This window comes from Streptomyces sp. NPDC001068, from assembly GCF_042897315.1.
Lineage (GTDB): Bacteria > Actinomycetota > Actinomycetes > Streptomycetales > Streptomycetaceae > Streptomyces.
In genome coordinates, this window is the sequence record NZ_JBIAYD010000006.1 from 227,836 (window position 1) to 341,326 (window position 113,491).

General features: G+C 71.9%; 96 protein-coding genes, 4 tRNA genes and 2 pseudogenes (2 of these 102 running past the window's edge). 57 read left to right on the forward strand and 45 right to left on the reverse strand.

What is annotated here, in order from left to right:
- Both ACFY3I_RS18660 and ACFY3I_RS18665 read right to left on the reverse strand, forming a co-directional pair.
- Positions 1–532 carry the 5' end (the start) of a glycosyltransferase family 2 protein gene (locus ACFY3I_RS18660; RefSeq protein ID WP_390861522.1) on the reverse strand. 1,358 nt of this gene lie to the left of the window's left edge, so the window shows 532 of its 1,890 coding nt (coding positions 1–532); its start codon is at positions 530–532; the stop codon falls past the left edge of the window.
- A gap of 459 nt (positions 533–991) precedes the next feature.
- Positions 992–1,065 (reverse strand) — tRNA-Lys (locus ACFY3I_RS18665).
- Positions 1,066–1,251: 186 nt separating this feature from the next.
- Between ACFY3I_RS18665 and ACFY3I_RS18670 the strand changes: the two genes are divergently transcribed.
- The 5 genes from ACFY3I_RS18670 (at position 1,252) to ACFY3I_RS18690 (ending at position 6,818) form a co-directional block, all read left to right on the forward strand.
- On the forward strand, positions 1,252–2,553 hold the full coding sequence (locus tag ACFY3I_RS18670; RefSeq protein WP_390861523.1) for a peptidoglycan-binding protein: 1,302 nt from the start codon (positions 1,252–1,254) through the stop codon (positions 2,551–2,553).
- Positions 2,554–2,601: 48 nt separating this feature from the next.
- Positions 2,602–3,735 carry an SPFH domain-containing protein gene (locus tag ACFY3I_RS18675; protein WP_365293080.1) on the forward strand — a complete coding sequence of 378 codons (1,134 nt, stop codon included), beginning with the start codon at positions 2,602–2,604 and terminating at the stop codon, positions 3,733–3,735.
- A 114-nt stretch (positions 3,736–3,849) separates the two neighbouring features.
- Entirely contained in the window at positions 3,850–4,455 is a 606-nt protein-coding gene (locus ACFY3I_RS18680) for a lytic polysaccharide monooxygenase (RefSeq protein WP_390861524.1), read from the forward strand.
- 130 nt (positions 4,456–4,585) lie between these two features.
- Complete coding sequence (locus tag ACFY3I_RS18685) at positions 4,586–5,116, forward strand: DUF3592 domain-containing protein (RefSeq protein ID WP_390861525.1); 531 nt, start codon at positions 4,586–4,588, stop codon at positions 5,114–5,116.
- Between the two features lie 31 nt (positions 5,117–5,147).
- Entirely contained in the window at positions 5,148–6,818 is a 1,671-nt protein-coding gene (locus ACFY3I_RS18690; RefSeq protein WP_390861526.1) for an AMP-binding protein, read from the forward strand.
- A 56-nt stretch (positions 6,819–6,874) separates the two neighbouring features.
- On the opposite strand, the gene ACFY3I_RS18695 is transcribed toward ACFY3I_RS18690, so the two are convergent.
- The 6 genes from ACFY3I_RS18695 to ehuB all read right to left on the reverse strand — a co-directional run bounded on the left by ACFY3I_RS18695 (position 6,875) and on the right by ehuB (position 11,135).
- Positions 6,875–6,948, reverse strand: a tRNA-Lys gene (locus ACFY3I_RS18695).
- Positions 6,949–7,045: 97 nt separating this feature from the next.
- Positions 7,046–7,804 carry an IclR family transcriptional regulator gene (locus ACFY3I_RS18700; RefSeq protein ID WP_390861527.1) on the reverse strand — a complete coding sequence of 253 codons (759 nt, stop codon included), beginning with the start codon at positions 7,802–7,804 and terminating at the stop codon, positions 7,046–7,048.
- A 269-nt stretch (positions 7,805–8,073) separates the two neighbouring features.
- A complete protein-coding gene (ehuA, locus tag ACFY3I_RS18705) occupies positions 8,074–8,856 on the reverse strand; it encodes an ectoine/hydroxyectoine ABC transporter ATP-binding protein EhuA (RefSeq protein WP_390861528.1) in 783 nt (260 codons plus the stop codon).
- A complete protein-coding gene (gene ehuD / locus ACFY3I_RS18710; protein WP_390861529.1) occupies positions 8,846–9,496 on the reverse strand; it encodes an ectoine/hydroxyectoine ABC transporter permease subunit EhuD in 651 nt (216 codons plus the stop codon). The genes ehuA and ehuD overlap by 11 nt, the downstream gene beginning before the upstream one ends.
- On the reverse strand, positions 9,493–10,209 hold the full coding sequence (gene ehuC, locus ACFY3I_RS18715; protein WP_390861530.1) for an ectoine/hydroxyectoine ABC transporter permease subunit EhuC: 717 nt from the start codon (positions 10,207–10,209) through the stop codon (positions 9,493–9,495). The genes ehuD and ehuC overlap by 4 nt, the downstream gene beginning before the upstream one ends.
- On the reverse strand, positions 10,206–11,135 hold the full coding sequence (gene ehuB / locus ACFY3I_RS18720; RefSeq protein ID WP_390861531.1) for an ectoine/hydroxyectoine ABC transporter substrate-binding protein EhuB: 930 nt from the start codon (positions 11,133–11,135) through the stop codon (positions 10,206–10,208). The genes ehuC and ehuB overlap by 4 nt, the downstream gene beginning before the upstream one ends.
- A 47-nt stretch (positions 11,136–11,182) precedes the next feature.
- Between ehuB and ACFY3I_RS18725 the strand changes: the two genes are divergently transcribed.
- Entirely contained in the window at positions 11,183–11,677 is a 495-nt protein-coding gene (locus ACFY3I_RS18725) for a DUF3830 family protein (protein WP_390861532.1), read from the forward strand.
- Positions 11,678–11,689: 12 nt separating this feature from the next.
- On the opposite strand, the gene ACFY3I_RS18730 is transcribed toward ACFY3I_RS18725, so the two are convergent.
- Together ACFY3I_RS18730 and ACFY3I_RS18735 are read right to left on the reverse strand one after the other, a co-directional pair.
- The gene (locus ACFY3I_RS18730; RefSeq protein WP_390861533.1) at positions 11,690–13,096 is read right to left on the reverse strand and encodes an amidase; all 1,407 of its coding nucleotides are present in this window, start codon (positions 13,094–13,096) and stop codon (positions 11,690–11,692) included.
- A 21-nt stretch (positions 13,097–13,117) separates the two neighbouring features.
- Positions 13,118–14,071: a D-2-hydroxyacid dehydrogenase gene (locus tag ACFY3I_RS18735; protein WP_390861534.1), complete on the reverse strand. Its 954-nt coding sequence runs from the start codon at positions 14,069–14,071 to the stop codon at positions 13,118–13,120.
- Positions 14,072–14,229: 158 nt separating this feature from the next.
- On the opposite strand from ACFY3I_RS18735, the gene ACFY3I_RS18740 reads away from it, so the two are divergent.
- The 3 genes from ACFY3I_RS18740 (at position 14,230) to ACFY3I_RS18750 (ending at position 16,991) form a co-directional block, all read left to right on the forward strand.
- A complete protein-coding gene (locus ACFY3I_RS18740; RefSeq protein ID WP_365293060.1) occupies positions 14,230–15,027 on the forward strand; it encodes an aspartate/glutamate racemase family protein in 798 nt (265 codons plus the stop codon).
- On the forward strand, positions 15,024–15,755 hold the full coding sequence (locus ACFY3I_RS18745; protein WP_390861535.1) for an aspartate/glutamate racemase family protein: 732 nt from the start codon (positions 15,024–15,026) through the stop codon (positions 15,753–15,755). The genes ACFY3I_RS18740 and ACFY3I_RS18745 overlap by 4 nt, the downstream gene beginning before the upstream one ends.
- Before the next feature lie 138 nt (positions 15,756–15,893).
- Positions 15,894–16,991, forward strand: coding sequence for an LLM class flavin-dependent oxidoreductase (locus ACFY3I_RS18750; RefSeq protein WP_365293055.1), 1,098 nt, complete (start codon positions 15,894–15,896; stop codon positions 16,989–16,991).
- On the opposite strand, the gene ACFY3I_RS18755 is transcribed toward ACFY3I_RS18750, so the two are convergent.
- The gene (locus ACFY3I_RS18755; RefSeq protein WP_390861536.1) at positions 16,961–18,886 is read right to left on the reverse strand and encodes a putative bifunctional diguanylate cyclase/phosphodiesterase; all 1,926 of its coding nucleotides are present in this window, start codon (positions 18,884–18,886) and stop codon (positions 16,961–16,963) included. The genes ACFY3I_RS18750 and ACFY3I_RS18755 overlap by 31 nt on opposite strands.
- A gap of 350 nt (positions 18,887–19,236) precedes the next feature.
- Between ACFY3I_RS18755 and ACFY3I_RS18760 the strand changes: the two genes are divergently transcribed.
- Positions 19,237–20,451, forward strand: coding sequence for a M6 family metalloprotease domain-containing protein (locus tag ACFY3I_RS18760; RefSeq protein WP_390861774.1), 1,215 nt, complete (start codon positions 19,237–19,239; stop codon positions 20,449–20,451).
- 90 nt (positions 20,452–20,541) lie between these two features.
- On the opposite strand, the gene ACFY3I_RS18765 is transcribed toward ACFY3I_RS18760, so the two are convergent.
- The 3 genes from ACFY3I_RS18765 to ACFY3I_RS18775 all read right to left on the reverse strand — a co-directional run bounded on the left by ACFY3I_RS18765 (position 20,542) and on the right by ACFY3I_RS18775 (position 21,720).
- A tRNA-Lys gene (locus ACFY3I_RS18765) sits at positions 20,542–20,615 on the reverse strand.
- The gene (locus tag ACFY3I_RS18770; RefSeq protein WP_390861537.1) at positions 20,606–21,214 is read right to left on the reverse strand and encodes a bifunctional DNA primase/polymerase; all 609 of its coding nucleotides are present in this window, start codon (positions 21,212–21,214) and stop codon (positions 20,606–20,608) included. The genes ACFY3I_RS18765 and ACFY3I_RS18770 overlap by 10 nt, the downstream gene beginning before the upstream one ends.
- A gap of 140 nt (positions 21,215–21,354) precedes the next feature.
- Positions 21,355–21,720: a hypothetical protein gene (locus ACFY3I_RS18775; RefSeq protein WP_365293051.1), complete on the reverse strand. Its 366-nt coding sequence runs from the start codon at positions 21,718–21,720 to the stop codon at positions 21,355–21,357.
- A 255-nt stretch (positions 21,721–21,975) separates the two neighbouring features.
- Between ACFY3I_RS18775 and ACFY3I_RS18780 the strand changes: the two are divergent.
- The 3 genes and pseudogenes from ACFY3I_RS18780 to ACFY3I_RS18790 all read left to right on the forward strand — a co-directional run.
- Positions 21,976–22,404: pseudogene (locus ACFY3I_RS18780) on the forward strand (recombinase family protein); the annotation flags it as partial.
- Positions 22,405–22,915: 511 nt separating this feature from the next.
- Positions 22,916–23,002: pseudogene (locus ACFY3I_RS18785) on the forward strand (hypothetical protein); the annotation flags it as partial.
- 51 nt (positions 23,003–23,053) lie between these two features.
- Complete coding sequence (locus tag ACFY3I_RS18790) at positions 23,054–23,623, forward strand: hypothetical protein (protein WP_390861790.1); 570 nt, start codon at positions 23,054–23,056, stop codon at positions 23,621–23,623.
- A gap of 218 nt (positions 23,624–23,841) precedes the next feature.
- On the opposite strand, the gene ACFY3I_RS18795 is transcribed toward ACFY3I_RS18790, so the two are convergent.
- From ACFY3I_RS18795 to ACFY3I_RS18810, 4 genes are read right to left on the reverse strand one after another with little or no spacing between them, the layout of a single operon-like run.
- The gene (locus tag ACFY3I_RS18795) at positions 23,842–25,182 is read right to left on the reverse strand and encodes an AAA domain-containing protein (RefSeq protein ID WP_390861538.1); all 1,341 of its coding nucleotides are present in this window, start codon (positions 25,180–25,182) and stop codon (positions 23,842–23,844) included.
- A complete protein-coding gene (locus ACFY3I_RS18800) occupies positions 25,179–26,768 on the reverse strand; it encodes a hypothetical protein (protein WP_390861539.1) in 1,590 nt (529 codons plus the stop codon). The genes ACFY3I_RS18795 and ACFY3I_RS18800 overlap by 4 nt, the downstream gene beginning before the upstream one ends.
- Positions 26,759–27,973, reverse strand: coding sequence for a hypothetical protein (locus ACFY3I_RS18805; protein WP_390861540.1), 1,215 nt, complete (start codon positions 27,971–27,973; stop codon positions 26,759–26,761). The genes ACFY3I_RS18800 and ACFY3I_RS18805 overlap by 10 nt, the downstream gene beginning before the upstream one ends.
- Positions 27,870–28,823 (reverse strand): phosphatase PAP2 family protein, encoded by a 954-nt coding sequence (locus ACFY3I_RS18810; protein ID WP_390861541.1) that lies wholly within the window; start codon positions 28,821–28,823, stop codon positions 27,870–27,872. Before ACFY3I_RS18810 ends, ACFY3I_RS18805 begins: the two co-directional genes overlap by 104 nt.
- A 223-nt stretch (positions 28,824–29,046) precedes the next feature.
- Between ACFY3I_RS18810 and ACFY3I_RS18815 the strand changes: the two genes are divergently transcribed.
- Positions 29,047–29,643: a histidine phosphatase family protein gene (locus ACFY3I_RS18815; RefSeq protein WP_390861542.1), complete on the forward strand. Its 597-nt coding sequence runs from the start codon at positions 29,047–29,049 to the stop codon at positions 29,641–29,643.
- Positions 29,644–29,769: 126 nt separating this feature from the next.
- On the opposite strand, the gene ACFY3I_RS18820 is transcribed toward ACFY3I_RS18815, so the two are convergent.
- Positions 29,770–31,230, reverse strand: coding sequence for a hypothetical protein (locus tag ACFY3I_RS18820; protein WP_365293042.1), 1,461 nt, complete (start codon positions 31,228–31,230; stop codon positions 29,770–29,772).
- Between the two features lie 255 nt (positions 31,231–31,485).
- On the opposite strand from ACFY3I_RS18820, the gene ACFY3I_RS18825 reads away from it, so the two are divergent.
- Positions 31,486–31,890, forward strand: a complete 405-nt coding sequence (locus ACFY3I_RS18825; RefSeq protein WP_365293039.1) for a hypothetical protein — start codon at positions 31,486–31,488, stop codon at positions 31,888–31,890.
- Positions 31,891–31,926: 36 nt separating this feature from the next.
- On the forward strand, positions 31,927–32,796 hold the full coding sequence (locus ACFY3I_RS18830; RefSeq protein WP_390861543.1) for a spermidine synthase: 870 nt from the start codon (positions 31,927–31,929) through the stop codon (positions 32,794–32,796).
- A gap of 25 nt (positions 32,797–32,821) precedes the next feature.
- Here the strand turns inward: ACFY3I_RS18830 and ACFY3I_RS18835 are convergent, their stop codons facing one another.
- Positions 32,822–33,352, reverse strand: a complete 531-nt coding sequence (locus ACFY3I_RS18835) for a hypothetical protein (RefSeq protein ID WP_390861544.1) — start codon at positions 33,350–33,352, stop codon at positions 32,822–32,824.
- A gap of 98 nt (positions 33,353–33,450) precedes the next feature.
- On the opposite strand from ACFY3I_RS18835, the gene ACFY3I_RS18840 reads away from it, so the two are divergent.
- From ACFY3I_RS18840 to ACFY3I_RS18850, 3 genes are all read left to right on the forward strand, one after another.
- Positions 33,451–34,161, forward strand: a complete 711-nt coding sequence (locus tag ACFY3I_RS18840; protein WP_365293031.1) for a response regulator transcription factor — start codon at positions 33,451–33,453, stop codon at positions 34,159–34,161.
- Positions 34,158–35,609 (forward strand): sensor histidine kinase, encoded by a 1,452-nt coding sequence (locus ACFY3I_RS18845; RefSeq protein ID WP_390861545.1) that lies wholly within the window; start codon positions 34,158–34,160, stop codon positions 35,607–35,609. Before ACFY3I_RS18840 ends, ACFY3I_RS18845 begins: the two co-directional genes overlap by 4 nt.
- A gap of 108 nt (positions 35,610–35,717) precedes the next feature.
- Entirely contained in the window at positions 35,718–37,202 is a 1,485-nt protein-coding gene (locus tag ACFY3I_RS18850; protein WP_390861546.1) for a cellulose binding domain-containing protein, read from the forward strand.
- A 111-nt stretch (positions 37,203–37,313) separates the two neighbouring features.
- Here the strand turns inward: ACFY3I_RS18850 and ACFY3I_RS18855 are convergent, their stop codons facing one another.
- On the reverse strand, positions 37,314–38,756 hold the full coding sequence (locus ACFY3I_RS18855) for a GH1 family beta-glucosidase (protein ID WP_390861547.1): 1,443 nt from the start codon (positions 38,754–38,756) through the stop codon (positions 37,314–37,316).
- 669 nt (positions 38,757–39,425) lie between these two features.
- Here ACFY3I_RS18855 and ACFY3I_RS18860 point away from each other — a divergent pair.
- The 13 genes from ACFY3I_RS18860 (at position 39,426) to ACFY3I_RS18920 (ending at position 55,817) form a co-directional block, all read left to right on the forward strand.
- The gene (locus tag ACFY3I_RS18860) at positions 39,426–40,742 is read left to right on the forward strand and encodes an ABC transporter substrate-binding protein (RefSeq protein ID WP_390861548.1); all 1,317 of its coding nucleotides are present in this window, start codon (positions 39,426–39,428) and stop codon (positions 40,740–40,742) included.
- Positions 40,743–40,899: 157 nt separating this feature from the next.
- Complete coding sequence (locus tag ACFY3I_RS18865; protein WP_390861549.1) at positions 40,900–41,892, forward strand: carbohydrate ABC transporter permease; 993 nt, start codon at positions 40,900–40,902, stop codon at positions 41,890–41,892.
- A 14-nt stretch (positions 41,893–41,906) separates the two neighbouring features.
- Entirely contained in the window at positions 41,907–42,827 is a 921-nt protein-coding gene (locus ACFY3I_RS18870) for a carbohydrate ABC transporter permease (protein WP_351323060.1), read from the forward strand.
- A gap of 174 nt (positions 42,828–43,001) precedes the next feature.
- Complete coding sequence (locus ACFY3I_RS18875) at positions 43,002–44,459, forward strand: GH1 family beta-glucosidase (RefSeq protein ID WP_365292173.1); 1,458 nt, start codon at positions 43,002–43,004, stop codon at positions 44,457–44,459.
- 96 nt (positions 44,460–44,555) lie between these two features.
- A complete protein-coding gene (locus ACFY3I_RS18880; protein WP_365292171.1) occupies positions 44,556–45,611 on the forward strand; it encodes a LacI family DNA-binding transcriptional regulator in 1,056 nt (351 codons plus the stop codon).
- A 601-nt stretch (positions 45,612–46,212) separates the two neighbouring features.
- Positions 46,213–48,396, forward strand: coding sequence for a hypothetical protein (locus tag ACFY3I_RS18885; RefSeq protein ID WP_390861550.1), 2,184 nt, complete (start codon positions 46,213–46,215; stop codon positions 48,394–48,396).
- Between the two features lie 188 nt (positions 48,397–48,584).
- A complete protein-coding gene (gene pelF, locus ACFY3I_RS18890; protein ID WP_390861775.1) occupies positions 48,585–50,072 on the forward strand; it encodes a GT4 family glycosyltransferase PelF in 1,488 nt (495 codons plus the stop codon).
- Entirely contained in the window at positions 50,069–51,415 is a 1,347-nt protein-coding gene (locus tag ACFY3I_RS18895; RefSeq protein WP_390861551.1) for a hypothetical protein, read from the forward strand. The genes pelF and ACFY3I_RS18895 overlap by 4 nt, the downstream gene beginning before the upstream one ends.
- A 192-nt stretch (positions 51,416–51,607) precedes the next feature.
- Positions 51,608–52,615 carry an SDR family NAD(P)-dependent oxidoreductase gene (locus ACFY3I_RS18900; protein WP_390861552.1) on the forward strand — a complete coding sequence of 336 codons (1,008 nt, stop codon included), beginning with the start codon at positions 51,608–51,610 and terminating at the stop codon, positions 52,613–52,615.
- Positions 52,616–52,677: 62 nt separating this feature from the next.
- A complete protein-coding gene (locus ACFY3I_RS18905; RefSeq protein WP_390861553.1) occupies positions 52,678–53,391 on the forward strand; it encodes an NDP-sugar synthase in 714 nt (237 codons plus the stop codon).
- 4 nt (positions 53,392–53,395) lie between these two features.
- Complete coding sequence (locus tag ACFY3I_RS18910; protein WP_390861554.1) at positions 53,396–54,301, forward strand: NAD-dependent epimerase/dehydratase family protein; 906 nt, start codon at positions 53,396–53,398, stop codon at positions 54,299–54,301.
- Positions 54,298–54,966, forward strand: a complete 669-nt coding sequence (locus ACFY3I_RS18915) for a spherulation-specific family 4 protein (RefSeq protein WP_390861555.1) — start codon at positions 54,298–54,300, stop codon at positions 54,964–54,966. Before ACFY3I_RS18910 ends, ACFY3I_RS18915 begins: the two co-directional genes overlap by 4 nt.
- The gene (locus ACFY3I_RS18920) at positions 54,963–55,817 is read left to right on the forward strand and encodes an endo alpha-1,4 polygalactosaminidase (RefSeq protein WP_390861556.1); all 855 of its coding nucleotides are present in this window, start codon (positions 54,963–54,965) and stop codon (positions 55,815–55,817) included. Before ACFY3I_RS18915 ends, ACFY3I_RS18920 begins: the two co-directional genes overlap by 4 nt.
- Positions 55,818–55,904: 87 nt before the next feature.
- On the opposite strand, the gene ACFY3I_RS18925 is transcribed toward ACFY3I_RS18920, so the two are convergent.
- The 4 genes from ACFY3I_RS18925 to ACFY3I_RS18940 all read right to left on the reverse strand — a co-directional run bounded on the left by ACFY3I_RS18925 (position 55,905) and on the right by ACFY3I_RS18940 (position 58,733).
- Positions 55,905–55,980 (reverse strand) — tRNA-His (locus ACFY3I_RS18925).
- A 114-nt stretch (positions 55,981–56,094) separates the two neighbouring features.
- Positions 56,095–56,697, reverse strand: a complete 603-nt coding sequence (orn, locus tag ACFY3I_RS18930) for an oligoribonuclease (RefSeq protein ID WP_365292157.1) — start codon at positions 56,695–56,697, stop codon at positions 56,095–56,097.
- 129 nt (positions 56,698–56,826) lie between these two features.
- A complete protein-coding gene (locus ACFY3I_RS18935) occupies positions 56,827–57,999 on the reverse strand; it encodes a helix-turn-helix domain-containing protein (RefSeq protein ID WP_365292155.1) in 1,173 nt (390 codons plus the stop codon).
- Positions 58,000–58,376: 377 nt separating this feature from the next.
- The gene (locus ACFY3I_RS18940) at positions 58,377–58,733 is read right to left on the reverse strand and encodes a hypothetical protein (protein ID WP_365292153.1); all 357 of its coding nucleotides are present in this window, start codon (positions 58,731–58,733) and stop codon (positions 58,377–58,379) included.
- Between the two features lie 360 nt (positions 58,734–59,093).
- On the opposite strand from ACFY3I_RS18940, the gene ACFY3I_RS18945 reads away from it, so the two are divergent.
- The 7 genes from ACFY3I_RS18945 (at position 59,094) to ACFY3I_RS18975 (ending at position 67,765) form a co-directional block, all read left to right on the forward strand.
- Positions 59,094–59,621 carry a universal stress protein gene (locus tag ACFY3I_RS18945; protein WP_390861557.1) on the forward strand — a complete coding sequence of 176 codons (528 nt, stop codon included), beginning with the start codon at positions 59,094–59,096 and terminating at the stop codon, positions 59,619–59,621.
- Between the two features lie 154 nt (positions 59,622–59,775).
- A complete protein-coding gene (locus tag ACFY3I_RS18950; RefSeq protein WP_390861558.1) occupies positions 59,776–60,342 on the forward strand; it encodes a GPR1/FUN34/YaaH family transporter in 567 nt (188 codons plus the stop codon).
- 301 nt (positions 60,343–60,643) lie between these two features.
- Positions 60,644–62,683 (forward strand): Hsp70 family protein, encoded by a 2,040-nt coding sequence (locus ACFY3I_RS18955; protein WP_390861559.1) that lies wholly within the window; start codon positions 60,644–60,646, stop codon positions 62,681–62,683.
- Positions 62,680–64,029 carry a GTPase gene (locus ACFY3I_RS18960; protein ID WP_390861560.1) on the forward strand — a complete coding sequence of 450 codons (1,350 nt, stop codon included), beginning with the start codon at positions 62,680–62,682 and terminating at the stop codon, positions 64,027–64,029. Before ACFY3I_RS18955 ends, ACFY3I_RS18960 begins: the two co-directional genes overlap by 4 nt.
- A gap of 14 nt (positions 64,030–64,043) precedes the next feature.
- Positions 64,044–64,676, forward strand: coding sequence for a nucleotide exchange factor GrpE (grpE, locus tag ACFY3I_RS18965; protein WP_390861561.1), 633 nt, complete (start codon positions 64,044–64,046; stop codon positions 64,674–64,676).
- Entirely contained in the window at positions 64,673–66,580 is a 1,908-nt protein-coding gene (locus ACFY3I_RS18970) for a dynamin family protein (protein ID WP_390861562.1), read from the forward strand. Before grpE ends, ACFY3I_RS18970 begins: the two co-directional genes overlap by 4 nt.
- Positions 66,581–66,664: 84 nt before the next feature.
- Complete coding sequence (locus tag ACFY3I_RS18975) at positions 66,665–67,765, forward strand: hypothetical protein (RefSeq protein ID WP_390861563.1); 1,101 nt, start codon at positions 66,665–66,667, stop codon at positions 67,763–67,765.
- A gap of 51 nt (positions 67,766–67,816) precedes the next feature.
- Here the strand turns inward: ACFY3I_RS18975 and glmS are convergent, their stop codons facing one another.
- Together glmS and ACFY3I_RS18985 are read right to left on the reverse strand one after the other, a co-directional pair.
- Positions 67,817–69,634, reverse strand: coding sequence for a glutamine--fructose-6-phosphate transaminase (isomerizing) (gene glmS / locus ACFY3I_RS18980; protein WP_390861564.1), 1,818 nt, complete (start codon positions 69,632–69,634; stop codon positions 67,817–67,819).
- Positions 69,635–69,654: 20 nt separating this feature from the next.
- A complete protein-coding gene (locus ACFY3I_RS18985; RefSeq protein ID WP_351323076.1) occupies positions 69,655–69,912 on the reverse strand; it encodes a hypothetical protein in 258 nt (85 codons plus the stop codon).
- Positions 69,913–70,077: 165 nt separating this feature from the next.
- Between ACFY3I_RS18985 and ACFY3I_RS18990 the strand changes: the two genes are divergently transcribed.
- Complete coding sequence (locus ACFY3I_RS18990; protein WP_390861565.1) at positions 70,078–71,643, forward strand: purple acid phosphatase family protein; 1,566 nt, start codon at positions 70,078–70,080, stop codon at positions 71,641–71,643.
- Positions 71,644–71,705: 62 nt separating this feature from the next.
- Here ACFY3I_RS18990 and ACFY3I_RS18995 read toward each other — a convergent pair whose 3' ends face one another.
- Positions 71,706–72,563 (reverse strand): DUF4429 domain-containing protein, encoded by an 858-nt coding sequence (locus tag ACFY3I_RS18995; RefSeq protein WP_390861566.1) that lies wholly within the window; start codon positions 72,561–72,563, stop codon positions 71,706–71,708.
- A 108-nt stretch (positions 72,564–72,671) separates the two neighbouring features.
- Between ACFY3I_RS18995 and ACFY3I_RS19000 the strand changes: the two genes are divergently transcribed.
- Entirely contained in the window at positions 72,672–74,291 is a 1,620-nt protein-coding gene (locus ACFY3I_RS19000) for a family 20 glycosylhydrolase (RefSeq protein WP_390861567.1), read from the forward strand.
- Positions 74,292–74,354: 63 nt separating this feature from the next.
- Here the strand turns inward: ACFY3I_RS19000 and ACFY3I_RS19005 are convergent, their stop codons facing one another.
- The 6 genes from ACFY3I_RS19005 to ACFY3I_RS19030 form a co-directional block, all read right to left on the reverse strand.
- Positions 74,355–76,124 (reverse strand): IucA/IucC family protein, encoded by a 1,770-nt coding sequence (locus ACFY3I_RS19005; RefSeq protein ID WP_390861568.1) that lies wholly within the window; start codon positions 76,122–76,124, stop codon positions 74,355–74,357.
- Positions 76,121–76,666, reverse strand: coding sequence for a GNAT family N-acetyltransferase (locus tag ACFY3I_RS19010; protein ID WP_390861569.1), 546 nt, complete (start codon positions 76,664–76,666; stop codon positions 76,121–76,123). The genes ACFY3I_RS19005 and ACFY3I_RS19010 overlap by 4 nt, the downstream gene beginning before the upstream one ends.
- Entirely contained in the window at positions 76,663–77,940 is a 1,278-nt protein-coding gene (locus ACFY3I_RS19015) for a lysine N(6)-hydroxylase/L-ornithine N(5)-oxygenase family protein (RefSeq protein WP_390861570.1), read from the reverse strand. Before ACFY3I_RS19015 ends, ACFY3I_RS19010 begins: the two co-directional genes overlap by 4 nt.
- Complete coding sequence (gene desA / locus ACFY3I_RS19020) at positions 77,924–79,366, reverse strand: lysine decarboxylase DesA (protein WP_390861571.1); 1,443 nt, start codon at positions 79,364–79,366, stop codon at positions 77,924–77,926. Before desA ends, ACFY3I_RS19015 begins: the two co-directional genes overlap by 17 nt.
- Before the next feature lie 144 nt (positions 79,367–79,510).
- Complete coding sequence (locus ACFY3I_RS19025) at positions 79,511–80,344, reverse strand: siderophore-interacting protein (RefSeq protein ID WP_390861572.1); 834 nt, start codon at positions 80,342–80,344, stop codon at positions 79,511–79,513.
- A gap of 49 nt (positions 80,345–80,393) precedes the next feature.
- Positions 80,394–81,443 carry an ABC transporter substrate-binding protein gene (locus ACFY3I_RS19030; protein WP_390861573.1) on the reverse strand — a complete coding sequence of 350 codons (1,050 nt, stop codon included), beginning with the start codon at positions 81,441–81,443 and terminating at the stop codon, positions 80,394–80,396.
- Between the two features lie 249 nt (positions 81,444–81,692).
- Here ACFY3I_RS19030 and ACFY3I_RS19035 point away from each other — a divergent pair, with 249 nt between their 5' ends.
- From ACFY3I_RS19035 to ACFY3I_RS19055, 5 genes are all read left to right on the forward strand, one after another.
- Positions 81,693–82,190 carry a hypothetical protein gene (locus tag ACFY3I_RS19035; protein WP_390861574.1) on the forward strand — a complete coding sequence of 166 codons (498 nt, stop codon included), beginning with the start codon at positions 81,693–81,695 and terminating at the stop codon, positions 82,188–82,190.
- 138 nt (positions 82,191–82,328) lie between these two features.
- Positions 82,329–82,451 carry a lasso RiPP family leader peptide-containing protein gene (locus ACFY3I_RS19040; protein WP_308311036.1) on the forward strand — a complete coding sequence of 41 codons (123 nt, stop codon included), beginning with the start codon at positions 82,329–82,331 and terminating at the stop codon, positions 82,449–82,451.
- A 3-nt stretch (positions 82,452–82,454) separates the two neighbouring features.
- Positions 82,455–84,257: an asparagine synthase-related protein gene (locus tag ACFY3I_RS19045; RefSeq protein WP_390861575.1), complete on the forward strand. Its 1,803-nt coding sequence runs from the start codon at positions 82,455–82,457 to the stop codon at positions 84,255–84,257.
- Positions 84,258–84,265: 8 nt separating this feature from the next.
- Entirely contained in the window at positions 84,266–84,526 is a 261-nt protein-coding gene (locus ACFY3I_RS19050) for a lasso peptide biosynthesis PqqD family chaperone (protein ID WP_390861576.1), read from the forward strand.
- A complete protein-coding gene (locus ACFY3I_RS19055; RefSeq protein ID WP_390861577.1) occupies positions 84,523–84,957 on the forward strand; it encodes a lasso peptide biosynthesis B2 protein in 435 nt (144 codons plus the stop codon). Before ACFY3I_RS19050 ends, ACFY3I_RS19055 begins: the two co-directional genes overlap by 4 nt.
- A gap of 75 nt (positions 84,958–85,032) precedes the next feature.
- On the opposite strand, the gene ACFY3I_RS19060 is transcribed toward ACFY3I_RS19055, so the two are convergent.
- From ACFY3I_RS19060 to ACFY3I_RS19075, 4 genes are read right to left on the reverse strand one after another with little or no spacing between them, the layout of a single operon-like run.
- A complete protein-coding gene (locus tag ACFY3I_RS19060) occupies positions 85,033–86,193 on the reverse strand; it encodes an acyl-CoA dehydrogenase family protein (protein WP_390861578.1) in 1,161 nt (386 codons plus the stop codon).
- A gap of 5 nt (positions 86,194–86,198) precedes the next feature.
- Entirely contained in the window at positions 86,199–87,134 is a 936-nt protein-coding gene (locus ACFY3I_RS19065; protein WP_390861579.1) for a hydroxymethylglutaryl-CoA lyase, read from the reverse strand.
- Complete coding sequence (locus ACFY3I_RS19070; protein WP_390861580.1) at positions 87,131–89,047, reverse strand: acetyl/propionyl/methylcrotonyl-CoA carboxylase subunit alpha; 1,917 nt, start codon at positions 89,045–89,047, stop codon at positions 87,131–87,133. The genes ACFY3I_RS19065 and ACFY3I_RS19070 overlap by 4 nt, the downstream gene beginning before the upstream one ends.
- An 11-nt stretch (positions 89,048–89,058) precedes the next feature.
- Positions 89,059–90,675, reverse strand: coding sequence for a carboxyl transferase domain-containing protein (locus ACFY3I_RS19075; RefSeq protein WP_390861582.1), 1,617 nt, complete (start codon positions 90,673–90,675; stop codon positions 89,059–89,061).
- An 87-nt stretch (positions 90,676–90,762) separates the two neighbouring features.
- On the opposite strand from ACFY3I_RS19075, the gene ACFY3I_RS19080 reads away from it, so the two are divergent.
- The 6 genes from ACFY3I_RS19080 (at position 90,763) to ACFY3I_RS19105 (ending at position 95,633) form a co-directional block, all read left to right on the forward strand.
- Positions 90,763–91,365 (forward strand): TetR/AcrR family transcriptional regulator, encoded by a 603-nt coding sequence (locus ACFY3I_RS19080; protein WP_390861583.1) that lies wholly within the window; start codon positions 90,763–90,765, stop codon positions 91,363–91,365.
- Positions 91,366–91,416: 51 nt separating this feature from the next.
- Entirely contained in the window at positions 91,417–92,001 is a 585-nt protein-coding gene (locus ACFY3I_RS19085; RefSeq protein WP_390861776.1) for a Uma2 family endonuclease, read from the forward strand.
- A gap of 140 nt (positions 92,002–92,141) precedes the next feature.
- Positions 92,142–93,299, forward strand: a complete 1,158-nt coding sequence (locus tag ACFY3I_RS19090; protein WP_390861584.1) for an acyl-CoA dehydrogenase family protein — start codon at positions 92,142–92,144, stop codon at positions 93,297–93,299.
- 35 nt (positions 93,300–93,334) lie between these two features.
- A complete protein-coding gene (locus ACFY3I_RS19095; RefSeq protein WP_390861585.1) occupies positions 93,335–94,201 on the forward strand; it encodes an acyl-CoA thioesterase in 867 nt (288 codons plus the stop codon).
- Between the two features lie 10 nt (positions 94,202–94,211).
- Positions 94,212–95,189, forward strand: a complete 978-nt coding sequence (locus tag ACFY3I_RS19100) for a cation diffusion facilitator family transporter (RefSeq protein ID WP_390861587.1) — start codon at positions 94,212–94,214, stop codon at positions 95,187–95,189.
- A 123-nt stretch (positions 95,190–95,312) separates the two neighbouring features.
- Positions 95,313–95,633: a hypothetical protein gene (locus ACFY3I_RS19105; protein WP_390861588.1), complete on the forward strand. Its 321-nt coding sequence runs from the start codon at positions 95,313–95,315 to the stop codon at positions 95,631–95,633.
- Positions 95,634–95,733: 100 nt separating this feature from the next.
- Here ACFY3I_RS19105 and ACFY3I_RS19110 read toward each other — a convergent pair whose 3' ends face one another.
- A complete protein-coding gene (locus ACFY3I_RS19110) occupies positions 95,734–96,522 on the reverse strand; it encodes a phosphatase (protein WP_362574226.1) in 789 nt (262 codons plus the stop codon).
- 65 nt (positions 96,523–96,587) lie between these two features.
- Positions 96,588–98,135, reverse strand: a complete 1,548-nt coding sequence (locus ACFY3I_RS19115; protein WP_390861590.1) for a PucR family transcriptional regulator ligand-binding domain-containing protein — start codon at positions 98,133–98,135, stop codon at positions 96,588–96,590.
- Between the two features lie 124 nt (positions 98,136–98,259).
- Between ACFY3I_RS19115 and ACFY3I_RS19120 the strand changes: the two genes are divergently transcribed.
- From ACFY3I_RS19120 to ACFY3I_RS19130, 3 genes are read left to right on the forward strand one after another with little or no spacing between them, the layout of a single operon-like run.
- Positions 98,260–99,717 carry a sodium:solute symporter gene (locus tag ACFY3I_RS19120; RefSeq protein WP_390861591.1) on the forward strand — a complete coding sequence of 486 codons (1,458 nt, stop codon included), beginning with the start codon at positions 98,260–98,262 and terminating at the stop codon, positions 99,715–99,717.
- 57 nt (positions 99,718–99,774) lie between these two features.
- The gene (gene speB, locus ACFY3I_RS19125) at positions 99,775–100,743 is read left to right on the forward strand and encodes an agmatinase (protein ID WP_365292096.1); all 969 of its coding nucleotides are present in this window, start codon (positions 99,775–99,777) and stop codon (positions 100,741–100,743) included.
- Positions 100,740–102,425 carry a thiamine pyrophosphate-binding protein gene (locus tag ACFY3I_RS19130; protein WP_390861593.1) on the forward strand — a complete coding sequence of 562 codons (1,686 nt, stop codon included), beginning with the start codon at positions 100,740–100,742 and terminating at the stop codon, positions 102,423–102,425. The genes speB and ACFY3I_RS19130 overlap by 4 nt, the downstream gene beginning before the upstream one ends.
- Before the next feature lie 11 nt (positions 102,426–102,436).
- Here ACFY3I_RS19130 and ACFY3I_RS19135 read toward each other — a convergent pair whose 3' ends face one another.
- From ACFY3I_RS19135 to ACFY3I_RS19155, 5 genes are all read right to left on the reverse strand, one after another.
- Positions 102,437–102,793, reverse strand: a complete 357-nt coding sequence (locus ACFY3I_RS19135; protein WP_390861594.1) for a peptidase inhibitor family I36 protein — start codon at positions 102,791–102,793, stop codon at positions 102,437–102,439.
- 145 nt (positions 102,794–102,938) lie between these two features.
- Positions 102,939–105,125 carry an ArnT family glycosyltransferase gene (locus ACFY3I_RS19140; RefSeq protein WP_390861595.1) on the reverse strand — a complete coding sequence of 729 codons (2,187 nt, stop codon included), beginning with the start codon at positions 105,123–105,125 and terminating at the stop codon, positions 102,939–102,941.
- A 228-nt stretch (positions 105,126–105,353) separates the two neighbouring features.
- Positions 105,354–106,406 (reverse strand): esterase-like activity of phytase family protein, encoded by a 1,053-nt coding sequence (locus ACFY3I_RS19145; protein WP_390861597.1) that lies wholly within the window; start codon positions 106,404–106,406, stop codon positions 105,354–105,356.
- A 97-nt stretch (positions 106,407–106,503) separates the two neighbouring features.
- On the reverse strand, positions 106,504–107,349 hold the full coding sequence (locus tag ACFY3I_RS19150) for a serine hydrolase (protein ID WP_390861599.1): 846 nt from the start codon (positions 107,347–107,349) through the stop codon (positions 106,504–106,506).
- Between the two features lie 99 nt (positions 107,350–107,448).
- On the reverse strand, positions 107,449–109,188 hold the full coding sequence (locus ACFY3I_RS19155; protein WP_390861600.1) for an MOSC domain-containing protein: 1,740 nt from the start codon (positions 109,186–109,188) through the stop codon (positions 107,449–107,451).
- Between the two features lie 313 nt (positions 109,189–109,501).
- Between ACFY3I_RS19155 and ACFY3I_RS19160 the strand changes: the two genes are divergently transcribed.
- Both ACFY3I_RS19160 and ACFY3I_RS19165 read left to right on the forward strand, forming a co-directional pair.
- Complete coding sequence (locus ACFY3I_RS19160; protein WP_390861602.1) at positions 109,502–113,245, forward strand: ABC transporter ATP-binding protein; 3,744 nt, start codon at positions 109,502–109,504, stop codon at positions 113,243–113,245.
- A gap of 137 nt (positions 113,246–113,382) precedes the next feature.
- Positions 113,383–113,491, forward strand: partial view of a hypothetical protein gene (locus tag ACFY3I_RS19165; RefSeq protein WP_390861603.1) — the 5' portion only. It continues 284 nt past the right edge of the window; only the first 109 of its 393 coding nucleotides appear in the window; the start codon lies at positions 113,383–113,385; the stop codon falls past the right edge of the window.

The following is a 113,491-nucleotide window of genomic DNA, read 5'->3' on the forward strand; positions in this document are numbered from 1 at the left end:
TGCCGGGTACGAACGTGGTGATGAACGCGACCCGGGTGCCGGTCTCCGGGACCACCGGGACCGGGTCGCGGGCCACCAGGGTGGCGTGCGCGTTGGACAGCACGTTCAGGCAGCGGAAGAACTCGATCAGGCCGATCGAGACCAGCATCACGACGTCGAGGGCCGGCAGGAAGTCGTGGGCCGGGTGGTCGCGGTGGGTCCAGTGCCCGGGCTGCAGCAGCCAGGCCAGCAGCACCAGCGAGAGCAGCGGGGCCGCGCCCAGCATCAGGGCGGCGCGCAGGCGGTGCGGCTCCTGGGACAGCAGTGAGCGGTACCGCACGGTGTACGGCGTGCCGGGGTCGGGCTGGGTGAGGGGGCCCGCGAGCCTGCTGTAGTGCTCGTAGTCGTATCTCGGCAGTGTCCTCCTGATGGGGTGCGGGGCGGCGGCGCCCCGCTGCGCGGGTACGCGGAGCCGTGTGGTCCGTGACGGATCGGATGGGTGTGACGGATCGTGTTCCTGCTCCTGGCGGGCGCCCGTCGGCGTCGACGTCATGAGTCATTCCCCCCACACGCGCGGATCGGCGCGTGTCTGTCGGTTGCACAGCCCGGGCGGATCCCCCTCGATCAGGCCGGGCGTGTCGTTGGCGGGGCACGGCCGTTCCACGGACGAGGACACGGACCGTGACCGTCCGGTCGCCCGGTGCCCCCCTCGGCACCGATCCTTGGCCGGGGCCCCTCAACCCCGCAGATCCGGCGACCGGCTACCTACCCCCCAAGTGCCTTGAATCGTCAGCACTTTGGACATCCAGGGTTCTACGCCGCCGAGCATGATCGCAAGAGCGAAACGCGCTGTTTACCGGTCACAGGTGTTCATTGTGGAACCTGTGGTAATAGCGCGGATCAATCGTGTCGGTCGTTGACATATCGGTGCACTTGGTGTCGAGGTGCCCGTGTGGTCGGTGGGTGCACGCGAAAAAGGCCCCCCGCTTTCGCGGAGGGCCTTCCGTGTCTGTGCGCCGCCAGGGACTCGAACCCCGGACCCGCTGATTAAGAGTCAGCTGCTCTAACCAACTGAGCTAGCGGCGCCTGCTGACAGCGAGAACTCTACCCGACCGGAGAGGGTGCTCCCGACCGGCGGCCACCGGGGGGACGTCCGTCCGCCCTCCGCTGTACATCATTCGGACCGTCAGCATGCGCACCGGGACGACAGTTGGGAAAGTGGTTAATGTGCACAGTCTCGTACATATCCACCCGAAGTGTGAGGGGAATCGCATGACGGCCCCGGTATTCGAGGAATTCGACCCCGCGAACGACTGCGAATGCCCCGGCTGCGTCCACTGGCGGCGGGTGGGCCCCTACCCGCTGCCCGGACGCTTCGGCGGGCACCCGGCCGCCCGGGGTGTCCTGGTCGTGGCCGCCGCCGCGTCCGCCGCCCTCGCCGCGAGCGCCCCGACGGCCGCCGCCCACAGCGCCCCGCCCGCCCCGCACCGGTCCGCCGCCCCCGCGGACCCGGAGCCCGAGACCCCGCAGGGCACCAAGGCCCCCCTGCACGGCCATGGCGGCAAGCCCGCCAAGGGCCCCGTCACCACGCCCCCCATCACCCGCACGGAGATCATCAACCGGGCCAAGCTCTGGATCACCGCCCAGGTGCCGTACAGCATGTCCCTCTACTGGACGGACGGATACCGGCAGGACTGCTCCGGGTACGTCTCGATGGCCTGGAAGCTGACCGGGAACGAGTGGACGGGCAGCCTCGACCAGTTCGGCACGAAGATCACCAAGGACGAGCTGCAGCCCGGCGACATGCTGCTCTTCCACAACCCGGACAACCCCGAGAAGGGCTCCCACGTGGTGATCTTCGGCGGCTGGACGGACTACACGCACACCTACTACACGGCCTACGAGCAGACGCCCCCGCACGCCCGCAAGCAGTCCACGCCCTACGCCTACTGGAGCAACTCCGCCAAGTACGTCCCCTACCGCTACAAGGGTCTGATCGCGGACCCGGGCACGGCCGGAGCGGAGGCCGGGAAGACGGCGGTGGCGTACCCCGGCGCGGCCTACTTCGGGCCCGGCGCCGACAACAAGTACGTCACCCTGCTCGGCCGGCTGCTCGTCACCCGCGGGGCCGGCGCCCACTACGCCAAGGGCCCGGGACCCGTCTGGGGTGCCGCCGACCAGCGGGCCACCCGTGCCTTCCAGCTCGCCCAGGGGTGGACCGGCGCCGCCGCCGACGGCCTGCCGGGACCGCGCACCTGGGAACTCCTCGCCACCGGCAAGGGCAAGAACATCAAACCCGCCACCACGGCCACGCCCGCCCCCGCCTCGCACGGGGTCCCGGGCTACCCCGGCAAGAACTACTTCCGCCCCGGTGCCGCCAACGACCACGTCACCCGGCTCGGCAGGCGGCTGGTCGAGAAGGGCTTCGGCCGTTTCTACGCCGACGGCCCGGGACCCGAGTGGGGCGAGGCCGACCGCAGGGCCGTCGAGGCGTTCCAGCGCACCCAGGGCTGGCGCGGAGGCGCGGCCGACGGCTACCCGGGACCGGAGACCTGGCGCCGCCTGTTCCTGTAACGACCCGACGATCACGTGACGCATCTGGCGCGGAGGCTGGAGGCAGGCATGAGCACGACGACCGCACACACCCCTGAATCGGACGACCCCCTGGACGGCGGTCCACCGCCGTCCAGGCCCGTCCCCCGGCTGATCCAGAACGAGGCCACCACCGAGATCCCCGTCCATCTGCTGTTCCGCGACGACCCCGACCCGGTGTCGGTCCCGCTGCGGCCCGCCGTGGTCGGCCGCCGGCAGGGCACCGGCGAACAGCCCCGGCTGCGCCGGCCGACCCCGGCCAAGCCGCGGCCGGTCGCCGCCGTCGACCCCGAACTGGTGGAGCGCCCCGCCCGGGTGCTGCCCGGCGCGGCCGGGGTGGCGGCCGGGCTGGCCGGGACCGCCGGAGGGCTCGCCACCTCCTGGTGGGCCGGTGTGCTGCCCCCGCTCGCGGCGCACGCGCTGCGCCTTCCGGCCTACGCGGGCGCGGGACTCGGACCGGCGCAGTGGGCGGCGTACGCCGGCACCGGCGCGCTCGGTCTCTTCGGCTTCGCCGGGCTGGCCCGCGGGGCGACCGGACGGGCCTGGGTGCTCGGCCTGTTCGGCCGCTACCGGGGGACGGTCCGGCGCACCGGCCTGCTCTGGGTCAATCCGCTGCTGCTGCGCCGCCGCGTGGACGTCCGGCTGCGGCACTGGCGCAGCGAGGAGATGCCGGCTGCGGACGGCAGCGGGGTCGCGCTGCGGGTCGTCGTCCTGGTGGTGTGGCGGGTGCGGGACACCGCGCGGGCGGTGCTCGGTCTCGACGACCACGAGACCTACCTGCGGGAGTGCGTGGAGGCGGCGCTGGCCCGGGTGCCGGTGGAGGTGCCGGGCCGCACCCGGGGCTCGGTGGAGATGGCCGGGGACGCGCTGACCCGGCTGGTGGCGCGGGACGCGGGCGGGATCGGCCTGGAGGTGTTCTCCGTGCAGCCGGTACGGGTGGAGTACGCCCCTGAGGTCGCCGCGGCCATGCACCGGCGCCGGATCGCCGCGCTCGACGCCCAGCAGCGGGCCGGGATGCTCGCCTCGGTGGTGGACTCCGTCGAGGACACGGTGACCCGGCTGACCATGCGCGGTCTGGTCGAACTCGACGACTACGAACGCAAGGTGCTGGTGCGGGACCTGACGGTGGCCTTCTGCTCGGGACGTTCCGACTCCGCACACTGACCGGCAGGGATATGTCGTTGATATGGACACGGTCAACTGATGGCAATAATCTGGGACTTGGTCTAGACCTGCACGGCTCACAGAACCTCCCCCACGTTCTCCAGGAGCGGCAGCATGCGTAAACGGACCAAGATCTCGGCCGTCGTGCTCGGTGTGGCGACCGCCGGAGCCTTCGCGCTCTCCACCGGCGGTGCCAGCGGGCACGGCTACACCGACCTGCCCATCAGCAGGCAGAAGCTCTGCGCCAACGGCACCGTGGCCAACTGCGGCGACATCCAGTGGGAGCCGCAGAGCGTCGAGGGCCCGAAGGGCTTCCCGGCCTCCGGGCCCGCCGACGGTCAGCTCTGCAACGGCGGGCTGAGCAGGTTCGCCCAGCTCAGCTCGCCCAAGACCCCGGCGGGCGGGGCCTGGCCGACGACGAAGGTGACGGGCGGGCAGTCGTACACCTTCCGCTGGCAGTTCACCGCGATGCACGCCACGACCGACTTCAAGTACTACGTCACCAAGACGGGCTGGAACCAGAACCACGCCCTCGCCCGCTCCGACCTCAACACCACCCCGTTCCTCACCGTCCCCTACAACGGCCAGCGCCCGCCGGCCACCCTCAGCCACAGCGGCACGCTGCCGTCGGGGCTGAGCGGTCACCACGTGATCCTGGCGGTCTGGACGATCGCCGACACGGGCAACGCGTTCTACGCCTGCTCCGACGTCACGTTCTGACCGGCTTCGTTCGACGGCTGGGTAACATCCGGCTGATCTGAGCTTCGCTTGAGGCCCTGCAGCAGGTCACGGGGGTACGTTCCCGCCACGCCGGTCGGTCGGACCGGTGTTCGGAACCGGGGGGACAGCCATGGGCCTGCTGCAAGCGTTCTTCTACATCATTCCCGGCCTCTTCGTCGTTCTCGGGGTCCTCGGGTTGGTCAGGACCCTGAAGCGGTCGCGGCAGATCAGCCGGACGTGGCGGTACGGCCGTACGGCCGAGGCGCGCTGTCTGCGGATCTACGCGACGACCAGCGGCGGCGGGGAGACCGCCGTGACCACCACCCGGCACCACGTGCTCGAGTTCACCACGACCGAGGGGCGGGTGGTCCGCATCGACGAGACGGGCGGCGGACTGCGGACCGTCGTCGAGGGCGACTTCGTGACGGTGTACTACCTGCCGGAGGTCCCCGAGAGGGCCACGGCCCAGCCGCCCGCGCGGGGGAGGCTGGCCGTGGGGACCGGGTGCTCGGTGGTGTTCCTCACGGTGTTCATCGGGTTCGCGGTGGCCTTCATGATCGGGGTGTCCTGGGGCTTCTCGCAGATGGGGACGGGGACGGACGACACGCCGCCGTGCGTGTCGGGTCAGCCCGTGGAGCCGGGTCCGTTCACGGAGTGTTGATCTGACGCTCCGTCAGCTATGCTCCCGCCTCATGGCCTTCGAGGGGCGCACGATCGCCGAGGCCGTGGCCGCCCGCTGGGGTGATCACCGGCCCGGGCTCTGGTTCGAGGAGCAGGTGCTGACGCACCACGAGGTCGCCGGGGGAGCCGCCGCCCGCGCCGCCCTGCTGCGGGACCTGCTGCCGGCCGGCGCCGTGCCCCACGTGGGCGTACTGCTCGACAACACACCGGAGTTCCCGCTCTGGCTGGGGGCCGCCGCGCTCGCCGGGGCGGCCGTGGCCGGGATCAACCCGACCCGGCGCGGGCCGGAGCTGGCGCGGGACATCCGGCACACCGAGTGCCCGGTCCTGGTCACCGAGCGGGCCCGGCTGCCGCTCCTGGCCGGGCTCGACCTGCCCGGGGTACGGCTGCTCGTCACCGACGACCCGGCGTACGGCACGCTGCTGGCGCCCTACCTAGGCGCCTTCCCGGACGCCTCGCGGGCCGCCCCCGGCGACCGGATCCTGCTCTACTTCACCTCCGGTTCCACCGGCGCCCCCAAGGCCGCCCTCTGCTCCCAGGGCAGGCTCACCGCCGCCGGGAAGTCGCTCGCCGCGCAGTTCGGGGTCGGTCCCGAGGACGTGCACTACATCTGCATGCCGATGTTCCACGGCAACGCCGTGATCGCCGACTGGGCGCCGGCGCTGACCGCGGGGGCCGGGGTCGCGCTGCGGCGGCGGTTCTCCGCGTCGGGCTTCCTGGCCGACGTGCGGCGCTACCGGGCGACGTACTTCACCTACGTCGGCCGCGCGGTGCAGTACGTCCTCGCCACCGAGCCGCGCGCCGACGACCGGGACAACCCGCTGCGGCTCGGCTTCGGCACGGAGGCCGGGGCGGTGGACGCGGCCGCCTTCGAGGAGCGGTTCGGAGTGCGGCTGGTCGAGGGGTACGGGTCCTCGGAGGGCGGCGCGGCGGTCCAGTGGTCGCCGGGGACACCGGCGGGCGCGGTGGGACGGGCGGCACCCGGTCTCGTCGTCCTCGACCAGGGGACGGGCCGGGAGTGTCCGGCCGCCGCCTTCGACGCCGGAGGGCGGCTGCTCAACGGGGAGCAGGCGATAGGCGAGCTGGTGAACCGCGCGCCCAACCCCTTCGAGGGGTACTGGCGCAACCCCGAGGCGGAGGCCGAGCGGCGGCGGGGAGGCTGGTACTGGACCGGGGACCTGTTCTACCGGGACGACGACGGCTACCTGTACTTCGCGGGGCGCACCGACGACCGGATCCGGGTCGACGGGGAGAACCTGGCCGCCGCGGTGATCGAGAACATCCTGGCGCGGTACGGGGGCGCCGACGCCGTCGCCGTGTACGGGGTGCCGGACCCGGTGACCGGGGACCAGGTGATGGCGACCGTCGCCGGGCGGTTCGAGCCGCTGGACTTCGCCGAGTTCCTGCTGGCCCAGCCCGACCTGGGGACCAAGATGGCGCCCCGGTTCGTGCGGGTGGTGGAGCGGATGCCGGTGACCGCGACGAACAAGATCCAGCGGGCCGCGCTGCGGCGCGAAGGGGTGCGCTGCGCGGACCCCGTGTGGTGGCGGCCGCCGGGCGAGCAGGTCTACCGCAGACTGTCGGCCGAGGACGCCGAAGGGCCTCTCGTCTCGCCGAGGGGGCCTTCGGAGGGGGGTGCGGGTGGCGGAGCCCCCACCGCGCGCGGCCCAGCCGCGCAATGACAGAGAGGGCGAGCCGGGTCCGCGTTCTCCGCGGACGAGGCTCGCCCTCGTCATCGTGCGCCGCCAGGGACTCGAACCCCGGACCCGCTGATTAAGAGTCAGCTGCTCTAACCAACTGAGCTAGCGGCGCGTGACTCCCGCCGAACCGTTCGATCTGCGTCTCGCGGTCGGCGACGAAGAAAATAGTACCTGGTCCGCGGGGGTGCTTCCGACCAGCCGCGGCCGGCTCAGATGGCGAGGGAGAGCAGCACCGGGGCGGCGCCGCGGTTCAGGGTCTCGGCGGCCTGCCGGAGCCGGTGCGCGTGCTCGACCGGCAGCGACAGCGCCAGGCAGCCCACCGCCGAGCCGGCCGTGATCGGCACCGCCGCGCACACCGTGCCGATCGCGTACTCCTGGAGGTCCAGGACCGGCACGGTCGGCGGCTGCGCCGCCAGCCGGGAGAGCAGCAGCTTGTCGCTGGTGATGGTGCGCGAGGTGAGGCGGGCCATCTTGTGCCGGGAGAGATGGTCGCGGCGGCCGTCGTGGTCGAGCTGGGTGAGCAGGCTCTTGCCGATCGCGGTGGCGTGCGCGGAGGAGCGGAAGTCCACCCACTCGTTGACCGCGGGGGCGCCGGGGCCCGCCGCGTACGGACCGATCCGCACCTCGCCGTCGACGTACCGGCTGAGGTAGACCGCCGCGCCGACCGAGTCGCGCAGCCGGTCCAGGGTCAGCTGGAGCCGCTCGCCGAGGGCGTGCTCCCGGTCGTGCGCGGAACCGAGCCGGCGCAGGGTCTCACCGGTGACGTGGACGCCGTCGGCGACCTGCTCGACGTAGCCCTCACGGCGCAGCATGCGCAGCAGCCCGGTCAGCCGGTCGGGGTCCAGGCCCGTCGCGCGGGCCAGCTCGGTGTCGGTGGCGCCGTCGGCGTGCCCCGCCACCGTCTCCAGGACGCGCAGCGCGTCCTGCGCGGAGTGGTACGGGGCGGTCGGCTCGTGCTTCAGCGCCACGGTGAGTCCCCCTGCGCTCGCTCGGCGATGCTGTTGCGGCAGCACTGCTTGGGCCGTGATCCGGCCGGCGGATCCTCTCCACGATAACGGCCGACGGCCCGAAGCGGAGGGGGTGTTGGCGAGATTTCGGCCCTCCGAGCTGCGGCGACGACCTTGTGGCATATGCCAGCGGAATGAGCTGACCGCCCGACCTCGGGTGATCGAGCGTTCACCTCCTGTAATCACGGAGCCGCGCCACGAATCTTTTGGGTCGGTTCGTGGTGGGACGCTCACAGCACCGCGCTGAGGAACTCCCGGGTCCGCTCCTGCTCGGGCTCGCTGAAGATCCGCTCCGGCGGGCCCGCCTCGATGATCCGGCCCGCGTCGAACATCAGGACCTGGTCGGAGATGTCCCGGGCGAAGTTCATCTCGTGGGTCACGCAGAGCATGGTGATGTCGGTGGTGCGGGCGATGTCCCTGAGCAGGTCGAGGACGCCCGCGACCAGCTCCGGGTCGAGCGCCGAGGTCACCTCGTCCAGGAGCAGCACCTTCGGCCGCATGGCCAGGGCCCGGGCGATCGCCACCCGCTGCTGCTGGCCGCCGGAGAGCCGGGTCGGCCGCTCGTCGGCCTTGTCGGCGAGGCCCACCAGGTCGAGCAGCTCCCGGGCGCGCTCCTCCGCCTCGTCCTTCGACAGGCCGAGCACGGTCACCGGGGCTTCCGTGAGGTTGCGCAGCACGCTCATGTTCGGGAACAGGTTGAACTGCTGGAAGACCATCCCGATCTGCTTGCGGACCTCCCGCAGCTCCTTCTCCGACGCGGGGAAGAGCCGCTGACCGTCGACGGTGATGGTGCCCGAGTCCGGCTTGGTCAGGGTCATCAGCAGTCTGAGGATCGTGGTCTTGCCGGAGCCGGAGGGCCCGATCAGGGTGACGTGCCGGCCCGCCTGCACGCCGAGGTCCAGGCCGTCCAGGATGGTGTTGTCCCCGAACCGCTTGGTGACCCCCTCGATGCGGATCAGCTCGGTGGACGCCGTGTCGGAGGTGTTCGGCTGCTTGCTGGTCTCAACGGACAAGGCGACGCTCCAGGGTGCGCAGAAGAAGGGAGGCGAGGTAGGAGATGACGATGAAGGCGACGCCGATCACCGTCACCGGCTCGGTGAACTGGAAGTGCTGCTGGGAGAAGAGCCGCGCCTGCCCGAGCATCTCCAGGACGGTGATCGACATCAGGATCGGCGTGTCCTTGAGCATCGAGATCACGTAGTTGCCGAGCGGCGGCACCACCCGGCGCAGCGCCTGCGGCAGGATCACCACCGTCCAGGTCCGGCGGGCCGGCAGGTTCAGCGCCGTCGCCGCCTCCCACTGGCCGACGGGCACGGCCTCGATGCCGGCCCGGTAGACCTGCATGGTGTACGTCGAGTAGTGCAGGCCGATCGCGAGGACGCCGGTGGTCAGCGCCGAGAACGTCAGCCCCCACTCGGGCAGCACGTAGAACAGGAAGAACAGCTGCACCAGCAGCGGGGTGTTGCGGACGAACTCGGTCACCACGCCCACCGGCCAGCGCACCCACCTCGTCGGCGTGCGCATCAGCAGCGTCCACACCAGCCCCAGCGAGAACGAGATCAGCGAGCCGAGGAACAGCGCCTCCAGGGTGACCAGCAGGCCGTCCCAGAAGTGCGGCATGAACTCGCTGACGGCACTCCAGTCCCACTTCACGCCACACCACCGACCCCGGTCGTCTGCGCGCGCTTCGCCTCGCGTGCGCCGTGTTCACTGCCCGGGTCCTTGCCGATCCCGGCCTTCAGCCGCTTCTCCAGTCCGCGCATCAGCCGGGTGATGGCGAAGGCGATCACGAAGTAGATCAACAGCAGGTAGGTGTAGATGTGCGCGCTCTCCTGCAGGGCCAGGCGCACCAGGTTGCCGCTGAACGCGAGGTCGCCCATGCCGGTGATGGACACCAGCGCGGTGCCCTTGAGCAGTTCGACCAGCAGGTTGCAGAAGGAGGGGATCATCTCCGGCACCGCCTGCGGCAGCAGGATCAGCCGCAGCCGCTGCCAGGGCGTGAAGCTGAGCGCGATCCCGCCCTCCTGCTGCGCCGGGTCGACCGCGTTCAGCGCGCCGCGCACGATCTCCGAGCCGTACGCGCCGTAGGTCAGACCGAGGGCGAGGGTGCCCGCCCACAGCGGCACCAGCTGCCAGCCGAAGGCGACCGGCAGCACGAAGAACACCCAGAAGATCATCACCAGTGCCGAGGTGCCGCGGAACACCTCGGTGTAGAAGCCGGCGAGGAACCGGACGATCCAGAACCGGCTGGTCCGGGCCACACCCACCACGAACGCCACGGCCGTCATCAGCAGCCCGCTCAGCACGAGGAGCTGGACGGTCGTCCAGGCCCCCTTGAGCACGAGGTCCCACAGTCCCGAGGTCATCCGCTCTTCCCTTCCCCGCACAGCCCTTTCGCCGTCAGGTGGGTCATCTCGGCCTGGGTGAAGCCGAACGGCCGCAGGATCCGCAGGAGTTCGCCGCTCTTCTTGAGCTTGTGCAGCTCCACGTTGAAGGCGTCCCGCAGCCTCGTCTCGGCCGACCGGAACGCGAAGGCGCCGCCGTCCACGTGCGGTTTGCCGCCGACCAGCGGCGCGAAGGCCTCGGTCGCCTCGGTCCTGGCGGACTTCTTGACCACCTCGCGGACGGTGACCGCGGTCCCGGCGAAGACGTCCACCCGCCCGGCCTCCACGGCGTTCATCCCGGCGACCTGGTCCGGGACGATCAGGATGTCGCTCTCCTTGTACCCGGCCTCGACCGCGTACTGGATCTCCGCGTACCCGGTCCCGGTCGCGAACTTCGCCTTCTTGGCGACGACGTCCTTGTAGTCGTGCAGACCCTTGGGGTTGCCCTTGCGGACGACGAACGAGTCGAGCATCTGGTAGTCGGGGTCGGCGAAGATCACCTGCTGGCAGCGCTCGGGATTGACGTACATCCCGGCGGCCACGACGTCGAACTGCTGCGAGTTCAGCCCGGGTATCAGCGATCCGAACTCGGTCGGCACCGGCTGCACCTCGTCGACCCCGAGCCGCTTGAAGACCGCCTTCGCCAGCTCCGGTGCCTCACCGGTGAGATGGCCGTTCCTGTCGATGTAGCCGAACGGGATCTCGCCGGCTATCCCGAGCCGTACGACACCCTCGGCGCGCAGTCGTTGCAGCAGGTCACCGCCGTCGGTGCCGGCCGCGGTGGCCACGCGGGTGCAGCCGGCGAGGGCGAGTGCGCCGAGGGCGGCGGCACCCGCGAGCACCGCCCGCCTTGTTTGTCTGAATTCATTCCCAGATGTGTCCGTATCGTTCCCAAGTGGTGGAGCCATGGCGGCGCGGCTACCCGAGGCCAGTCGGGTTATGCATCATGGATCGCATGGCCGATCGATTCATCGAAGTCTCGCTGGTCGAACGCGAGGTCAGAGCCACCGCCCGGCTGCTGGACGACCGCGCCCCGGTGACCTGTGCCGCCGTCTGGGACGCCCTGCCGCTCGCCGGCGACGTCTACCACGCGAAGTACGCCCGCAACGAGATCTACGCCCTTTTCCCGCCATTCGCCGCGGCCGAGCCGCCCCTGGAGAACCCGACCGTCACCCCCGTCCCCGGCGACCTCTGCTACTTCTCCTTCACCGGCGCCGAGTTGGGCACGAAGGCCTACGGCTACGACCGTGAGGTGCGCCCCGGTACCACGGTCGTCGACCTGGCCCTCTTCTACGAACGCAACAACCTGCTGCTCAACGGCGACGTGGGCTGGGTGCCGGGGATCGTCTGGGGCGAGGTCGTCGCAGGCCTGCCGGAACTCGCCGAGGCCTGCAACGACCTGTGGCGCACGGGGGCGGCGGGGGAGACCCTGGCCTTCCGCCGGGCCTGACCGCGCGCCGCGTCAGACCGCGACGGCGTGGTCCCGCGGCACCGGCGCCACACCCGCCTCGTACAGCGCGTGGGCCGCCCGCAGCACCAGGTCGTCCCGGTGCCGGGCGGCCACCAGCTGCAGGCCCACCGGCAGCCCGTCACCGTCCACCCCCACCGGTACGGTCGCGGCCGGCTGCTGGGTCAGGTTGAAGGGGTACGTGAACGGCGTCCACCCCGTCCAGCGGCGCGAGCCGGACCTCGGCGGCACCTCCGCCCCCGCCTCGAACGCCGTGACCGGCAGGGTCGGCGTCACCAGCAGGTCGTACCGCTCGTGGAACAGGCCCATCCGGCGGCCCAGGTCCATCCGGACGTCCACCGCCGCCAGGTACTCCAGAGCGCTCAGCCGGGCCCCCTGGGCGCTGATCTCCCGCAGCCCGGGGTCGAGCAGCTCCCGCTGCGCGGGCGACAGCCGCTGGGTCACCCGGGCCGCGCCCGCGAACCACAGGGCGTGGAAGGCGTCCACCGGGTCGCTGAAGTCGGGGTCGGTCTCCTCGACGAACGCGCCCAGTCCGGCCAGCTCCGCCACCGCCCGCCGTACCGCCGCCGCGACCGCGGGGCGCACCGCCACCTGACCGCCGAGCGTCGGCGAGAACGCCACCCGCAGGCCCCGCACCCCGCCGCCGAGGCCCGCCGAGAAGGAACCCGGCGCGGGGGCGGACGCCGACCAGTCCCGGGCGTCCGGTATGCCGATCACGTCCAGCAGCAGGGCCGCGTCGGCCGCGTCCCGGGTCATCGGGCCCACGTGCGACAGCGTGCCGAAGGCGCTCGCCGGATACAGCGGGACGCGGCCGTACGTCGGTTTCAGGCCGAAGATCCCGCAGAAGGCCGCCGGGATGCGTACGCTGCCGCCGCCGTCCGTGCCGAGCGACAGCGGCCCGGCGCCCAGGGCGACGGCCGCCGCGCTGCCGCCGCTGGATCCGCCGGCGGTGCGCGAGGTGTCGTACGGGTTGCGGGTGATGCCGGAGAGCGGGGAGTCGGTCACACCCTTCCAGCCGAACTCGGGGGTGGTGGTCTTGCCGACGAACACGGCGCCGTGTTCCCGCAGCCGGGCGACCGACGGCGCGTCCTCGTCCCGACTCCCGTCCGCCGAAACGGTCCTGGAGCCGCGCAGGGTCGGATGGCCGCGCAGCAGCAGGATGTCCTTGACCGTCACCGGGACCCCGTCGAGCAGGCCCCTGGGCTCGCCCCGCCGCCACCGCTGCGCCGACTGGGCCGCCTGTGCCAGGGCGTCCTCCTCGGTGAGGCGGACGAAGGCGTTGACCTCCGGCTGGATCCGGGCCGCCCGTTCCAGGACCGCCCGGGTGGCGTCCACCGGGCTGAACCCGCCCGAGCGGTAACCGTCGAGGAGCTGCCGGGCGGTGAGATCGGTGAGCTGCATGAGGGGCACCCTCTCGAGAGGTCAGTGACCGGGCACGTAACCGCGCTTCTTGTCGACCACGTTCACCAGAGACCTGCCCGCCGCCCACCGCTCGTACAACTCCAGGAACTGAACGCCCAGTTCGTCCCGCCAGCCGACGGTGTCCCCGCTCATGTGCGGCGAGACGATGAGGCCGGGCGCCTCCCACAGCGGGCTGTCGGCGGGCAGCGGCTCGGCGTTGAACACGTCCAGGGCCGCGGCGGCGATCCAGCGCCGGGTCAGCGCCGTCACCAGCGCGTCCTCGTCGACCAGTTGGCCGCGGCCGACGTTGATGAAGGAGGCCGAGGGCTGCATCACGCCGAAGCGGTGCGCGTCGAACATGCGGAAGGTCTGCTCGGTCAGCGGTGCGGCGGCGATCACCCAGTCCGCGCGGGACATCAGCCGGTCCAGGTCGTCGGGGCCGTGGATGCCGGTGCGCGGGACGCGGCCGACCAGCGCGGTCGTGATGTCCAGCGCCTTGAGGGTGCGGACGACGGCCCGGCCGATCGGGCCGGAGCCCACCACGCACGCCCGGGTGCCGGCGACCCGGCGCGCCTCGCGGTGCCGCCAGATCCGCTCGCGCTGGAGGCCGAGGGACCCCGGCAGGTCCTTGGCGATCGCCAGCACCAGCGCGGCCACGTACTCCGCGATGGGCCGGTCGAAGATCCCGCGCGCGTTGGTCACGACCGTGTCGGACGCGGCCAGTTCGGGGCACATCAGATGGTCGACGCCCGCGCTGGCGGTGTGCACCCACCGGGGTCGCGGCCCCGGTCCCGGCCAGGCCTCGCGGACGGCGTGCGAGGTGAAGTCCCAGACGAGGAGGGCGTCGGCCGAGGGCAGCCGGGCCGCCAGGCCCGCCGCGTCCGTGTGCACGATCCGGGCACGGCCGGTGAGGCGGCCGAGCCGCGGCGGCGGATCGGCGTCGAGGACCAGCAAGGTGGGCACGGGCGGCGTCATTCGGGGCGGTCTCCCGGCGTCCGGCAGCGTCTGACATGGGCGGATGGAACGTCTGAGATGCGCGGATTGACCACGCTCGCACCCGAACCTACCTTCGTCAACACGGGCGTGACCATCGACCGTTGCCCCTCGACTTCCAGTGAGGCCGGTGACTTCCCATGGACGTCTCCTTTCTGGGCGGACCCCGTCCGCAGCGCGGTGTCGGAGTCGTGGCGCCGTTCGACTTCGCCCTGGACCGCGAGCTGTGGCGCTGGGTCCCCGACGACGTGTCGCTGCACCTGACCCGGACACCGTTCGTGCCCGTCGAGGTCAGCCTCGACCTGGCCCGGCTGGTCAGCGAGCACGAGACGCTCGGCGAGGCGGTGCGCGCGCTGACGGCCGTCGCCCCCGAGGTGATCGCCTACGCCTGCACCTCCGGCAGCTTCGTCGGCGGGATCGCCGGGGAGCGCGCGATGTGCGAGGCGATGAGCCGCTCCGGCGCGGTGCCCGCGCTCACCACCTCCGGCGCGCTGCTCGCCGCGCTGACCGAGCTGGGCGTACGACGGCTCGCGCTGGTCACCCCGTACACCGTCTCGGTGACGCGGGTGCTGGAGGAGTACGTGGCCGAGGCGGGCGTCCAGGTCGCCGGGGTCGCGTTCATGGGGCTGACCCGGCACATCTGGCAGGTGCCGTACCGGGACGTGGTCGCCATGGCCCGGCGGGCGGTACGGCCCGGAGCCGCCGACGCCCTGTTCATCTCCTGCACCAACCTGCCCACCTACGACGTCATCCCCCAGCTGGAGGCCGAGCTGCGCCTGCCCGTCCTGTCGGCCAACCAGGTCACGATGTGGGCGGCGCTGCGCAGGCTGGGTACCCGAGCCGTTGGGCCCTATCAGACGCTGGTCCGTCATCCGGACGGAACGGCGCCGCGGGAGTGGCCCGTACTGCCGGAAGAACAGCAGGAAGGGTGGACATGACAGCGCTCGGAATCCTCTATCCGGGACACTCCGCGGAGGACGACTACCCGCGCATCGAACAGCTCCTCGGCAGCGACATCCGCCTGGACGTCGTCCACACCGACATCGGCGAGGACGCGCACAGGGAGGACGCGCTGCGGGAGATGGGATCGGCGCACCGGCTCGCGGCCGGAGTGGACGAACTCCGGCTCGCGGGCGCGGACGCGGTGGTGTGGGCGTGCACCAGCGGCAGCTTCGTGTACGGCTGGGAGGGCGCCCACCAGCAGATCCGTGACCTGGCCCGGGCGGCGGGGCTGCCTGCCTCCTCCACGTCCTTCGCGTTCGTGCACGCGGCACGGGAGCTCGGGGTACGGCGGGTGGCGGTCGGCGCCACCTACCCCGACGACGTGTCCCGGCTCTTCGCGGACTTCCTGCGAGCCGGAGGACTGGAGGTCACCGAGGTCCGCTCGTCGGGGATCGTCACGGCGGCGGAGGTGGGGACGTGGGGGGAGGAGGAGGTGCTCACGCTGGCGCGGACCGCGGACGCGGGGGACGCCGAGGCGGTGCTCCTGCCGGACACCGCCCTGCACACGGCGGCCCACCTGCCGCTGCTGGAGAAGGCGCTGTCCAAGCCGGTGCTCACGGCGAACCAGGTGACCGTGTGGGAGGGTCTGCGGCTGGCCGACCGCCGGGTGAACGAACCGGCGCTGGGCACCCTGTTCACCCGCCAGCCCATCGTCCAGGCCTGACGGACCGCGGACCAGGGGGCTCCGCCCCCTGGTCCCGGCGGGGCTCCGCGTCCGGGCCCGGGCCGGCGGGAATAACCGGAGCCCTCCTCCTGTTACCGCCCCCGTACAGCTCATGGTCGTGAACAGGAGGCTCTCACCGTGTCGGCAGACGAGATCCGGGGCACCACGCACGGGACCGCCCCCGTCCCCCTCTCCGTACTGGACCTGGTGACCGTGGGCACCGGCAGTACCGCCACCGACGCGCTGCGCACCGGCGTGCGCCTCGCACGGCTCGCCGAGGCGCGCGGGTTCCACCGGTACTGGGTCGCCGAGCACCACTCCATGCCGGGAGTGGCCTCCTCCTCGCCCGCCGTGATCCTCGCCCACCTCGCCGCGCACACCGAGCGCATCCGGCTGGGTTCGGGCGGTGTCATGCTGCCCAACCACGCCCCGCTCGTCATCGCCGAGCAGTTCGGCACGCTGGAGGCGATGGCCCCGGGACGGGTCGACCTGGGCCTCGGCCGGGCGCCGGGCACGGACGGGGCCACCGCGGCCGCCCTGCGCCGCACCCAGACCCTCAACGAGGGCGCCGACGACTTCCCGCAGCAGCTCGCCGAACTCACCCGGTTCCTGGACGACGACTTCCCCGACGGGCACCCCTACGGACGCATCCACGCCATCCCCGGGCCCGTGCAGAGCACCAGCCCCGGCGGCGTGCAGTCACCGCACCGGCCGGTCGTCTGGCTGCTCGGCTCCTCCGGCTTCAGCGCCCGGCTCGCCGGCATGCTCGGGCTGCCGTTCGCCTTCGCCCACCACTTCTCCGCGCAGAACACCATCCCGGCCCTGGACCTCTACCGCGAGTCCTTCCGGCCGTCCGCCGTCCTCGACGAGCCCTACGCCCTCATCGGCGTCTCCGCGCTCGCCGTGGACGAGGAGCGCGAGGCCCGGCGCCAGGTGCGGGCCGGCGCGGTGAACATGCTGCGGCTGCGCACCGGGCGGCCCGGCCTGTTCCCGGACCCGGACGAGGTAGAGAACCACGAGTTCTCCCCGATGGAGGAGGAGTTCGTGCGGTCCTGGACCGCCAACATCGTGCACGGCACCGCCGACGAGGTGCGCGCGGGTCTCGACGACCTCCACAAGCGCACCGGCGCCGACGAGCTGATGCTCACCACCCACGCCCACCGCGGTGAGCTGCGGCTGCGCTCCTACGAACTGATCGCCGACGCCTACGGCTTGCCGACCGGGGTCTCCGCGTAGGTCCGGGTGTCCAGCAGCTCGGAGATGCGGTCCGGTGCCACCGGCCGGGAGTAGAGCCACCCCTGGCCGGTGTCGCAGCCGATGTGCCGCAGCCGCGAGGCCTGCGCCGAGGTCTCGACGCATTCGGCGGTGACGGTCAGGCCCAGCCGGTGGGCCAGCTGGATCATGGCCTCCACCACGACCTCGTCGGCGGGGTTCGGGCGGTCGCCCGGGTCGTCGTACTGGAAGCCCCGGACGAAGGAGCCGTCCAGTTTGAGGACCGACACCGGGAGCCGGCTGAGGTAGGCGAGGTTGGAGTAGCCGGTGCCGAAGTCGTCGATGGCGATGCGGACGCCCATGTCGCTGAGGGCCTGGAGGGCCTGCAGCGGCCGGCCGGCCGAGCCCATCACCGCCGACTCCGTCAGCTCCAGCTGGAGCAGATGCGGTGCCAGACCGGTCTCGGCGAGGGTCTCCGCCACGTCCGCGACCAGGTCGGAGTCCCAGACCTGGCGCACGGCGACGTTCACGCTCACGAAGATCGGCGGCTCGCCGGGGTGGTCGAGCTGCCACCGGCGCGCCTGGCGGCAGGCGGTGGTCAGGGCCCAGCGGCCGAGCGGGACGATCGAGCCGTCCTCCTCCGCCAGTGCGATGAACCGATTCGGCGTCAGGGTGCCGAACTGCGGGTGGTTCCACCGGACCAGGGCCTCGACCCCGCTCAGCCGGCCGTCGCCCATGCCCACCAGCGGCTGGTACTCCAGCACGAACTCGCCGCGTTCGATGGCCGGGCGGAGGGTCGAGGAGAGCGCCTGCCGGGTGACCAGGTGGGCGTTGCGCTCCGGGTCGAAGAGGGTCCAGCGGGACTTGCCGTCCGCCTTCGCCCAGTAGAGGGTCGTGTCGGCGGCCTGCATCAGGCCGGTGGCCGTCGTACCCGCCGCGTGGCGCTCCACCACCCCGATCGAGGCCGACAGCGAGAGCCGCTGGCCGGCCAGGTCGAACGGCGCCTGGAGAGCCGCCAGCGCCGACTCGGCCAGATCGGCCAACTGTTCCGTGCCCGTCGAGTCCTCGACCAGCAGGGCGAACTCGTCGCCGCCGAGCCGGGCCACCAGCGGCGCTCCGGCCCGCGCGAAGCCGGCGTCGTCGGCGATCCGGGTCAGCCGTTCGGCGACGGCGGCCAGCAGCCGGTCGCCCACCCGGTGGCCGAGGGTGTCGTTGACCGCCTTGAAGCCGTCGAGGTCCAGGTAGCACAGGCCGATGCGGCCGGTACCGCTCTGCTCGTAGGACTCCGCCTCCAGCGCGGCGGAGAGGCGTTCGAAGAACAACGTCCGGTTGGGCAGCCGTGTCACCGGGTCGTGCATCTGCAAGTGCCGCAGCCGGGCCTGGAGTTCGCGGCGGGCGCTGATGTCGGAGACCGACAGCAGCACGCCCGGGGTGTCCTTCGCCAGCGGGGAGACGGTGACCTGGACCCAGAGGGAGTGCCCGTCGGGGTGCTTGATCCGCCGGGCGCAGCGCAGCTTGGCCTGCCGGCCGCGCAGCACCTCGCGGTAGGCGTGCCAGGTGCGGGCGTCGGAGGCCAGGTCCACCAGGTCCGCGGCGATCCGCCCGGTCAGGCCGGCCGGGTCGGCGCCGATCAGGGTGCCGAACGCCGCGTTGGCGGTGGTGACCAGGCCCGCGCGGTCGACGACGGCCATGGGGAGGGCGGCGGCCGTGAAGACGTGCTCGTACGTCGCCGGATCCGGCGTGTCGACCGCCGTCCCCGTCGTCCGCGCAGTCCCGGTCGCCGGTGTCGTCCCCGTTGTCTCGCCTGTCTTCGGGTCGGTCGTCTCGTCGTACGACTTCCGACAGGTGTTGTCACTCTCTGTGACGGCGGACCGGTCGAGGTCTGCCGCGGGCGTCGGCCCTTCGGACGTTCCGCTCACCGCTCGCTCCCGCAGTGCACTCGATCTCTGTCCGTGCAGGAAAGTGTGCCGATCATAGAGGCTGGCCCGAGGGCCTTCCAGCCACTGTCCAGTGTCCATGATGAAGCACCGGTTCTGACAGATCGTTTCTGCCCGCACCTGGACGGGTTCTTGAGTCGTTTGGCCACTTGTGACGTTCCGTGAGTTTCTCGGGGTGTCGGCCGTTCGGGTCCCTCACTCTTCTGGTGCAGATAAACAGGTCATAAAATGACAAATGCGCACAGGCTGGGTGGCGGTGTCCCGCGAACCGCCCCGGAGGTCCTTCCGTGCCGCGTCTCCTGCTGCGCAGCACCGCCGCCGTGTTCACCACGATGTCGGCGCTCGTCGCAACGACCATCCTGACCGGACCGTCGGTCGCCGAGCCGTTCTCCACGGCCCCCTGCGCCCTGCACCGCACCGACGCGCACCACTCCGAGGGCGTCGACACCTGGAACGCCGGCTACACCCGACCCACCCGTCCGCTCTCGGCCGTGATGGTGTTCCTCTCCTTCCCGGACGCGCCCCCGCGCACCACCCCGGCGGAGCTGGCGGCCGATCACTTCCCGGCCACCAGCCGCTACTTCGAGCAGGCCTCCTACGGGAAGTTCACCATCCGGCCGCATCCGCTGACGCACTGGCTGCGGATGCCCCGGCCGTCGGCCGCCTACGGGATGAGGCGCGACTGGAGCCTGGCGCTGCGGGCCGCCTACCTGCGGGACGCGTTCGCGGTGGCCGACCCCGAGGTCGACTTCTCGCGCTACGACGTCGTGTACTTCGTGGCCGACCCGGACGCGCCCGGCGTGGACTCCGACGCCACGAAGGTCGTCAACCTGGACGTCCCGGTGCACGTCGACGGCACGGACGTCCGCCGGGTCGTCACCGTCTTCGAGCGGCATCCGCCGGACCGGCTGGTTCTCGCCCATGAGACCGGGCACGTCTTCGATCTCCCCGACCTCTACCACCGGCCGGTGGACGGCAAGGGCGACTGGGACACCTACGTCGGCGACTGGGACCTGATGGGCAGCCAGTTCGGGCTGTCCCCGGACCTCTTCGCCTGGCACAAGTGGAAACTCGGATGGCTGGATCCGCGCCAGGTGGTCTGCGTGCAGGGGGCCGGCCCGAGCCGGCTGACCCTGGAGCCGCTGTCCGCCGGACCGGGGGCACCGGCACGGGGCGCCGCGGGCGCGCCGGCGTTCGGGCTCGGCGACGGCACCAAACTGGCGGTGGTGCGCACCGGGCCGGACACCGTGCTGGCCTTCGAGGCGCGGGGTACGTCCGGAAACGACAGCGCGGCCTGCCGGGAGGGCGTCCTCGTCTACCGGGTCCGCGACGAGACGGCCTCCGGCAGTGGCCCGATCGAGGTGATCGACGTGCATCCGCGCACCGAGGCCTGCTGGGAGAACTCCGTCTACCCGCCGCTGGCCGACGCGCCGGTCGCCCTCGGCGAGAGCTTCACCGTCCCGGGGGACGGCGTACGGGTCGAGGTGGAGGGGCGTACGGCGTCCGGCGCGTGGAATGTGAAGATCACACCGGGGGAGCTGGACTGACCCGAGGGCGGCGGCCGGGCCGACGGGTTCCGGCACCGGGAAACACGAGAGGCCAAGCTCACAGGAGCTTGGCCTCTCGCCTTCTTCGCGTGCGCCGCCAGGGACTCGAACCCCGGACCCGCTGATTAAGAGTCAGCTGCTCTAACCAACTGAGCTAGCGGCGCCTGCTGACGTCGTAGACATTAGCATCCTGATCGGCGGGAGGAAAAATCGATATCCGCACCGCCGAGCGGGCCGCCCGCACCGCGGCCCAGAGCAGGACCTCCGGCCCGGGCAGCCACGGGTGCCGGGTCTCCGGGGCGACCAGCCAGCGCGTGCCGGCCGGGGCCGGGGACGGGTCGGCCCGCAGGGCCGGGACGGTCACCGCGTCGCCGGTGCCGTGGCACAGCAGCGACGGTACGGCCTGGCCCCGGCCGCCCCACTCCTCCCAGTCCAGCAGCGACGGCAGCCGGGCGGCGGTGCCGGGGGCCGCGAACAGGAGCATCCGGCCCCGGAACACCGCGACCGGCCCGGAGCCCGGCCCCTCCTCCCACAGCCGGTCCAGCATGCGGCGGCCGAACACCGCCGGGGTGTTCACCACGTCGAACACGGCGCCGCAGGGCAGCACGACCGGGGCCTTCGGGCGCTCCTCCCAGAGGGCGAGCGTGCTTCGCGGATACGTTCCTGCCGAGGCGAGCCAGGCGGCTCCGTCGGAAGTGACCCCGACGGCGTCGGTGCGGTCGCCGGGGCCGTGCGGGGACGTCTCGTACGGTTCGCTGGTCATGGGAGATTGATACCGAGCGTGCGTCGGCGCTCGCGGTGAGTTGCGGAAAACCGGGACGGGGTGCGGCCGAGCGGGTATCTTGCCCGCCTGGCAACCACCTGGCATATGCCGGACGTGGCGGACACCGCCCCGCCGGACCGCTAGACGGGCTCCGCCGGCTCCGCGTCCTCGCTGCCCTTCAGCAGGTCACGGCCGAACTCCACCATCTTCTTCGCGTAGTCCTCGGTCCACTCGGCCCGCGCGGCGATGTCGGCCGGGGTCAGGCGGTCGAAGCGGCGCGGGTCGGCGAGCTGGGCGGCGGCCATCGCCTGGAACTCCACCGCCCGGTCGGTCGCCACCCGGAACGCCTGGGTCAGCTCGGTCGCACGGGTCAGCAGCGCCCCGGGGTCGTCCAGCGACTCCAGTCCGAAGAAGTGCTCCGGATCGGCGACCGCTGCGACCGGCTCGAAGAGCAGGTGCGCGGGGCGTAGCCGCGGTTCGTTCCGACGCGGCGTGGGCTCCGCCATGTCTGGTCCTCCTCGTACGGTTCTGTGCCTACGGCTCGACGGCCACCGTCCATTCTCTCGCGCCCACGCAACCCCACCCCAAGGCCACCGCCCGACTCCCCGCGCACGGGATCCCCGGGAGGTGGGCTGCTCGGTGAGATTGGCCGGAATCACGTGATTGGTATCTCACTCCTGAAAGGCTGAGATCACCCGATTTATTAAGAAGTGCCTGTAACGGAAGGTAGGGCCGTGTTCGGCGCACATCTCCTGCCCGGTATGCGAGTCCTCAAGGTGCGGCGTATCAGTCGTGACACCGAGGACAGTTCCGCCCTGCTGCGCCAAGGTGAGGAGTTGGACCGGGCCACCGTCGCATCCCGGTTCACCATTGCCGGAGACGTCGTGGACATCTGTGTCTCCGGCGCCGTCAACCTGGACGATCGACCGAAGCTGGGCCGGTGGATGAAAGACCCGCTCTGGCACGAGTGGGACACGATCATGGTCGCATCACTGGACCGGATCACCAGAGATCAGCATCACTGGGACAGGTTCGCCGAGCGCTGCCACAAAGGTGGCAAGGAGATTGTCTGCCTCGATGACCCGAGCCTGGACATTCACACGCCCACGGGCCGGATGATCGCGTACATCAAGGCAACTCAGGCGCAGGAGTACCGCGAAGCCATTGTGAAGAAGCGTCGGAGCCAGACGCAGTATTACCGGGACGCGAACCTGTGGGGCGGCGGTACATGGCCCTTCGGCTATCGGCCGATCGGCACGGACCACTACGGCAAGCAGCGGTTCAAGCTCGCGATCGACCCGGTGACTGGCCCCCTCGTCCGGGAAGCGTACGAACGTATCGCGGAGCAGGGATGGTCCATGGGCCGGCTCTGCACCGAGTGGAACGCTCGCCCGCGCCATCTCGAGGACTGCGCCGACCAGGAGAAGGAGACGCCGTGGTGCGACTGCCCGCGCGGTGTCCTGACCTCGCGGGACCACCAGCGGAGCAGCAACGCCCAGGAGGAGAGGGCGGGCGTCAGGACGCACGTCAAGGGGACCAGGTGGAGCACGTCCACTCTCGGCAAGATGCTGAAGAAGCCCACGCTCAAGGGCGTGGCCATGCACAGGGGTGAGCCGCTCCTCAGGGACGGGACGCCCGTCCGTTGGGCCGATCCGATTCTGACGGACGAGGGGAGTCCTGTACTGCCCGTGCGGCATGAAGATGTACGAGAACAGTTCCCAGGTGACCCTGCGGACCGGTGGGGCCAAGAAGCACCGGTACTTCCGCTGTGCCTCCTGGTCCAACGGCCGAGCGTGCCGATTCTCCACGTCGTGGCCACAGGAGGAGATCTACCGGGCTGTGGAGGAGTCGTTCCTCTCCAGGGCGGGAGACCAGTGCATCACTGAGCACTCGTACGTCCCCGGCAAGGACAACAGGGCTCGGATCAAAGAGCTGGAAGCAGCGATGGAGAACCTTTCCCAGGCCATTGCCCAGGCCTCCTCGTCAGTCGCCGTCACAGCGCTCACCGCGACGCTGGAACGTCATGCCACCAACCTGGCGACGCTTGGGGAGGAACCCTTCGTCCCCGGCCGCTGGGAGGAGACGAGCACGGGCCGGACCTACCGTGAGGAGTGGGAGCAGATGGCCGAATGGACCGAGCGCGGCCCGTTCCTCCGCAGAGCCGGCTTCCGGATCTTCCTCGTGGGCAGTCCCAAGATCGGGCTGTCCATCGGTCTCGTCACGCCGAGGGACCTGCAGGACCGGACGAGCGGTGCTCGGCAAGGCAGCTGGGTGTCGGGCGACGGCGAAGAGTACGAGCAGGCCGTCCTCGCGGCTTTCCGTAGCTTGCACGGCGAGCCGGCCGCGGTGACCGATCTGGGGAGAGCCGGGAGGGCCGCGCATCCTGGTGGCACTCCTGTGATCAGTTGATCACGGACATCGTGCCCCGGGGTGTGGCGATCCGCCTGACCCCGGTTGTCTCCGCGCCTGTCTCCGGAAATCTGCCGAGGGGCTCGTCCCGTTTTCGGTTCGACGAGGGCGTGTGGGCCCCTGCCCACCCACACGAGCTTCGGCAGCACCCGAGCGCACGAGCTTTCACAGCTGGTGTGACGGCGTCCCTGGAGCGACCGTCTGTGCGTTGCAGCAGCTCAGGGACGCCAGGACACGCGGTGTTCCAGCAGGTGGAGGTAGGTGGTGAACATCGCCTCCCAGCCGTCCGGGAACTTCACCAGGGTTCCGAGCTGGACGGGTTCCGTCGACGGGTAGTCGTCCAGGAGGTCGGGGACGCCGGCGCGGCAGACCACGACGCAGGCCTGACGGTGCCGGGAGGTCAGCACGCACAGGCGGCCGGTCTCCAGGTGGAAGGCGGTGGCGTCGGGGCGGCCGGAGAGCGGGTGCAGGACGACCGTCACGTCGTACTCGCGGCCCTGGAGGCGGTTCGCCGTGTCCACGGTGACGTCTCTCACCCCCAGCTCCGCCAGGGCCGCGCGGACCGCCGCCGCCTGGTCCCGGTGGGCGGTGCCGACGGCGATCCGGTCGGCGGTGAGGGGGGACGGATCGGGCGAGCGTTCGGACAGGGCCGCTCCGCCCCGGTCCAGGAGCCTTCGCACCACCGTCGCCACCGCGCGGACCGCCTCCGGGTCGGTGCGCGGGGTGTGCCGGGCGGGCAGCTCCAGCAGGCCCCAGCCGGACTCCGCCGCCTCGTCGATCACCCGGTCGGGCCCGGAGCCGTCGGAGCGGACGGCGAAGGACAGCCGCCGGTCGCCGTGGCCGGTGCCGCTGCGGAACGGGGTGTACGGGTAGAACGCGCGGGAGACCAGCGGGGCGGCGGAGGCGGGCAGCCGCCAGGAGACCGGGAGCCGGTGCTGGGGCAGGCCCGGGTTGTGGGCGAGGAGGGTGGAGACCGCCGACGCCGACGGGTCGTACGACAGGCCCGCCCACTGCTCGCTGCCCACCGTCGCGAACGGGTCCAGCTGGCCCGGGTCGCCCACGAACAGCGCCCGTTCGAACAGGCCGGCCACGGCCAGCAGCGAATCCGAGCGCATCTGGTACGCCTCGTCGACGATCGCGTGCCGCCAGGGCTCGTCCACCGTGACGTGCGCCCACTTCGCGGCCGTGGACAGCACCACCGGCGCCTCACGCAGGTCGGCCGCCTTCGCCGACTTGCGGACGTTCGGCAGGCCGTCCAGCGCCTTGTCGTAGGGATCCGCGTCACTGCTGTGCAGCCGGCCGACCGGCAGCTCCGGGTCCTTCTCGGCGAGCCGCAGGACCAGGTCGTCGACCTGCGCGTTGGTCTGCGCGACCACCATCAGCGGGCGGCCCGCGGCGGCCAGTTCCAGGGCGGCGCGGACCACCAGCGTCGACTTGCCCGCGCCCGGCGGGGAGTCCACCACCACGCCCCGGTCGCTGCCGTGCAGGGTGTCGTGGAGGATCGCGTCGGTGGCGCGGCCGGCGGCCGCACCCGGGTCGAAGCCGGTGTCGGCGGTCACAGCACGTCCTCCTCGGTCACCGCGTCGGCCGTCTCCGCCGCGGCCTCGCCCGGCGGGCCGCCGTGGGTCCACGGGGTCGCCTCGGGGTCGGGCAGCTTCGCCCCGCCGCGCTGCTCGTGTTCGAACAGGGTCCAGGTGAGCCGGTCGCCCTTCTCCGGGACCGACCCCGCCTCCGGCTCCTTGCCCCGGCCCATCCTGTCCAGGACCCGGAGCACCAGGACCCCCTCGGTCTCGTACCCGACGAACTCCATGGACTGCGGTTTGCCGCCCAGCGAGCGGTAGGCCTTCACGCGCTCCCCGAGATGCGGCCGGTCCTCCGTGCGCACGGTCACCAGTGGGCGCGGGCTGGGCCGCTTGCCCTCGCTGTGGGCCATGACGACATCGAGGACCTCGCCCGCGAACGCCTCCCCGGTCAGCCGTCGCCCCGCCATCACCAGCGGGTCGTCCAGCGCCTCCTGGGCGTCGAGGCGGGCCTGCTCGCGCTCACGGGTGGCCAGCTTGTTGGCGGCGGTGACCGCGTCGTCGCGGCGCGGCTGCGGCGGCTCACCGGCCAGCACCCGGTCCCGGTGGCCGGTGAACGACCAGCGGTCCCGGGTCCACCGCTCCTCGGCCCGGGCGCCCTCCGGGAGCCCGCGCAGCAGGTCCAGGCCCTGCCAGACCGCGTCCCAGGTGGGCCGCGTCCGGCTCGCGACCAGGTCGCGGATCTCCCGCTCGGCGGCGGTGAGGATCGCCAGCCGGTCGTCGGCCTGGAGACCGTCCTCGGCCCCCGCCAGCGCGGTGCGGGCGCGGTCGTACCGTTCGAAGGCCGGCGCCAGCAGCTTGTTGTCGAACGCCGGGTCGGTGGCCGGGCCGGCCGGCGGGCACAGCAACTGCCCGTCGCCGTCCCGCGCGAGCTCGGCCACCCGCGCGGCCGCGGCGCCGGTACTTCCCTCGGGCGGGGCGATCCAGGCGAGCAGCGCGCCCAGGTGCTGGTCCTCGACGCCGGACTGCCCGGTCGCCCAGTGCCGGGAGAGCAGGTCGGTCATGGCGAGGAGGAGGGAGGAGCCGGGGACGCGGGCGCGCTCGCCGAAGTGGGTGAGCCAGCGGCCGAGCAGCGGCACCCGGGGCGGGGCCGGGTAGGGCGTCTCCGGGTCCTGCTCGGCCGTGCGCCGGAAGCGCGTCGAGCGTCCCAGCAGCCGTACGTACTCGATGCCCGCGCGGCCCGGGACGATCAACTGGGGTGCGTCGGCGCAGAGTTCCACCTCGGCCTTGACCCGCTTGCCGGTCTCCGGATCGGTCTCCGTGCGCTCGGCGGCCTCGACGGAGTCGGCGTAGGACTCCAGGTGGGGCAGGACGACGTCGGCGAGCTCGGCGAGGAACGCGAACCGCAGGTCGCGGTCGCGCGGCTGGGGTACGACCAGCAGCCGCGGGGCGTCCCGGTCGGTGCCGACCAGGGCGCCGAGGGGCGCGCCCGCCTCGCCCGAGGTGGTGAGCGGCACGAGGACGAGGGGGTGTGCGGACAGGTGCCGGTGGCGGACGGTGGCGGCGGGCTGCGCGGTGCCCGTGCTCACGGCCTCGAGACGGGCGAGGGTGGTGATCAGGGACACATGACCCCCTGGGCGGCGAGCGCCTCGGCACGCAGGGCCGCCGCCCGGCGCAGGGTGGCAACCGCCGGGTCGTCCGGGTCGCCGCTGTCGCCGCGCGCCGCGGACAGGACGTCCTCGACGGTGGTCAGTGCGCCCAGTTCGGCGCGGACCGCGCGGCCGAGGGTGGTGACCTCGTCGGCCGCGCGGGAGCGCTGCCGGCAGTGGAAGGCCAGTTCGCAGGCGGACAGGCACTCGGGCGCGTACGTCGCCGGGACCGCGTCGACGGCCGCCGCCAGCCGCTCGGTGGGCAGTCCGGGGGCGAAGCAGGTGCCCTCCGGGAGGGTGTCGGCGATGTCCTGGATGCGGGTCAGCCGGGTCAGCTGGCGTGCGGTGACCGCGCGCTGCTTGCGGACGTCGACGGCGGCCGCGGTGGGCAGGTTGGAGAAGTCCTTGGGGCAGACCAGCAGCACGTCGTGGCGGACCCGTGGGGCGGGGTCGAGCCGGGACGCGACCTCCTCCAGGGCCAGTACGTACACCGCGGCCTGCCGGGCGGCCGCCCCGACCTTCGCCGGGTCCGCGGAACCGTCCAGCATGGGGAAGGACTTGATCTCGACGACCGTCCAGCTGCCGTCGGGGTGCACGACCACCGCGTCCGGCTCCAGGAACGCCGGTGAGCCGGCCACCTGGAGGGCCAGCATCGGGTGGTCGAGGAGAACCCAGCCGCCCGCGCCGCCCTGCCCCGTGCCGTCCGCGCCGCCCGCCGTGGCGGCCTCGCGCAGTGCCAGGGCCGTGCGGGCCGTACGGCCCTCGGGGCCGATCGCGGTCAGGTCGGGCACGGTGGCGCCGTCGGCGGGCTCGGCGCCCGGGTCGAGATGCCTGCGCACCAGCCGCAGCAACTCCGCGCCGCCGTCCGCCTTCACCTTCGCCTCGAAGGCGTTGCCCCGGGTCAGCGCGAACTGGGACTGGCCGAAGGCGGACGGTGAGCCGAGGGCGCCCGCCAGCGCGGTCTTGTCCACCCCGGCGCCGTCCAGGATCGCCCGCCGCCTGCACCCCGGGTTCGCGGCGAGCGCCGCGAGGGCACGCGCGTCGAGGGCCTTCGCGGGGACGTCGGGGCCGCGCAGCTCAGCGAGCCGGTGCCGGAGCGCCGTCCCCGGCGTCGGTGGGGGAGGCGTCCGGTTCGGCTCCGGGGGCGAGCCGGGACTCGCGCTGCGATGGAATTCGCTCACCCGCCGAAGTCTGGCATCCGCCACTGACATTCGGGGAAACCGTGTCTCCCGAGCGGGCCGCGACCAGTGAGGTGCCCCGGACCAGCCGGCTCCGGACGGCGCCCGCGGCCCGCGTCACGTACGGCTCGAGCAGGTAGCCGACGCCCATGACGAACACACCGGCGACCGCGTCCAGGAGGTAGTGGTTGGCCGTGCCCATGACCACGAGTGCGGTCAGCAGCGGATAGGCCACGCCGAGCACCTTGGTCAGGCGGTTGCCGCCGTGCCGCCAGAGCATGACCCCGCACCACAGCGCCCAGCCGCAGTGCAGGCTCGGCATCGCCGCGTACTGGTTGGTCATGCCGCCGAGTCCGCGCGGGGCGCTGGCGTCACCGCCCCACCAGCCGTACGAGCTGTACTGCGCCATGGTGTCGACGAAGCCGTACTTCGCCGCCAGCAGCCGGGGCGGGCAGGTGGGCAGCAGCGTGAAGCCGATCAGGCCTATGAAGGTGGACGTCATCAGCCAGGTGCGGGCCCGCCGGTAGATTTCGGCGCGCCTGCGGAACAGGAAGACCAGGATCAGCGGGGTGACCACGTAGTGCAGTGAGGCGTACCAGAAGTCGGCCGGAACACCGAGCCAGGCCTCGCGCGTGAACAGGCGGTTCAGCGGGTGCTCGGCGTTGAGGCGCAGGGTCTTCTCGATGCGCAGCACGGCCAGGCCGTGGTCGACGGCGGCCGAGGTGTCGCCCCGTGCGAGCAGGCGGCCGGCCGTGTAGCAGGCGTACACCAGCAGGATCAGCGGCAGCTCGGTCCACCAGCGCAGTCGGGTCGGCACGGTCACCTCGGTGCCCGGTTTCTCGGTCTGCGGCATCCGACTGCCTCCCCCTTCTCGTCCCTCGTCCGCGCGGCACCCGACGGGCCGACCGTGACACTTTACGTTGCGCGCATTCCCGCCCATGCGGGGCGCTCAGCCCTCAAAGACGCCGGGGCCGCCCGCCGGGTTGCCCGATCCCGGCGCGTTCCGGGCGTCTTCCCCGGGTGGGCGATGATGGAGGGGTCCCGCTTGTGAATTTCTCCCGAAGGGTTCGTCCTCCATGGCACCGCGCATCCTGCTGGCCCGGCACGGACAGACCGAGTGGTCGCTGTCCGGCAAGCACACCGGCAGGACCGACGTACCGCTCCTGGAGGAGGGCCGGCGGGGGGCCAAACTGCTCGGTGAGCGCCTGCACCGGCCGCCGTACGACGGCCTCGCGGACGCCGAGGTGCGCACCAGCCCGCTGGCACGCGCGCGTGAGACGTGCGAACTCGCCGGGTTCGGCGACCGGGCGGAGCGCTGGGACACGCTCATGGAGTGGGACTACGGCGTGTACGAGGGGCTGACTCCGGCGGAGATCCAGGCGGCCCGGCCGGGCTGGCTGATCTGGCGCGACGGTGTTCCCGGGGGCGAGACGACGGCCGAGGTCACCGCGCGCGCGGACGAGGTGGTGGCCTGGGCGCGCGCCGCCGACCGGGACGTGCTGGTCTTCGCCCACGGGCACGTACTGCGGTCGATCGGGGCGCGGTGGCTGGGCCTGCCGCTGGACTTCGCGGCACGGATCCGCCTGAACCCGACGTCACTGTCGGTGCTGGGGTGGGCCTACGGTGAACCGGCGATCGAGAGCTGGAACGACCTGGGACACCTGGCGGGCTGACGGCGCCCCGTCAGGGGCGCCGGGGGTCCCGGCCGAGAGCGGGGGGAGGAGCCGCGCGATCGGCTCCCACGCGCACGAGGGCGCACCCGCACCCGGGCCCCGCACCCGCGCGACTGCCTGTCGGCCCTACACGCCCCGCGGGGTCGACGCGTGCCGGTCCAGGAACTCCTGGACCCCGCTTGCCCGCCTGTGCGGCAGCAGCACCCGGGCCGTCCCCGCCAGCATCCCCTGGATGCGCGAGGACTGGACCTGGTCCAGCAGCTTCAGGACCCGCAGGCCCGCCAGCGCCGCCTCGTCCGGACGCCCGCCGCGGGCGAGGTCGTCCGCGAGTTCCGCCGTGTACAGCGCGATGTTCCTCGTGAAGTGCGGATCCTGCAGTTCGGCGGCCCTGCGGGCATGGCGCGCGGCCCGCCGCCAGTCGCCCAGCGTGGACCAGCACTGCGCCTCCAGGCCCTCCAGTTCGGCCTCTCCGTAGAAGCTCATCCACTCGGGGTCGGCGTCCGAGTGGCCCCGCTCGAAGAGGGCCTGGGCCCGGACCAGGGCCTGCTCGCAGCCGGTGCGGTCGGCGAGCCCGGCCCAGCCGCCCGCCTCCCGCAGCGCGAGCAGGGACATCAGGCGGGCCGAGCCGAGCGGCCGGCCGACCCGTTGGGCGGCCTGTGCCGCCCGCACCGCCTCTCTCGGCCGTCCCGCGTCCCGGGCCAGGAACGCCGTGTTGCAGAAGGCGTGCGCCTCCAGCCCCGGGTCCCCGGTCATCCGGGCCGTCGCGAGGGCCTCGGCGTAGTGCGAGCGGGCATCGTCGAAGCGGCCGGAGTCGTGGGCCAGCCAGCCCACCGAGATGGCCAGTTCACCGGCGCCCGAGTGCAGGCGGTCGGCGGTCGTCTGCCGGGTCGCGCCGGCGTCGAGCAGCGCGTACGCAGCGCGCAGCGGAGCCGCCGCACGCCGGTACAGACCGTCCGCGCCGTGCCGGTCGTCGAGCAGCCGGATCCGCCGTACGGCCTCTTCCAGGGCGGCCGCGTGCGAGGACCCGGCACGGTGTACCGGCCGGTCCGCCGCCACGGCGTCGATGGTGGACCCCAGGGGGCCCAGCGTGGCGGCGGCCACCGTGGCGCCTCCGCCGGTCATGAATAGGCGACGCAGCACGTCGCTCTCCTCGTAGTTGTCGTGCGTCTCGTACGTGTCCTGCGGGTGATGCGTGTCCTGCGGTTGAAACCTGTCCTTCGGGTCGTACGGCTCGACCGGCTCGCGCGTCTCACCGACGACGAGGGCGAGCGGGCCGTCCTCCGACGGCCGTGAGCCGCGTCCCCGGACGGCCGAGCGAGGCGCGAAGCCGAGGTCGGCGAGCGTGCGACCGGGGAACATGTGCAGGAACACCCGTTCGTACGCGTAGTTCGGGCAGCGGATCTCACCCGCCTCGACCCGGCCGATGTAGCGCGCGTCACAGCTCACCCGCTCGCCGATCTCGCGGGCGGCGCGCCGGACCAGCCCGGCGAACTCGGCCGGCGAGTGCCGGCCGCGTAACTGCCGGAAGGTGTGGTTCGGCCGTACCGGCCGATCGGGCTGCGACGAGGTCGTGATGGACGACGCCATGGCCGGGTCCTCTCGTGCGAACCGTCGAACCATGCCGGACTCGTACTGAGTTGTCCGAGTGGACCCCTGATCCCGGCGGGCAAGAACGTACCTGCTGTGTCGGACCGGTGACGCTGGGTTTGGCTACAAACCGGATATCTCATGCACGATCTGCCATGAACTGCCATCCTTTGCGGCTGACTTCCGCCGTAGCCGTTGACGCGGTGGCGCGTTGGACCTCGCGGACGGCAATGGGGCTGCGCGGTGGAGGCCGGGATGGAGACCAGCCAGAGCAACGATCCTTGTACGCCGCCGCCGGATCCGGTGGCGGACGACACGGGGTGCGACCTCGTGACGGTACCGGCCCGGCAGGGCCTGGAGGCGGTCGACATCCTGCGCCGGGGAGCCGCGGACGCGGTGGGACCGGTGCTCCACGACGACGGATGCGACACCCTCGGCTTCGTGGTGCCGGCCGGTACGGCGGCCTGCTGGGACGTTCCCGGAAGCACCTGCACCGGGACCGAGGGGCGCGGGCTGCGGCTCAACCCCGACCCGCCCGTGGAGGGCTCCGACTGGCTGCTGCCGCCCGGTGAGGCCGACCTGGCGACGGACCCGGCTGTGCTGCGCCGGGCGCTCGGGGAGGCGGCCCGGCTGATCGAGGCCGCTGACGGCTGCTGCTGAATTCCCGGCACGGCCACGGCCTGCGAAAATGGCGCAATGGGCAAGTCCAGGAACGCACGGCGCCGGTCGGCCGCCGCCGAGGCGGTCGTCGAGACGGTCGACGGCGGCCTCGCCCAGCTGATACCCGACCCCGAGCGCGGCCGCGCGTGGACCCTGCTCATCGACGGCGCCCCCCAGTCGCACGTCGATCTCGACGACCCGGCCTACCTCTCGTTCGAGTACCAGCGCCGCCTCGGCCATGTGATCGACCTGGTCGCACCGCCGGGCCGACCCGTGCAGGCGGTGCACCTGGGGGGCGGGGCGTTCACGCTGGCGCGGTACGCCGCGGCGACCCGGCCCCGGTCCACGCAGCAGGTCGTCGAACGGGACGCGGCCCTCGTCCAACTGGTGCGGCGGGAGCTGCCGTTGGATCCGAACGCGCGGATACGGGTGCGGTCCGTCGACGCCCGGGAGGGGCTGGGCAAGGTGCCGCGTGGGTGGGCGGACCTGGTCATAGCGGATGTGTTCAGCGGGGCACGCACCCCGGCGCACCTGACGTCCACGGAGTTCCTCGACGAGGTGCGCGGCGTGCTGCGGCCGGGGGGAACGTACGCGGCGAACCTCGCGGACGGTCCGCCCCTCGCGCACCTGAGAGCGCAGATCGCCACCGCCGGGGCGCGGTTCGCCGAGGTGGCGGTGGTGGCGGACGCGGCGGTCTGGCGGGGGAAACGCTTCGGCAACGCGGTGCTGGTGGCCGCCGACAGCCCGCTGCCGGTCGCCGAGCTGACCCGGCGCTGCGCGTCCGACCCGCACCCGGGACGGCTCGAACACGGCCGGGCGCTGCGGGACTTCACCGGCGGCGCGGCCGCCGTGACCGACGCCGTGGCGGTGGCCTCGCCCTCCCCGCCGCCCTCCGTCTTCCGGTGAGGCCGCGGGAACGCTCCCGCGGTCGTCAGTACGTCTCGACCTGTACCTGCGGCGGACCGTCGTGCCAGGTGCAGAACACCGAGACCCGGTCCGTGCTCCGGCTGAACTCGATGCGGATCCAGGTCTCCGTCTTCCACACCTGCATCGACCAGCCGGTGCCCGGTGTCGCCGAGACCAGGGTCGCGCCGGTGTCGCCCAGGTCGAAGACGGCCCGGCCGCCGTCGGTGTCGTAGGCCTTGACCGCACCGGACGCCGCCGGGGCGGACGGGGCCGGGGTGGACCTCGGAGCGCGGGCGGGCGCCGGGGCCGATGCGGAGGCCGTCGCCGACGGACGCGACGGGACGGTGGGCGAGGGGTCCGGCGGACGGGACGTGGCCGGCGCGAGCGGTTTGGAACCCCGCGCCGTCGGGGCGTCGTCCACCGCCGTGATCGGAAGAGCGCGCGGCGGATCGTAGGCGGTGCCCGCCATCACCGTGTGGACCCCCCACCACGACAGCGTGACCGCCGCGCCCGTGGCGAGCAGCCAGGCCAGTACGTGTACGAGTCCTCTGCGCATCGCGGCCCATACTGCCTCAGCGGCACCGCCCCGCGCACCCGACCCGAGTTGTCCACAGGCCCCGGCCGGGGCGTGCCGCATGGCGTACGGTGCGGCGCATGGCAAGTGTGCTCGTGGTCGAGGACGACCAGTTCGTACGCTCGGCGCTCATCCGGCACCTCACCGACGCCTCGCACACCGTGCGCAGCGTCGGTACGGCCCTGGAGGCGCTGCGCGAGGTCGCCCATTTCCGCTTCGACGTGGTCGTCCTGGACCTCGGACTGCCGGACCTGGACGGCTCGGAGGCGCTGAAGATGCTGCGCGGGATCACCGACGTGCCGGTGATCATCGCGACCGCCCGGGACGACGAGGCGGAGATCGTCCGGCTGCTCAACGCCGGTGCGGACGACTACCTGACCAAGCCGTTCTCCGTCGAGCACCTGTCGGCGCGGATGTCCGCCGTACTGCGCAGGGCGCGGTCCGGCGGGGGCGAGCCGGCGCCCTCCAGCGTGCTGCGGGTCGGCGGTCTGACCGTCGATCCACTGCGCCGGCAGGCCGAGTTGGACGGGGCACGGCTGGATCTCACCCGGCGCGAGTTCGATCTGCTGGCCTTCCTGGCCGGGCGGCCCGGGGTCGTCGTACCGCGCAAGGAGCTGCTGGCGGAGGTGTGGCAGCAGTCCTACGGGGACGACCAGACCATCGACGTGCACCTGTCGTGGCTGCGAAGGAAGTTGGGCGAGACGGCTGCCCGGCCGCGTTATCTGCACACACTTCGGGGGGTCGGCGTGAAGTTGGAGCCGCCGGGCGGGGAAGCGAGGCCGGTCGGATGAGATGGGCACTGGTCAAGGTCTGTCTGGCGGTCACCGCGATGGTCGTGGTCGCCTTCGCGGTCCCGCTCGGCCTGGTGGTCAAGGAGATGGCACGCGACCGCGCCTTCTCCAACGCGGAGCGGGAGGCGGCCGCCGTCGCACCCGCCCTGTCCATCACCACCGACCGGGACAAGCTGGAGCGGGTGGTGGCCTCGGCCGGCGCCGACCGGGGCATGGCCGTGCACATACCGGCGCCCCGGGGCGGCACCGCGGTCGACATCGGCCGGCAGCGCGCCGCCGGCCGTGACATAGCCACCGTGAGGAAACTGGGCCGGGCCTCCACGACCGAGGTGGCGGGCGGCTCGACGCTGCTGCAGCCCGTCGCGCTCGGCTCCGGCGCCATCGCGGTCGTCGAGGTGTACGTCCCCGAGTCCGAGGTGACCCACGGCGTCTTCACGGCCTGGGCGGTGCTGGCCGCCGTCGGCCTGGCGCTGGTCGTCGGCTCGGTCGCGGTCGCGGACCGGCTGGGCGTGCGGATGGTGCGGCCCGCCCGGCGGCTGGTCGAGGGCGCGCACGAACTGGGCGAGGGCAAGCTCGGCTCGCGGGTGCCCGAGGACGGGCCGACCGAACTGCGGCTGGCGGCGGCCGCGTTCAACTCGATGGCCGACCAGGTCGTCCAACTGCTCGCCAACGAGCGGGAGCTGGCCGCCGATCTCTCGCACCGGCTGCGGACCCCGCTCACCGTGCTGCGGCTGAACGCGGCCTCGCTCGGCGACGGGCCGGCCGCCGAGCAGACCCGGGCCGCGGTCGCCCAGCTGGAGCGCGAGGTCGACACCATCATCCGGACCGCCCGCGAGGCCAAGCCGCAGACGGCGGCGGCCGGGCCGGGCGCCGGGTGCGACGCGGCCGAGGTGGTGCGGGAGCGGATGGGGTTCTGGTCGGCGCTCGCGGAGGACGAGGGACGCAAGTGGCGGGTGGCCGGTGCCGACCGTCCGGTACGCATACCGGTGGCCCGGGCCGACCTGGCCGCCGCCCTCGACGCGCTGCTCGGCAACGTGTTCCGGCACACCGCCGAGGGCACCGCCTTCGCGGTCGACGTGCACAACGCGGACGACGCGGTGATCGTGCTGGTCTCCGACGCCGGGCAGGGCATCCGGGACCCGGAGGCGGCGATGGCCCGCGGACGAGGTTCCGGAGCCGCCGGGTCGACCGGACTCGGCCTGGACATCGTGCGCCGGCTCGCCGAGTCGACCGGCGGAGACGTGCGGATCGGCTCGTCGGTGCTCGGCGGGACGGAGGTGCGGATCTGGATCCAGCTGGACGACGGGAAGCCGGTGCGCAAGGGGCATCGGGGCTCGATGCGCCGACGCCGTTCGCGCCGGCAGGCGGGGGAGGGCGGCAGGCGGGGCGGCGGCGAACCACCGGAGAAAACGGTCTCGACCTTTAATCGGTCCCGATCCCTTCCTTAAGCGCACCCTAAGATCCCCAACCGCCTTACCTATCAGGCCGTTTGTCCGAATCCCGGTCGCTAGCGTGCTGCCGCACCCCCCATTCGGCAGGCAAAGGCAGGCACGCGCATGAGCACGCACCGGCGCAGCATCGGTGGCAGGAACAAGGTGATAGGCGGTCTGGTCGCCGCGGCCGTGGTCGGTGGCGGGGCGATCCTGTTCACCGGCATCGCGCAGGCGGCCGGGGTCGGCGCCGCGTACACCAGGACCAGCGACTGGTCGACCGGGTACACCGCGCAGTACGTCGTGACGAACAACAGCGGCGCCACGGAGAAGGACTGGACCATGGAGTTCGACCTGCCGGCCGGTGCGAAGCTCAGCTCGCTGTGGAACGCCGAGTCCACGGTCAGCGGCCGGCACGTCACCGTCAAGCCGCCGAAGTGGGACACGGACGGCCTCGCCGCCGACGAGTCGGTGACCGTCGGCTTCGTGGTCAACGGCACCGGCGACCCGACCGGTTGCCGCATCGACGACGCGAGCTGTTCCGCGGACGGCACGGCGACCCCCGAGCCCAGCGGCCGTCCGACGCGGCCCGCCACGCCGACCCCGACCCCCAAGCCCACCGCCACGGCCTCCGCCACCCCGGCCCCCACCCGCACCGCGACGGCGACCCCCACCCCGACCCCGACCCCCACCCGGACCACCGGCACGGGCACCACCGCCGCCGCCGGTTTCGCCCCGTACGTCGACACCTCCCTCTACCCGGCGTACGACCTCCTCGCGGCCGTCGACGCGACCGGCGTGAAGAACTACAACCTCGCCTTCGTCACCGACGGCGGAGGCTGCACGCCCAAGTGGGGCGGGGTGACGGACCTGACGAGCGACGGCGTGGCGGCCCAGATCGGCGCCCTGCGCGCCAAGGGCGGTGACGTCCGGGTCTCCTTCGGCGGCGCCTCCGGCTCCGAACTGGCGACCACCTGTTCGTCGGCGGACGCGCTGGCGGCCGCGTACGGCAAGGCCGTGGACGCCTTCAGGCTGACCAAGGTCGACTTCGACGTGGAAGGCGGCGCGCTGCCCGACACCACCGCGAACACCAACCGTGCGAAGGCCATCGCCAAGCTCCAGGCGAGCCACCCGGACCTGGACGTCTCCTTCACCCTGCCGGTCATGCCGGAGGGCCTCACCCAGGACGGCGTGAACCTGCTCGCCGACGCCAAGGCCAACGGCGTGAGGATCGGCACCGTCAACATCATGGCGATGGACTACGGCCCCGCCTACAACGGCGACATGGGCACGTACGCCACCCAGGCGGCCACCGCCACCCAGGCCCAGGTCAAGAGTGTTCTCGGACTCTCCGACGCGGCCGCCTGGAAGACGGTCGCGGTCACCCCGATGATCGGTGTCAACGACGTCGCCACCGAGGTGTTCAAGGTGGACGACGCCACCCAGCTCGTGGACTTCGCCAGGTCCAAGGGCCTCGGCGGTCTGTCGATGTGGTCCGCCACCCGCGACAAGCAGTGCGCGGGCGGCACCAAGCCCACCGCCGACGCCACGTGCAGCTCGATCACCCAGCCCCAGAACGCCTTCGCCAAGGCGTTCGCGGCGATCGGCTGACCGCCGGCCCACCGCACCACCGGCACGGGCCGGAGGCGGGTTCACCCCCAGGACCGAACCACAGCCTCCGGCCCGCACGGCTGCCGCGGTCCGGCCGGGTTCCGGGCATGGTCAGTTCACCGCACGAGGCGCTGCACCAGATGGCCGGGGCAGGGTTCCCGTCCGGGCCGCCTCCGCGTACCAGTGCGCGCTCGACTTCGGCGTGCGGGCGAGGGTCGCGTAGTCGACGTACACGGCTCCGAAGCGCTTGCCGTAGCCGTACGCCCACTCGAAGTTGTCCATCAGGGACCACAGGTAGTAGCCCCGCACGGCGGCGCCGTCGTCGATCGCGCGGCGGACCGCCGAGAGGTGGCCGTGCAGGTAGGCGATCCGTTCCGGGTCGTGCACCCGGCCGTCCGGGTCGGGCTTGTCGTCGTAGGCCGCGCCGTTCTCCGTGACGTACAGCGGCAGCCCCGGCGCCTCGGCCGAATACCGCATGATCAGCTCGTACAGGCCGGTCGGGTCGATCGTCCAGCCCATCTCCGTGCGCTCACCCGGCGTCTGGTGGAAGGCCACGTCGTCGGCGCCCGGCCAGGGCGAGTGGTCGCCGCCGCCGTGCCCGTCGGCCCGGGGTCCGGCCGCCGTGCCGGACGCGGCGGAGACCAGGGCCGGCGTGTAGTAGTTGAGGCCGAGGGCGTCCAGCGGCTCCCGGACGGCGGCCAGGTCCCCGTCCAGGACGTACGACCAGTCCGTCACCGAGGCCGTCGCCGCGAGCAGCGTCCGCGGGTAGGCGCCGTGCAGGATCGGGCCGTGGAAGACGCCGTTGGCCAGGTCGTCGATGGTCCGGGCCGCGGCCAGGTCCGCGGGGCTCTGCGTCAGCGGCCGTACCACCGACGAGTTGAGGCTGACGGCGACGCGGCCGCGGGCCGGCAGCACCGAGCGCAGGGCCGAGGTGCCCAGGCCGTGCGCCAGGTTGAGGTGGTGGGCGGCGCGCAGGGCGGCGGCCGGATCGGTGCGGCCGGGGGCGTGCACGCCGGAGCCGTAGCCGAGGAAGGCGCTGCACCAGGGCTCGTTGAGGGTGGTCCAGAGCTGGACCCGGTCGCCGAGGGCCTCGCCGACGATCCGCGCGTACTCGGCGAACCGGTACGCGGTGTCCCGTTCCGGCCAGCCGCCCGCGTCCTCCAGTTCCTGCGGCAGGTCCCAGTGGTAGAGCGTGAGCGCGGGCTGGATGCCCTTCGCCAGCAGCTCGTCGACCAGGCGCCGGTAGAAGTCCAGCCCCACCTGGACCGCGGGGCCCCGGCCGGTGGGCTGGACCCGTGACCAGGAGACCGAGAACCGGTACGCGTTCAGGCCGAGGTCCGCCATCAGGGCCACGTCGTCGCGGTAGCGGTGGTAGTGGTCGACCGCGATGTCACCGGTGTCGCCGCCGGCCGTCCTGCCCGGGGTGTGGCTGAAGGTGTCCCAGATCGAAGGGGTCCGGCCGTCCTCCCGGACCGCGCCCTCGATCTGGTACGCGGAGGTCGCGGCGCCCCAGAGGAAGGCGGACGGAAAACTCCCGGTCGGCGATGCGGGCATGGAAGCGCTCCCATGGTCGGTGGGGCCCCATTATGCATGGGAGCGCTCCCATGGAGAAGGGCCTGCCGGGGACGGATCGCGCCTCAGATGTGCCCCGCCCGGGGCCGCCTCCCCGGCGTGGCCGGAACCGCCCCGCCGGGCCCGGCCGCGGTGGCCCGGCGGGAACGAGGGACCGTTCACCTTCCGGCGGGCGGTCCTGGGCCGGAACCTCTCAGTCCGGAAAACCCCCGTGCCGCACCCCCGTACCGTGCGACGCTTGGGGCGCCAGGGAACTGCTGCCCCGGTGACCTGCATGATTCCGGTGCGAGACGGGCCGATGTCCGCCAGGTGAACCCGCATGGCGCGACACGTTCCCGTGACGTGCTGAACACGCTTGCGCAACAACGCCGTTTTCAAGTCTTGACAGCTGGCCCGGCAGGAACCAGTCTTCCGGCATGCCGCGTGGGAGCGGTCCCACGGGTAGACGGGGGAACTTCTCCCGTGTGGACCGAACCACCTCATGGCCCTTCCCTCTGTCGTCACCGCACCCCGTTGACCAGCACCTTTTCATCGCACGCCGAGTGCGGTGGGCCGGCCGCTGCTCGCACCAAGAGGGCAGGTCCGGACCGTCGAGACCCCGGCGGTCTGATTCCTGAGATCCCGTTCCCCACTGGAACAAGGAGTAGTGGAATGCGCATCACCCGTACCGGCCGGAGCGGCCGCAGAGCGGCGGCCCTGACCACATCGGTCCTGACCGCCTCGGCCCTGCTGCTGACCGGTTGCAGCGACGACAGCGGCTCGGACGCCTCGGACTCCAACGGGAACATCACTCTCACCGTCGCCGACTTCGGTCAGTTCGGCTACAAGGAAGCCGACCTGTTCGCCAAGTACCACAAGCTGCACCCGAACATCACGGTGAAGGAGCAGACGACCGCCAACGAGCAGGACTACTACCCGAAGCTGCTCCAGCAGCTGAACACGGGCAGCGGTCTGGCGGACGTCACCGGTATCGAGGTGGGCCGCATCAAGGAGGTCGTGGACACCCAGGCCGCCAAGTTCACCGACCTGAGCAAGACCATCGACGTGAACGACTGGGTCTCCTGGAAGGAGAAGCAGGCCACCGCCGCGGACGGCACGGTCATCGGCGCCGGCACCGACATCGGCCCGATGTCCCTGTGCTACCGCACGGACCTCTTCAAGCAGGCGGGTCTGCCCACCGACCGCGAGGCCGTCGCCAAGGCCGTCGCCGGCGGCTGGGAGGACTACCTCAAGCTCGGCGAGCAGTTCAAGAAGAAGGCCCCGTCGGGTACCTACTTCATGGACTCGGCCAGCGCCATGTACAACGCGGTGGTCAGCTCCTCCGCGCAGCAGTACTACGACGCCAGCGGCAAGGCGATCTACAAGGACAGCCCCTCCGTGCAGCAGGGCTGGAACCTGGCCGCCGAGGCCGCGTCCAAGAAGCTGACCCAGGGCCTGCCCCAGTTCACCGACGCCTGGACCGCGGCGCTGCGCAAGGGCACGGTCGCCACCGTGGCCTGCCCCGCCTGGATGGCCGGTCAGATCTCCACCAACTCCGGTGACTCCTTCAAGGGCAAGTGGGACATCGCCAAGGCGCCCGGTTCGACCGCGGCCAACTGGGGCGGCTCCTTCCTGGCCGTGCCCAAGAGCGGCAAGCACGCCAAGGAGGCCGCCGACCTCGTCAAGTGGCTGACCGCGCCGGAGCAGCAGGCCGAGGTGTTCAAGGCGATCGGCGTCTTCCCGTCGAACAAGGGCGCCTACGACCTGGACAGCGTGAAGAACGCCAAGCTCCCGTACTTCAGCGACGCGCCCATCGGCCAGATCTACGCCGACGAGGCCAAGTCCATCCCCGAGGCGGTGCTCGGCCCGAAGGACGCCACCATCAAGGACACCATCTCCACGCAGATCAACAACATGGAACAGCGGGGCACCAAGCCCGCCGACGCGTGGAAGGCCGCGACCGACCAGATCGACAAGGTGATCGGCTGACAGCCCGCGGTGCGGGCGGCCCCTGCGGCCGCCCGCACCGCGCTGTGCCGCGTCGGCCGTGCGGCTCCCCCCGCACGGCCGCCCGGCTTCGACCCGACGGGACGCCCCGGCGTCCGCAGCCCACTCCCCGGCCGTGATTCCAGGAAGGAACTCCCCCGTGGCCACGACAACCCCCACACGGGGTGCCCCCACCCCGTCCGCCGGCGGCACCGGTGCCGCGCCGGACGGCCGCGGCACCTGGCGCAGCCGGCTGTGGCGCTTCGACGACCTGGCATCCCCGTACGCGTACATCGCCCCGTTCTTCCTCGTCTTCGGCGCCTTCGGGCTCTACCCGCTGCTCTACACGGGCTGGATCGCCCTGCACCGGGTGGAGATGACGAGCCTCAGCCAGTCCGAGTGGGTCGGGTTCGACAACTTCACCAGGATCCTCCAGGACTCGGAGTTCTGGACCGCGGTCACGAACACCTTCCTGATCGGCGTCATCTCGACCGTCCCGCAGCTGCTGGTGGCCCTCGGCCTCGCCCACCTGCTCAACTACAAGCTGCGCGCCAGCACGTTCTGGCGGACGATCGTCCTCACCCCGTACGCCACCTCGGTGGCGACCGCGGCCCTGGTCTTCGCGCTGGTGTTCCGCGCCGACGGCGGTCTCCTCAACTGGGTGCTGCACTTCGTCGGCATCGGCAACACCGACTGGGGCAACGGCGAATGGACCTCGAAGATCGCCATCTCGGTCATCGTGATCTGGCGCTGGACCGGCTACAACGCGCTGATCTACCTGGCCGCCATGCAGGCCGTGCCCACTGATCTGTACGAGGCCGCCTCCATCGACGGGGCCACCCGCTGGCAGCAGTTCCGCAAGGTGACCATCCCCTCGCTGCGGCCGACGATCCTGTTCACCATCGTGATCTCGACGATCGGCTCCATGCAGCTGTTCGGTGAGCCGCTGCTGCTCCAAGGCGGCACGCTCGGCTCCACCGGCGGCAGCGAGCACCAGTACGAGACCCTCAGCATCTACCTCTACAACTACGGCTGGAAGCTCGGGCACCTCGGTCCGGCCGCCGCCGTGGCCTGGGCCATGCTCGCCCTGCTGCTGCTCATCGCCCTGATCAACCTGATCGTCGGCCGGTTCGTGCGCAAGAGCGCGGCCTGACGGGAGCGACCTCGATGACCACGACCAGCCCCACCAAGACCGCGCCGGACCTCGGCCCGGTACCGCCGGCCGCGTCCCCGTCCACCGGCCGCGTCCGCCTCAAGCTCGGCGCCGGACAGCAGCTCAAGGGCGGCCCGCTCACCTACCTCGCCCTGGTCGTCGTCGGCCTGGGTTCCGTCTTCCCGCTGTACTGGACCCTGGTCGCCGCCTCGCACGACCAGCAGCGGGTCCTCGACAGCCCGCCCCCGCTGCTGCCGGGCGGCCGGCTCTGGAGCAACCTCCAGACGGCCTGGGAACAGGCCCACCTGGGCAAGGCGATCGTCAACAGCGTCATCGTGTCGGGGTGCATCACCGCGGCGACGCTGTTCTTCTGCACCCTGGCCGGCTACGCCTTCGCCAAGATGCGGTTCCGCGGCCGGGGCGCGCTGATGACCGCGGTCATCGCCACCCTGACGATCCCGCCGCAGCTCAGCGTGGTCCCGCTGTTCATGATGATGTCGGACATCGGCTGGGGCGGAAAGCTGGAGTCGGTGATCTTCCCGACGCTGGTCGGCGCCTTCGGTGTCTTCTTCATGCGCCAGTACCTGCTGGAGGCGCTGCCCTACGAGCTCATCGAGGCGGCCAAGGTGGACGGCGCGACCAACATCCGCATCGTGTGGAACGTGGTCCTGCCCGCGGCCCGCCCCGCGATGATGGTGCTCGGCATGCTGACCTTCGTGCAGGCGTGGAACGACTTCTTCTGGCCCTTCCTCGCGCTGAACCAGGACAACCCGACGCTCCAGGTGGCGCTCGGCCAGCTCAGCGCCTCCTACACCCCCGACCAGTCCATCGTCATGGCCGGCGCGCTGATCAGCACCCTGCCGCTGCTGCTGGTCTTCGTGATCTTCGGCAAGCAGATCGTCGGCGGCATCATGGCGGGCGCCGTGAAGGGCTGACCAGCCGTCAAGGCCCGGGCGCCGACGCCGGCCTCCCGCCTGTCCGCCGTCCCGTACGGCCCGCCCCGCGGGCGGGCCGTACCCGGCCGGGCGCCCCGCGCGCCCCAGCCGGTTCCCGCCCGCAGCAGCACCCGTCCCACCCCTTCCCCACGCCACTTCGGGAGCGTTCTCACCATGACCGCCGTACGAACCGAGACCACCGCGCAGCCGGCCTCCGACGCCTCCTTCCCGCCCGGCTTCGTCTGGGGGGCCGCCACCGCCGCCTACCAGGTGGAGGGCGCCGCGGCCGAGGACGGCCGCACCCCGTCGATCTGGGACACCTTCAGCCACACCCCCGGGAAGGTCCGCAACGGCGACACCGGTGACATCGCCGCCGACCACTACCACCGGTACGGCGACGACGTGGCGCTGATGAAGGACCTGGGCCTCCAGGCCTACCGGTTCTCCGTCTCCTGGTCCCGGGTGCAGCCCACCGGCCGGGGCCCCGCCGTGGAACGCGGCCTCGACTTCTACCGGCGGCTCACCGACCGGCTCCTGGAGGCGGGCATCACCCCCGTCGTCACCCTCTACCACTGGGACCTGCCCCAGGAGCTGGAGGACGCGGGCGGCTGGCCGCACCGGGACACCGCGCACCGCTTCGCCGACTACGCCGAGATCATGGCCCGCGCCCTCGGGGACCGGGTCGGGATGTGGACCACCCTCAACGAGCCCTGGTGCAGCGCCTTCCTCGGCTACGGCTCCGGCGTGCACGCCCCCGGCCGTACCGACCCGGCGGCCACCCTGCGCGCCGCCCACCACCTGAACCTGGCCCACGGGCGGGCGGTCGGGGCGCTGCGCGAGCACCTGCCGTCGAGCGCGCAGGTCTCCCTCACCCTCAACCTGCACCAGGTGCGCCCGCTCGGCGACAGCGCGGCCGACGCCGAGGCCGCCCGCCGTATCGACGCGGTCGGCAACCGGATCTTCACCGGGCCCGTCCTGGACGGCGCCTACCCCGAGGACCTGCTCGCCGACACCGCGCACATCGTCGACTGGTCGGAGCTGGTGCAGGACGGCGACCTCGCGGAGATCTCCCGCCCCATCGACCTGCTCGGTGTCAACTACTACTCCCCGACGGTGGTCTCCGCGGCGACCGCGGACGGCGCCAGCACCCGCGACGACGGCCACGGCGCGAGCGACCACTCGCCGTGGACGGGCGCCGGCGACGTCGCCTTCCACCTGGCCAACGACCGGCTCACCGCGATGAACTGGGCCATCGACGCGAGCGGACTGCACACCCTGCTGACCGGCCTGGCGGCCTCCCACCCCGGGCTTCCGCTGATGGTCACCGAGAACGGCGCGGCCTTCGACGACTACGTCTCCCCCGAGGGCCTGGTCAACGACCCGCAGCGGATCGCCTACGTGCACGCGCACCTGGACGCGGTCCGGCGGGCCGTCGCGGACGGCGCCGACGTGCGTGGCTACTTCCTGTGGTCGCTGCTGGACAACTTCGAGTGGTCCTACGGCTACTCGAAGCGGTTCGGAGCGGTCTACGTGGACTACTCCACCCAGCGCCGCATCCCCAAGGCCAGCGCACACTGGTACGCGGACGTGATCCGCCGGAACGCGCTGCCGGCGGCGGACGGGCAAGGCTGACCCGGCACGCCCACAGGGGGGACGACGGGGCCGGGAACGGCCGGATCACGGCTGTTACATTCCTGGCCTGAAGGCTGCGAACGGAAGGCGGCGACTATGGCGGTCAAGGGTGAGCGGGGCCGGGGTGCCCGGCGGCCGACCCTGGAGGAGGTCGCCGCCCGGGCCGGGGTGGGCCGTGGCACGGTCTCCCGGGTGATCAACGGATCGCCCCGGGTCAGCGACGCGACCCGGGCGGCCGTGGAGGCGGCCGTGCTCGAACTCGGTTACGTGCCCAACACCGCCGCCCGCGCCCTGGCCGCCAACCGCACGGACGCGATCGCCCTGGTGGTGCCCGAGCCGGAGACCCGGTTCTTCGCGGAGCCGTACTTCTCCGACATGGTCAGCGGGGTCGGTGCCGAACTCGCCGACACCGAGATGCAGTTGCTGCTGATCTTCGCGGGGAGCGACCGGGAGCGGCAGCGGCTCGCCCAGTACCTGGCCGCCCACCGCGTGGACGGTGTGCTGCTGGTCTCGGTGCACGCCGACGACCCGCTGCCGGACCTGCTGGCCCAGTTGGAGATCCCGGCGGTGATCAGCGGTCCGCGCTCGCTGGACGAGACGCTGACCTCGGTCGACTCCGACAACTACGGCGGCGCCCGTTCGGCGGTGGAGCACCTGCTGACCCGGGGCCGCGGCAAGATCGCGCACATCACCGGCCGGCTGGACGTCTTCGGTGCCCAGCGCCGTGTCGACGGCTACCGCGACGCGCTGCGGGACGCGGGCGCGAAGGTGGACGAACTCCTCATCGAGCCGGGTGACTTCACCGAGCAGGGCGGCCGCCGGGCGATGTCCGTGCTGCTGGAGCGGCATCCGGACGTGGACGCGGTCTTCGCCGGCTCGGACGTGATGGCGGCCGGTGCCCGCCAGGTGCTGCGCGAGGCGGGCCGCCGCATCCCCGACGACGTGGCGCTGGTCGGGTACGACGACTCGGCCATCGCCCGGCACATGGAGCCGCCGCTCACCAGCGTCCGCCAGCCGATAGAGGAGATGGGCCGGGCCATGATCGACCTGCTGCTGGCGGAGATCGCCGACCGGCGTCCGGCGGCCGCCCGCGGACCCGAACGCCGGCACGCGGTACTCCCCACCGAACTGGTGGTCCGCGCCTCGTCCTAGCCGGGGTCACCAGGACCGCCGGGGCTGTCCCGGAGCTGCCGGGGGCGCGTCGTGTCCCCGGCAGCGGCGTGTCCCCGGCAGCGGCGTGTCCCCGTGCCCCTCGTTCCGGCCGGCCGCCTTCGGCCCGGAGCCGGGGTGCGTCGTCGTTTAGCGGATGCGGGGATTATCCGCACGGCGGTCTCGGTGGAATCGCACCATCGGGTGATCCGATTTCCGGCCGTTCAGCGAAATCCAGGGCGCGGCTCCGGCGCATTCACCGGCGCACCCGCTTCCTGGCGAATGCGCCCTGAGCTGCATGTATTACTGATCATTTATTCATTCGGTGACGGTAAATCGCACACTGCGCGATTTCATCGGACCCCGTCATCCGCGCCCCTGAGGGGGCCGACGTGAATTCCCGGCCGCGGATCAGTAGGTGATATACCTCTGGGCGATGGGGGTGCGGGGATCGGGGGATTCACGTATGCGCGGTTGTATTCACTGCCGACACGGTCGTGTCCGCACGTAAACAGGCCTGCGCGACTCCTATCGCTTTCTGATCCGAATCTGATCCACCGTTATGCCGCGCCGCGACGACCCGCGGCGCTGGGGGGAGTTCATCATGCGTTCCGTGCTGTTGAAAGCCGGTGTGTGCGGCAGCGCCGCCATGCTCGCGCTCATCACGTCGCCCATAGCGGCGAAGGCGGCCACACCGGAGGCGAGGATCGACCTGAAGGTGCTCGTCGTCGACGACGGAGGGCCGGCCACCGGGGCCATCACCGCCGAACTCGACTCGGCGGGCACCCCGTACACCAGGGTCGACCTGGCCGACGGCGGGCGGCCGCAGATCAACGCCGCCTTCCTCAGCGACACCGTCAGCGGCCGCCCCAGGGCCAAGTACCAGGCCGTCGTGCTGCCGAACGACAACCCGTTCGGAGCGGGCTCCGCCGAGATGGCGGCCCTCGCGACCTACGAGCGGACCTTCGGCATCCGGCAGGCCGACGCCTACACCTACGCCAGACCAGAGGTCGGCCTGAACTACGCGCAGTCGCCCGGGTACATCGGCTCGCTCGACGGCATGACCGCCCAGGTGACGTCCGCCGGCAAGACCGGACCCTTCGGCTACCTGGGAGGGAACGTTCCTTTCGAGGACAACGCGCCCGACGTGTCCGAGAGCTACGGCTACCTCGCCGTGCCGCTCGCCCAGCAGCAGGCCGGCGCCACGTTCACCAGCTACGTGGACGCCCCGATCCCGGGCAGCTCCGCGCGCGGCTCGCTCGTCGGCGAGTACGCCCACGACGGGCGCCGGGAACTGGTCGTCAACTTCGTCTACAACCAGTACCAGGAGCAGTACCGGCTGCTCACCCGGGGCATCGTCGAGTGGCTGACCCAGGGCATCCACCTGGGCGCCGACCGCAACTACTTCGCGGTCCACGTCGACGACGTCTTCCTCGGCGACGACCGGTGGAACACCACGCTCAACTGCACGCCGGGAGACGTGGACTGCACCCCGGGCGGCGGCGCGACCCCCGACCCGATCCGGATGACGCCGGCGGACGCCCAGTACGCCAAGCAGTGGTCCGCCGCCCACGGGCTCACCCTGGACATGGTGTTCAACGGCGGCGGCAGCGAGGACTACAAGGCCGAGCACGGTGGCGCCGACCCGACGGCGGCCCAGCTCATCGCCGACAAGAACGCCTACCGCTGGGTCAACCACACCTACCAGCACCCGTTCCTCGGCTGCGTCCAGGACGTCAGCGTGGTGCCGTGGAAGTGCGCCACCGACGCGAGCGGCAAGACCAAGTGGGTCAGCCAGTCCGACATCACCTCGCAGATCACCCAGAACCGCACCTGGGCGAGCGGCAAGGGCCTCACCCTCGACAACACCGAACTGGTCACCGGTGAGCACTCCGGGATGAAGGTGCTCCCGCAGCAGCCCGACGACAACCCCAACCTGGCCCCGTCCCTGAACTCCACCGGCGTGAAGTGGCTGGCCAGCGACAACTCCCGGGACCCGCAGCAGCGTCAGATCGGCTCCGCCCTGACCGTGCCGCGCTTCCCGATGAACGTCTACTACAACGCGGGCCACGCGGCCGAGGAAGTGGACGAGTACAACTACATCTACACCAGCAAGGCCAACGGCGGCAGCGGCATCTGCGAGGGCTCCTCGACCACCACCTGCCTGAGCGCCCCGCTGGACCCGCAGACCGGCTACACCTCGTACATCGTCCCGCTGGAGAGCCGCATCGCCCTCGGGCACGCCCTCTCCAACGACCCCCGGCCGGTGTACATGCACCAGTCGAACCTCGCCGAGGACCGCATCGCCTACCCGGTGCTGAACAAGATCCTGGGTGACTACGGCAGCCTCTACGCGGCGAACACGCCGCTGGTCAACCTGCGGCTGAAGGACATCGGGACCGAGCTGAAGAACCGGGCCGCCTGGGCCGCCGCGGTGAAGAACAACCAGGTAACCGCCTACCGGATCGGCAACACGGTGACCATCACCTCGCCGAGCGGCACCCAGGCCACCGCGACCATGCCGGCCGGCACCACCCAGAGCCAGCTGCTCGGCAGCACCGCCTTCGGCACCGCCTACGCCGGGCAGCTGTCCGGCTGGACCGCCCCCGGCCTGCTGCAGGGCTCGATCACCCTGCAACTGACCGCGCAGGGCACGCCCGCGGCTCCCGCCGCCACTGCCACCACCCCTGCGAAGGCGGCCACGCCGGCGCCCGCGCTGCGGGTGCCCAGCGGTGTGACCACCCCCGTCCCGGCAGGTCCCGGCGACACCGTCCGCCGCAAGCGCTGACCGTGAACAACGCGCACGACCTGCACGACGGGCGCAGACGTCCCCACGGGCCCGAGGGGACACGGGAAAACGAGGATGCGGCGACCTTGTCAGGGACCGATCGCACCGGGCCGGCCGGCGGGAACACCCCGCCGGCCGGCCCGGCCAGGGCCTTCGCGGCCGTCGACACCGGGGCGACCCGCGTCACCATGCTCACCGAGGGCACCTACCCGCACAGCCACGGCGGCGTGAGTGTCTGGTGCGACCAGCTCGTCCACGGCATCCCGGACGTGGACTTCCAGATACTCGCGGTCACCGGTGACGGACGGGAGCCCCTCACCTGGGAGACACCCGCGCACGTCAGCAAGGTGACCTCCATCCCCACCTGGGGTCCGACGCCGGCCGGCCGCGCACCGCGCGGCCGGCGGCTGCGAGGCTTCCTCGACACCTTCGAGACGTTCCTGCTGGCCCTCCTCGACCCCGCCCCCGCTTCCGGCACCCACGCCGGCCCCAGCGCCCGCGAGCGTTTCGCCGAGGGGCTGTACGGCCTCGCGGCCCGGGCACGGTACGGGGAACTGACGGCGGCGCTGCGCACCGAGGCGGCGATACGCACCCTGGCCGCCGTCTGGAACCGCCCACACCTGCCCACCCACGCCGCCCGGCCGACCATGCACGACGTGGTCACCGCCACCGATTTGCTGGAACACGCGCTGCGCCCACTCGCGGCCGTACCGCCCCGGCACGGCATCACCCACGCCGTCAGCGGCGGACTGGCGGCCCTGCCCGGACTGCTGGCCCGGCACCTGCACGGCACCCCCCTGCTGCTCACCGAACACGGCGTCTACCTGCGCGAGCGCTACCTCGGGTACGGCTCCGGAGGCCACCCCTGGCCGGTCAAGGCGCTGCTCCTCGGCTTCTTCCGGCTGCTGGCACAGGAGACCTACGCCCGCGCCACGCTCGTCACACCGGGCAGCCACTACAACCGGCGCTGGGAGGAACGCGGCGGCACCCCGCCCGAGAAGATCCGTACCGTCTACAACGGCGTGGACCCCGGGGCCTTCCCGCCCGCCGGGCCGGAGCCGGAGACCCCCACGCTCGCCTGGGCGGGGCGGGTCGATCCCATCAAGGACCTGGAAACGCTGATCCGGGCCTTCGCCCTGGTACGCAAGGAGATGCCCGAGGTGCGGCTGCGGCTGTTCGGCGGCACGCCCAAGGGCGGCCAGGCCTACCGGGACCGCTGCGAGGCTCTCGCCCGCGAGCTGGGCACCGCCGACGCGGTGGCCTTCGAGGGCCGGGTCGAGGACATCCGCGACGCCTACGCGGCGGGCACCGTGGTCATGCTCTCCAGCATCAGCGAGGGCTTTCCCTTCACCCTCATCGAGGCCATGTCGTGCGGCCGGGCCACCGTGTCCACCGACGTCGGCGGGGTCCGGGAGGCCGTGGGCGACGCGGGTCTGGTCGTACCGCCACGGGAACCGGAGGCGATGGCCCGGGCAGCGCTGGAACTGCTGCGCGCGCCCGCCCGCCGGGCCCGCATGGGCGAGGCCGCCCGGCTGAGGGTGATCGACCAGTTCACCCTCCGGCACACCATCGACTCCTTCCGGGAGATCTACGGCGCGCTGGCGGCGGGCGAGGACCGCGCCCAGCCGGCCGGGATCCCGGCGACGCACGCCCGACGGGCCGGAGGTGAGTGGTGAACCGGCTGGCCGACGACCCGACCCTGTTACTGCGCCTGCCGGGCCCGCCGCAGCGGCCGGCCTGGGCCGACGACCCGCTCGACGAACTCGCCGAACGGCTCGCGGACGTGTGCGGGGCCGCCGTTCACCCGGACGAGATCGCCGCGGTGCTGGAGTCCGACGGGCTGACACACGAACAGATCACCACCCGCTACGCGCGACGGGACCTGTTCGACATGGCGGAGGAGCTGTACGCCCGGGTGCCGCGCCGGTTCCCGGACCCCGCGCCGGTTCCCGACCCGTGGCGGACCAGCCCGTGGCAGTGCCTGCTGCGCGGAACGCTGTTCGGCCTGCCGGGACTGGCCTACCTGCTGGGCGCGGGACTGCTGCCCGGCCGGGTCACCGGGCTCGCCGCCTCGGCGCTCGTCGCCTGGGCCTGGAACCAGGGACTGGCCCACCGCGCCTACGTACGGCTCGCCGCCGGAGGCCGGCGGGCGGCCGCGCGGTGCCTGCTGCTCGGGGCCCCGGCAGGGGTGACGGCGGCGGCGGCGACCGCACTGGCCGTCTCGGGGCCGGGTGCCGTCCCGGCCTTCGCGGCGGGGGAGTCGCTCTATCTGGCGGCGGCCACGGTGCTGCTCGTGCTGGGACGCGAACAGCAGCTGCTGATCGCGCTCGTGCCGACGGCGGCCGGGGCGGCCTGCCTGCCGGTGTGGCGCCCCGGCCCGCTGCCGGCCGCCGTGCTGCTGCTGGCCACCGTCGTGGCGGCGGTACTGGCGGCGGTACGGGAGACCGTGCGGTCGCTGCGCACCGAGAGCTCCTCCGTACCGGGCGCGGCCCGGCTCGGCGCGTCCGTCCCGTACGGGCTGTTCGGCCTCGCCGGCGGGGCGCTGACGCTGATGGCCCCGGCGGCGGGCAGGCCGGCCGCGGTGGTGCTGACGCTCAGCATGGGGGTGGCCGAATGGCTGCTCTACCGCTACCGGAGCCTCACCCTCACCGCCCTGCGGCACAGCCGGACCCCCCGGGGCTTCCGGCTCCGGGCGGCGGGCGCGCTCGCCCTGTGCCTCACCGGGTACCTCGCGGTGCTCGCCGCCCCCGCGCTGGTCACCGGGGTGCCGTCGCTGCCGCTGCTCGCCCTCGGCGCGGCCCTCTGGGTCGCCCTGCTGCTCCAGGCGGCCGGGATCGCCTGGCCGTCCGCCACGGCGTGCCTCGCCGCCGCCGTGGCCGAGGCCTCCCTGTCGGCCGGGACCCACGGAACCGGCCCGCTCAGCCCGGCCACCGCCGAGCTGGCGTCCTGCGGCTGCGCTACGGCGGTGCTGCTGGCCTTCGCCTACGCCCGGATGGGCCGGGTCACGGCCCACCGCTGAGCGGACCCCGGCACCACGGCGCACACCGGGCGGTCGGACCACCCCGGCCCCGCCTCCACCGACCCCGGCGCCGTCTTCACCGGACCCACCGTCACCGGGCCCGGCTTCACCAGACCGTCCTTCACCAGCCCCACCTTCACCGGGCGCGGCTTCATCAGACCCGGCTTCATCAGAGAACAAAGGAGACAGATCGTGACCTCGTCCGCTCCCACGACCGTCGCAGTAACCGGCGCCGAGGGATTCATCGGCTCCCACCTGGTGGAGGCGCTCGTCGCCTCGGGCCACCGGGTGCGCGCCATGGCCCAGTACAACTCCTTCTCGTCGTACGGCTGGCTGGAGACCCTGCCGCAGGACGTGATGGACAGCGTGGAGGTCGTCCTCGGCGACGTGCGCGACGCCGGGTCCGTGCAGCACCTGCTCACCGGCACCGAGGCCGTCTACCACCTGGCCGCGCTGATCGCGATCCCGTACTCCTACCAGGCACCGCACAGCTACGTGGCCACCAACGTCACCGGCACGCTCAACGTGCTGGAGGCGGTGCGCCGGCTCGGCATCCCCAGGATGGTGCACACCTCCACCAGCGAGACGTACGGCACCGCGCAGACCGTGCCCATCACCGAGGACCACCCGATCAACACCCAGTCCCCGTACTCCGCCTCGAAGGCGGGCGGCGACCGGCTGGCCGACGGCTACTACGCCAGCTTCGGCATCCCGGTGGTCACCCTGCGGCCGTTCAACACCTTCGGGCCGCGCCAGTCCATGCGGGCGGTGATCCCGACGGTCATCGGGCAGGTGGCCGCCGGAGAACGGACCGTCGCCCTGGGCGACCTGCGGCCCACCCGGGACTTCCTGTTCGTCAAGGACACCGCCCAGGCGTTCCTCGCCGTGGGCACCGCACCCGCCGAGGCGGTCGTCGGCAGGACGTTCAACGCCGGTACGGGCGGCGAGATCTCGGTCGGCGACCTGGTGACGCTGGTCGGCAAGCTCATGGGGGCCGACCTCGACGTCCGCGAGGACGCGCAGCGCATCCGGCCCGCCGCGTCCGAGGTGATGCGGCTGGTCTGCGACGCCTCGCGGCTGCGCGCCGCGACCGGCTGGGCACCGGCCCACAGCCTCCAGGAAGGGCTGGAGCAGACCATCCGGTTCTTCTCCGACCCGGCGAACCTGGCCCGCTACAAGACCGCCATCTACAACGTCTGACCACTCGTCCCGGTCGCCGGCCACCACCGTCGACCACCGACCGACCCACCACGGAGTCCGCCATGCACGCAGTCATTCTGGCCGGAGGCAAGGGTGTCCGGCTGCGCCCCTACACCACCGCCCTGCCCAAGCCGCTCGTCCCCATCGGCGACCAGCACGCGATCCTGGAGATCGTGATGCGGCAGCTCGCCAACTCCGGATTCACCAGCTGCACCATCGCCATCGGCCACCTCGGCCACATCATCCGCGCCTACGTCGGCGACGGCTCCCAGTGGGGCATGCGCGTCGACTACTCGACCGAGGACAGCCCGCTGGGCACCATGGGCCCGCTGCTGACCATGCTCGACCGGCTGCCCGAGCACTTCCTGGTCATGAACGGCGACATCCTCACCGACCTGGACTTCCGCGCGGTCCTGCGCGGTCACCAGGCCGGCGGCGCGCCGCTCACCATCGCCACCTACTGCCGCAAGGTCAGGATCGACTTCGGCGTCCTCACCACCGACAGCGAACAGGTCGTCGCCTTCACCGAGAAGCCGACCCTGGACTACCGGGTGTCCATGGGCGTCTACGGGCTCTCCCGGTCCACCCTGGACGACTACACCCCCGGCCTGCCGCTCGGCTTCGACGAACTCGTCCTCGACCTGCTCCGCGACGGCACCCCGCCGGCCGCCCACGAGTTCGACGGCTACTGGCTGGACATCGGCCGCCCCGACGACTACGACCGGGCCAACGCCGAGTTCACCACCTACCGCGACCTGCTGCTGAAGGGGGCGTGACCCGATGCGCGTCCTCGTCCTGGGCTCCACCGGATTCCTGGGCCGGCACATCACGGAGCACCTGCGCGCCCTGTCCGGCGTCCGGGTGCTGCGGGCCGGCCGCTCCCCGGGCTGCGACCTGCGGGTCGACCTGACCACCGCCACCGTCCCCGAGCTCACCGCCGACCTGCGCGCGCTGGCCCCGGACGCCGTCGTCAACTGCGCCGGCGCCGTCGGAGGCGGCCCGCTGCTGCTGGCGGAGACCAACGTCCGGGGCCCCGCCGTCCTGTGCGAGGCCCTGACCGCGGCCGGCCTGCCGGTCCGCCTGGTCCATCTCGGCTCCGCCGGCGAGTACGGGACCAACTCCGGGCAGCCGCTCGGCGAGGACGCCGCCACCCGTCCGCAGGGCGCCTACGGGGCCACCAAACTGGCGGGTTCGCTGACCGTCGCCGAGGCCGGGCTGGACGCCGTCGTGCTGCGGGTGTTCAACCCCCTCGGCCCGGGCTCGCCCGGCACCAGCCTGCCCGGCCGGCTCGCCGACGAACTGCTGCGCGCCGGTCCCGACGGCACGGTGCGGGTCGGTGACCTGTCCGCCTACCGCGACTTCGTCGACGCACGGGACGTGGCCCGCGCCGCCGTCCTCGCCACCACCGCCCCCGGCCCGCTGCCGCGGATCCTCAACATCGCCGGCGGCAGCGCCACCCAGGTCCGCAAGGTCGCGGAAGGGCTGACCCGGGTCAGCGGGTTCCGCGGCCGGATCGACGAGAACGGGGCCGGTTCCCAGCGGTCGTCGGCCGTCTCCTGGCAGCAGGCGGACGTCACGGCCGCGGCCACCGCTCTGGGCTGGCACCCCGAGCGGCCCCTCGCCGCCTCGCTCGCCGACCTGTGGACCTCGCGCACCGGCACTCCCGCGATCCCGGATCCGGCATGACACACGGCCGTCTGCTGGTCCCGCTGTACGTCCACCCCGCGGTGGACCCGGCGGCGTGGCAGGCCCTGGCGCGGGTCCCGTCGCGGCTGTACGGCGTCGTCCTCAACGTCGCCGACGGCCCCGGCGCGACCCGCGACCCGGCCTTCGCCGCCGCCGCCGGGGCGCTGCGCGCGGCGGGCGTACGGGTGCTCGCATACCTCGACACCGCGTACGGCACCCGCCCGCACCGGACGGTCCTCCACGAGCTGCGCCGTCACATCGGCTGGTACGGAACCGACGGCGTCTTCCTCGACCAGGCCGGCGCGGACGCCGGCCTGCTGCCGTACTACCGCTCGCTGGCCGCCGCGGCCCGCGAGCGGGGCGCCGCCACCGTCACGCTCAACCCGGGAGTCCATCCCGATCCCGGTTACGCCTCCGTCGCCGATCTGCTGGTGACCTTCGAAGGGGACTGGCAGACCTATCTCACCTCCGTCGCGCCCTCCTGGACCGCGGCGCACCCGCCGGACCGTTTCTGCCATCTGATCCACGGCATCCCCGCCGGCCTGTGCGACCTCGCCGCCCGCACCGCGCGGAACCGGCGGGCCGGCGTCCACTGCGCGGTACCGGGTGCGGGCGCGAACCCCTGGGGCGCCCTGCCCCCCGCCGTGAGGAGGGGAACCGCATGAGGTTCACCACCCGTACGCCGTTTCCGCTGTCAGCCCTGTGCCTGCTGGTCACGGGGGTGGTCGCGGCGCTGCTCGCCGGGTGCGTCGCCGTCCCGGACCGGGTCCCGGACCGGGCCGGGGTGCGCGGCGCCCACGGCGGACACCCGTCGGCCGCGCGCTGGCAGCCGCGCCCCGGCACGGCCTGGCAGTGGCAGCTCAGCGGCCGCGTCGACACCGGTGTGGCCGTCCCCGTCTACGACATCGACGGTTTCACGAACGGCGCGGAGGTCGTGAGCCGTCTGCACAGGAGCGGCCGCAAGGTCATCTGCTACATCAACGCCGGCGCGTGGGAGTCCTTCCGCCCCGACCGTGCCGCCTTCCCCGCCTCCGCCCTCGGCCGCTCCGACGGCTGGCGGGGCGAGCGCTGGCTCGACATCCGGCGCCGCTCGCTGCTCCGCCCCATCATGGCCGCACGGTTCGACATGTGCCGGGACAAGGGCTTCGACGCCGTCGAGCCCGACCTCGCGGACGCCTACACCAACGACACCGGCTTCCCGCTGACCGCCGCCGACCAGCTCGCCTACAACCGCATGATCGCGGACCTCGTCCACGAACGGGGCATGGCGGTCGGCCTGAAGAACGACCTGGAGCAGATCCCCGAGCTGGTCGGCGACTACGACTTCGCGGTCAACGAGCAGTGCGCGGAGTACCACGAGTGCCCGTCGCTGCGCCCCTTCATCGAGGCGGACAAGGCCGTCTTCCACGTGGAGTACCACGTGCCCGAGAGCACGTTCTGCCCGATCGCGGAGCGGCTCGGCCTCGACTCCATGCGCAAGGGGCTCGCCCTGGGCCGCTGGCGCAGCCCCTGCTGACATCCCGCGCCGAACTGCCGCCGGAAGACTTGCAGTTAACGGCGAAAGGCCCCGGTCCGCGTCTCCGCGGGCCGGGGCCTTTCCTGTTGGGGTGAGTGACGGGACTCGAACCCGCGACATCCTGGACCACAACCAGGTGCTCTACCAGCTGAGCTACACCCACCATGACCGGAGGCGATTCTGTGGTTTCTCCGACCGGCCGAGAAAAAGTGTACAGGGTCCGAAGGGGTGCTCGCGCACGGCTTTACGGGCGTGCCCTTCGGGCCCTCCCGAACGCCTATTCCGCAGGCAGGACGTGCTTGGCCGCGATCGACCTGGCGGTGTCCGAGTCCGGGCCGGGCTGGGGTACGAAGACGGCCTCGCGGTAGTAGCGCAGTTCGGCGATGGACTCGCGGATGTCGGCCAGAGCGCGGTGGTTGCCGTTCTTCTCCGGGCTGTTGAAGTACGCCCGCGGGTACCAGCGCCGGGCCAGCTCCTTGACGCTGGACACGTCGACGATCCGGTAGTGGAGGTATCCCTCCAGGTCCGGCATGTCCCGGGACAGGAAGCCGCGGTCGGTGCCGACGGAGTTGCCGCACAGCGGGGCCTTGCCGGGCTCCTTCACGTGCTCCCGGATGTAGGCCAGTACCCGCTCCTCGGCCTCGGCGAGGGTCGTGCCGCCCGCCAGCTCGTCGAGCAGGCCGGACGAGGTGTGCATCTGGCGCACCACCTCCGGCATCGTCTCCAGTGCCTTGGCCGGCGGACGGATGACGATGTCCACGCCCTCGCCGAGCACGTTCAGCTCGGAATCGGTGACCAGTGCGGCCACCTCGATGAGCGCGTCGTCGGACAGCGAGAGGCCGGTCATCTCGCAGTCGATCCACACCATGCGATCGTTCATGTGTCTAACCTTACGGCGCGCCGCCGTGAGCTGAACCGACCGTGCGGTGACCTTGTGCGCGAGCCCGCGGGCGGCACCCCGGCGACGGCGACCGCCCACCCGGTCGTACCGGGTGGGCGGAGGCGCGGATCAGCTGCCGGTGCGCGGGCCGGGGAGGCTGGCCGACAGGCCCACCGCCGCGGTCCTGCGGGTCTGCATCGGCAGTACGCCCTCGGGGTACGGGACCGCGAGCGGGCCCGTGGGCGGCAGCGGTGCCGGTTCCGGCGTGTCGGCACGCTCGGCCTGCGGCCGCCGTGCGCGGTACGCCGCCCGGTACGCGGCCGGGGACGACCCCAGCTGGCGGCGGAAGTGCCCGCGCAGCGCGACGGGGGAGCGGAAGCCGCAGCGGCCCGCCACCTCGTCCACCGAGTAGTCGGACGTCTCCAGGAGGCGTTGCGCCTGGAGGACGCGTTGCGTGATCAGCCACTGCAGCGGGGCGCTGCCCGTCAGTGAGCGGAACCGGCGGTCGAAGGTCCGGCGGCTCATGTACGCGCGTGCCGCCAGCGTCTCCACGTCGAACTGCTCGTGGAGGTGCTCCAGGGCCCAGGCGACGACCTCGGCGAGCGGGTCGGCACCGATCTCCTCTGGTAAAGAACGGTCGAGGTAGCGCTCCTGACCGCCGGAGCGGCGCGGCGGGACCACCAGGCGGCGGGCGAGCGCGCCGGCCGCCTCGTTGCCGTGGTCCGTCCGCACGATGTGGAGGCAGAGGTCGATTCCGGCCGCCGTACCGGCGGACGTCAGGACGTCGCCGTCGTCCACGAAGAGTTCGCGTGGGTCGACGTGCACCGACGGGTAGCGCTTGGCCAGCGTCGGCGCGTACATCCAGTGGGTGGTGGCCGGGCGGCCGTCCAGCAGTCCGGCGGCGGCCAGCACGAACGCGCCGGTGCACAGCCCGACGATGCGGGCCCCCTCCTCATGGGCGCGGCGCAGCGCGTCCAGGGCTTCCTCGGGCGGTGGCGCGGTGATCGACCGCCAGGCCGGCACGACGACCGTGCCGGCGCGTGAGATCGCCTCCAGGCCGTGTGGCGCGGTGAGTTCGAGGCCCCCTGTGGTCCGCAGCGGGCCTTCCTCACCTCCGCACACCAGCAGTCGGTAGCGCGGTACGCCGGCGTCCTGGCGGTCTATCCCGAACACCGACAGCGGTATGGAACTCTCGAAGATGGGGCCGCCGCTGAACAGCAGCACCGCGACGATCTCCTTGCGGCGTCGCCCGGAGAGTTTCCGGGCCGCGGCTTCCGGCGCGGCAGTGGAGTCGTGGCTCATACTGCTAAGCCCCCCTCGGTGGTCGCGGCTCCTCGGTTGTGTCGCTCCTGCACGTTTCCCCTCGGTCCTGCACGAGTCCCCCGCCGTAAGACGTCAAGATCGAATCTACTGGTTCCCGCGGTGTCGCGTTGACCAGTTCGACACGCCGCAGATTGTCGACATGACAACTTGGCGTGAAGCATTCGATCACGAAGCGTTGCACTCACGGGCCGTGCAGGGAAGTGCGCCTCGTGGCAGTGGCCAAACCGCATAGGGTGCGGAGGGCCTCCCGGACCCTTTCCGTGCAGGTGGAACGGGGGTTTGGGGGTGGTGGGGGCCCCTCTTGCACAGGGTCGGGAAGTTGGCTGAAAAGAAGCGTTCCGGGGTACGGAAACCGGTCAGTCGACCGGTGTACCGCTCCTAGTGTGACGTCCGCCTCCCCGGACGGGTCCGCGGGGGGCCCGGTGCGGTGCCCGGTGGGGTGCCCGGTGCGCGGATCCCCGTTGCTTTCCGTACGGCTTCCCGTGGGGCCTTCCCCGGCTCGCCGTCCCGTGCGCCGAGCGGCGCAGCAGGTACCGGCACGCGGCGGTGGCGGCGGCCAGTCCGAGCGCGGTGCCGACCGCGCCGACCGGCGAGGTGCCGTACCAGAGGAGTACGGCGGGGACGAGGGCGCAGGAGAACACGGCCCAGCGGACGACGTCACCCGCTGCGTCCTGGGCCGGTCGCGGGTCGGGTTCCGGGTGCGGTCCGGACATGTGTGTCTCCCTGCTCTCCCCGGCGGAGTGCCCCCGCCGGCCCCCGTGACGGCGCTGCCGCCCGGTTCAACGCGTGTTCGAGCGGTCGGTCACCGTGCGTGGGCCCCGCGCCTGACCGAATCCCGCGCAAACCGCCTGTACGGGGCAGCAACCATTGCGTCGCGGGCGTGGCTCGTGCATGCTCCCTGGAACCCCCAACCGACTCCGGGGAAGTCCCCCTACGGAGAGTGCGCGGGATCTGGGCGGAGGAGGCGTGCCGCCGTACCCTTGGGGGTATGGGGTTGGGAAGTTGATTCCCGGACACAGCTCCGCCGCACACTGTCCTCCCCTCCCACAAAGGATCACAACGCCGAGACAGCCATGGCCGGTCACGAATTCTTCGATCCAGCGGACCGCAAGCGGCCGGTCGCCGACCCCACGGCGGCCGATGCGCTGGCGGCGCAAGAGGCACGCCCTTCCTGCGACCCCGCCTTCCAGCACGGAGTGGTCGTCGGCTTCGACGGCTCCACCTCCAGTGAGCGAGCCCTCGCCTACGCGATCGGGATGGCACATCGATCCCGTGCAGGGCTGATCATCGTCCACGTCGCCAACCGACTGCCGACCACCGTGTGGGCCGGCTGCGAGCCACCCGTCTTCGTCGACGTGCCGGACCATCGCACCGAGGTGCTCGGTCTCGAACTCGCGTGCGCCGAATACCTGGCCGAGGTGCCCTGGATCCTCGTCGAGCGCGGCGGGGACATCTGCCACGAACTCGAAGAGGTGGGGCGCGAGTACGAGGCCGACGCGATCGTCGTGGGGTCGACCCACGGGATCGTCGGGCGGATCTTCGGCTCCGTCGCGGGCAGACTCGCCAAGCGGGCCAAGCGGCCCGTCGTTGTCATTCCGTAACTCCCGGTTCTCCCAGGTGAGATACGCCGTGGGTAGGGTCCGGCTCCCTTCGTGCCGTGCGCAAAGCTACTCGTGCGTAGAGGTGTTTGTGTCCTTGTGAAGGGCATATACCGGTCACCGCGTACAACTGCACAGAGCATGAAGGGAGCCCGCCGTGGACAACGACGTCTCTGCGGGAAGCGGAACCACTACCGTGGCCGGCCGACTCGCCCTGGGGATAACCCTGTTGGCGTTCGGCCTCGGAACCACCGGCGTGATCGACGACGTGACCACGTCCGACGCCGTGTCAGTCGCCCACTACGTGGGCGGAGTCGCCCTCTTCCTCGTCGGCCTGCTGGCCTTCCGTGACCGTGACGCCGCGAGCGGCACGGGCTACGTCGCCCTCGGCGCCCTCTGGTTCACCTGGGCCGTCTCGTCCGGCGGCAACGCCTCGGCCAACGCGGCCGGGCTCTTCCTGCTCCTCTTCGCCCTGGTGGCACTGTCGTTGACCCTGGCGGGCGGCGACACGCTCGGACAGGGCATGCACGCGCTGCTGTTCCTGTCCATGCTGCTCCTCGCCGTCGCGAACTTCGCCGACAGCTCCTCGCTGGCCAAGGCGGGCGGCTGGGTGGCCGTGGCGGCGGGTGCGGTGGCCTGGTACGCCGCGACGGCCGCGCTCGCGCAGTGGCCGACGGCACTTCCGAGGCGGGCTGCCGGCCGGGGGGTGACGGCCGCCGGCTGATATGGCAGCCGACGCCGGGGAGTTGGGCTTCCCCGGTGATCCAATGAACGGACCCCCGCGTGGCTCGGTGGCACGCGCGGGGGTCCGTTCGGCTGTCCGGCCCGGTGCGGCGTGGGCGCACGGCTGTGGGGTGAGATCGGTCCCCTGCAGTATGAGGCGGGCGGACGTAATCCCCATTTAGTCGTATTGACCGAAACTTTCCCCCGTGGCTAGCCTGAAATCTGCTGTCTTCGTCATCCTGACGAAAAATGCGGCTGGGGGGCTCGGTCCGGCTCAGTCCGTCCGTGACCGGGGGTATTGAATGATCGCCGCCATCGATTTCGGAGCCTCGGCGACGAAGGCCGCCCTCTTCGAGAGAGGCGTCTCCAGGCCGGTACTCATCGACGGAGCACAGGAATCCTCCAGCGCGGTGTTCCTCCACCGGAACGGGCGACTCCTCTCCGGCGTCGGTGCGCTCGCCAGCGCCCAACGCCGCCCGCACCGCATGCAGGCCGCGTTGAAGAGACGGATCAACCGGCCCGATGAGACCGAACCCGTCCACCAGGAGGTGGAGTTCGACACGGTGGTCCTGCGTCCGCTCGTGCGATGCGCGGCGGCGGTGATCGGCCACGCCTGGCAGGCCGTGCTCCAGGAGACCGGCGGTGTGGAGGTGCCGCTGCTGCTGACCCACCCGGTGGGCTGGAGCGAGTTCCAGCGCGCGGCCGTCCTCGAAGCGGCGACCCTGGCGGGGGTGCGGCCCGCCGGACTGGTGAGCGAGGCGGAGGCCGTCGGCTGGCACATACGGGCCGCCCGGCCCGCCACGGGTACCTTGCTCGTGGCGGACGTGGGGGCGTCCACACTCGACATCGCCGTCCTCGACCTCGAACCCTCTGAAGGGATCACCGTCCGGTACGCCGACGGCGACAACTACCTGGGCGGGGACGACTTCGACCGGGAGGTCCTCGCACTCGTGGCGGCCACGCTGTCCGACGACCCGCGGGACGCGGCGCTGCTGACGGAGTTCACCGAGTTCTGCGACGAGTTACCGCATCTCGCCGCCCGCGAGGCGGAACGGGTGAAACGGATGGCGGCCGAGACCGGGGCGACCGTGTTCGCGCGGGGAGACATCGCGGTCGAAGTGGCCGGCGACGAGTTCTTCGACGCCACGGCACACCTGGTCGACCGGATCGCCGGCCGGGTGCGGCGCGCGATCGAGGGCGGGACCGTACGGCCGCGCACGATGGTCGTCTCGGGCGGCGCGGCACGGCTGTCCAGCATCCACGACGCGCTTGCCGAGCTGGCCGACGAGGCCGGCATCGAGTACCTCACCTGGGACGAGTCGGACCTGCCGGGCACCGCCACGGCGGCGGTGTCGCTCGGCGCGGCCGGCATGCCGCGGCCATGGGGAGGGAACGACGCCAAGGCCCGGCGGCCGGTGACCCTGGAACACGGCGTGCTCACGGCCGGTGGCGGGGCGTCGCGAGCGGTCGCGATCCCGGGCGGACTCGTCGTCGGTACACCCATGCCCGGTGTGCGTGAGCAGTCTGTCGACGCCCCGTCGGAACTGGTCCGCCGCAGTACCCGGCGCCCGCGCGAGGACAGGCTGCTCCTCCGGCCGCACGGTGTGGCAGCCCTGGGCTACGACCCGTTCGGCGACCGGCTGGTCACGGTCGCGCGGGACCGCAGCGCGTGCGTCTGGTACCTCGGCGAGGACCGCCCCTTACGGTCCTGCCGACCGTACTGGCAAAGCGGCTCCGCCGGGCTGTCGGGCGAAGTCGTGGCAGCCGCCGCCCACGGAGACCTGGTCGCATGGGCCGACTCCGACGGAGTGCTGTCGCTCGTCGGCTCCCGCCGCAGACACCTGCGGCTCGGCCACCCCGCGCACCGGCTGGCCTTCACGGCACGTCCGTACCTTCTGGCCCTGGGAGCCGACCGGATCACCCTCGTCGATCCCGGAACGGCCGAGATCCTGGACGTGCTCCAGCTTCCCGGGCCCGCCCCGTTCCCCGTTGTCGCCCTCGCCGGGGAGGCGTCGCTGGTGTTCACGGCGTCGGACCGGGACATACAGTGCTACGACTGCTCGAGCGAGCGCTTCACCCCGGTCTGGAAGCGCGAGGCCTTCGTCGCCTCGGCCCTCGCCGTGGTCCGGGTGGAATCCCTCCCTGTGCTCGTCACGTACGACTCGAAGGTCAGGCTGTACCGGGCGCTGGACGCGCGAACCGGGGTGCAGAACGCCCTCAAGGACGCCGAACACGCCTCCGTCCCGGTCGAGTTGCTGGCCGACGGAAGATCCGGGGTGGCTTACGCCCGGCACGAGCGCGGCGAGGTGTCCGTCCTGACGTTCGCCGGTGCGCCGCGGTGATCGCCCAACCGGGCCCGGCCTCCGAGTCGCTGGCCGCGCTGGCCGAGAGTCTGGCGGAACAGGAGGAACTGCGAGGCGAGGGATTTCTGGCCGACATCGCCGCACAATGCCGGCAGCCGTTGCGGGTGATGGTCGCGGGCTATGTCTCCTCGGGCAAGTCGACACTCGTCAACGCCCTGCTCGGGCGGGAGTTGGCCGGCGTGGACCGCCGCGAGACCACGGCCGAGGTGACCTGGTACCGCCATCCGGATCTCGCGGGGCAGCCGCCGCTCGGGGGAGGGAACCGAGCGGTCGAGACCGGCTTCCCGCTCGCCGACCGGCTGGTCCTGATCGACAGTCCCGGCCTCAACACGGCTTCCGGCGCACACCGTTCCACCCTCGACCTGCTGTCCGCCTGCCACGACGAGGGCGGCACCGCTGCCGCGCTGGTCTACCTGGTCGTCGGTGAGCCGGCCGCCGGGGACGTCGAACGGCTCGCCGACTTCATCGCCCTGGGCTCGGGCGATCTCGGCAACGTCGTCCTCGTCGGCGGCAAGGCGGAGACGGTCTCGGAGACCGCGATCAAGGACTCGGTCGAGAGGCGGGCGACCATCGAGGAAACCGCCGCGAAGACCGAGCGGCGGTTGCTGATCCGCAAGGCGTGTGTACGCAGCGTCGCGGTGAGCCAGCACCTCGCGATGGTGGCCCGGTGCGGGAGGGTGCGGCAGGAGCACGTGGACCTCGTCCGCGTAATCGTCGGTGACCCCGAGCTGCGTCGGTTCGCGGAGAACGGATGGGCTCAGCTGGGCCCGGTGTGGAGTGCGCGCGGCCGGCCGGCCGGGGCCCTGGATCCCCTGCGTGCCCTGATACCGAGTCTCGGCTGGCTGGTGTCGGAGCTTCCGGCCGGCGGTGAGCTCGACGTGGCATCGCTGTCGGCCTGCTGCGAACGGGTCTCCCGGCTGTCGCGTCTGGAGCGAGTCCTCGCCGAACTGGCCGACGACGCCGATCTGCTGACCGTGACGGCCGCGACCGAGCGGCTGCGGCGGTGGGCGGACCGGCGTGGATCGGAGCGCGCGACCACGGTGCACGAGCGGCTCGACAAGCTGTGGACCGGAGCGGAGTTCAGGACGTTCCCATGGCGCCGGGCCGCACTCATGCTCAGCACCTCGCTGCTGGCCGACATCCCGGTCGCCGACCGGGACTGGGCGATCGCCCTGCTGCGCGGTGAACCCCATGACCCCCCGGGGCCTCTGACGGCCGTGATTCAGCGCTGGCGTCGCCGGACCGATTCCGGAACCCGGGGAGTGCTGGCGGCCGACGTGGCCCGGACAGTCGTCACCGCCGCGGTGCGGCAGCTGACCGGATGATGAGGAACGACACCATGGTCGACATCGTGTTGTGCGTCGTCGGTGCTCTCGTGGGCTTCCTGGCCGGGTACCTGGTCCGGGGACCTCGAACCCCGGTTCGGGACCGCCCCGCCCCGACGGCCGGTGAATCGCCTGCGCAGGAGCGGGACGCGGCACCCGGATCGGCGGTGTCGCCGCCTCCGGGAAGCGCGGTGCCGCCGCAGCCGCGACGGCCGCAGCGCGCGAAGCTGCCGGAGCACACCGAGCTGCCGGAGCAGACCGAGCTGCCGGAGGGCATCGACCGACCGGAAGACGCCGGCCCGCCCGAGGACGTCGAGCTGCCGGCCGGGCAGACCGCCGGGCCGGCTTCCGGAGATGCCCTCCGCGCCGCCGCCGAAGTCCTGGACGTGGCCGATCTCGTCACCAACCAGGAGCTGAGCCGACGACTGGCCGAGGCCGTCGTGCTGCTCCCCGGTGTGTCCGCGATACGCCCCCTGCGCGGCGAAGCGTTCGAGCCGCCCGAGCACGAATGGGTGGGAAGCCGGGGCACGGAGGACAGCAGCCGCTGGGACACCGTGGCCGAGGTCCGCTCGCCCGGCGCGTCCGCGTCGGGACGGGTGCTGCGGGCCGCATACGTCGTCGTCTTCGAACCCCCGGAGGAGTCATGAGCACGACCGCGACCGGCCCCGACCCGATCGACGAGAAGATCACCTATCTGGTGGAGCGCGTTCGTTCGCTCGCCGACGGCGTCACCGCGCGGCCCACCCTGGACGTCCTCGACCGGCTGGTGCGCCGCCGGGAGACACCGACGGTCCGAACCGTGGTGGTCGGCGAGGTGTCCCGGGGAAAGTCCACCCTCATCAACGCCCTGATCGGACGCCGTCTGCTGCCGGATGCGGCCGCCGCTCTGACCGCGACATGGACCGTGCTCGGCCACGGCAGCAGACTGATCGCCAGGGCGCACGTCGCCACCGACTCCGGGCTCGAACAGATCCTGCTGGAAGGCCCGGACATCGACGCCTACATGACGGTGGTCGGGGAGCGCCTGGTCCGCCGTCGCCACGGTGCGCAGGCGCGGGTCGCGTCGGTCGAGATCAGGATCGACGCACCGGCGTTGGCCGGCGGCCTCGAACTCATCGACACCCCCGGCGTCGGCGGACTGTCGGCAGCACACCGCTACGCGACCCTGGCCGCGCTCGGCGAGGCCGATGCCCTGGTATTCGTGATCAAGCCGGGCGAGCCGATCAGCGCCACGGAGCGGGCGTTCCTCGCCGAGGCCGTCCACCACCTCGACACGTGCGTCGTCGTGCAGTGCCAACGGGACCTGGCGGCGGACCCGGACAAGTACCTGACCGACGACATGAAAAGTCTCCGCTCCGCGGACGCCTGGGAGAAGCTGCTGCAGGATCCGGACGAGGCCCGGGAACTGGCTGCCTACTTCAACAGGACGAAGGCCGTCTCCGTCTCCGCGTTGAACGCCCTGCGCGCCGCGGCCGACCCCGCAGACCCGGTCAGCGCGCGGCTCCACCAGAACTCCGGTGTCCCGAAACTGCTGGAGATTCTGGGCGACGTGGTCGCGCGCGGCCACACCGTGCACCGAAGGAACCTGCTGCGTCTGGTCGAGTCCGTGGCCCGGGAGTCCCGCAACCACCTGCGCGACCGGGTCGAGATGCTCGCCGGGAGCGACGCCGGGCAGCGGCTGATCGAGGAACGGGCGGAACGCGTCGCGAAATGGACGACGAACGACGGAGCGCACTGGCGGGCTGTGCTGGACGGCATCCACAAGGAACTCGCCGAGGAGGTCAGGCGTCACGCGAGGAAGCGGGCCGAGGAGATCGGCGACGACTACCGGCGCCGTCTGCGGGACATGAAGACGGCGGAGATCGTCGAGGAGACCAAGGGAATGCTCACGCTGCCCGACTCCGTGCTCGCCGAACTGAACCGCATTTCCACGGACCGGATCTCCAACGGCGTGGCTCGTGTACGCCAGTTGTTCGTCGACGACGAGCTGGACGGCCCGCTGAGCCATCTGACCGAGACCCAGGCGGTGTTCAGCCGGCTGCCGGACGACTTCGAGGCCCTTGCCGGGCGGGCCGATCCCAACGACCTCCGCGGGGTGCTGGCCGGCGGGGTCGTCGCGGTCAGCGTCACCGCGCTCGGCGCCGCGGCGCTGGCGAACGCGGCGGCCGTTGCCCTGGTCGCGCCCATCGTGATGCCGTTCCTCATCGGCGCCGGGGTGTTCCACGTGTTCAACCGGAAGTCCCGGCAGATGAAGCGCACCCTGCAGGGCGCGCTGGACACGCTCGGGATCGTCTGCGACGAGATCCGGAACACCGCGGTCCCCGCCGTGCTGAAGAGCGCCGGGGAGACGAAGGCGAACCTGGTCAAGCTGATCGACGGGGAGCTCACCGAGCTGGCGGCGCAGATCCGACAGGACCAGGAGGACCTGCTCCGGACCGAAGGACTGACGCCGCAGGAACGGCGCGAGCAACTGGCCGAAGCGGAACGGGGACTGCGAGACGCGGAGGAGGTCATGCAGGCGGCGGCCACCCTCCGCGGCCGACTCGGCTGATCCGCGCCGGATGACCTGACCTGACCGGGCTCGCCTGCGGGCCGGCCGGTCCGTACCCTCTGACGGCCCTTTCAGGAGTGTGCCATGGCGAAAGCGCGTCGCGTCGGGGTGATCGTGCCCCTCGGCGAGGAGTTCGAGTACGTTCGAGAAGCGCTGAGGCCTTCCCGGGCCGAGGTCGTGGACGGTGACCAGTACCACGGCTTCGACCTGCCGGCGGGCTCCGTCACCGGGGTCGTCCGTGTGTTGTCGGACATGGGCCAGGCCCAGGCCGCCCTGACCGCGGACCGGATGATCAACCGGCTGGGGGTCTCGCTGCTCGTGGTGATCGGGACCGGCGCCGGCCTGGACGGTGATGTCCGTGTGGGCGACGTGGTGGTGGCCGACCAGATTCAGGAGCACCTGCGCAAGGCGAAGGTCGTCCCGGCCGCCGGCGGGTCGGGCGTCACCTTCGAGCGGGCCGCCGAGTCCTGGCGCGCCAACGCCCGGCTCATCGACCACGTGCGCAACTTCGGCTGGCTGAGCTCGGGCGAGGCCGCGCTCAACCGCTGGCGGAAGAACGCGGTGGACCGCCGGCCGGGCAGCGGCACGGCGGCGGTGCCGCCGCGGGTGCACGTCGGACCGGTGGCCACCGGCGATGTGGTGGTGGCGGCCGGTGCGTTCGCGAGATGGATCCGCGAGGCGAACCGCAAGTTCGTCGCACTCGACATGGAGGCCGGGGGAGCGGCGCTCGCGGCCTACCGCAACGAGTCCGCGGACCTCCTCGTGATCCGGGGGATCTCGGACCACGCCGACGAGCACAAGCGGGAGTGGGACGGGGGCCACGGCACGGTTCGCGAGCCGAACGCGTGGCGCCGCTACGCGGTGCGCAACGCGGTGGAGTACCTCGTGATCCTGCTGTCGAGCGCGGGTTTTCCCTGGCGGGACGCAAGGGCCGCCGGAACCGAAGCGCGGTCTCGCGTCTCCGCCGCACGGAGGATCGCCCAGTCGGCGTCACTGGCCGAAGTCGCGGTGGATCTGATCAGTGATCAGCTCGCGCACCCCGACACCCAGTACGAAGCCCACGGGCCCACCCTCGACCAGTACGACGCCGACCAGTACGAAGCCGACCAGCACGACGCCGACCGGTACGAGGCGGACGAGCAGGATCACGACGTGCACCCGTACGACGGCACCGGTGACCTCTGACCCGGGGACGCGACCCGACGCGGAGTCCCGGTTCCTGCGTTCCCCGCGCTCCTACTCCACCGTCACCGACTTCGCGAGGTTGCGCGGCTTGTCGATGTCGCGGCCGAGCGCCTTCGCCGTGTGGTAGGCGAGGAGTTGCAGGGGGATGCCCATCAGGATCGGGTCGAGTTCGTCCTCGTTCTTCGGGACGACGACCGTGCGGTCCGCCTTCTCCTGGTGGCGGTGGGCCACCGCCAGGATCTTGCCGCTGCGGGCCTTGATCTCCTCCAGGGCCGCGCGGTTCTTCTCCAGCAGGTCGTCGTCGGGGACGATCGCCACCGTGGGGAGCGCCGGCTCGATCAGGGCCAGCGGGCCGTGCTTGAGCTCGGACGCCGGGTAGGCCTCCGCGTGGATGTAGGAGACCTCCTTGAGCTTCAGGGAGGCCTCGCGGGCCACCGGGTAGCCCCGGACGCGGCCGATGAAGAGCATCGAGCGGGCGTCGGCGTACTCCTGGGCCAGCTTCTCGATCTCCGCCTCCTGGTCGAGGATCTCGGAGATCTGGGCCGGCAGCTTGCGCAGGCCCTCGATGATGCGCTTGCCGTCGCGGACCGAGAGGTCCCGGATGCGGCCGAGGTGCAGGGCGAGCAGGCCGAAGGCGACCGTCGTGTTCGTGAAGCACTTGGTCGAGACCACGCAGACCTCGGGCCCGGCGTGCACGTACATGCCGCCGTCCGCCTCGCGGGCGATCGCCGAGCCGACCACGTTCACCACGCCCAGCACCCGCGCGCCCTTGCGCTTCAGCTCCTGGACGGCGGCGAGGACGTCGTAGGTCTCACCGGACTGCGAGACCGCGATGTAGAGGGTGTCGGGGTCGACGACCGGGTTGCGGTAGCGGAACTCGGAGGCGGGCTCGGCGTCCGCGGGGATCCGGGCCAGCTCCTCGATCATCTGGGCGCCGATCATGCCCGCGTGGTACGAGGTGCCGCAGCCGAGGATCTTCACCCGGCGCACGGCCCGCGCGTCCCGGGCGTCCAGGTTGAGGCCGCCGAGGTGCACGGTGGAGAAGCGGTCGTCGATGCGGCCGCGCAGCACCCGGTCGACCGCCTCGGGCTGCTCGAAGATCTCCTTGTGCATGTACGTGTCGTGGCCGCCCATGTCGTACGACTCGGCCTCCCACTCCACGGTGGTCGGCTCGGCGGTCGTACGGGTGCCCTCGGTGGTGTACGTGCGGAAGTCGTCGGCCTTGAGGGTGGCCATCTCGCCGTCGTCCAGCGTCACTATCTGGCGGGTGTGGGTGACCAGGGCCGCGATGTCGGAGGCGACGAACATCTCCTTGTCGCCGATGCCGAGGACGACCGGGGAGCCGTTGCGGGCCACCACGATGCGCTCGGGGAAGTCGGCGTGCATCACGGCGATGCCGTAGGTGCCCTCGATCAGGCGCAGCGCCTGGCGGACCCGCTCCTCAAGGGTCTCCGCCTGGGAACGGGCGATCAGGTGGACGAGGACCTCGGTGTCGGTCTCGGAGAGGAACTCGACGCCGTCCGCCTCCAGCTTGCGGCGCAGGTCGGCGGCGTTGTCGATGATGCCGTTGTGGACGACGGCGACCTTCTGGTCACCCGACATGTGCGGGTGGGCGTTCACGTCGGAGGGGGCGCCATGGGTGGCCCAGCGGGTGTGGGCGATGCCGGTGGTGCCCTTGAAGCGCGCCGGGACCTTGGCCTCCAGGTCCCGGACCCGGCCCTTGGCCTTGACCATCTTCAGGCCTGCCGTCTTCGGCGAGGAGACGACGATGCCGGCCGAGTCGTAGCCGCGGTATTCCAGCCGCTGCAGGCCCTCCAGGAGCAGGGGGGCCACGTCACGCTTACCGATGTATCCGACAATTCCGCACATGTATGGGTGTTCCGTATCCCTCAGCCGTAGACCATGCGACGCAGCTGCCGGAGGGTGAGCTCCGGCGGGGCGACCGCCCTGTACTTCAGATCCGCCTCGATCCGATCGAAGATCTCCGCGTTCACCAGGCCGTCGGCCTGCAGTTCGCGGTGGCGGCGCCGGACGTAGTCCCCGGCCGTCTCGTCGAAGTAGGCGAGCACGTCCTGTATCACCCGCAGCGCCTCGCCCCGGCTCAGGGGCGTGGAGCGCGTCAGATGATCCACCAGTTCGTCGTGCACCCGTAGATCCTGGAGTACGAGGCGACGGTTTAGCAAGAATCCTGCCCGATTCCGGGCAGCGGCCTGTTGAATCTCTTATGGGGCTCTGTTCGCAGCCTGGCCATCCTGTGTCTTGCGCCACGTCGCTTGTGGAGACGAGTTTCAGACGCCATGGACATTCCTCGTATGGGCGTACCCGATGAGCTCGCCGACCGCATGAGCATGGCCGAGCAGCACGAGTACCTCCGCGCCAGGTTCTCCCGGCGCTCCATGATCAGAGGCGGGGCCGTGACCGTCGGCGCCGTCACGGGCGGCTCGTTCGTCCTGGGCGGCACCGCCCAGGCTGCCGTCCCCACCCAGTCCTCCGCCCCCGCCACCCAGTACGTCGACGGCGCCTACGTGGCGCCGTTCGGCCGCCACCTGGCCTTCGGCAACGACGCCAGCACGGAGATGACGATCTCCTGGCAGGTCCCGGTCGCGGTCAAGAAGCCCTTCGTCCGGATCGGCACCCACGCCTCGCACCTCTCGGTGAAGATCCCGGCCGAGATCCGCGCCCTCTACACCCCGGCCGGTGTCGGCGCCAGCGGCGACCACACCCAGTACTACGTGCACGCCAAGCTGGCCAACCTCAAGCCGGGCCGGCAGTACTTCTACGGCGTCGGCCACGAGGGCTTCGACCCGGCCGCCCCGCAGTACGCCAGCACCATCGGCACCTTCACCACCGCCCCCCGCAACAAGGAGCCGTTCACGTTCACGGCCTTCGGCGACCAGGGCGTCAGCTACCACGCCCTGGCCAACGACGCCCTGATCCTCGGCCAGAACCCCAGCTTCCACCTGCACGCCGGCGACATCGCCTACGGCGACCCGGCCGGCCAGGGCAAGACCTCGGACACGGTCTTCGACTCGCGTACCTGGGACCAGTTCCTGGCCCAGACCGAGTCGGTCGCCAAGTCGGTGCCGTGGATGGTCTCCTTCGGCAACCACGACATGGAGGCCTGGTACTCGCCGAACGGCTACGGCGGCGAGGAGGCCCGCTTCACCCTGCCCGACAACGGGCCGGACAAGAAGAACCTGCCGGGCGTCTACTCCTTCGTCCACGGCAACACGGCGATCATCTCGCTGGACCCGAACGACGTCTCCTTCGAGATCCCGGCGAACCTGGGCATCTCCGGCGGAACCCAGACCAAGTGGTTCGAGGGGCAGCTCAAGAAGTTCCGCGCCTCGAAGGACATCGACTTCATCGTCGTCTTCTTCCACCACTGCGCCTACTGCACCTCCACGGCGCACGCCTCGGAGGGGGGCGTGCGACAGGAGTGGGTGCCGCTGTTCGAGAAGTACACGGTGGACCTGGTCATCAACGGCCACAACCACCAGTACGAGCGCACCGACGTCATCAAGGGCGACAAGGTCGTCAAGAAGCTCCCGATCGGCGAGACGGCCTACTCCGAGACCGAGGGCGTCGTCTACGTCACGGCGGGCGCCGCGGGCCGCAGCCTGTACGCGTTCACCGCGCCGGACTCCTACGAGGGCCACCTGAACGAGGTCGACTCCGTCGCCTCCTTCATCAACACCAAGGACGGCAAGGTCAACGAGACCGTCACCTGGTCCCGGGTCCGCTACCTCAACTACTCGTTCCTGCGCGTGGACGTCGAGCCGGCGCCGCGCGGCCAGTACGCCAGGCTGAAGGTGTCGGGCATCGCCGAGACCGGCGACCGCATCGACCACTTCACGGTGGCGCGCAAGGCCAAGTGACACCCGTCGGAAGGTGAGCGGGTGGTCCCCGGGCCGTAGGGGGACCACCCGCTCTCCGCTTCTCACATCCGCTTCAGCACCGCCTGTTTGGCGCTCGCGAACTCCTCCTCCGTGAGCACCCCCTCGCGGCGCAGCTCACCCAGTTCCCGGAGCCGGCGCAGCAACGCGTCGTGATCGGCCCCGGCCTCCCCGTCCGTCCGGGCCGGCCCGGGCAGGGCCGTCGACGGATGCGGCAGCCGCGCCTGCACCGCCGTGGCGACCAGCGCCATCAGCGGATCCCGTCCGAACCCCCACAGCTCCACCGCGTTCGGGTCGTACTTGGCCCGCATCCCGGTCGCGGCGCCACGCACCCGGAACCGCAGATGGCCGTTCTCCAGCCCGGCGGAGGGCTGCCACTCCACCCCCAGGATGTCCGCCAGGGCCAGGGTGCGGGGACCGGCGGCGGCCTTCACGTCCTCCGTCTTCCAGTTCCACTCCAGGCGCACCCGCTCCCCGTCGAACGAGGCCGTGCCGTCCCCGGCGGACACCGACAACGGCAGCGACGGCCCCGGCAGCAGGTACCCGGTCACCGCGGTGCCCGGCACCCGCGCCAGCAGCAGGGCGTCGCGCACCTCGTCCGTGAAGTACTCGGCGACACCGAACCGGTCCGGCTCCACGGTCAGCAGGAAGGGGTCGTGGGCTTCGGCGAGGCGGCCGCCGGTGGCGTGCGGCAGCGGATCCGCCCCGTCCCGCAGCCGCAGCCGCAGCCGCCCCGAGCGGCGGCCCCGCTCGAACGAGACACCCGCCAACGCGAGCAACGGCACGGCGAGTTCACCCAGCGCACGGCGCAGCACACTGACGTTCCTGTCCCGTCCGGGGGTCAGTCGCAGGGCGTCCGTGCCGAAGACCCAGGTGGCGTCCCTCTGGATGATTTCCGCCATGGGGGGATTGTTCCACCGGAAGTGGCGCCGGGTGGTCTCGACCAATCCCGGCCGGTGGTGCATCCTCAGCCGAGTCCCCTGCACAGAGTTCTGCCGAAGGGAGCGCATGTGCGACCGCACCACAGAACGACTCCCCGTACCCCCCGAAGTCCCCGTATGGCCCGCCTCCTCGGGTCCCTGCTGCTGGTCGCGGCGGCCGGCGCCTTCACGGTCGGCGCCACCCCGGCCACGCCGAAACCCGTCCCCTCGCCGCTCGGCCAGGTCGTCCCGGCGCCCGCGTCGGTGAGGGCCGGCGGAGCGCCGTACCGCATCACCCGCGACACCGTCATCCGCGTCGACGGCTCGCGCGAGGCCCGCCGGGTCGGCGAGTACCTCGCGGACCTGCTGCGCCCCGCGACCGGCTACCGGCTTCCCCTGACCACGCACGGCACCTCGGGCATCAGGCTCCGGCTGGCCAAGGGGCCCTTCGGGGCGGAGGGCTACCGGCTCGACAGCGGCCCGCACGGCGTCACCCTCACCGCCGCCGAACCCGCCGGCCTCTTCCACGGCGTCCAGACCCTGCGCCAACTGCTCCCGGCCGCCGCCGAGAAGGACACCGTGCAGCCCGGACCCTGGCTGGTCGCGGGCGGCACCGTCACCGACCGCCCCCGCTACGCCTACCGGGGCGCGATGCTCGACGTCTCCCGGCACTTCTTCACCGTGGCCCAGGTCGAGCGGTACATCGACGAGCTGGCCCTCTACAAGATAAACGAACTGCATCTGCACCTCAGCGACGACCAGGGCTGGCGCATCGCAGTCGACTCCTGGCCCCGCCTGGCCACCTACGGCGGCTCCACCGAGGTCGGCGGCGGCCAGGGCGGCCACTACACCAAGGCCCAGTACCGGGAGATCGTCCGGTACGCCGCCTCCCGCTACCTCGAAGTCGTCCCCGAGATCGACATGCCCGGCCACACCAACGCGGCCCTCGCCTCCTACGCCGGCCTCAACTGCGACGGCGTGGCACCGCCGCTGTACACCGGCACGGACGTCGGCTTCAGCTCGCTGTGCGTCTCCAAGCAGGTGACGTACGACTTCGTGGACGACGTCATCCGCGAACTGGCCGCCCTCACCCCGGGCCGCTACCTGCACATCGGCGGCGACGAGGCGCACTCCACCAGCCACGCGGACTACGTGGCGTTCATGGACCGGGTGCAGCCGCTCGTCGCGAAGTACGGCAAGAAGGTGATCGGCTGGCACCAGCTGACCGGCGCGCACCCGGTGCCGGGGGCGATCGCCCAGTACTGGGGGCTGGACGACACCGGCGCCGACGAGAAGGCCCAGGTGGCCGAGGCCGCCCGGCACGGCACCGGGCTGATCCTCTCGCCCGCCGACCGGGTCTACCTCGACATGAAGTACACCGAGGACACCCCGCTCGGCCAGGACTGGGCCGGCCTGGTGGAGGTGAAGCGCTCCTACGACTGGGATCCGGGCGACTACCTGCCCGGCGCGCCGGGTTCGGCGGTCCGGGGGGTCGAGGCGCCGCTGTGGTCCGAGACCCTCGTGACCGGTGCCGACATCGACGTGATGGCCTTCCCGCGGCTGCCCGGGGTGGCGGAGCTGGGCTGGTCGCCGGCGGCCACGCACGACTGGGACGCCTACAAGGTGCGGCTCGCCGCGCAGGCGCCCCGCTGGGACGCCCTCGGCATCGGCTACTACCGCTCCCCGCAGGTCCCCTGGCCCGCGAAGTAGCCGGATCGCGGAAGACCGGCGGGCTCCCCCGGGGACCGTACCCGGGGAGCCCGCCGGCCCGGATCAGAACCCCGCGACGGGATTCTCCAGGGTTCCGACCAGCTGGAGGGCGCCCGACGGGTCCGCCAGGTCCACCATCTGCCTGTTGTTCCGCAGCTGGAGCCGGTTGAGGCAGGACAGCGCGAACTCGGGCGCGAACATGTCGTACTGGGCGAACCTGTCGGCGAGTCCGGGAGCCGACTCCTGGTACTCGCGGGTGACCTCGGCGACCGTCCGCCAGAAGTCGTCCTCCGTCAGGACCCCCTCGGACGCGAGGTTCGAGGCGAGGAAGCGGAAGAAGCAGTCGAAGACGTCCGTGAAGATCGACAGCAGCTTCTTGTCCTCGGGGACCTCGACCCGCACCCGCTCCACCGCCGGTGGCAGCACCGCGTGCGGGTCCATGACCGCGATCTCCTCGGCGATGTCCTTGTAGACCGCCCGCTGCACCACACCGTCCTTCAGCACCAGGACGACGTTCTCGCCGTGCGGCATGAACACCAGGTCGTAGGCGTAGAAGCTGTGCAGGAGCGGGGTGAAGTAGGCCTTCAGGTACGCCCGCAGCCAGTCCTTCGGCGCCAGCCCGCTCCGCTCGATCAGCGCGGTGGCGAAGGAGGCGCCCTCGTGGTCCACGTGGACCAGGGAAGCCATCGTCGCGAGCGTCTCGCCCTCCCGGAGGGACGCCACCGGGCTCTCCCGCCAGAGCGCGGCCAGCATCTTCCGGTACGGCGAGTAGCGGTCGGTGGCCCGCTCGTACTCCAGGTGCCGGTAGCCCACCGCCGCCCGCTCCCGGATGATCGACAGGCCGGTGGACTTGAGCACCGGATCGCTGTCGATGAGCTGCGCCAGCCAGTCGTTGATCGCCGGGGTGGCCTCCATGTAGGCGGCCGAAAGACCGCGCATGAAGCCCATGTTGAGGACCGACAGGGCGGTCTTGACGTAGTGCCTCTCCGGATGGCTGGTGTTGAAGAAGGTGCGGATGGACTGCTGGGCCAGGTACTCGTCGTCGCCCTCGCCCAGGCACACCAGGTACTCGCGCGCCACCTCGGCCGCGAAGGTGACCGCCAGCTTGTTCCACCACTGCCAGGGGTGGACCGGGATGAAGAGGTAGTCGGCCGGGTCCAGGCCCCGGTCGCGCAGCACCCCGTGGAAGCGCTCGACGGTCCTCTCGCCCAGCTCCGCGCGCACGAAGGACTCGTACTCGATGCCCACGCCCGCGGTGAACGCGGCCCGCGAGGTGTGGGCCGCGAGCCAGACCAGCCGGACCGGGCTCGCGGTCTCGGGGGCGTACGACAGGTACTCGTGGACCCCGAAGCCGAGCCGGCCGTTGTTGGCGACGAAGCACGGGTGGCCCTCGGTCATCCCGGTCTCGATCGCCTGGAAACCGCCGCGGACGAGCTCGGCGACCGGGACCTGCGGCTTGGCCAGCTTGTAGCAGGTACCGGAGAGCGTCGAGGAGATCTCCTCCAGGTAGACCGGCAGGATCTCGTCGCTCAGGCCCAGCGAGTCCTTCAGCTCGATGAAGAAGTCGAGCGCGGCGAGCGGCAGTTCGGCGCCGTCGCGGACCCGGCTGACGGAGTCGGCGTCCACCTGCCAGTGGTCCAGGGCCCGGCGGACGGCGGTGAAGCGGTAGCGGGTGAGCCCGTCGTCGCTGCGCACGACGTACGACTCCCCGTCCCGCTCCGGGGTGATGAGGCGCTCGTGGGCGAACTCGGCGAGCGCCTTGCGTATCAGGAGCCGGTTGGCCTTCTCCCAGCGTTCGGGGGAGAGGTGGGCGACCGCGTCGGCGAGGGTCATTCGGCGGCCACCGCCCGCTCGAACCGCTCCCGGGTGCAGAAGCTCAGCAACGCCCTTTTCTCCGGCTTCTCGATCTCGCGTACGGGCACGAACCCGACGGCCTCGTTCAGCGCGTGCACGGCCGTGTTGTGCACGTCCGGCTCGACGACGATCCGGCGGGTCGCCGGGTCCTCGAAGAGCCGCGCCACCACGGCCGTGATGACGGCCCTGGTGAAGCCGTGCACCGGCGTGCCGGTGGCGGGGGTCAGGAAGTGCATCCCGACGTCACCCGGTTCGGGCTCGTACAGCCCGACCAGCTCGCGGTGGGCGGGGTCGTAGTACTCCATGAGGAAGGCGGGCCGGCCGTCCTCGCCCAGCCCGAGCAGCGCGTGGTGGTGCTCGTCGGCGGCGATCTCCATGTAGGCGCGCTCGACGTCCTCCAGCCGGGCGTCCTGCATCATCCAGTAGGCGGCCTTGGGGTGCGTGACCCAGCGGTGCAGCAGTTCACCGTCCTCCAGGGGGTCCAGCGGCCGGAAGGCGAACGGCATCGTCATCGTGCTCATACGGCGAACTCCTGGAAGGCGATCGTCTTCTCCACCGGGTAGTACTCCGAGTCGAGCAGCTCGCGGATGATGTACGCGTTCCGGTAGGGGCCCATGCCCAGGTCGGGGCTGGTGATGCTGTGGGTGTGGACACCGGCGTTCTGCAGGAACACGCCCCGGCCGGTGACGTCGATCGCGTAGTTGCGGGCCACGTCGAAGTTGCCGTGCGCGTCGTAGCGCAGCCGGTCGCGGACCGGCCCGAGGAACTCGGGCTCGGCGTACCGGTAGCCGGTGGCCAGGACCAGGCCCTGCGTCTCCAGCTCGTAGTCCTTGCCCTGCTCCTCCTGGCGGAGGCCGAGGGCGTACGTGCCGTTGTCGTAGGAGGCCGCGTTCAGGCTGGAGTTGGTGAGCAGGCGGGTGGGGACCGGGCCGCCGAGGTTCTTCCGGTACAGCAGGTCGAAGATCTCGTTGATCAGGTCGCCGTCGATCCCCTTGAACAGGCCCTTCTGCTCGGCGGTGAGCCGGTAGCGGGTCTCCTCGGGCAGGGCGTGGAAGTAGTCGACGTATTCGGGGCTGGTCATCTCCAGCGTGAGCTTGGTGTATTCGAGCGGGAAGAAGCGCGGCGAGCGGGTCACCCAGTTCAGGCGGTAGCCGTGGACGTCGATCTCGCTGAGCAGGTCGAGGTAGATCTCGGCTGCGGACTGGCCGCTGCCGACCAGCGTGATCGACTCCTTGGACTGGAGTTCCTGCTTGTGCCGCAGGTAGCGCGAGTTGTGGATGAAGTCCCCGCCGAGGCCCCGGCAGGCCTCAGGGAGGTACGGCGGGGTGCCGGTGCCCAGGACCAGGCGGCGGGCCCGGTAGGTGTCACCGGCGGCGGTGCCGACGACGTACAGCTCGTCCTCGTACCGGACCTCGGTCACCGTGGTGCCGAAGCGGACGTTGGTCAGTCTGTTCGCGGCCCAGCGGCAGTAGTCGTCGTACTCCACGCGCAGCGGATAGAAGTTCTCGCGGATGTAGAACGAGTACAGTCGGCCCTTCTCCTTCAGGTAGTTGAGGAAGGAGTACGGCGAGGTGGGGTCGGCCAGGGTGACCAGGTCCGACATGAACGGGGTCTGGAGGTGGGCGCCGTCCAGGAACATGCCGGCGTGCCACTCGAAGTCGGGCTTCGATTCCAGGAAGACGCCGTCCAGTCCGGCGATCGGCTCGGTCAGGCAGGCGAGGCCGAGGTTGAAGGGCCCGAGCCCGATGCCCACGAAGTCGTGCACGGCGGACGGGTTGTCAGGACGCGCGGTCAAGGGACTCTCCCAGGTACTGCTCGGCGTGGCCGGCGATCAGAGCGAGGACGGCGGCGATGTCGGCCGTCGTGGTCTCGGGGTTGAGCAGGGTGAACTTGAGGTAGTGGCGGGCGCCGACCTTGGTGCCCGCGACCACCGCGTCGCCGGAGGCGAACAGGGCCTTGCGGGCGTACAGGTTGGCGCGGTCGATCTCGGCCGGGTCGGTGACGGCCGGCGGGATGTACCGGAAGACGAGGGTCGACAGGGACGGTTCGACGACGACGTCGAAGCGCGGGTCGGCGGCGAGCAGCCGCCAGCCCTCCGCGGCCAGGTCGCAGACCTCGTCGAAGAGCTGCCCGATGCCGTCGGCGCCCATGGTGCGCAGCGTCATCCACAGCTTGAGGGCGTCGAAGCGGCGGGTGGTCTGCAGGGACTTGTCGACCTGGTTGGGGATGCGCTCCGCGATGGTCCGGCGCGGGTTGAGGTACTCCGCGTGGTAGGTGGCATGGCGCAGGGCCGCGGTGTCCCGGACCAGCAGGGCTGACGAACTCACCGGCTGGAAGAAGGACTTGTGGTAGTCGACGGTGACCGAGTCGGCGCGTTCGATGCCGGCGATCCGGTCCCGGTGCTTCAGGGAGGCGAGCAGGCCGCAGCCGTAGGCCGCGTCGACGTGCATCCAGGTGCCGTACCGCTCGCACAGTTCGGCGATCCCGTGCAGCGGGTCGATGGAGCCGAAGTCGGTGGTGCCGGCGGTGGCGACGACCGCCATGGGCACCAGGCCGTCGCTCACGCAGCGTCCCAGTTCGCGGGCGAGGGCGACGGTCTGCATCCGCCGGTCCTGGCCGACGGGGACGGACACCACCGCGTCCTGGCCGAGGCCGAGCAGTTTCGCCGACTTCTGCACGCTGAAGTGACTGGCCTCGGAGGCGAAGATCCGCAGTTTCGCGGGGGAGTCGGTCTTGCTCTCCTCGCGGGCCAGCAGCAGCGCCTGGAGGTTGGACTGGGTGCCGCCGGAGGTGAACACGCCGTCGGCGGCCTCGCCGAGGCCGATGCGGGCGGTCGTCCAGTCGATCAGTTTCCGCTCGATGAGGGTGCCGCCGGCCGACTGGTCCCAGGTGTCCAGGGAGGAGTTGACGGCGGAGAGCACCGCCTCGCCGAGCACCGCCGGGATGACCACGGGGCAGTTGAGGTGGGCGAGGTAGCGCGGGTGGTGGAAGTAGACGGCGTCCCGGAGGTAGACGTCCTCCAGCTCGTCCAGGACCGCGGTGGTGTCGTGCAGCGGCCGGTCGAGGTCGATGCCGTCGATGAGAGGGGCGAGGGCGTCGGCGGTGATGCCCGTGAACGGCCTCTCGGTGGTGGCGAGTTTGGCCGCCACCCGCTCCACCCCTTCGGTCACGGAGTGGCGGTAGTGCTCCGCGGTCAGGTCATTGAGCAGGTGCGAGCGCATGTGGGGGTCCTCCGGGGACGATCCGGGCGGGGGAGGGGAGCGATCCGCTCCATTTAGGTTAGCCTAACCTAAGTAATGCGAAGGAAACACTGCCCCTCCCGTGACAGCCGTCACTCCGGCCAAGGAGGGCGCGCGGGCCTCCGACTACTCGCCGGCCTCCCGGAGTTGTTCCTCCGTCAGGCCCTGCCGCCAGTAGCCGACGAAGGTGACCCGGCGCCGGTCCACCCCGCGCTCCCCGACGAAGTGCCGGCGCAGTTTCTTGACCCGCCCGGACTCGCCGGCGATCCAGACGTACGGACGTTCCGCGGCGGGCAGCCGGGCGCCCCGGATCGCCGCCTCGGCGCCGCCGCCCACCATCCACTCGATCTCCGCGTCGGCCGCCGTCACCACGTCCTGGACGTCCCCGGCGTCAGGTACCTCCAGCCAGGCGCGCACCCGGGTGCCGGCGGGCAGGGACTCGAGGACGGCGGTCGCCGCGGGGACGGCGGTGTCGTCGCCCCAGATCAGCACCAGGTCGGTGTCGGCGGGCGGCCGGAAGCGGATGGCCCGGTTGTCGGCGACCGCGGGGCCGATCAGCACCACCCGGTCGCCGGCGGCGGCCCGCGAGGCCCACCGGGAGGCGGGCCCGGCAGGGGTGGCCGCCGCCGGCTCGATCCCGTGCAGCACGAAGTCGACGTCGATCTCGTCCGGGTCGCGGCGCAGCTCCCGGAGCGTGTACGAGCGCATCACGGCCCGGACGTCGTCCGGGAGTTCGCGCCAGGCCTGGAACCATCCCTCGCCCAGTTCGAAGGGGACCGCGGGCTCGGTGCGCCCCTCGGCCGGGATGAACAGCGAGAGGGACTGGTCGCGTCCCTCGGAGTGGAAGTGCGCGAGGTCCGCGCCGGTGAAGGTGACCCGGACCAGAGACGGACCGAGCCGCCTCGTCCGCGCGACCCGGAGGGAGAAGAAACGGAACGGGGCGGCTACGGCCGTCGTCATATGAGCTCCTGGGAGTCAGGAAGTTGTGCGGGACACTGCCCGGGCGAGGTCAGCTGACCTTCTTCGCCGTCTCCAGCGCCTTGGCGAGGTTCTCGACCATCGCGACGCACTTGTCGTAGGAGAAGATCGGCTCGGGGGAGCGGGCGATGACCTGCCCGGCCTTGACCGCGGGGAGCTTCTTCCAGGTGGCCTGGGTGATGTCGGCCGGCTGGATGGTCGCCGTACGGTCGTCCATCATGATGATGTCGGCCTGGTACTTGTCGACGTTCTCCCAGCTCAGGTCCTCGTACCAGCCGCCGCTCTTCTTCAGGACGGACGCCGAGGGTTCGACGAAGTTCACGCCGAGGGCCTTGAAGTACTCCAGGTCCACCGAGAGGTTGGTGCCGGAGACGTAGAACAGGTCCTGGGCCGCCGAACCGGCCAGCACCTTGATGTCGGGGTGCGCCTTGGCGGCGGCGCGCAGCCGGGCGGAGGCCGTCTCGAAGCGCTTCTTGGCGTCCGTGACCCTGCTCGCCGTCATGTCGGCGCCGAGCGACTCGGCGAGTGCCCAGACGCGCTGGAGCGGAACGGTCAACTGGCGGTCGTAGGCCGAGATGCCGACGCTCGGGGCGAGCTTGGCGATCTTGTCCTTGGACTCGTCCGGGACGTACCAGAGGGTGCCGGCGCCGTCGAACATCGTGGTGATGAGGACCTGGGGGGCTAGGGCGGCGTACTTCTCGACGTTGAACTGGCCCCAGGTGTTGCCGAGGACGGTCAGCTTGCTGACGTCCATGTCGCCGGCCTGGACGTCGGCCTTGCCGTCCTTGGTCGTCGTCGGGCCGAACACGCCCTTGACCTCGACGCCGTAGTCGTACAGCGCGGCGGCGACGCCGACGAAGGCGACGATGTCCGTGGGGGCCTTGTCCAGCTTCACGGTGGTCCCGCGGTCGTCCTTGAAGGACCAGGGACCGGACTTGGCGCCCGTCGTCGCCTTGTCGGAGGAACCACCGCTTTTCCCGTCGTCGTCCCCGCAGGCGGCGAGCGCGGCACCGAGGCCGAGGGCGCCACCGGCGGCGAGGATGCCGCGGCGAGTGAGGTGGGCTGCTCTGACGTTGGACATAGGTGTGGCTGCTTTCGGACGTGCGGAAACACCGCCGGACAAGTTGATGCTTAGGTTAGCCTAACCTCAGATCTTGTCCAGGTGGGCCTTGCGGTCTCGCGCCCGGGGCCGACCCCTCCCATCCCAACATCCCCTTTGTCGTGCAGGGTTGGGGCCGGGCGTCGGTGGCGCGTGTCGCGCACGGACCTTGCTGCCGGACCGCCGGCGTGCTCACCTTGTGGGGTGGCTTACGGCTGGAGCAGACGTGCGATGGCGTCCCTCTTCGTGGTCTCCGCGGGGGTTCCGGCGGTGCTGGTCCTCGACGCCGCCACGGGGTGGAGCCGTGCGGCGATCGGCACCCCGGTATGGGTGTCGTGGACGGTCGCGGCGCTGGCGCTCGTCGTCGGTCTGCCGTTCGCCTGGGCCGCCACCCCCGTCGGTACCAGGGGTGCGACGAACCTCCTGCTCAAGGCCTACCGAGGTGAGGGACTGGAGGCCGCCGAACGGGACTACCTTTCCTGGCTCTCCCCTCACAGGGCCGGTCTCCAGCTGTTCAACCTGGGTCTCGCCCTCGACCGGGAAGGTGACCAGGACGGCGCCGAGGCCGTCTACCGGCGCGCGGCGGCCCACGGCTACCCGCCGGCCATGGTGAACCTGGCGCACGTGCTGGCGCGCCGAGGCGAGGAGGCCGAGTCCGCGGACTGGTTCCGGCGCGCGGCGGAGGCCGGATACCCGACGGGTGCGCCGGGGCGAGCACACGGCGAGTAGGAATCGCCCCGTTGGCCGCGGTGCCGGGCGGCTGTCGGATGCGGACCGGGTGCAATCGCGTGATCGACGGGAACTGTTGATCGCTACGCGGTCAACTCCTATGATTCACATGTCAGTTGATGCACTCAGGGAGGCGCTGTGGAAGAGCAGACAAGCGAGCCGTACGTTCCTCCGATGCTGGTCGAGGTCGGCGAGTTCAGCGAAGACACGCTGGGCTTCGGCGGCTTCCATCTCGACTCGATCTTCGGGCTCTACACCTGATTGATGATGTCGACGTTCGTGGTCTTGCCGGACACGGCTGCTGCCGCGGTGATGCGAGCGCGTACGGCGCTCGCGTCACCGCGGGTGGTTTCGCACGCATCAGGTCGGCCCTGGTTGGTGGGTTCCTGGGCGGACGACCGGATCACGGTGGCCACGGCGGGCCCGTTGCGCGTAGCGGTGATCGGTGAGTGCCCCATCGGTGAGGAGCGGCTCTCGGAGTTGGCTGCGGCGGTCACGACCATCGCCGACGTGGACGGACTGGCTTCACTGATGCCGGGCTTCGCTCACCTGATGGCGTCGATGGACGGCCAGGTGCGCGCGCAGGGCAGCATCAGCGGGCTCAGCAGGATTTTCTACGCACGCCTCGACGGCGTCGACGTGGCGTCCGACCGGGCCGATGTACTCGCGGAGATGATCGACGCAGCTGTCGACGAGCAGTCCTTGGCTGTGCGGATGGTCGGCGGTATTGCCCTGGCACCTCCCCTGAACGAGCGAAGCATGTGGGCAGGAGTCTCGTCGCTGCCTCCGGAGCGGTCTCTCATGTGGACCGGGGACCGGGTCGGCGAGAAAGTGTGGTGGAACCCTCCCGCGCCGCACCTGTCACTGCGGGACGGCGCAGCCGGCGTGCGAGAGGCACTCACCGCGGCGGTGGGGGATCGTCCGCCGGTCCGCGGGCGTACGAGTGCTGATCTGTCCGGCGGAATGGATTCGACGTCGCTGTGTTTTCTGGCGGCCCGCCGGGCACCGACGTTGCTGACACTGCGCTGGGCCGAGGCCGATGCGGCCAACGACGACGCCGATTTCGCGCGCCAGGCCATCAGGGCACTGGACCGCGCCGAGCATCTGGTGGTCACGCAGCGCGAGCTTCCCTCGATCTTCGACATGGACGGCGTACCGGTCGAGACCGAACAGCCCTTGGTCACCACCCGTGCGGTTGCTCGATTGCGCCACAACGCAAAGCTGCTGGCTCACCGCGGATCTCGTCGGCATCTGGCGGGTCATGGCGCGGACGAATTGTTCGTGCCCTCTCCGGGCTACCTGGCCCCGCTGCTGCGGCACCGCCCCCTGCTTGCGCTCCGACGACTGCGCGAGCACCGGGCACTCAGACGCTGGCCACTGCGCCCGGCGCTCGCGGGCATGCTGCGGCCGGGAACCGTGGCTGACTGGTGGCACGCCCAGGCGAACAACCTCGGCGTCCCCCGCACACAACGGGCACCGGCGATGGGCTGGGGTCTGCACGCCGTACAGGTTCCGGAATGGATCACCCCGGCGGGTCGCGACCTGATCCGCCAGGCGCTGAGGCACACCGCGCGGCAGGCCCAGCCGCTGAGCGATGACCTCGGTCAGCATCAGACTCTGCTAGCGGTGCGTACCACCGCGGCCCACTACCGGTTGATATCGCGGATCTACGCCGACGCCGGCGTGCACCTGGACCTGCCCTACTACGACCAGCGGGTGATCGACGCCGTCCTACGGGTTCGGATCCATGAACAGGCCGATCCACGGCGCTACAAGCCGCTGTTGGCCGCGGCGATGAACGGCATAGTCCCGTCGAGGATCCTGGGCCGGGCCACCAAGGGCGAGTTCGGTCAGGACCTGCGCAGCGGACTCGCCGACAACCTTCCCGCGATCCTGGAACTCTTCGCCGACTCCGCGCTGGCCGAGCGTGGACTCATCCATGTCGACACGCTCCGTAACCGCCTCTTGGCGCCCCAGCGCGACCTCACCGTGGTCTTCGCATTGGAAGCTCTGATCGGCTGCGAACTCTGGCTGCGTACCATCACCTGCCCCCGCCCCACAGCCTAGGGAACACGATGCACCTGCACCTGCACCCTGACGTGGTCACCACCGAGACAGACGACGGCGCTGTCCTGTTGAACCTGAAGACCGGACGCTACTTCCAGCTCAACGCCACCGGCTCGGGCGTGCTGCGGCAACTGCTCGACGGCTGCGCGCCCGACGACATCGCGACCGCACTCGCCGATCGTCACAAGATCCCGTCCGAGCGCGCCGAAAACGACGTTCGTGCCATTCTCGACCAGTTGAGTGCGGCGGGCCTGGTGGTGACCTCGTGAGCGTGCCTGTCGCGCTGGCGGAACGGCAGCGGCTCCCCGCACACAGACGAGCACTACCGCTCCTGGCCGTCGCTCTCGCCCGCCCCTTGGGCACCATCCGACCAGCACGGTTGCGCCGGATCCTGGAACTCACCCGCCGTGGTGCCAAGCCCGCCACCGCCGACCAGGCACTTGCCGCACGCCAGGCGGTGGTATCGGTCAGCCTGCGCTGTGCCGGGCAGCACTGCCTGCAGCGCTCCATCGCCGTTGCCCTGCTGTGCCGGTTCCGGGGCGTGTGGCCGACGTGGTGCACCGGGGTGCGCACGCAGCCTTTCGCCGCCCACGCCTGGGTGGAAGCCGAAGGCCAACTTATCGGCGAGCCCCATCCGCAGGGCCACTACCGGCCGCTTCTGGCCATCGGTCCCGCACCCCGCAAGCGCCCCGATCTCTAGAGCGGAGACGCGCCCGCCCGGTGCACGGGCGGGCGCGTCGGGTCGTTCGGTCGTTCGGGATGGAGACCGGTGGGATCAGCCCACCAGGCCCAGTTCCCTCGCGATCAGCATCCGCTGCACCTCGCTCGTGCCCTCGCCGATCTCCAGGATCTTGGAGTCGCGCCACATGCGGGCCACCGGGTACTCGTTCATGAAGCCGTAGCCGCCGTGGACCTGGGTGGCGTCACGCGCGTTGTCCACGGCGACCGTGGAGGAGTACAGCTTGGCCAGGGCCGCCTCCTTCTTGAAGGGCTCACCGGCGACCAGCCGGGAGGCCGCGTCGCGCCAGGCCAGGCGGGCCGTGTGGGCCTTCATCTCCATGTCGGCGATCTTGAACTGGATGGCCTGGTTGGCGCCGATGGGCCTGCCGAAGGCGTGGCGCTCCTTCGCGTACTTCACCGACTCGTCCACGCAGCCCTGCGCGAGGCCGGTGGCGAGGGCCGCGATGGCGATCCGGCCCTCGTCCAGAATGCGCAGGAACTGGGCGTAGCCGCGGCCCTCCTGGCCCAGCAGGTTGGCGGCGGGGACCCGGACGTCGGCGAAGGACAGCTCGCGGGTGTCGGAGGCGTTCCAGCCGACCTTGGAGTAGGGGGCGGCGACCGTGAAGCCGGGGGTGCCCGACGGGACGATGATGGACGAGATCCGCGGCTTGCCGTCGGACTTGCGGCCGGTGACCGCGGTGACGGTGACCAGGCCCGTGATGTCCGTACCGGAGTTGGTGATGAAGCACTTGGTGCCGTTGATCACCCACTCGCCGGTCTCCTCGTCCAGCCGGGCCGTCGTACGGGTCGCGCCCGCGTCGCTGCCGCCGTCGGGTTCGGTGAGGCCGAAGGCGCCCAGGATCTCGCCGGCGCACAGGCGGGGCAGCCACTCCCGCTTCTGCTCGTCCGTGCCGAAGAGGTGGACGGGCATGGCGCCGAGCGAGACCCCGGCCTCGAGGGTGATCGCCACCGACGAGTCGACGCGGGCCAGTTCCTCCAGGGCGATGCCGAGGGCCAGGTAGTCGCCGCCCATGCCGCCGTACTCCTCGGGGAACGGCAGTCCGAACAGGCCCATGCGGCCCATCTCGCGGACGATCTCGTAGGGGAACTCGTGCCGCTCGTAGAAGTCGCCGATCTTCGGCGCCACGACGTCGTGGGCGAACTCCTCCACCGTGCGGCGGAGTTCGTCCAGTTCGGGGGAGAGGCGGTGGTCCATGGTCGTCACTCCTGGTGGGAGAGGGCGCGGACGGTGCGGGACGGGCTGGGTCGGCCCAGTCGTTCGGCCATCCACACGCTGGTGGCGGTGAGTCTGCCGAGGTCGACTCCGGTCTCGATGCCGAGGCCCTGGAGCATCCAGACCAGGTCCTCGGTGGCGAGGTTGCCGGTGGCGGACTTGGCGTACGGGCAGCCGCCGAGCCCGCCGGCGGACGCGTCGACCGTCGTCACGCCGTGTTCCAGGGCCGCGTAGGTGTTCGCGAGCGCCTGGCCGTAGGTGTCGTGGAAGTGCACGCCGATCACGTTCGTCGGCACGCCCTCCTCGTTGAGCAGGGAGAGCAGTTCCAGGACGTGGCCGGGGGTGGCCACGCCGATGGTGTCGCCGAGGCTCAGCTCGTCGCAGCCCATGTCGTGCAGTGCCCGGCAGACCCGGACCACCTGGTGGAGCGGTACCGCGCCCTCCCAGGGGTCGCCGAAGCACATCGAGACGTAGCCGCGGACGTGGGCGCCGGCGTCCTTCGCCTGCCGGACGACCGGGTCGAAGACGGCCAGCGACTCGTCCACCGTGCGGTTGAGATTCGCCTTGGCGAAGGACTCGGTGGCACTGGCGAAGACGGCGACCCGGCGGGCGCCGAGGGCCAGCGCGCGGTCCAGGCCGCGCTGGTTGGGCACCAGGACGGGGAGTTCGGCCCCGACGTCCGTGACGAGCGGGAACAGGTCCTCCGCGTCGGCCAGTTGGGGCACCCATTTCGGGTGGACGAAGCTGGTCGCCTCGATCGTCGTCAGGCCGGCGTCGGCGAGCCGGTGGATGAACTCGGCCTTCACCGCCGTCGGGACGGCCGTCTTCTCGTTCTGCAGGCCGTCGCGGGCGCCGACCTCGTGGATCCGGATCCGGGCGGGCAGGTCGGTCGCCGGTACGACCATGGGAAGCGGCAGTGTCATTTCTCCTCCTCCACCGGGTTGACGACGGCCAGCACCTGGTCCATGGCGACCGTGGCGCCCGGCTTCACGTCGAGTTCGGCGACCGTGCCGGCGTGCGGGGCGGAGATGACGTGCTCCATCTTCATCGCCTCCACCACCAGCAGACTCTGGCCCGCCGTGACCTCGTCCCCGACCGACACCTTCACGACCGTGACCGTGCCCGGCATGGGCGCGGTGAGGGAGTCGGCGCCGGCGTGCGCGGCCCGGTTCAGGGACGCGGCGACCGGGTCGTGGTCGCGGACCTGCCAGGCGTCGCCGTCCCGCCCGATCCAGTCGGCGGTGTGCAGGAAGGTGTGGCGGACGCCGTCCAGGGTGACCGCCACCCGGTCGTCGGTGACGGAGTGCGCGCCCCGCGGGACGTACTCCACCGGGTCCTGCACCCGCAGGTGGAAACCGACCGGCCTGGGGGTGCCGCCCAGCCGCCAGCCGCTCGGCACCGAGAAGGGGTCCGTCCAGCCCGCACCGGCGGCGGGCCGCAGCGCGTCCAGCCGTACGGCCGCGGCCGCCTCGTACACCTCGTCCGGTACGTCGGTGCGGACCAGCTCGTCCACCACCCGCTCGACCAGACCGGTGTCCAACTCGCCCGCCACCACGGCCGGATGGCCGAGCAGCCGGCGCAGGAACCCGGCGTTGGTCTGCACGCCCAGCGTGACCGTCTCCGCGAGGGCCGCGCGCAGTTTGCGGAGCGCGGTCTCCCGGTCCGGGCCGTACGCGATCACCTTGGACAGCATCGGGTCGTAGAGGCTGCCGACCTCGGTGCCCTCGCTGAGCCCGGAGTCGGTGCGGACACCGTCCCCCGAGGGCTCGCGCAGCATCAGCACCGTGCCGCCGGTGGGCAGGAAGCCGCGCGCCGGGTCCTCGGCGCAGATCCGGGCCTCCACCGCGTGCCCGGTCAGCCGGACGTCCTCCTGCGCGAACCCGAGCCGCTCGCCGGCCGCCACCCGCAGCTGCCACTCCACCAGGTCGATTCCGGTGACGAGTTCGGTCACCGGGTGCTCCACCTGGAGACGGGTGTTCATCTCCATGAAGTAGTACGACGAGGGGTCGCCGCCGGGCACGATGAACTCCACCGTCCCCGCGCCCCGGTACCCGCAGGAGCGCGCCGCCTGCACCGCGGCCTCGCCCATCGCGGCCCGGGTCGCCTCGTCCAGCAGGACCGACGGCGCCTCCTCGATCACCTTCTGGTGCCGGCGCTGGAGCGAGCACTCGCGCTCGCCGAGGTGGACCACGTTCCCGTGGCCGTCGGCCAGCACCTGGATCTCGATGTGCCGGGGGCGGTCGACCCACCGCTCGACGAGGAGGGTGTCGTCGCCGAAGGAGGCGCGGGCCTCGCGGCGGGCGGCGGCGATCTCCTCGTCCAGCAGAGCCAGGTCCCGCACCAGCCGCATGCCCTTGCCGCCGCCGCCGGCGGACGGCTTGAGCAGCACGGGGGCACCCAGCGCGCGTGCGGCCTCGGCGAGTTCGGGATCACGGCCGCCGGGCACCACCGGCACCCCGGCCGCGCTCACCGTCTCCTTCGCGCGGATCTTGTCGCCCATCAGCGCGATCGCGTCGGCCGGCGGGCCGATGAACACCAGCCCGGCCTCCTCGCAGGCGCGGGCGAAGGCCGCGTTCTCGGCGAGGAAGCCGTAGCCGGGGTGGACCGCCTGGGCACCGCTGACGGCGGCGGCCGCCAGCAGCCGCTCCACGGACAGATAGCTCTCGCCGGCCGGTGCCGGACCGAGCCGTACCGCCGTGTCGGCCTCCCGGACGTGCCGCGCGTCCGCGTCGGCGTCGGAGTACACCGCCACCGAGCGCACGCCCAGCGAGCGCAGTGTGCGGATGACCCGGACGGCGATCTCGCCCCGGTTGGCCACGAGTACGGTGTCGAACACGAGTCCCCTCCTCACATCCGGAAGACGCCGAACTGGGGGTCACCCAGCGGCGCGTTGCCACAGGCCGTCAGGGCGAGGCCCAGCACCTGGCGGGTTTCGAGGGGGTCGATGACCCCGTCGTCCCAGAGCCGGGCGGTCGCGTAGTAGGCGTTGCCCTGGCGCTCGTACTGCGCGCGGACGGGGGCCTTGAAGGCCTCCTCGTCCTCGGCCGGCCACTCCTCGCCGCGCGCCTCCAGCTGGTCGCGCTTGACGGTCGCCAGTACCGACGCGGCCTGCTCGCCGCCCATCACGGAGATCTTGGCGTTGGGCCACATCCACAGGAAGCGGGGGGAGTACGCCCGGCCGCACATGGAGTAGTTCCCCGCGCCGTACGAGCCGCCGACCACCACGGTCAGCTTCGGCACGCGTGTGCAGGCCACCGCCGTGACCATCTTGGCGCCGTGCTTGGCGATGCCGCCCGCCTCGTAGTCGCGGCCCACCATGAAGCCGGAGATGTTCTGCAGGAACACGAGCGGGATGCCGCGCTGGTCGCACAGCTCGATGAAGTGGGCGCCCTTCTGGGCGGACTCGGAGAACAGGATGCCGTTGTTGCCGACGATCCCGACCGGGTGGCCGTGGATCCGGGCGAAGCCGGTGACCAGGGTCTGCCCGAACTCGCTCTTGAACTCGGCGAACCGGGAGCCGTCGACGATCCGGGAGATGATCTCGCGCACGTCGTAGGGGGTGCGGGAGTCGACCGGGACCGCGCCGTAGAGGCCGTAGGGGTCGACCTTCGGCTCGACGGCCGGGGCGAGGGTCCAGGGCAGTTCGCGGCGGGCCGGGAGGGTGGCGACGATGTTCCGGACGATCCGCAGCGCGTGCGCGTCGTCCTCGGCGAGGTGGTCGGTGACGCCGGAGACCCGGGAGTGCACCTCGCCGCCGCCCAGCTCCTCGGCGGTCACGACCTCGCCCGTGGCGGCCTTCACCAGCGGCGGGCCGCCCAGGAAGATCGTGCCCTGGTTGCGGACGATGACGGCCTCGTCGCTCATCGCCGGGACGTAGGCGCCGCCGGCGGTGCAGGAGCCGAGGACGGCCGCGATCTGCGGGATCCCGGCACCGGACAGCCGCGCCTGGTTGTAGAAGATCCGCCCGAAGTGGTCGCGGTCCGGGAAGACCTCGTCCTGCATCGGCAGGAAGGCGCCGCCGGAGTCGACCAGGTAGAGGCAGGGCAGCCGGTTGTCGAGGGCCACCTCCTGCGCCCGCAGGTGCTTCTTCACCGTCATCGGGTAGTACGTGCCGCCCTTGACCGTGGCGTCGTTGGCGACGATCACGCACTCGCGCCCGCTGACCCGCCCGATCCCGGCGATCACGCCGGCCGCCGGGGCCGCGCCCTCGTACATCCCGTCGGCGGCCAGCGGGGCCAGCTCCAGGAACGGCGAGCCGGGGTCCAGCAGGGTGTCCACCCGGTCCCTGGGCAGCAGCTTGCCGCGCGCGGTGTGCCGGGCCCGCGCCTTCTCGCCGCCGCCCAGCGCGGCCGCGGCGAGCTTGCCGCGCAGCTCCTCGACGAGGACGCGGTGCGCGTCCTCGTTGGCCCGCCAGGCCTCCGAGGCGGGGTCGGCCGCGCTCGTCAGCTCCGGTGCCTGGTCCATGCCCGCGATCCCCTCACTTTGTTAATGAGCGTTAACGCATTCGTCCTCAGGTTAACGACCGCTAACCTCCCTGTCTAGAATTGCCTCATGGTCACGAGAACCGATGCCCCGACCCGGCGTGAGCAGATCCTCAAGGAGGCCGCCCGGCTCTTCGCCGAGCGCGGCTTCCACGGTGTCGGGGTGGACGAGATAGGCGCCGCGGTCGGCATCAGCGGGCCCGGTCTGTACCGGCACTTCGCGGGCAAGGACGCGATGCTCGCGGAGCTGCTGGTGGGGATCAGCGGCCAGCTGCTGACGGGCGCGAAGCGGCGGCTGGCGGAGGCCGACGGGGAGGGTGCCCCCTCGGCGGTCCTGGACTCCCTCATCGAGGGGCACATCGACTTCGCCCTGGACGACCGCCCGCTGATCACCCTGCACGACCGGGAGCTGGACCGGCTGCGTGACAGCGACCGCAAGCTGGTGCGCCAGCTCCAGCGCCAGTACGTCGAACTGTGGGTGGAGGTGCTCCGCGAGGTCTACCCCGCCCTCCCGGAACCCGCGGCCCGTTCCGCGGTCCACTCGGTCTTCGGCCTCCTCAACTCCACCCCGCACCTCGGCCGGCCCGGTTCCCTGCCGGGCCGCGGGGTGACGGCGGTCCTGCTGCACCGGATGGCGCGGGGCGCGTTCGAGGCGGCGGCGGACGCCGACTGAGCCGAGGCGCGGGCCGGTGCCGTACCGTCTCGCTACGCTGAATCCATGGGCATGGACTACGCGAAGATGCGCGCGATCGCCGAGGCGCTCGGCGCCTACGCCGAGCGGCTCGAAGGGGCTTGGCGCGTCGAGATCGGCCCGTCCGGCCCGATACTGGCCATGATGTGCCCGTCGAAGCGGCACGAGGGAACGGCCCACCGCATCCGCGAGCAGCTGAACAAGCAGGTCCCGATCACTAATCCGGGTTACATCCGTGCCACCGGTCCCGAGATCGAACACCCCGCCCTCGGTCGTATGCGTCTCCCCGACGCGGTCGTCATCCCCGAGGAGGCCCTCGACGAGGAGGGCATGGCCGTCGACGCGACCCAGGTGCTCGCTGCCGTCGAGATCGTCTCGCCGTCCAATCCGAACAGCGGCTACGCCGAATACGACGAGAAGCTCGACGACTATCCGGCCATGGGCATCGGCTATTACATGATCGTCGACCCGCGCACCGGCACGATCGAGGTGCACTCCGAGCCGTGCAAGGGCCGCTACACCCGCAAGGACCCGTACATCTACGGGGACTCGGTGCCGTTCGGTCCCTGGGTGGTGGAGACCTCCGCCTTCCGCCGCTACGGCAAGGCCGGTGACTGACACGTTCCGCCCGCCGGGTCCGGCGTGATGAGCGTTACCCCCTCCTCGCGGCTCCCGCCCTGGACCCGCCTGCCTACCCACCGGTACGGTGAAGTCTGAGCAAGCGCTTAGACATGAAATCGTGCCAGGAGGTGTCGGCCGTGCGCCGTACGTTGTTCAACGAGGATCACGAGGCGTTCCGGGAGACCCTCCGCGCCTTCATCGAGGCCGAGGTCGTACCCGTGTACGACGACTGGTTCAAGGCCGGTCAGGCGCCCCGCGACTTCTACTACAAGCTCGCCGAGCTGGGCGTCTTCGGCATCCGCGTCGACGAGGAGTACGGCGGCGCCGGCATCGACTCCTACAAGTTCGAGGCCGTCCTGTACGAGGAGACCGCCCGTGCCGGCGTCTCCTTCGGCGGTTCCGGCGTGCACGTCCTGCTCGGCCTGCCGTACATAAAGCTGCTCGCCACCGACGAGCAGAAGAAGCGGTACCTGCCGAAGTTCGTCTCCGGCGAGGAGATGTGGGCCATCGCGATGACCGAGCCGGGCACCGGCTCCGACCTCGCCGGCATGAAGACCACCGCCAAGCTCTCCGAGGACGGCACCCACTACGTCCTCAACGGCGCCAAGACCTTCATCACCGGCGGCGTGCACGCCGACCGCATGATCGTCTGCGCCCGTACCTCCGCGCCCACCAAGGAGGACCGCCGCCACGGCATCTCCCTGTTCGTGGTGGACACCAAGGCCGAGGGCTACTCGGTCGGCCGCAAGCTGGACAAGCTCGGCCTGAAGACCTCCGACACCGCCGAGCTGGCGTTCGTCGACGTCAAGGTCCCGGTCGAGGACCTCCTCGGCGAGGAGAACAAGGGCTTCTACTACCTCGGCCACAACCTCGCCTCCGAGCGCTGGGGCATCGCCTTCGGCGCCTACGCGCAGGCCAAGGCCGCCGTCCGGTTCGCCAAGCAGTACGTGCAGGAGCGGGTGGTCTTCGGCCAGCCCGTCGCCGCCTTCCAGAACACCAAGTTCGAGCTGGCCGCCTGCCAGGCCGAGGTGGACGCGGCCGAGGCCGTCGTCGACCGCGCCACGGAGGCCCTCGACGCCGGTGAGCTGACCCCGGCCGAGGCCGCCAGCGCCAAGCTGTTCACCACCGAGGTCGCCCACCGGGTGATCGACCGCTGCCTCCAGCTGCACGGCGGCTACGGCTTCATGAACGAGTACCCGATCGCCCGCCTGTACGCGGACAACCGGGTCAACCGGATCTACGGTGGCACCAGCGAGATCATGAAGTCGATCATCGCGAAGAACATGGGTCTGTAAGGTCCACGTAATTACCAGCCAGTAGAAAAGGTGCCATGAACGAGGCACTGAACGATCTCCTCGATCTGCTCGACCTGGAGCAGATCGAGGAGAACATCTTCCGGGGCCAGTCCCGGTCCGCGGTGGTCCCGCGCGTGTTCGGCGGGCAGGTCGCCGCCCAGGCGCTGGTCGCGGCCGGGCGTACGGTCCCGGCGGACCGGCACGCCCACTCGCTGCACGCGTACTTCCTGCGCCCCGGTGACCCGGGCGCGCCCATCGTCTACACCGTCGAGCGGATCCGCGACGGCCGCTCCTTCACCACCCGGCGCGCGGTCGCCGTCCAGCACGGCAGGCCGATCTTCACCCTCTCGGCGTCCTTCCAGGTGTACGAGGACGGCCTCGACCACCAGATCCCGATGCCGCCCGCGCCGGACCCGGAGACCCTGCCCACCTCGGTGCAGCGGATGAGCGGCTACGGCCACCTGCCGGCCACCATGGTGGAGAAGTTCCTGGAGGCCCGCGAGGCGATCGACCTGCGGTACGTCGAGGATCCGCCGTTCGGCAGGTTCGGCGAGCCGCGCGACCCGCACAGCCAGGTCTGGTTCCGGACCAACGGCAAGCTCGACGACGACCCCCTGCTGCACGTCGTGCTCGCCACGTACGTCTCCGACATGACCCTGCTGGACTCCGTACTGCTCGCGCACGGCCGCGGCGGCTGGGCCGTGGGGGACGTCGTGGGGGCCTCGCTGGACCACGCCATGTGGTTCCACCGGCCTTTCCGCGCCGACGAGTGGCTGCTGTACGACCAGGAGTCCCCGTCCGCCCACGGCGGCCGCGGGCTCGGCCAGGCCCGGATCTACACCCAGGACGGATCACTGGCGATTTCCGTGATCCAGGAGGGTGTCGTCCGCGTCCCCCGGTAGAACTGGGGGCATGTCCGAAGCCGAACAGGGCGGCGCGGCCGTCCAGGGCGGGGGCGGCGACGAGAGCACCGTCACCGTGATCGTCGCCGCCGTCGCCAACCTCGGGATCGCCCTCGCCAAGGCGGTCGCCGGGGTGATCAGCGGGTCCAGCGCGATGCTCTCCGAGGCGGCGCACTCGGTCGCCGACACGGTCACCGAGCTGCTGCTCCTCACCGCCCTCAGACGCAGCGGGAAACCCGCCGACGAGGAACACCCGTTCGGCTACGGCCCCGAGCGGTACATCTGGGCCATGCTGGCCGCCGTCGCCACGTTCGTCGGCGGCGCGGTCTTCTCCCTCTACGACGGCGTCCACACCCTGGCCGAGGGCGAGCAGCCGGGCAGGCCCCTGGTGTCGTACGTCGTCCTCGCGGTCGCCTTCGTCCTCGAGGGGTTCTCCCTGCGGACCGGGCTCAGACAGGCGTACGGGCAGGCGGCCCGGTTCCGGATGTCGTTCCGGCTGTACCTGCGGCGCACCCCCGACACCGCCGTGAAGGCCGTGGTGATGGAGGACTCGGCGGCCCTCGTCGGGCTGGTGCTCGCGGCCGGCGGCCTGCTCGGCGGGCAGCTCACCGGCTCCGGCGTCTGGGACGGCCTCGCCTCCCTCCTGATCGGCGTGCTCCTGCTGTACGTCGCCTGGGTGCTGGGCCGCTCGAACGCCGAGTTCCTGATCGGGCGGCCGCTGCCGAGGCCGGTGCGCGAGCGGATCCGCGCGGAGCTGCTGAAGTCCGAGCACATCGTGGCGGTGCTGGAGCTGACCACCCTGGTGCAGGGGCCGGAGGAGGCGCTGGTCGCGGCGAAGGTGGACTTCCGGGACGTGTCGACGGCCGCCGAGGTCGAGCGGGCCTGCGAACAGGCCGAACAGCGGCTGCGGGCCGCGGTCCCGATGATCGGCCGGGTCTACCTGGATCCCACTCCGGGGCCCGTGACCTCGGACGATCACGAGCAGTGAGGGTCCGAAGTGACGGGTGACTTGTCCCGGATTAAGCTCTATGAGTGAAATGCCGCACAGTGCATGTGCCGCATAGCGGACGTGCCGCGTAGCGGACGTATGTCCGGCAGAAAGGTATTTCCCATGCGAGTACAGCGCGCGAGGCGCATCGCGGCGATGTCCGCCGCCGGCCTGCTGCTGGCCGGCGGGGCCGCGATCGGCGCCGCGGGTACCGCTTCGGCGGCCCCCGCCTCCTCCCACCAGAACGTGGTCACCGGCGGCTACGGCTGCAACTCCCGCTTCGGCGGGTTCAACAACTGCCGTGGCTACGGCGGCTACGGCGGCTTCGGCTACGGCGGGGTCGGCGTCGTCCCGGTCGTCCCGGTCGTGGTCGTCCCCACCGTCGGGTACGGCTTCGGCGGACTCGGCTACGGCGGCTTCGGCTACGGCGGCTTCGGGTTCTGAGCCGACCGAACGCGAACACTCCACTGAACTCAGGGTCTAGGCCAGGCCACGAGGTGCGGTTCCCGGCTCCGGGGGCCGCACCTCGCCCGTTTCCCGCCGCCTACGCCAGCCCCGCCTCCGACAGCAGGTAGGCGGTCATCGGGTCGTAGTACCGCGGGCTGAGCACGTGGTCGTCGAGCGGTACGGCCACCTGGAGGGTGCCCTCCGCCTCGGCGAGGAACAGCGCCGGGTCGTTGCAGTCGGCGTACCCGACGGAGTCCAGGCCCGCCTGCGCCGCGTACCCCGCCCAGCCGTGGTCGGCGACGACCAGGTCGGGGCGCGGGCGCCCCTCGCGCTCCAGGCCCCCCAGGATCGCCTTCATCGGCTCGCCGGAGTGGGTGTGCCACAGCGTCGCCCCGTGCTCCAGGACCGCCACGTCGGCGAACTGCATGACGTAGCCCTCGTCCGTCTGCAGCCCGTCCGGGATGACCACGATCTCGCAGCCTGCGGCGCGCAGCGCGGCCGCCGTCGCCCGGTGCACGTCGAGCAGGCCGCCCGGGTGCCCGGTCGCGAACAGCACCCGCTGCCGCCCCTCGGCCGCCTTGCGCAGCCGCGCGGCCAGCCGGTCCAGGCCGTCCACGGTCAGCTCCGGGTCGATGGTGTCCTGGCCGTACCGGTACTCGGGGTCGTCGTTCACCCCGACCCGCTCGGCCATCACGGCCAGCACGTCCTGCTCGTCGGTCCAGCGGTCGCCGAGTTCCAGTCCGAGCCACCAGTTGCGCTCGCCGTTGGCCAGCTTGCGGTAGTGGAGCAGGTTGTTCTCGCGGGGCGTGGCGACATCTCCCGCTATGCGGGTCTTCACGAGGTGCTCGACGAGCTCGGCGCGGCTGGGTGTCCCGGGTATCGGCATGGACCCATTGTGGGGCAGGCCACTGCGCGGTTCGCCCGCGTATCGCCCGCTGGGACGCGCGTCACTCATTCCTGCCGCAGCGCGAACCACAGCTCCATCCGTACGTCGGGGTCGTCGAGTTCGGTGCCGAGGAGGACCGCGCAACGGGCGATGCGCTGGCGCACGGTGTTACGGTGGACGGCCAGGGCCACCGCCGTACGGTCCCAGCTGCCGTGCAGCGAGAGCCAGGCGCGCAGGGTCTCGGTGAGGGCGGGGTGCTCCGCGAGGGGGCCGAGGAGGTCGCGGGCGTGGGCCCGGGCGTCCTCGCGGGGGACGAGGTCGTCGAGGCCGGGGCGGGTGCCGTGGCGGACCAGGGGGGTGCGGGTCGCCCGGGCCCGGGCCAGGGCGCGGGCCGCCTGGGCGTCGGCGCTCGGGAGTTGCTGTGCGGGTACGGGGGCGCTGACGCCCAGGGTCCAGCCGGGGTGCGGTGCGGGTGCGCGGTCTCCGGGAGCAACGATGCGGACGACTTCCCCCACGGGGTCGATGAGCGGCGAGCCTAGTGCGGCGCCCAGTGCGGTGGCGGCGAGGAGGTCCGGCGGGTGCGGGTGGGTGGGGGCTTGTCGCGCCCCGCGGCGGAGCCGCATGTCGGCAGGGTCCCGCGCCCCCGGGCGGTCGGTGCGGTCCCGTGGGTCGTTCCTGCGGGCGTGCACCACGGACCAGCTGTCGCCTTCCCCCAGCAGCGGGGCGGCCTCCTCCGCCGTGCCGCCCAGCAGGAGCCGTACCAGGGCCGCGGTGCGGGCCGCGCCGGAGCCGCTGTGCTGTTCGCCGACGAGGAGGGTGAGGAGGACCGTGGCCACCGAGGCGATGGTGTGGTCGCCCGGTTCGCGGGCCGGGGTGGCCACCCCGAGGACGAAGCCGGTGCCGAGGGCGTAGGCCGCCAGGTGGGTGCCCGCCGTGGCGTGGGTCGCCGAGGCGGGGGTGCCGGGGCCGGACGGACGGACGACCGCGCAGAGCTCGGCCAGGGACCCGCGCACCCGGTCCTCGAGGTCCGGGCCCGCCGACGCGATCTCGGCTCCCTCCGGCCCGTACAGCGCGGCCCGGCCGCCGAGCCGCTGGGCCAGCTGCCGGAGCACCGACGGCACCGGGTCGGGACGGGCGGCCGCGGCCGCCAGGCTCTGCTGGGCCTCGGTGACCCGGCGCAGTTCGGAATGGCGGGCCCGGGCCATCAGCTGCCAGACGGCGCGCGCGACGGCGGTGAACGGGGTCCGCGGCGGCACCTCCAGCAGCGGGAGGCCGTGGCGGTCGCAGGCGGCGACCAGGGCGGGCGGGACCGTGTCGTGGACGGGAGCGAGGCCGAAGCCGAGGGCGGCACCGCCCGCCGCCACGATCCTGGACACGTAGTCGTCGAAGTACGTCCCGCGGTCCGCCGCGTCCGGGATGTGCACCCCGGCCGTCAGCAGCAGCTCGCCGCCCAGCAGGTACGGGTAGGGGTCGGACATCTCCGAGGTGTGGGCCGCGTGGATCACCAGGGCGGGGTCGGACGGGCCGGCGACCCGGCGCAGGGCGAGGTCCTCGCGGGCCAGCAGCGCGGCGAGCGGCACGGCGGGCGTGGGCGGGACGGCGGGATCCGGCATGGTGTGCGTTCCCTCCATCCGGCCGGGCTCGAATGGATGAAACGTACACTTCGCAGTCGCTTTCCGGCCACCTAGTGTCGATGCACGTCGTCCGACCGCGCGTACGCGACCGAGGGAGGTCCCCATGGCCGTCGACTACACAGTGATCGTGCTCTATCTGGCCGGCATGCTGGCCATGGGCTGGTGGGGCATGCGCCGCGCCAGGTCCAAGAGCGACTTCCTCGTGGCGGGCCGCCGCCTGGGGCCCGCCATGTACTCCGGCACCATGGCCGCGATCGTCCTCGGCGGCGCGTCCACCATCGGCGGCGTGGGCCTCGGCTACCGGTACGGCCTCTCCGGCGCCTGGATGGTCTTCACCATCGGCCTCGGACTGCTGGCCCTGTCGGTCTTCTTCTCGGCCCGGATCGCGCGCCTGAAGGTGTACACGGTCTCCGAGATGCTGGACCTGCGCTACGGCGGCCGGGCCGGCGTCATCTCGGGCGTCGTGATGTGGGCGTACACCCTGATGCTGGCCGTCACCTCGACCATCGCCTACGCCACCATCTTCGACGTCCTCTTCGACATGAACCGGACCCTCGCGATCGTCATCGGCGGCTCGATCGTCGTCGCCTACTCGACGCTCGGCGGCATGTGGTCCATCACGCTGACGGACATGGTCCAGTTCGTGGTGAAGACCATCGGCGTCCTGCTCCTGCTGCTGCCCATCGCGGTGGTGAAGGCGGGCGGCTTCTCCGAGATGAAGGCGAAGCTGCCCACGTCCTACTTCGACCCGCTGGGCATCGGCGGGTCGACGATCTTCACCTATGTGCTGATCTACACGTTCGGGATGCTCATCGGCCAGGACATCTGGCAGCGCGTGTTCACCGCCCGCGGCGACCGGACGGCGAAGTGGGGCGGCACCGTCGCGGGCACCTACTGCCTGGTGTACGCGCTGGCCGGCGCCGTGATCGGTACGGCCGCCAAGGTGATGTACCCGAAGCTGGGCAGCCCGGACGACGCGTTCGCGACCATCGTCAAGGACGAACTCCCGGTCGGAGTGCGGGGACTGGTGCTGGCCGCCGCGCTCGCCGCCGTGATGTCGACCTCCTCGGGCGCGCTGATCGCCTGCGCGACCGTCGCCAACAACGACATCTGGTCCCGGATCCGGGGCCGGGCCGGGTCCGGTGACCACGACGAGGTGCGGGGCAACCGGGTCTTCATCCTGATCATGGGCGTCGCGGTGATCGGCACGGCGATCGCGCTGAACAACGTCGTCGAGGCGCTGACCGTGGCCTACAACCTGCTGGTCGGCGGCCTCCTGGTGCCGATCCTCGGCGGGCTGCTGTGGAAGCGCGGCACGGTCCAGGGCGCCCTCGCCGCCGTGACCGTCGGCGGACTCGCGGTGATCGGCCTGATGGCGGGCTACGGCATCCTGGCCAACAAGCCGGTCTACTACGGACTGCTCGCCTCCCTGGCCGCGTACGTCGCCGTCTCCCTGGCGACCAGGCCGACCGACGCGACCGTGCTGGCCAACTGGCGGGAACGGCTCGCGGGCCGCGGCGCCCCCGAACTCGTGTCCGAACCGGTCCCGGCCGCCCAGTAAGGTCGTAGGCGGAAGCAGTACATACGCGAAGAAGCGTAGGAAAGAAGGCATGACCTCATGAGCAGCAACGAGACGCCCCGCGGGCCCGTCGACTCGTCCCGGATCCCGCGGTACGCCGGTCCCGCGACCTTCGCCCGGCTGCCCCGGCTCGACGAGGTCGGCACCGCCGACGTCGCGGTGGTCGGCGTGCCGTTCGACTCCGGTGTCTCGTACCGGCCGGGCGCCCGCTTCGGCGGCAACGCCATCCGCGAGGCGTCCCGGCTGCTGCGCCCCTACAACCCCGCGCAGGACGCGTCCCCGTTCGCCCTGGCGCAGGTCGCCGACGGCGGCGACATAGCGGTCAACCCGTTCAACATCAACGAGGCGGTCGAGACGATCGAGGCGGCGGCGGACCAGCTCCTCGGCACCGGTGCCCGGCTGATGACGCTCGGCGGCGACCACACCATCGCCCTGCCGCTGCTGCGCTCGGTGGCGAAGAAGCACGGCCCGGTCGCCCTGCTCCACTTCGACGCCCATCTGGACACCTGGGACACCTACTTCGGCGCCGAGTACACCCACGGCACCCCGTTCCGCCGGGCCGTTGAGGAAGGCATCCTCGACACCTCCGCCCTCTCGCACGTCGGCACCCGCGGCCCGCTGTACGGCAAGCAGGACCTCACCGACGACGAGAAGATGGGCTTCGGCATCGTCACCTCGGCGGACATCTACCGCCGGGGCGCCGACGAGGTCGCCGACCAGCTGCGTCAGCGCATCGGCGACCGCCCCCTCTACATCTCGATCGACATCGACTGTCTGGACCCCGCTCACGCCCCGGGCACCGGCACGCCCGAGGCCGGTGGTATGACGTCCAGGGAGCTGCTGGAGATCCTGCGCGGACTCTCCTCCTGCAACCTGGTGTCGGCGGACGTCGTCGAGGTGGCCCCCGCGTACGACCACGCGGAGATCACGTCGGTGGCGGCCTCGCACACCGCCTACGAACTGACCACGATCATGACCCGCCAGATTGCCGAGGCTCGTTCGAAGTGACCCACGACCACGACCTGGTACTCCGCCCCACCCAGGCGCAGACCGCAGCCGCACTGAACCCGCCGGCCGGCCGCAACGGCGGGGACCTGGTCGTGGAGACGCTCGCCGGGCTCGGCGCGACCACGGTCTTCGGCCTGCCCGGCCAGCACGCCCTCGGCATGTTCGACGCCCTGCGCCGCTCCTCGCTGCGCTACGTCGGCCTGCGGGTGGAGAACAACGCGGGCTTCGCGGCGGACGCCTACGGCAGGGTCACCGGTGAGGCGGCCCCGCTCCTGCTGTCCACCGGCCCCGGCGCGCTGACCTCGCTGGCCGCGCTCCAGGAGGCGGCCTCGGCCTCCGCGCCGGTGCTGGCGATCAGCAGCCAGATCCCGACGGCCGGCCTCGGCGGCGGCCGCCACGGCTACCTGCACGAACTCCCGGACCAGGCGGCCTCCTTCCGGGGCGTGGTGAAGTCCGTCCACACCGTCCGCACCCAGTCCCAGATCCCCTCGGCGCTCGCGGCGGCCTGGAAGTCGGCCCTGACGGCGCCGCACGGCCCGGTGTGGGTGGAGATCCCGCAGGACGTCCTGCTGGCGCCGACACCGATCCCCGTGGTGACCGCGATGGACGCCGGCCCCGACGAACTGCCGCCGCGCCCCGAACTGACCGCCGTCGCCGCCGACCTGCTGTCCCGTGCGGCCCGCCCGGCGATCATCGCCGGCGGGGGAGTGGTACGGGCGGACGCCTCGGGCAAGCTGCGGCAGCTCGCCGAGGCGCTGAACACGCCGGTGGTCACCACCTTCGGCGGCAAGGGCGCCTTCCCCTGGAACCACCCGCTCTCCCTCCAGTCCTGGCTGGAGGACCGCCACACCACCGACTTCCTGGAGGACGCGGACGTTCTCCTGGTCGTCGGCTCGGGGCTCGGCGAACTCTCCTCCAACTACCACACGTTCAAGCCCCGGGGCCGGGTCGTCCAGATCGAGGCGGACCCCGGCAAGCTGGAGTCCAACCATCCGGCGCTCGGCATCCACGCGGACGCCCGGCTCGCCCTCCAGGCCCTGCTGGAGACGGTGACCCCGCGCGCCGACGACACGGCCGCCGACCGGGTACGGGAGCTGCTGGCCCGGGTCGCGGAGCGCATCGCCGCCCAGGAACTCACCCTGGAGCAGGACGTGCTGGCGGCGGTCCGCCGGGCCCTGCCGGCCACCTCCCCGTCCTTCTGGGACATGACGATCCTGGCCTACTGGGCCTGGTCGGCGTTCGACCCGCGGGGCACCAACCTCATGCACTCGGCCCAGGGCGCGGGCGGTCTCGGCTACGGCTTCCCCGCGGCACTCGGCGCGGCCGCCGCCGACCCCACCCGCCCGGTCCTCGCCGTCTCCGGCGACGGCGGAGCCCTCTACTCCATCGCGGAACTCGCGACGGCACGCCAGCACGACCTCCCGGTCACCTGGCTCATCGTCGACGACGGCGGCTACGGCATCCTGCGCGAGTACATGACCGACGCCTTCGGCGAGCCCACGGCCACGGAACTGTCCCGCCCCGACTACGTGGCCCTGGCCGAGTCCTTCGGCGTCCCCGGCGTCCGCACCACGCCCGAGACCCTGGAGACGGACCTGGCGAAGGCGCTGGCCGCCCCGGGCCCCTCGGTGGTCGTACTCCCGGCCCTGCTGCGCATGTTCGCCCCCACCCACCTGGGCTGAACGCGCCGGGCTCAGCAGCCCCCCGCGCCCACCCCGTCGATGCGGCCGCCGAAGTCGCCGAGGTACTGGGAGCGCCAGTCGCCGTTGAAGACGTCCCGCTTCTCGGTCGGGGACCAGTTGACCAGGCAGGCGCGGGTGGAGGCGACGAAGGAACCCACGTGGTCGTGCAGGCCCGGCGGCATGTCGCGGTAGCCGCTGCGGGCCGTCCACTCCCAGTAGGAGCCGCCGAAGCCCTCGCCGCTCCAGAAGCACACCGAGCCGTCGGGACAGGAGGGCGCGGCGACCGCCTGCGCGGAGGCGCTCTGTGCCGGCACGACGAGGGCGGTCAGCACGAGGGCGGCGGCGACGGACCAGCTGCGAAGCTTCACGGGACTCTCCGTAAAAGGGAGTTGGGACGCCCCGGCGGAAGCGCGGGGCGTCCCCATGCTGCTGGGCGGTCACCGGGACACGCCCGAGCCCAAGATCGACTTCACCTGTGTGAGCGAAGTAGTAGGACTTGTCACCGGTGCGGTCTCAGCCGACGTCGGACGGGTCCAGCCGGTAGAGCGTCGAGGCCGAACTCCCGTTCGTGCTCCCGCTGTACGCGCTCTCCTTCACCGCCGTCCCGTGCTTCCGCACCCAACTGGTCACCTCGGAGCTGAGCGTGTTGGTGCCGCCCATGCCCATACCGCCGCCGCCGACCTGGATGTAGTGCAGCCTGCCCGCCTTCACCAGTTCCCCGAGCTTGGCGACCGTCATGGCCTTGTCGGATCCGGTGAAGCCCCACATGGAGATCACCGGCTCCTTCGCGCTCAGCTCGATCTGGGCCGCAGACTGGGAGTTGGAGACCGCGAGCAGCCAGGCGGCGCCGTCCCTGTGCTTCTTCAGGTAGGCGATCAGGTCGCTGCTCACGCCACCGCCACCGCCCGTGCCGCCGCCCGGGAAGCCGCCGCGCGCGGTGCCGGTGCCCGTGCCGGTGCCGCTGCCCGCGCCCGGCATCTCGCCCGGGCCGCCGGGCAGTTCGCCGGTGCCGGTGCCGGTGCCGCCGCCCGGCAGTTCGCCGGTGCCGCCGCCGGGGAGGCCGTCGCCCGGAGTGCCGCCCGGGGCCTCGCCGTTCACGCTGCCCGGGAAGCCGCCGCCCCCCGCCTCGGTGTCCCGCCCGCCGCGGGTACCGCCCCGGCCGCCACCCGGCCCGCCGCCGAAGCCGCTGCCGGTCGAGGGACCGGCCGTCGGGTTCGTACCGCCCATGCCACCGCCGCCGGAGCCCCCGAACGGTTCCGCCACCGCGTACGCCGTCGGCCCGGCCAGCGCCGCGATCACCGCGACCGCCACCGAGGCGGTGCGCAGGCGGGCCCGGTCACCGGACCGCAGCAGGAGCATCCCCGCGATGCCGGCCACCGTCAGCACACCGATCAACGGCCACAGCCAGGTGTTCCAGCCGGAGGCCCGGCGCAGCAGGGCGACCGACCACAGGCCGGTGACGCCGAAGGCGGCCGGGAGGACCCAGATCCACCGCCTGTCGGTGCGGAACGCGTGCAGCAGCATCACGCCACCGCCGCCGCACAGCGCCGCGATGCCCGGGGCCAGCGCGGTCGTGTAGTACGGGTGCATGGTGCCCTGCGCGGTCGCGAAGATCACGTAGTGCAGGAGGGTCCAGCCGCCCCACAGGACCAGGGCCATGCGCCGGAGATCGGTGCGCGCGGCGCGGCCGCACAGGACCAGGCCGCCGATCAGGGCGATCGCGGAGAAGGGCAGCAGCCAGGAGATCTGGCCGCCGAGGACGTCGTTGAACATCCGGCCGAGACCGGCGGAACCGGAGAAGCCGCCGCCCCCGCCTCCGCCGCCGTTGCCCTCGCCGCCGAATACGCGGCCGAGACCGTCGTACCCCGTGATCAGGTCCCAGGCCGAGCCGTCCGTGGAGCCGCCGATGTAGGGGCGGTCGGAGGCCGGGACCAGGGATACGGCGACCGCCCACCAGAAGCTGGCGACGGCCAGTACGGCCGCGGCGAGCGCGAGGTTGACGATCCGCTTCACCCAGGGGGCCTTCGATGCGTAGAGGTAGAGCGCGAAGACGGCCGGGAGCGCGATCCAGCCCGCCAGCAGCTTGGTGTCGAAGGCGAGACCGAAGCAGGCCGCCGAGCCGAGCAGCGGGAGCAGCCGCTCGTCACGGGTGGCGCGGAACGCGAGGGCCGCGCCCGCCACCATCAGCAGGACCAGGATCGTGTCGGGGTTGTTGTCCCGGTTGATCGCCACGGTGATCGGGGTCAGCGCGAGCACCAGCGCGCCGACGGCAGCCGCGCCGTGGCCCCAGACCCGCTTCAGATGCGCGTGCAGGATCCAGATCGTGCCGAGACCGGCCGCGACCTGCGGCACCATCATCTGCCAGGTGCCGAAGCCGAGGATCCGGCACGAGAGGCTCATGACCATGGTGGCGAACGGCGGTTTGTCGACGGTCAGGAAGCTGCCCGGGTCCAGCGAACCGAAGAACCAGGCCTTCCAGCTCTGGGTGCCGGACCAGACGGCGCCGCTGTAGAAGGTGTTCATGTCGGAACCGGAGAGGTTCCAGGAGTAGAACACCGCGGCCAGGACCAGGATCGCGATGAGCGCGGGAAGCGACCAGCGCGGTGCCTTGTCCGGCGGGGGAGCCGCGGAGGCCGCCGCGGGCGGTGCCCAGTCGGGGGACACGGTCGTGGGGGGAATGGGATCGGTGGCAGATGTCACCACTCCACCCTGCGGGCGGGCGATGGGTGCGGGCTGTGGCGGTCCTGGGCGCAGCCTGTGCGTGGGTGAGATGCGGGTGAGAGGGCGCCCGCACCGGCCGCCCTCCAGGCCCCTGCCGCCCGCCTGCCCCTACCGGCCCGCCCTCCAGGCCCCTGTGCCGGCCGCCTGCCCCCTACCGGCCCGCCCTCGTGGGCGCGCGTACCGGGCTCCACGGGGAGGGGCCCCGTCTCAGTGGGCGCGGACCGACAGGCGGTAGAACCGCGTCGTCTGGGCCGCGTTCTGGTTGTCGTCGCTGACCAGGAGGACCCGGTACGCGCCCCTGGAGCGGCCCGTGACCACCATGCCCTCGATGTTGTCGAGGAGCGGGTTGGGCTGCGGCTGCTTCGCCGTGGCGCCCAGGGTCGGGCAGGTCGCGATGTCCGTGAGCAGGGTCTTCCCGATCAGCCGCACGCCCGGCTGCCCGGTGAGGTTCGTGATGCCGCTGGTGTCGGTCGCGTGGCGGGGGTCGGCCAGGAAGAGGCGGACGGTGTTGCCGACTCCGGCGGTGAAGCCGCGCTCCAGGACCAGCAGTCGGCCGTCGGGCAGCGCCTGGACCTCGGGGACGCCGAGGATCGGGTCGTCGGTGCGGTAGGCGTACTGGGCCGAGAGCCGGAAGTGGTCCCCCCTGGTCCGCCGCCAGGTCTGGAAGCGGACGGTGCCGGCCGTGTCGCCGGAGATGGCGTACTCCATGGAGGCCAGCAGGGTACGGCCGCCGTCCAGCAGGGTCAGGCCCTCGAAGGTCTGGTTGGCGGTGGCCCGGCCGGCGGGGGAGACCAGCAGCGAGGACGGCACGGGGAGGCGGTCCAGGATCCGGCCGTCCGGCGAGTAGCGGCGGATCGACGGCTCGGTCTCGGAGGAGATCAGCCGGGTGCCGTCGTGGTCCACGACCAGGCCCTCGGAGTCGAGCGGGGCGCCGTTCTCGTCGGCGAGCGGGACGGCCCTCCTCGGTGCGAGCGTCCTCGCGTCCAGGTCGAAGAGCGAGGACCGGTCGGAGAGGGCGGCCAGGGAGCCGTGCCGGTCCAGGGCGAGGGCCGAGAAGTTGCCGACGAAGGTGCCGTCGAACGTCGTCTTGTCGAGGGCGTCGGAGAAGCCGTCGATGGAGACCGTCGGTGAACAGGGGTTGGCCCGGGCGGACTTGACCGGAGCGGACTTGGCCGTGGCGGCGGCGGGGCCGGCGGCGGACAGACAGGTGGTCACCGCCAGGCCGGCGGTGACGGTGGCGAGTACGGTTCGCAGGCGCATGCCCGTCACCGTAGGGCGGGCCGGTGACGGGCGGGAGACCCGCCCGTGAAGGGCGGGGGCGTGGCCGGAGCGCGCCCCGGCCACGCCCCCGCCGGGCTCAACTCGCCGCCAGATCCTTGTGGATGACCTTCGCGATGCCCTGGATCGTGCTGATCCCGTAGTTCATGGTGCTGTTGTCGTGGGACAGCACGGTGATCATGTAGTCGTGGCCGTGGCCCTTGAAGGTGCCGAGGCTGTGTACCCGCCAGCCGTGCGTGGAGCGCGACAGCCAGCCGTTCTTGACGTGCACGGAGACCCCGGACGGGACGCCGTAGGGGGTGCCCCAGCGCTGGGAGGAGACGACCTGTCCCATCAGCTTCTGGATGTACGCCCGCGAGTTGTCGCTCAGGACCGTGTTCGTGGCGGTGATCATGGCGAGCAGCCGCTGCTCGTCGTGGACGTCGATCTGGGTGAGTCCCCAGTACCCGTTGGCTCCCGGGGTGGTCTGGGTCATCCCCGCGGCCGTCAGGAACCCCTTGATCTTCGTCAGGCCGAGCTGCTTCCACAGTTTGGTGGTCGCGTCGTTGTCCGACTTGGTGATCATCGCCGTGGCGAGCTTCTGCTCGGTGGCCGTCAGATAGCGGTTGTGCTTCTTGGCGTCCCACAGCAGCGTGGCCAGCACGGTCACCTTGACGGTGCTCGCCGAGTCGTAGTGCGTGGTGGAACGGAGGGTGCACGTGGTCTTGGTGGACCGGTCGTAGAGGCCGACGGCGATGGTCCCCTTGCGGTTCGCCATCGCCGCCGTGATGTCCGTCTTGAGCTTCGCGGCCAGGCCCGCCTTGGCGGACGTGCAGCTGACGGTGGGAGCGGCTGCCGAGGCGGGTGCGGCCACCCCCGCGGTGAACGCGGCCCCGCCTGCGATCGCCGCCAGCACCCTGACGCGTCTCGATATCCGGTGAGTCATAACCGGATTGACTCGCGGGTTCGCCCGAATGGTTGTACGGGCGTCGAAGGGTTTGACTAGTCGTTACCGGCGCGTTGCGGGGCGGGGCGCGGCCCGGGGTCAGAGGTCGAGGACGACCTCGGCCGCCGGTGCGCTGCAGCAGACGAGGACGGTGCCGGGCTCGGGCGGTTCGAGCGGCGGGGTGGTGTAGACGACGTCACCGGTCACCAGCGGGGTGACGCAGGTGTGGCAGACGCCGGTGCGGCACGACCAGCGGGTGGGGACGTCGCAGGCCTCGGCGAGGTCGAGGAGCGAACCGCGGCCGTCGGACCACCGGGTGGTGATGCCGCTGCGGGCGAAGGTGACGAGCGGACCGGTGCCCGGGGGACCGGCGGGCTGGTGCGGCCGGACCGCGGCGGTGGCGGTGACGCCGGGGTTGAGGGCGGCGAGCGCGCTGAACCGTTCGGTGTGGATCCGCTCGGGGCGCAGGCCGTTCCCGGTCAGCAGGGCACCGAGGTCGTCCATGAAGGCGGTGGGTCCGCAGAGGTAGGCGTCGGCGTCGGCCGGGATGCCCAGGGCGGCGAGCGAGGCGGCGGTGGGGCGGCCCCGGCTGACGTGGTCCTCGCCGGGGCGGGGGCTCTCGGCGGTGTAGTAGACGTGCTGGTGGGCGTCGGGGAGCCGCGCGAGCAGGTCCCGGGCCTCGGCCGCGAAGGAGTGGTGGGCACGGTCGCGGGCGGTGTGCAGCCACCACAGGGGTCGGGGGTCCCGGGTCGCGGCGAGCCGGTGGAGCATGGCGAGCACGGGGGTCACACCGATGCCCGCGGAGGCGAGGACGACCGGGCCGGTGCCGTCCTGGAGGACGAACGTGCCGCGCGGGGCGGCGACGTCCACGAGGTCGCCGACGCGGAGCCCGCTGTGGATGTAGCCGCTGACCCGTCCGTGGGGCTCGTGCTTGACGCTGATCCGGTAGCCGCCGGCCGAGGGTGCCGCGGACGCCGAGGGTGCCGAGTACGCCGACGAGAGGGAGTAGCTGCGCACCTCTCCGCCGGCCTCGCCGGTGGTGAGGCGGACGGAGAGGTACTGACCCGGGCGGGCCGCGGGGAGCGGCGTGCCGTCGGTGGTCCCGAAGGAGACGGAGGAGACGTCGGCGCTCTCGGGGACGATCCCGAGGACCCTGAGGGGCCGGAAGCCCGGCCACCCCGGCCGGTCCGCCGGCTCCCCGGCACCGGCCAGTTCCCGGAAGGACCGCTGCCAGCCGGGGCTCAGGGCGGGGATGTCCAGCGCGGTGCGCAGCTTCGCGGGGTCGCGGCCGGGGAGGTAGAGCAGCGCGTCGGTGTCGGCGACGCTGAGCGCTCCCGGCCCCCTGCTGACGAGGCTGATCTCGTCGCCGGCCCCGACGTGTCCCTCGGTGAGGACCCGCAGGTAGAAGCCCGGCCGGTGGTGGGCGACCAGGAGGGCGGCCATGGTGGGCTCGCCCAGGCGCAGGCCCACGCGGTAGCAGGTGACGCGCGGCTGGGTGACCTCGAACTCCGCCTCGCCGATCCGGTACCGGTCGCCGATGCACACCTCGTCGTCGGGCAGGCCGTCGACGGTGAAGTTCTCGCCGAAGGCCCCGAAGGCCAGGTCGTCGCGCCCGAGCTCCCGCCGCCAGTACCGGTAGGACTCCATCTGGTAGACGAGGACGGCCCGGATCTCGCCGCCGTGCCCGGCCAGGTCGCCCTGGCCGTCTCCCTCGACGTTCAGCCGGCGCACCATACGGCGCCCGGACACGGGCGCCTTCCAGGCCCCGGTCCGGACGGTCCGCCCCTGCCAGGGCACGTCCTTCGGCAGTCCCACGTTGACGGACAGCAGCGTCCCCATGGCGACATCCTGCCGCCCGCACCGGCATTCCGCGATCGGGGGAATCCGCAGCCGGGCCGGGCGGGGCGGCCACGGTGCGCCACGGCGGTGCCGTGGCCGGAACGACGGCGGCACCGCACGACGCTCACCGCGAAGCGCCCGGTGGTGCCGGGCACTGCCGCCCGCGTCGAGGACGAGGCGCCCCGCGTCCCCCTCGCCCGCGTCGAGGACGAAGCGCCCCGCGGCCCCGCCCGGGATTTGTTGCGGAGGGATGAAATCCGGTTCCGTCCGCGTTGTGGCCCTGCGGAAGAAAAGGGCGAACGGGAGGCACCGCGTGGCAGCGCAACAGGGGGATCGGCCGGGCTGGGCACGCAGGCTGGCGGGGTATGCCTGGCGGCACCCCAAGGACGTCGTGCTCGCGCTGGGGTCCTCGCTGGCGGGCATGGCCGTCCTGGCCGTCGTACCGCTCGTCACCAAGGTGATCATCGACGACGTGATCGGCGACCACAGCCGGACCATGGGCCCCTGGGCCGGCGCCCTGATCGGCGCGGCGGTCCTCGTCTACCTGGCCACCTACGTGCGCCGCTACTACGGCGGCCGGCTCGCCCTGGACGTCCAGCACGACCTGCGGACGGAGATGTACGCCACGATCACCCGGCTCGACGGACGGCGGCAGGACGAGCTGTCCACCGGGCAGGTGGTCGGGCGGGCCACCAGCGACCTCCAGCTGATCCAGGGCCTGCTCTTCATGCTGCCGATGACCATCGGCAACGTCCTCCTCTTCCTGATCTCCCTCGGGATCATGGCCTGGCTGTCGCCGCCGCTGACCCTGGTCGCGCTCGCCGTCGCCCCGGCCCTGTACTGGATCGCCAAGCGCAGCCGCAGCAAGCTCCACCCCGCCACCTGGTACGCCCAGGCCCAGGCCGCCGCCGTCGCCGGCGTGGTCGACGGTGCCGTGAGCGGCGTCCGGGTGGTCAAGGGCTTCGGGCAGGAGGACCAGGAGACCGGCAAGCTCCGCGAGGTCGGGCGCAAGCTGTTCGCGGGACGCCTGCGCACGATCCGCCTGAACAGCAGGTTCACCCCGGCCCTGCAGTCCGTCCCGGCGCTCGGCCAGGTCGCCATGCTGGCGCTCGGCGGCTGGCTTGCGGTCCGCGGTCACATCACCCTCGGCACCTTCGTCGCCTTCTCCACGTACCTCGCCCAGCTGGTCGGCCCGGTCCGGATGCTCGCCGTGGTCCTCACCGTCGGCCAGCAGGCCCGCGCCGGCACCGAACGCGTCCTGGAGCTGATCGACACCGAGCCGACGATGAAGGAGGGCGCGAAGACCCTGCCGGCCGACGCGCCCGCGACCGTCGAGTTCGACGACGTGTCCTTCGGGTACGACGGCGACCGGCCCGTCCTGAAGGGCCTGAGCTTCGAGATCCGGCCGGGCGAGACCCTCGCGGTCGTCGGCTCCTCCGGCTCCGGCAAGTCCACGGTCTCCCTGCTCCTGCCGCGCTTCTACGACGTCACCCACGGCGCCGTCCTGGTCGGCGGCCACGACGTCCGCGAGCTGACCTTCGACTCGCTGCGGTCCGCCATCGGCCTGGTCCCGGAGGACTCCTTCCTCTTCTCCGACACCGTCCGCGCCAACATCGCCTACGGCCGCCCCGACGCGAGTGACGAGGAGATCCTGGAGGCGGCCCGCGCCGCCCAGGCGGACCGTTTCATCGCCGAGCTGCCCGAGGGCTACGACACCACCGTCGGCGAGCAGGGCCTGACCCTCTCCGGCGGCCAGCGCCAGCGCGTGGCGCTGGCCCGCGCCCTGCTCACCGACCCCCGGCTGCTCGTCCTGGACGACGCCACCTCGGCCGTCGACGCCCGCGTGGAGCACGAGATCCACGAGGCGCTCAAGCACGTGATGCGCGACCGGACCACCCTGCTCATCGCGCACCGCCGCTCCACCCTCAACCTCGCCGACCGCATAGCCGTCCTCGACGGCGGCCGGCTCGCCGGCATCGGCACCCACGAGGAGCTCCAGGAGCGGTCCGCGCTCTACCGCAGGCTGCTCACCGACCCCGACGAGCTGGGCGGGGTCTCCCCGGGCCACGCCCTCCCCGAGGTCCCGCACGAGGACACCTCCGTGCGGGACGAACTCGACGCGGAGTTCGACGCCGAGCGGGGCGTGACCCCGCGCCTGTGGACCGGTGACCGCACCCCCAGGGACCTCGCCCTCGCCGGCACCCCGGCCACCCCCGAGCTCCTCGCCGAGGTCGACGCGCTGCCCCCGGCCACCGACGTCCCCGACATCGACGAGGCCCGGGCGGTGCGACCCGAGGACTCCTACGGTCTGCGCCGGCTGCTGCGCGGCTTCGGCCGCCCGCTGCTGGTCAGCCTCGCCCTGGTCGCCGTGGACGCCGGCATGGGCCTGCTGCTGCCGGTGCTGATCCGGCACGGCATCGACCAGGGCGTCACCAAGATGGCGCTCGGCGCGGTCTGGGCGGCCTCGCTGCTCGGGCTGCTCGCGGTACTGGCCCAGTGGGCCGCGCAGATCGGCGAGACCCGGATGACCGGCCGGACCGGCGAACGCGTCCTGTACTCGCTCCGGCTGAAGATCTTCGCCCAGCTGCAGCGGCTCGGGCTCGACTACTACGAGCGGGAGCTGACCGGGCGGATCATGACGAGGATGACGACGGACGTCGACGCCCTCTCCACGTTCCTCCAGACCGGCCTGGTCACCGCCTTCGTCTCGGTCGTCACCTTCTTCGGCATCATGGTCGTCCTGCTGGTGATCGACGTTCAGCTCGCGCTGGTCGTCTTCCTCACCCTGCCGCCGCTGATCGTCGCGACCTTCTTCTTCCGCCGGGCCAGCGTGAAGGCGTACGAACTCGCCCGTGAGCGGGTGTCGGTGGTCAACGCCGATCTCCAGGAGTCGGTGTCGGGTCTCAGGATCGTGCAGGCCTTCGGGCGCGAGGGGGACAGCGGCCGCCGTTTCACCGAGCGCAGCGAGAGCTACCGCAAGGCCCGTATCCGGGGCCAGTGGCTGATATCGGTCTACTTCCCGTTCGTGCAGCTGCTGTCGTCGGTGGCCGCGGCGAGCGTGCTGATGGCGGGCGCCCACCGGGTGGAGGCGGCCACGCTCACCACCGGTGCCCTGGTCGCCTACCTGCTCTACATCGACCTGTTCTTCGCGCCCGTCCAGCAGCTCTCCCAGGTCTTCGACGGGTACCAGCAGGCCACCGTCTCGCTGGGCCGCATCCAGGAACTGCTCCGCGAGCAGACCTCGACCCGGGCCGCCGACCGGCCGCGGGAGGTGCCCGGCCTCCGGGGCGAGATCGCCTTCGAGGACGTGCGCTTCGCGTACGGCGCCGCCGACGACGGCGACGCGGCGCTCGACGGCATCGACCTGGTCATCCCCGCCGGGCAGACGGTCGCCTTCGTCGGCGAGACCGGGGCCGGCAAGTCCACCCTCGTCAAGCTGGTCGCGCGGTTCTACGACCCGACGGGCGGCCGGGTGACCGTGGACGGCACGGACCTGCGCACCCTGGACCTCACCTCCTACCGTCACCGCCTCGGGGTCGTTCCGCAGGAGGCGTACCTCTTCCAGGGAACCGTCCGGGACGCCATCGCCTACGGCCGCCCCGACGCCTCCGACGCCGAGGTGGAGGCGGCGGCCCGCGCGGTCGGCGCCCACGAGATGATCGCCACCCTCGAGGGCGGCTACCTCCACGAGGTGGCCGAGCGCGGCCGCAACCTCTCTGCCGGGCAGCGCCAGCTGATCGCGCTGGCCCGCGCGGAACTCGTCGACCCCGACGTGCTGCTCCTCGACGAGGCCACCGCCGCCCTGGACCTGGCGACGGAGGCCCAGGTCAACCTGGCGACGGACCGGCTGGCCGGCCGTCGTACGACCCTCGTGGTGGCGCACCGGCTGACCACGGCCGCCCGCGCCGACCGGGTGGTGGTCATGGACCACGGCCGGGTCGCAGAGGACGGCACCCACCGCGAACTCCTCGCCCGCGGCGGCCGTTACGCCGAACTGTGGCGCACCTTCATCGGCCGGTCCGAGGAGCCGGGGGAACCCGTCGCCGCCGCCCGCTGAGCCGCCGGCGCCCTGACCTGAGGTGATCCGGGGCGGGGCACCGGGGGCCCGACGGCCGTGCAACCATCCGACATATGTCGTGCGTCCGTACATCAGTACGGACGAGGTGTGCGGTCGCGGTACGGGAGGGGACGACTGTGAACAGTGGTGCGATACGGCGGCGGTTGGCGCTCGGTGCGGCCGTGCTGGCCGCCTCCGGGGCGCTCGCCCTCGTGGCACCGGCCCAGGCGCAGGCCGCGACGGCGG

What these genes read in the sequence shown, in the direction of transcription:
- ACFY3I_RS18670 (WP_390861523.1), top strand. Translation starts at nt 1,252, where the DNA reads ATGACGGCCCCGGTATTCGAGGAATTCGACCCCGCGAACGACTGCGAA.
- ACFY3I_RS18675 (WP_365293080.1), top strand. Translation starts at nt 2,602, where the DNA reads ATGAGCACGACGACCGCACACACCCCTGAATCGGACGACCCCCTGGAC.
- ACFY3I_RS18680 (WP_390861524.1), top strand. Translation starts at nt 3,850, where the DNA reads ATGCGTAAACGGACCAAGATCTCGGCCGTCGTGCTCGGTGTGGCGACC.
- ACFY3I_RS18685 (WP_390861525.1), top strand. Translation starts at nt 4,586, where the DNA reads ATGGGCCTGCTGCAAGCGTTCTTCTACATCATTCCCGGCCTCTTCGTC.
- ACFY3I_RS18690 (WP_390861526.1), top strand. Translation starts at nt 5,148, where the DNA reads ATGGCCTTCGAGGGGCGCACGATCGCCGAGGCCGTGGCCGCCCGCTGG.
- ehuC (WP_390861530.1), bottom strand. Translation starts at nt 10,209, where the DNA reads ATGACCTCGGGACTGTGGGACCTCGTGCTCAAGGGGGCCTGGACGACC.
- ehuB (WP_390861531.1), bottom strand. Translation starts at nt 11,135, where the DNA reads ATGGCTCCACCACTTGGGAACGATACGGACACATCTGGGAATGAATTC.
- ACFY3I_RS18725 (WP_390861532.1), top strand. Translation starts at nt 11,183, where the DNA reads ATGGCCGATCGATTCATCGAAGTCTCGCTGGTCGAACGCGAGGTCAGA.
- ACFY3I_RS18730 (WP_390861533.1), bottom strand. Translation starts at nt 13,096, where the DNA reads ATGCAGCTCACCGATCTCACCGCCCGGCAGCTCCTCGACGGTTACCGC.
- ACFY3I_RS18735 (WP_390861534.1), bottom strand. Translation starts at nt 14,071, where the DNA reads ATGACGCCGCCCGTGCCCACCTTGCTGGTCCTCGACGCCGATCCGCCG.
- ACFY3I_RS18740 (WP_365293060.1), top strand. Translation starts at nt 14,230, where the DNA reads ATGGACGTCTCCTTTCTGGGCGGACCCCGTCCGCAGCGCGGTGTCGGA.
- ACFY3I_RS18745 (WP_390861535.1), top strand. Translation starts at nt 15,024, where the DNA reads ATGACAGCGCTCGGAATCCTCTATCCGGGACACTCCGCGGAGGACGAC.
- ACFY3I_RS18760 (WP_390861774.1), top strand. Translation starts at nt 19,237, where the DNA reads ATGTCGGCGCTCGTCGCAACGACCATCCTGACCGGACCGTCGGTCGCC.
- ACFY3I_RS18770 (WP_390861537.1), bottom strand. Translation starts at nt 21,214, where the DNA reads ATGACCAGCGAACCGTACGAGACGTCCCCGCACGGCCCCGGCGACCGC.
- ACFY3I_RS18775 (WP_365293051.1), bottom strand. Translation starts at nt 21,720, where the DNA reads ATGGCGGAGCCCACGCCGCGTCGGAACGAACCGCGGCTACGCCCCGCG.
- ACFY3I_RS18810 (WP_390861541.1), bottom strand. Translation starts at nt 28,823, where the DNA reads ATGCCGCAGACCGAGAAACCGGGCACCGAGGTGACCGTGCCGACCCGA.
- ACFY3I_RS18815 (WP_390861542.1), top strand. Translation starts at nt 29,047, where the DNA reads ATGGCACCGCGCATCCTGCTGGCCCGGCACGGACAGACCGAGTGGTCG.
- ACFY3I_RS18820 (WP_365293042.1), bottom strand. Translation starts at nt 31,230, where the DNA reads ATGGCGTCGTCCATCACGACCTCGTCGCAGCCCGATCGGCCGGTACGG.
- ACFY3I_RS18825 (WP_365293039.1), top strand. Translation starts at nt 31,486, where the DNA reads ATGGAGACCAGCCAGAGCAACGATCCTTGTACGCCGCCGCCGGATCCG.
- ACFY3I_RS18830 (WP_390861543.1), top strand. Translation starts at nt 31,927, where the DNA reads ATGGGCAAGTCCAGGAACGCACGGCGCCGGTCGGCCGCCGCCGAGGCG.
- ACFY3I_RS18835 (WP_390861544.1), bottom strand. Translation starts at nt 33,352, where the DNA reads ATGCGCAGAGGACTCGTACACGTACTGGCCTGGCTGCTCGCCACGGGC.
- ACFY3I_RS18840 (WP_365293031.1), top strand. Translation starts at nt 33,451, where the DNA reads ATGGCAAGTGTGCTCGTGGTCGAGGACGACCAGTTCGTACGCTCGGCG.
- ACFY3I_RS18845 (WP_390861545.1), top strand. Translation starts at nt 34,158, where the DNA reads ATGAGATGGGCACTGGTCAAGGTCTGTCTGGCGGTCACCGCGATGGTC.
- ACFY3I_RS18850 (WP_390861546.1), top strand. Translation starts at nt 35,718, where the DNA reads ATGAGCACGCACCGGCGCAGCATCGGTGGCAGGAACAAGGTGATAGGC.
- ACFY3I_RS18855 (WP_390861547.1), bottom strand. Translation starts at nt 38,756, where the DNA reads ATGCCCGCATCGCCGACCGGGAGTTTTCCGTCCGCCTTCCTCTGGGGC.
- ACFY3I_RS18860 (WP_390861548.1), top strand. Translation starts at nt 39,426, where the DNA reads ATGCGCATCACCCGTACCGGCCGGAGCGGCCGCAGAGCGGCGGCCCTG.
- ACFY3I_RS18870 (WP_351323060.1), top strand. Translation starts at nt 41,907, where the DNA reads ATGACCACGACCAGCCCCACCAAGACCGCGCCGGACCTCGGCCCGGTA.
- ACFY3I_RS18875 (WP_365292173.1), top strand. Translation starts at nt 43,002, where the DNA reads ATGACCGCCGTACGAACCGAGACCACCGCGCAGCCGGCCTCCGACGCC.
- ACFY3I_RS18880 (WP_365292171.1), top strand. Translation starts at nt 44,556, where the DNA reads ATGGCGGTCAAGGGTGAGCGGGGCCGGGGTGCCCGGCGGCCGACCCTG.
- ACFY3I_RS18885 (WP_390861550.1), top strand. Translation starts at nt 46,213, where the DNA reads ATGCGTTCCGTGCTGTTGAAAGCCGGTGTGTGCGGCAGCGCCGCCATG.
- pelF (WP_390861775.1), top strand. Translation starts at nt 48,585, where the DNA reads ATGCTCACCGAGGGCACCTACCCGCACAGCCACGGCGGCGTGAGTGTC.
- ACFY3I_RS18905 (WP_390861553.1), top strand. Translation starts at nt 52,678, where the DNA reads ATGCACGCAGTCATTCTGGCCGGAGGCAAGGGTGTCCGGCTGCGCCCC.
- ACFY3I_RS18910 (WP_390861554.1), top strand. Translation starts at nt 53,396, where the DNA reads ATGCGCGTCCTCGTCCTGGGCTCCACCGGATTCCTGGGCCGGCACATC.
- ACFY3I_RS18915 (WP_390861555.1), top strand. Translation starts at nt 54,298, where the DNA reads ATGACACACGGCCGTCTGCTGGTCCCGCTGTACGTCCACCCCGCGGTG.
- ACFY3I_RS18920 (WP_390861556.1), top strand. Translation starts at nt 54,963, where the DNA reads ATGAGGTTCACCACCCGTACGCCGTTTCCGCTGTCAGCCCTGTGCCTG.
- orn (WP_365292157.1), bottom strand. Translation starts at nt 56,697, where the DNA reads ATGAACGATCGCATGGTGTGGATCGACTGCGAGATGACCGGCCTCTCG.
- ACFY3I_RS18935 (WP_365292155.1), bottom strand. Translation starts at nt 57,999, where the DNA reads ATGAGCCACGACTCCACTGCCGCGCCGGAAGCCGCGGCCCGGAAACTC.
- ACFY3I_RS18940 (WP_365292153.1), bottom strand. Translation starts at nt 58,733, where the DNA reads ATGTCCGGACCGCACCCGGAACCCGACCCGCGACCGGCCCAGGACGCA.
- ACFY3I_RS18945 (WP_390861557.1), top strand. Translation starts at nt 59,094, where the DNA reads ATGGCCGGTCACGAATTCTTCGATCCAGCGGACCGCAAGCGGCCGGTC.
- ACFY3I_RS18955 (WP_390861559.1), top strand. Translation starts at nt 60,644, where the DNA reads ATGATCGCCGCCATCGATTTCGGAGCCTCGGCGACGAAGGCCGCCCTC.
- grpE (WP_390861561.1), top strand. Translation starts at nt 64,044, where the DNA reads ATGGTCGACATCGTGTTGTGCGTCGTCGGTGCTCTCGTGGGCTTCCTG.
- ACFY3I_RS18970 (WP_390861562.1), top strand. Translation starts at nt 64,673, where the DNA reads ATGAGCACGACCGCGACCGGCCCCGACCCGATCGACGAGAAGATCACC.
- ACFY3I_RS18975 (WP_390861563.1), top strand. Translation starts at nt 66,665, where the DNA reads ATGGCGAAAGCGCGTCGCGTCGGGGTGATCGTGCCCCTCGGCGAGGAG.
- glmS (WP_390861564.1), bottom strand. Translation starts at nt 69,634, where the DNA reads ATGTGCGGAATTGTCGGATACATCGGTAAGCGTGACGTGGCCCCCCTG.
- ACFY3I_RS18990 (WP_390861565.1), top strand. Translation starts at nt 70,078, where the DNA reads ATGGGCGTACCCGATGAGCTCGCCGACCGCATGAGCATGGCCGAGCAG.
- ACFY3I_RS18995 (WP_390861566.1), bottom strand. Translation starts at nt 72,563, where the DNA reads ATGGCGGAAATCATCCAGAGGGACGCCACCTGGGTCTTCGGCACGGAC.
- ACFY3I_RS19005 (WP_390861568.1), bottom strand. Translation starts at nt 76,124, where the DNA reads ATGACCCTCGCCGACGCGGTCGCCCACCTCTCCCCCGAACGCTGGGAG.
- ACFY3I_RS19010 (WP_390861569.1), bottom strand. Translation starts at nt 76,666, where the DNA reads ATGAGCACGATGACGATGCCGTTCGCCTTCCGGCCGCTGGACCCCCTG.
- desA (WP_390861571.1), bottom strand. Translation starts at nt 79,366, where the DNA reads ATGCGCTCGCACCTGCTCAATGACCTGACCGCGGAGCACTACCGCCAC.
- ACFY3I_RS19025 (WP_390861572.1), bottom strand. Translation starts at nt 80,344, where the DNA reads ATGACGACGGCCGTAGCCGCCCCGTTCCGTTTCTTCTCCCTCCGGGTC.
- ACFY3I_RS19030 (WP_390861573.1), bottom strand. Translation starts at nt 81,443, where the DNA reads ATGTCCAACGTCAGAGCAGCCCACCTCACTCGCCGCGGCATCCTCGCC.
- ACFY3I_RS19035 (WP_390861574.1), top strand. Translation starts at nt 81,693, where the DNA reads ATGGCGTCCCTCTTCGTGGTCTCCGCGGGGGTTCCGGCGGTGCTGGTC.
- ACFY3I_RS19045 (WP_390861575.1), top strand. Translation starts at nt 82,455, where the DNA reads ATGATGTCGACGTTCGTGGTCTTGCCGGACACGGCTGCTGCCGCGGTG.
- ACFY3I_RS19050 (WP_390861576.1), top strand. Translation starts at nt 84,266, where the DNA reads ATGCACCTGCACCTGCACCCTGACGTGGTCACCACCGAGACAGACGAC.
- ACFY3I_RS19060 (WP_390861578.1), bottom strand. Translation starts at nt 86,193, where the DNA reads ATGGACCACCGCCTCTCCCCCGAACTGGACGAACTCCGCCGCACGGTG.
- ACFY3I_RS19065 (WP_390861579.1), bottom strand. Translation starts at nt 87,134, where the DNA reads ATGACACTGCCGCTTCCCATGGTCGTACCGGCGACCGACCTGCCCGCC.
- ACFY3I_RS19075 (WP_390861582.1), bottom strand. Translation starts at nt 90,675, where the DNA reads ATGGACCAGGCACCGGAGCTGACGAGCGCGGCCGACCCCGCCTCGGAG.
- ACFY3I_RS19080 (WP_390861583.1), top strand. Translation starts at nt 90,763, where the DNA reads ATGGTCACGAGAACCGATGCCCCGACCCGGCGTGAGCAGATCCTCAAG.
- ACFY3I_RS19085 (WP_390861776.1), top strand. Translation starts at nt 91,417, where the DNA reads ATGGACTACGCGAAGATGCGCGCGATCGCCGAGGCGCTCGGCGCCTAC.
- ACFY3I_RS19095 (WP_390861585.1), top strand. Translation starts at nt 93,335, where the DNA reads ATGAACGAGGCACTGAACGATCTCCTCGATCTGCTCGACCTGGAGCAG.
- ACFY3I_RS19100 (WP_390861587.1), top strand. Translation starts at nt 94,212, where the DNA reads ATGTCCGAAGCCGAACAGGGCGGCGCGGCCGTCCAGGGCGGGGGCGGC.
- ACFY3I_RS19105 (WP_390861588.1), top strand. Translation starts at nt 95,313, where the DNA reads ATGCGAGTACAGCGCGCGAGGCGCATCGCGGCGATGTCCGCCGCCGGC.
- ACFY3I_RS19110 (WP_362574226.1), bottom strand. Translation starts at nt 96,522, where the DNA reads ATGCCGATACCCGGGACACCCAGCCGCGCCGAGCTCGTCGAGCACCTC.
- ACFY3I_RS19115 (WP_390861590.1), bottom strand. Translation starts at nt 98,135, where the DNA reads ATGCCGGATCCCGCCGTCCCGCCCACGCCCGCCGTGCCGCTCGCCGCG.
- ACFY3I_RS19120 (WP_390861591.1), top strand. Translation starts at nt 98,260, where the DNA reads ATGGCCGTCGACTACACAGTGATCGTGCTCTATCTGGCCGGCATGCTG.
- speB (WP_365292096.1), top strand. Translation starts at nt 99,775, where the DNA reads ATGAGCAGCAACGAGACGCCCCGCGGGCCCGTCGACTCGTCCCGGATC.
- ACFY3I_RS19145 (WP_390861597.1), bottom strand. Translation starts at nt 106,406, where the DNA reads ATGCGCCTGCGAACCGTACTCGCCACCGTCACCGCCGGCCTGGCGGTG.
- ACFY3I_RS19150 (WP_390861599.1), bottom strand. Translation starts at nt 107,349, where the DNA reads ATGACTCACCGGATATCGAGACGCGTCAGGGTGCTGGCGGCGATCGCA.
- ACFY3I_RS19155 (WP_390861600.1), bottom strand. Translation starts at nt 109,188, where the DNA reads ATGGGGACGCTGCTGTCCGTCAACGTGGGACTGCCGAAGGACGTGCCC.